The organism is Arthrobacter psychrolactophilus (assembly GCF_003219795.1).
GTDB lineage: Bacteria > Actinomycetota > Actinomycetes > Actinomycetales > Micrococcaceae > Specibacter > Specibacter psychrolactophilus.
Genome location: NZ_QJVC01000003.1, coordinates 1 through 115343, shown reverse-complemented (window position 1 = coordinate 115343; position 115343 = coordinate 1). Strand labels below are relative to the sequence as shown.

101 protein-coding genes and 1 riboswitch (1 of these 102 running past the window's edge) are annotated in these 115343 nt (G+C 60.3%); of the genes, 61 read left to right on the top strand and 40 right to left on the bottom strand.

The window, feature by feature from the left end:
* On the top strand, positions 1–325 hold the final stretch of the coding sequence (gene sucD, locus CVS30_RS04975) for a succinate--CoA ligase subunit alpha (RefSeq protein ID WP_110484226.1). Its footprint begins 578 nt before the window's first position; the window shows 325 of its 903 coding nt (coding positions 579–903); its start codon lies beyond the left edge, outside the window; its stop codon occupies positions 323–325.
* 190 nt (positions 326–515) lie between these two features.
* Here sucD and CVS30_RS04970 read toward each other — a convergent pair whose 3' ends face one another.
* A complete protein-coding gene (locus CVS30_RS04970) occupies positions 516–1886 on the bottom strand; it encodes an NAD(P)-binding protein (RefSeq protein WP_110484225.1) in 1371 nt (456 codons plus the stop codon).
* 132 nt (positions 1887–2018) lie between these two features.
* Positions 2019–2477 (bottom strand): MarR family winged helix-turn-helix transcriptional regulator, encoded by a 459-nt coding sequence (locus CVS30_RS04965; protein ID WP_110484224.1) that lies wholly within the window; start codon positions 2475–2477, stop codon positions 2019–2021.
* Between the two features lie 149 nt (positions 2478–2626).
* Here CVS30_RS04965 and CVS30_RS04960 point away from each other — a divergent pair, with 149 nt between their 5' ends.
* Positions 2627–3832 (top strand): MFS transporter, encoded by a 1206-nt coding sequence (locus tag CVS30_RS04960; protein WP_110484223.1) that lies wholly within the window; start codon positions 2627–2629, stop codon positions 3830–3832.
* Positions 3833–3860: 28 nt separating this feature from the next.
* Positions 3861–4688, top strand: a complete 828-nt coding sequence (locus CVS30_RS04955) for an aldo/keto reductase (protein WP_220033863.1) — start codon at positions 3861–3863, stop codon at positions 4686–4688.
* A gap of 81 nt (positions 4689–4769) precedes the next feature.
* Here CVS30_RS04955 and CVS30_RS04950 read toward each other — a convergent pair whose 3' ends face one another.
* Positions 4770–5072 (bottom strand): rhodanese-like domain-containing protein, encoded by a 303-nt coding sequence (locus CVS30_RS04950; RefSeq protein WP_110484221.1) that lies wholly within the window; start codon positions 5070–5072, stop codon positions 4770–4772.
* Between the two features lie 104 nt (positions 5073–5176).
* Here CVS30_RS04950 and CVS30_RS04945 point away from each other — a divergent pair, with 104 nt between their 5' ends.
* Complete coding sequence (locus CVS30_RS04945) at positions 5177–6295, top strand: LOG family protein (RefSeq protein ID WP_245934439.1); 1119 nt, start codon at positions 5177–5179, stop codon at positions 6293–6295.
* 59 nt (positions 6296–6354) lie between these two features.
* On the opposite strand, the gene CVS30_RS04940 is transcribed toward CVS30_RS04945, so the two are convergent.
* Positions 6355–7449 (bottom strand): VIT1/CCC1 transporter family protein, encoded by a 1095-nt coding sequence (locus tag CVS30_RS04940; RefSeq protein ID WP_110484220.1) that lies wholly within the window; start codon positions 7447–7449, stop codon positions 6355–6357.
* 200 nt (positions 7450–7649) lie between these two features.
* On the opposite strand from CVS30_RS04940, the gene CVS30_RS04935 reads away from it, so the two are divergent.
* From CVS30_RS04935 to CVS30_RS04910, 6 genes are all read left to right on the top strand, one after another.
* Complete coding sequence (locus tag CVS30_RS04935) at positions 7650–7856, top strand: hypothetical protein (RefSeq protein WP_110484219.1); 207 nt, start codon at positions 7650–7652, stop codon at positions 7854–7856.
* A 78-nt stretch (positions 7857–7934) separates the two neighbouring features.
* Entirely contained in the window at positions 7935–8741 is an 807-nt protein-coding gene (locus tag CVS30_RS04930; RefSeq protein ID WP_220033862.1) for an IclR family transcriptional regulator, read from the top strand.
* Between the two features lie 169 nt (positions 8742–8910).
* Positions 8911–9927 carry a thiamine pyrophosphate-dependent dehydrogenase E1 component subunit alpha gene (locus CVS30_RS04925; protein ID WP_110484218.1) on the top strand — a complete coding sequence of 339 codons (1017 nt, stop codon included), beginning with the start codon at positions 8911–8913 and terminating at the stop codon, positions 9925–9927.
* Between the two features lie 2 nt (positions 9928–9929).
* A complete protein-coding gene (locus tag CVS30_RS04920; protein WP_110484217.1) occupies positions 9930–10997 on the top strand; it encodes an alpha-ketoacid dehydrogenase subunit beta in 1068 nt (355 codons plus the stop codon).
* Positions 10994–11224, top strand: coding sequence for a biotin/lipoyl-containing protein (locus CVS30_RS04915; RefSeq protein WP_110484216.1), 231 nt, complete (start codon positions 10994–10996; stop codon positions 11222–11224). The genes CVS30_RS04920 and CVS30_RS04915 overlap by 4 nt, the downstream gene beginning before the upstream one ends.
* Positions 11225–11515: 291 nt before the next feature.
* Positions 11516–11890 carry a VOC family protein gene (locus tag CVS30_RS04910; RefSeq protein WP_110484215.1) on the top strand — a complete coding sequence of 125 codons (375 nt, stop codon included), beginning with the start codon at positions 11516–11518 and terminating at the stop codon, positions 11888–11890.
* A 23-nt stretch (positions 11891–11913) separates the two neighbouring features.
* On the opposite strand, the gene CVS30_RS04905 is transcribed toward CVS30_RS04910, so the two are convergent.
* Positions 11914–12198 (bottom strand): hypothetical protein, encoded by a 285-nt coding sequence (locus CVS30_RS04905; protein ID WP_110484214.1) that lies wholly within the window; start codon positions 12196–12198, stop codon positions 11914–11916.
* Positions 12199–12210: 12 nt separating this feature from the next.
* A riboswitch (SAM riboswitch) is annotated at positions 12211–12321 on the bottom strand.
* Positions 12322–12523: 202 nt separating this feature from the next.
* On the opposite strand from CVS30_RS04905, the gene CVS30_RS04900 reads away from it, so the two are divergent.
* From CVS30_RS04900 to CVS30_RS04885, 4 genes are all read left to right on the top strand, one after another.
* Complete coding sequence (locus CVS30_RS04900; protein WP_110484213.1) at positions 12524–13105, top strand: helix-turn-helix domain-containing protein; 582 nt, start codon at positions 12524–12526, stop codon at positions 13103–13105.
* 273 nt (positions 13106–13378) lie between these two features.
* Positions 13379–14701, top strand: coding sequence for an MFS transporter (locus CVS30_RS04895; RefSeq protein ID WP_220033861.1), 1323 nt, complete (start codon positions 13379–13381; stop codon positions 14699–14701).
* A complete protein-coding gene (locus tag CVS30_RS04890; RefSeq protein ID WP_110484212.1) occupies positions 14698–16533 on the top strand; it encodes a glycoside hydrolase family 2 protein in 1836 nt (611 codons plus the stop codon). Before CVS30_RS04895 ends, CVS30_RS04890 begins: the two co-directional genes overlap by 4 nt.
* Positions 16530–17549, top strand: a complete 1020-nt coding sequence (locus CVS30_RS04885) for a DUF2804 domain-containing protein (protein ID WP_110484211.1) — start codon at positions 16530–16532, stop codon at positions 17547–17549. The genes CVS30_RS04890 and CVS30_RS04885 overlap by 4 nt, the downstream gene beginning before the upstream one ends.
* Before the next feature lie 208 nt (positions 17550–17757).
* Here CVS30_RS04885 and CVS30_RS04880 read toward each other — a convergent pair whose 3' ends face one another.
* Positions 17758–19737, bottom strand: a complete 1980-nt coding sequence (locus CVS30_RS04880; protein WP_110484438.1) for an APC family permease — start codon at positions 19735–19737, stop codon at positions 17758–17760.
* Between the two features lie 387 nt (positions 19738–20124).
* Here CVS30_RS04880 and speB point away from each other — a divergent pair, with 387 nt between their 5' ends.
* From speB to CVS30_RS04850, 6 genes are all read left to right on the top strand, one after another.
* The gene (speB, locus tag CVS30_RS04875) at positions 20125–21207 is read left to right on the top strand and encodes an agmatinase (RefSeq protein ID WP_110484210.1); all 1083 of its coding nucleotides are present in this window, start codon (positions 20125–20127) and stop codon (positions 21205–21207) included.
* On the top strand, positions 21204–22892 hold the full coding sequence (locus tag CVS30_RS04870; protein ID WP_110484209.1) for a thiamine pyrophosphate-binding protein: 1689 nt from the start codon (positions 21204–21206) through the stop codon (positions 22890–22892). The genes speB and CVS30_RS04870 overlap by 4 nt, the downstream gene beginning before the upstream one ends.
* Positions 22893–23012: 120 nt before the next feature.
* Positions 23013–24845: an HSP90 family protein gene (locus tag CVS30_RS04865; RefSeq protein ID WP_110484208.1), complete on the top strand. Its 1833-nt coding sequence runs from the start codon at positions 23013–23015 to the stop codon at positions 24843–24845.
* A 70-nt stretch (positions 24846–24915) separates the two neighbouring features.
* Complete coding sequence (locus tag CVS30_RS04860) at positions 24916–27783, top strand: tetratricopeptide repeat protein (RefSeq protein WP_110484207.1); 2868 nt, start codon at positions 24916–24918, stop codon at positions 27781–27783.
* A 221-nt stretch (positions 27784–28004) separates the two neighbouring features.
* Positions 28005–28634: a CG0192-related protein gene (locus tag CVS30_RS04855; protein ID WP_110484437.1), complete on the top strand. Its 630-nt coding sequence runs from the start codon at positions 28005–28007 to the stop codon at positions 28632–28634.
* Positions 28635–28924: 290 nt separating this feature from the next.
* The gene (locus CVS30_RS04850; RefSeq protein ID WP_146233341.1) at positions 28925–29215 is read left to right on the top strand and encodes a hypothetical protein; all 291 of its coding nucleotides are present in this window, start codon (positions 28925–28927) and stop codon (positions 29213–29215) included.
* A 21-nt stretch (positions 29216–29236) separates the two neighbouring features.
* Here the strand turns inward: CVS30_RS04850 and CVS30_RS04845 are convergent, their stop codons facing one another.
* Positions 29237–30076, bottom strand: coding sequence for an SDR family oxidoreductase (locus tag CVS30_RS04845; RefSeq protein ID WP_110484205.1), 840 nt, complete (start codon positions 30074–30076; stop codon positions 29237–29239).
* 370 nt (positions 30077–30446) lie between these two features.
* Here CVS30_RS04845 and CVS30_RS04840 point away from each other — a divergent pair, with 370 nt between their 5' ends.
* The 6 genes from CVS30_RS04840 to CVS30_RS04815 all read left to right on the top strand — a co-directional run bounded on the left by CVS30_RS04840 (position 30447) and on the right by CVS30_RS04815 (position 36614).
* Positions 30447–31148 (top strand): FadR/GntR family transcriptional regulator, encoded by a 702-nt coding sequence (locus CVS30_RS04840; protein WP_110484204.1) that lies wholly within the window; start codon positions 30447–30449, stop codon positions 31146–31148.
* Positions 31149–31150: 2 nt separating this feature from the next.
* On the top strand, positions 31151–32122 hold the full coding sequence (locus tag CVS30_RS04835; RefSeq protein WP_110484203.1) for an asparaginase: 972 nt from the start codon (positions 31151–31153) through the stop codon (positions 32120–32122).
* A gap of 64 nt (positions 32123–32186) precedes the next feature.
* On the top strand, positions 32187–33620 hold the full coding sequence (gene aspA, locus CVS30_RS04830; RefSeq protein WP_245934438.1) for an aspartate ammonia-lyase: 1434 nt from the start codon (positions 32187–32189) through the stop codon (positions 33618–33620).
* 49 nt (positions 33621–33669) lie between these two features.
* Positions 33670–35226: an amino acid permease gene (locus tag CVS30_RS04825; RefSeq protein WP_110484202.1), complete on the top strand. Its 1557-nt coding sequence runs from the start codon at positions 33670–33672 to the stop codon at positions 35224–35226.
* Between the two features lie 111 nt (positions 35227–35337).
* Positions 35338–35808: a hypothetical protein gene (locus CVS30_RS04820; RefSeq protein WP_110484201.1), complete on the top strand. Its 471-nt coding sequence runs from the start codon at positions 35338–35340 to the stop codon at positions 35806–35808.
* Positions 35809–35945: 137 nt separating this feature from the next.
* A complete protein-coding gene (locus CVS30_RS04815) occupies positions 35946–36614 on the top strand; it encodes an FMN reductase (protein WP_110484200.1) in 669 nt (222 codons plus the stop codon).
* Positions 36615–36822: 208 nt separating this feature from the next.
* Here the strand turns inward: CVS30_RS04815 and CVS30_RS04810 are convergent, their stop codons facing one another.
* Positions 36823–37878, bottom strand: coding sequence for an alpha/beta hydrolase family protein (locus tag CVS30_RS04810; RefSeq protein ID WP_110484199.1), 1056 nt, complete (start codon positions 37876–37878; stop codon positions 36823–36825).
* 156 nt (positions 37879–38034) lie between these two features.
* Between CVS30_RS04810 and CVS30_RS04805 the strand changes: the two genes are divergently transcribed.
* From CVS30_RS04805 to CVS30_RS04765, 9 genes are all read left to right on the top strand, one after another.
* On the top strand, positions 38035–38730 hold the full coding sequence (locus CVS30_RS04805; RefSeq protein ID WP_110484198.1) for a GntR family transcriptional regulator: 696 nt from the start codon (positions 38035–38037) through the stop codon (positions 38728–38730).
* A gap of 556 nt (positions 38731–39286) precedes the next feature.
* On the top strand, positions 39287–40294 hold the full coding sequence (locus CVS30_RS04800; RefSeq protein ID WP_110484197.1) for a sugar phosphate isomerase/epimerase family protein: 1008 nt from the start codon (positions 39287–39289) through the stop codon (positions 40292–40294).
* Between the two features lie 16 nt (positions 40295–40310).
* Positions 40311–42053 (top strand): dihydroxyacetone kinase subunit DhaL, encoded by a 1743-nt coding sequence (gene dhaL, locus CVS30_RS04795; RefSeq protein ID WP_110484196.1) that lies wholly within the window; start codon positions 40311–40313, stop codon positions 42051–42053.
* Positions 42050–42538, top strand: coding sequence for a ribose-5-phosphate isomerase (locus CVS30_RS04790; protein ID WP_110484195.1), 489 nt, complete (start codon positions 42050–42052; stop codon positions 42536–42538). Before dhaL ends, CVS30_RS04790 begins: the two co-directional genes overlap by 4 nt.
* 2 nt (positions 42539–42540) lie before the next feature.
* Positions 42541–43518, top strand: a complete 978-nt coding sequence (locus CVS30_RS04785) for a 3-hydroxyacyl-CoA dehydrogenase family protein (RefSeq protein ID WP_110484194.1) — start codon at positions 42541–42543, stop codon at positions 43516–43518.
* A 33-nt stretch (positions 43519–43551) separates the two neighbouring features.
* Entirely contained in the window at positions 43552–44331 is a 780-nt protein-coding gene (locus CVS30_RS04780; RefSeq protein WP_110484193.1) for an SDR family NAD(P)-dependent oxidoreductase, read from the top strand.
* Between the two features lie 210 nt (positions 44332–44541).
* Positions 44542–45891 carry an MFS transporter gene (locus CVS30_RS04775; protein ID WP_110484192.1) on the top strand — a complete coding sequence of 450 codons (1350 nt, stop codon included), beginning with the start codon at positions 44542–44544 and terminating at the stop codon, positions 45889–45891.
* A gap of 34 nt (positions 45892–45925) precedes the next feature.
* Positions 45926–46717 carry a triose-phosphate isomerase family protein gene (locus CVS30_RS04770; RefSeq protein ID WP_110484191.1) on the top strand — a complete coding sequence of 264 codons (792 nt, stop codon included), beginning with the start codon at positions 45926–45928 and terminating at the stop codon, positions 46715–46717.
* Positions 46718–46777: 60 nt separating this feature from the next.
* Positions 46778–47515 carry a TetR/AcrR family transcriptional regulator gene (locus CVS30_RS04765; RefSeq protein ID WP_110484190.1) on the top strand — a complete coding sequence of 246 codons (738 nt, stop codon included), beginning with the start codon at positions 46778–46780 and terminating at the stop codon, positions 47513–47515.
* 32 nt (positions 47516–47547) lie between these two features.
* On the opposite strand, the gene idi is transcribed toward CVS30_RS04765, so the two are convergent.
* The 3 genes from idi to CVS30_RS04750 are packed head-to-tail and all read right to left on the bottom strand — an operon-like array spanning position 47548 to position 51140.
* A complete protein-coding gene (gene idi / locus CVS30_RS04760) occupies positions 47548–48105 on the bottom strand; it encodes an isopentenyl-diphosphate Delta-isomerase (protein ID WP_110484189.1) in 558 nt (185 codons plus the stop codon).
* A 44-nt stretch (positions 48106–48149) separates the two neighbouring features.
* Positions 48150–49274 (bottom strand): thermonuclease family protein, encoded by a 1125-nt coding sequence (locus CVS30_RS04755; protein ID WP_110484188.1) that lies wholly within the window; start codon positions 49272–49274, stop codon positions 48150–48152.
* 57 nt (positions 49275–49331) lie between these two features.
* On the bottom strand, positions 49332–51140 hold the full coding sequence (locus tag CVS30_RS04750; RefSeq protein WP_110484187.1) for a hypothetical protein: 1809 nt from the start codon (positions 51138–51140) through the stop codon (positions 49332–49334).
* Positions 51141–51806: 666 nt separating this feature from the next.
* Between CVS30_RS04750 and CVS30_RS04745 the strand changes: the two genes are divergently transcribed.
* The 4 genes from CVS30_RS04745 to CVS30_RS04730 are packed head-to-tail and all read left to right on the top strand — an operon-like array spanning position 51807 to position 57629.
* A complete protein-coding gene (locus CVS30_RS04745; RefSeq protein WP_110484186.1) occupies positions 51807–52790 on the top strand; it encodes an ABC transporter permease in 984 nt (327 codons plus the stop codon).
* A 2-nt stretch (positions 52791–52792) separates the two neighbouring features.
* The gene (locus tag CVS30_RS04740) at positions 52793–53719 is read left to right on the top strand and encodes an ABC transporter permease (protein WP_245934437.1); all 927 of its coding nucleotides are present in this window, start codon (positions 52793–52795) and stop codon (positions 53717–53719) included.
* Positions 53712–55835: an ABC transporter ATP-binding protein gene (locus tag CVS30_RS04735; protein WP_245934436.1), complete on the top strand. Its 2124-nt coding sequence runs from the start codon at positions 53712–53714 to the stop codon at positions 55833–55835. The genes CVS30_RS04740 and CVS30_RS04735 overlap by 8 nt, the downstream gene beginning before the upstream one ends.
* A gap of 6 nt (positions 55836–55841) precedes the next feature.
* Positions 55842–57629 (top strand): ABC transporter family substrate-binding protein, encoded by a 1788-nt coding sequence (locus CVS30_RS04730; protein ID WP_146233340.1) that lies wholly within the window; start codon positions 55842–55844, stop codon positions 57627–57629.
* A 75-nt stretch (positions 57630–57704) separates the two neighbouring features.
* On the opposite strand, the gene CVS30_RS04725 is transcribed toward CVS30_RS04730, so the two are convergent.
* Positions 57705–58259, bottom strand: coding sequence for a hypothetical protein (locus CVS30_RS04725; RefSeq protein WP_110484182.1), 555 nt, complete (start codon positions 58257–58259; stop codon positions 57705–57707).
* A 620-nt stretch (positions 58260–58879) separates the two neighbouring features.
* On the opposite strand from CVS30_RS04725, the gene CVS30_RS04715 reads away from it, so the two are divergent.
* The 9 genes from CVS30_RS04715 to CVS30_RS04675 all read left to right on the top strand — a co-directional run bounded on the left by CVS30_RS04715 (position 58880) and on the right by CVS30_RS04675 (position 68884).
* Entirely contained in the window at positions 58880–59908 is a 1029-nt protein-coding gene (locus CVS30_RS04715) for a LacI family DNA-binding transcriptional regulator (RefSeq protein WP_245934435.1), read from the top strand.
* A gap of 88 nt (positions 59909–59996) precedes the next feature.
* Positions 59997–61010, top strand: a complete 1014-nt coding sequence (locus tag CVS30_RS04710; protein ID WP_110484180.1) for a LacI family DNA-binding transcriptional regulator — start codon at positions 59997–59999, stop codon at positions 61008–61010.
* Positions 61011–61183: 173 nt separating this feature from the next.
* Complete coding sequence (locus tag CVS30_RS04705) at positions 61184–62512, top strand: ABC transporter substrate-binding protein (RefSeq protein ID WP_110484179.1); 1329 nt, start codon at positions 61184–61186, stop codon at positions 62510–62512.
* Positions 62513–62516: 4 nt separating this feature from the next.
* Positions 62517–63416 (top strand): carbohydrate ABC transporter permease, encoded by a 900-nt coding sequence (locus CVS30_RS04700; RefSeq protein WP_110484178.1) that lies wholly within the window; start codon positions 62517–62519, stop codon positions 63414–63416.
* Between the two features lie 9 nt (positions 63417–63425).
* Positions 63426–64352 (top strand): carbohydrate ABC transporter permease, encoded by a 927-nt coding sequence (locus tag CVS30_RS04695; protein WP_110484177.1) that lies wholly within the window; start codon positions 63426–63428, stop codon positions 64350–64352.
* 2 nt (positions 64353–64354) lie between these two features.
* Complete coding sequence (locus tag CVS30_RS04690; RefSeq protein ID WP_181419687.1) at positions 64355–65698, top strand: arabinan endo-1,5-alpha-L-arabinosidase; 1344 nt, start codon at positions 64355–64357, stop codon at positions 65696–65698.
* Positions 65699–65700: 2 nt separating this feature from the next.
* Entirely contained in the window at positions 65701–66354 is a 654-nt protein-coding gene (locus CVS30_RS04685) for a YesL family protein (protein ID WP_110484175.1), read from the top strand.
* 26 nt (positions 66355–66380) lie between these two features.
* Positions 66381–67883, top strand: coding sequence for an arabinosylfuranosidase ArfA (gene arfA / locus CVS30_RS04680; RefSeq protein ID WP_110484174.1), 1503 nt, complete (start codon positions 66381–66383; stop codon positions 67881–67883).
* 20 nt (positions 67884–67903) lie between these two features.
* Complete coding sequence (locus CVS30_RS04675) at positions 67904–68884, top strand: arabinan endo-1,5-alpha-L-arabinosidase (protein WP_110484173.1); 981 nt, start codon at positions 67904–67906, stop codon at positions 68882–68884.
* 131 nt (positions 68885–69015) lie between these two features.
* Here CVS30_RS04675 and mmsB read toward each other — a convergent pair whose 3' ends face one another.
* The 5 genes from mmsB to xylA form a co-directional block, all read right to left on the bottom strand.
* Positions 69016–70203: a multiple monosaccharide ABC transporter permease gene (gene mmsB / locus CVS30_RS04670; RefSeq protein ID WP_110484172.1), complete on the bottom strand. Its 1188-nt coding sequence runs from the start codon at positions 70201–70203 to the stop codon at positions 69016–69018.
* Positions 70203–71720 (bottom strand): multiple monosaccharide ABC transporter ATP-binding protein, encoded by a 1518-nt coding sequence (gene mmsA / locus CVS30_RS04665; protein ID WP_370800466.1) that lies wholly within the window; start codon positions 71718–71720, stop codon positions 70203–70205. The genes mmsB and mmsA overlap by 1 nt, the downstream gene beginning before the upstream one ends.
* Before the next feature lie 108 nt (positions 71721–71828).
* On the bottom strand, positions 71829–72953 hold the full coding sequence (gene chvE, locus CVS30_RS04660; RefSeq protein ID WP_110484170.1) for a multiple monosaccharide ABC transporter substrate-binding protein: 1125 nt from the start codon (positions 72951–72953) through the stop codon (positions 71829–71831).
* Between the two features lie 321 nt (positions 72954–73274).
* Positions 73275–74732: a xylulokinase gene (xylB, locus tag CVS30_RS04655; RefSeq protein WP_110484169.1), complete on the bottom strand. Its 1458-nt coding sequence runs from the start codon at positions 74730–74732 to the stop codon at positions 73275–73277.
* Between the two features lie 4 nt (positions 74733–74736).
* On the bottom strand, positions 74737–75927 hold the full coding sequence (gene xylA / locus CVS30_RS04650; protein ID WP_110484168.1) for a xylose isomerase: 1191 nt from the start codon (positions 75925–75927) through the stop codon (positions 74737–74739).
* A 338-nt stretch (positions 75928–76265) separates the two neighbouring features.
* Here xylA and CVS30_RS04645 point away from each other — a divergent pair, with 338 nt between their 5' ends.
* Complete coding sequence (locus CVS30_RS04645) at positions 76266–77489, top strand: ROK family protein (protein WP_110484167.1); 1224 nt, start codon at positions 76266–76268, stop codon at positions 77487–77489.
* A 13-nt stretch (positions 77490–77502) separates the two neighbouring features.
* On the opposite strand, the gene CVS30_RS17905 is transcribed toward CVS30_RS04645, so the two are convergent.
* Positions 77503–77670, bottom strand: coding sequence for a hypothetical protein (locus CVS30_RS17905; protein ID WP_181419686.1), 168 nt, complete (start codon positions 77668–77670; stop codon positions 77503–77505).
* Positions 77671–77869: 199 nt separating this feature from the next.
* Between CVS30_RS17905 and CVS30_RS04635 the strand changes: the two genes are divergently transcribed.
* On the top strand, positions 77870–78181 hold the full coding sequence (locus tag CVS30_RS04635) for a monooxygenase (RefSeq protein ID WP_110484165.1): 312 nt from the start codon (positions 77870–77872) through the stop codon (positions 78179–78181).
* Here CVS30_RS04635 and CVS30_RS04630 read toward each other — a convergent pair.
* The 5 genes from CVS30_RS04630 to CVS30_RS04610 all read right to left on the bottom strand — a co-directional run bounded on the left by CVS30_RS04630 (position 78153) and on the right by CVS30_RS04610 (position 83618).
* Positions 78153–78704, bottom strand: coding sequence for an RNA polymerase sigma factor (locus CVS30_RS04630; protein ID WP_110484164.1), 552 nt, complete (start codon positions 78702–78704; stop codon positions 78153–78155). The two genes, CVS30_RS04635 and CVS30_RS04630, sit on opposite strands and share 29 nt — an antisense overlap.
* A 176-nt stretch (positions 78705–78880) precedes the next feature.
* A complete protein-coding gene (locus tag CVS30_RS04625) occupies positions 78881–79723 on the bottom strand; it encodes a class II fructose-bisphosphate aldolase (protein WP_110484163.1) in 843 nt (280 codons plus the stop codon).
* Positions 79723–81177, bottom strand: coding sequence for a GntP family transporter (locus CVS30_RS04620; protein ID WP_110484162.1), 1455 nt, complete (start codon positions 81175–81177; stop codon positions 79723–79725). The genes CVS30_RS04625 and CVS30_RS04620 overlap by 1 nt, the downstream gene beginning before the upstream one ends.
* Positions 81178–81221: 44 nt before the next feature.
* Complete coding sequence (locus tag CVS30_RS04615; protein WP_110484161.1) at positions 81222–82124, bottom strand: NAD(P)-dependent oxidoreductase; 903 nt, start codon at positions 82122–82124, stop codon at positions 81222–81224.
* A 24-nt stretch (positions 82125–82148) separates the two neighbouring features.
* Complete coding sequence (locus CVS30_RS04610; protein ID WP_110484160.1) at positions 82149–83618, bottom strand: four-carbon acid sugar kinase family protein; 1470 nt, start codon at positions 83616–83618, stop codon at positions 82149–82151.
* Positions 83619–83779: 161 nt separating this feature from the next.
* On the opposite strand from CVS30_RS04610, the gene CVS30_RS04605 reads away from it, so the two are divergent.
* The 3 genes from CVS30_RS04605 to CVS30_RS04595 all read left to right on the top strand — a co-directional run bounded on the left by CVS30_RS04605 (position 83780) and on the right by CVS30_RS04595 (position 86207).
* Complete coding sequence (locus CVS30_RS04605) at positions 83780–84484, top strand: FadR/GntR family transcriptional regulator (RefSeq protein WP_110484159.1); 705 nt, start codon at positions 83780–83782, stop codon at positions 84482–84484.
* Between the two features lie 62 nt (positions 84485–84546).
* A complete protein-coding gene (locus CVS30_RS04600; protein ID WP_110484158.1) occupies positions 84547–85593 on the top strand; it encodes a hypothetical protein in 1047 nt (348 codons plus the stop codon).
* A 14-nt stretch (positions 85594–85607) separates the two neighbouring features.
* Positions 85608–86207: a hypothetical protein gene (locus tag CVS30_RS04595; protein WP_110484157.1), complete on the top strand. Its 600-nt coding sequence runs from the start codon at positions 85608–85610 to the stop codon at positions 86205–86207.
* Between the two features lie 305 nt (positions 86208–86512).
* Here CVS30_RS04595 and CVS30_RS04590 read toward each other — a convergent pair whose 3' ends face one another.
* The 4 genes from CVS30_RS04590 to CVS30_RS04575 all read right to left on the bottom strand — a co-directional run bounded on the left by CVS30_RS04590 (position 86513) and on the right by CVS30_RS04575 (position 90549).
* Positions 86513–87259 carry a glycerophosphodiester phosphodiesterase gene (locus CVS30_RS04590; protein ID WP_220033860.1) on the bottom strand — a complete coding sequence of 249 codons (747 nt, stop codon included), beginning with the start codon at positions 87257–87259 and terminating at the stop codon, positions 86513–86515.
* Between the two features lies 1 nt (position 87260).
* Positions 87261–88643 carry an ABC transporter substrate-binding protein gene (locus tag CVS30_RS04585; RefSeq protein WP_110484155.1) on the bottom strand — a complete coding sequence of 461 codons (1383 nt, stop codon included), beginning with the start codon at positions 88641–88643 and terminating at the stop codon, positions 87261–87263.
* 68 nt (positions 88644–88711) lie between these two features.
* Entirely contained in the window at positions 88712–89578 is an 867-nt protein-coding gene (locus tag CVS30_RS04580) for a carbohydrate ABC transporter permease (RefSeq protein WP_110484154.1), read from the bottom strand.
* Entirely contained in the window at positions 89578–90549 is a 972-nt protein-coding gene (locus CVS30_RS04575) for a carbohydrate ABC transporter permease (RefSeq protein ID WP_110484153.1), read from the bottom strand. Before CVS30_RS04575 ends, CVS30_RS04580 begins: the two co-directional genes overlap by 1 nt.
* A 342-nt stretch (positions 90550–90891) precedes the next feature.
* Here CVS30_RS04575 and CVS30_RS04570 point away from each other — a divergent pair, with 342 nt between their 5' ends.
* Together CVS30_RS04570 and CVS30_RS04565 are read left to right on the top strand one after the other, a co-directional pair.
* Positions 90892–91695, top strand: a complete 804-nt coding sequence (locus CVS30_RS04570; protein WP_220033859.1) for a DeoR/GlpR family DNA-binding transcription regulator — start codon at positions 90892–90894, stop codon at positions 91693–91695.
* Positions 91695–92378 carry an HAD family hydrolase gene (locus CVS30_RS04565; protein WP_245934434.1) on the top strand — a complete coding sequence of 228 codons (684 nt, stop codon included), beginning with the start codon at positions 91695–91697 and terminating at the stop codon, positions 92376–92378. The genes CVS30_RS04570 and CVS30_RS04565 overlap by 1 nt, the downstream gene beginning before the upstream one ends.
* On the opposite strand, the gene CVS30_RS04560 is transcribed toward CVS30_RS04565, so the two are convergent.
* The gene (locus tag CVS30_RS04560; RefSeq protein ID WP_181419685.1) at positions 92333–93109 is read right to left on the bottom strand and encodes a serine hydrolase; all 777 of its coding nucleotides are present in this window, start codon (positions 93107–93109) and stop codon (positions 92333–92335) included. The two genes, CVS30_RS04565 and CVS30_RS04560, sit on opposite strands and share 46 nt — an antisense overlap.
* 87 nt (positions 93110–93196) lie before the next feature.
* Here CVS30_RS04560 and CVS30_RS04550 point away from each other — a divergent pair, with 87 nt between their 5' ends.
* Positions 93197–94159 carry a LysR family transcriptional regulator gene (locus tag CVS30_RS04550; RefSeq protein WP_181419684.1) on the top strand — a complete coding sequence of 321 codons (963 nt, stop codon included), beginning with the start codon at positions 93197–93199 and terminating at the stop codon, positions 94157–94159.
* A gap of 3 nt (positions 94160–94162) precedes the next feature.
* Here CVS30_RS04550 and CVS30_RS04545 read toward each other — a convergent pair whose 3' ends face one another.
* From CVS30_RS04545 to CVS30_RS04515, 7 genes are all read right to left on the bottom strand, one after another.
* Positions 94163–95773 (bottom strand): N-acyl-D-amino-acid deacylase family protein, encoded by a 1611-nt coding sequence (locus tag CVS30_RS04545; protein ID WP_110484151.1) that lies wholly within the window; start codon positions 95771–95773, stop codon positions 94163–94165.
* Positions 95774–96541, bottom strand: a complete 768-nt coding sequence (locus CVS30_RS04540; RefSeq protein WP_110484150.1) for an amino acid ABC transporter ATP-binding protein — start codon at positions 96539–96541, stop codon at positions 95774–95776.
* Positions 96538–97485 carry an amino acid ABC transporter permease gene (locus tag CVS30_RS04535; RefSeq protein WP_220033858.1) on the bottom strand — a complete coding sequence of 316 codons (948 nt, stop codon included), beginning with the start codon at positions 97483–97485 and terminating at the stop codon, positions 96538–96540. The genes CVS30_RS04540 and CVS30_RS04535 overlap by 4 nt, the downstream gene beginning before the upstream one ends.
* Positions 97472–98371 (bottom strand): ABC transporter substrate-binding protein, encoded by a 900-nt coding sequence (locus CVS30_RS04530; protein ID WP_110484149.1) that lies wholly within the window; start codon positions 98369–98371, stop codon positions 97472–97474. The genes CVS30_RS04535 and CVS30_RS04530 overlap by 14 nt, the downstream gene beginning before the upstream one ends.
* Before the next feature lie 332 nt (positions 98372–98703).
* The gene (locus CVS30_RS04525; RefSeq protein ID WP_110484148.1) at positions 98704–99498 is read right to left on the bottom strand and encodes a TspO/MBR family protein; all 795 of its coding nucleotides are present in this window, start codon (positions 99496–99498) and stop codon (positions 98704–98706) included.
* Positions 99499–99589: 91 nt separating this feature from the next.
* Positions 99590–100066, bottom strand: a complete 477-nt coding sequence (locus CVS30_RS04520; RefSeq protein ID WP_110484147.1) for a DUF6941 family protein — start codon at positions 100064–100066, stop codon at positions 99590–99592.
* Between the two features lie 141 nt (positions 100067–100207).
* Positions 100208–103417: a glycosyl hydrolase family 95 catalytic domain-containing protein gene (locus CVS30_RS04515; RefSeq protein ID WP_110484146.1), complete on the bottom strand. Its 3210-nt coding sequence runs from the start codon at positions 103415–103417 to the stop codon at positions 100208–100210.
* Between the two features lie 244 nt (positions 103418–103661).
* Between CVS30_RS04515 and CVS30_RS04510 the strand changes: the two genes are divergently transcribed.
* A complete protein-coding gene (locus tag CVS30_RS04510) occupies positions 103662–104717 on the top strand; it encodes a zinc-dependent alcohol dehydrogenase family protein (protein WP_110484145.1) in 1056 nt (351 codons plus the stop codon).
* 11 nt (positions 104718–104728) lie between these two features.
* Here CVS30_RS04510 and CVS30_RS04505 read toward each other — a convergent pair whose 3' ends face one another.
* The 3 genes from CVS30_RS04505 to CVS30_RS04495 form a co-directional block, all read right to left on the bottom strand.
* Positions 104729–105889 (bottom strand): YncE family protein, encoded by a 1161-nt coding sequence (locus CVS30_RS04505; protein ID WP_110484144.1) that lies wholly within the window; start codon positions 105887–105889, stop codon positions 104729–104731.
* A 115-nt stretch (positions 105890–106004) separates the two neighbouring features.
* A complete protein-coding gene (locus tag CVS30_RS04500) occupies positions 106005–108914 on the bottom strand; it encodes a DEAD/DEAH box helicase (RefSeq protein ID WP_110484143.1) in 2910 nt (969 codons plus the stop codon).
* Positions 108911–109336, bottom strand: coding sequence for a (deoxy)nucleoside triphosphate pyrophosphohydrolase (locus tag CVS30_RS04495; protein WP_110484142.1), 426 nt, complete (start codon positions 109334–109336; stop codon positions 108911–108913). The genes CVS30_RS04500 and CVS30_RS04495 overlap by 4 nt, the downstream gene beginning before the upstream one ends.
* Positions 109337–109641: 305 nt before the next feature.
* Here CVS30_RS04495 and CVS30_RS04490 point away from each other — a divergent pair, with 305 nt between their 5' ends.
* Together CVS30_RS04490 and CVS30_RS04485 are read left to right on the top strand one after the other, a co-directional pair.
* Positions 109642–110403, top strand: a complete 762-nt coding sequence (locus CVS30_RS04490; protein WP_306418754.1) for a pullulanase X25 domain-containing protein — start codon at positions 109642–109644, stop codon at positions 110401–110403.
* A gap of 65 nt (positions 110404–110468) precedes the next feature.
* Positions 110469–111377: a DNA-methyltransferase gene (locus CVS30_RS04485; protein WP_110484141.1), complete on the top strand. Its 909-nt coding sequence runs from the start codon at positions 110469–110471 to the stop codon at positions 111375–111377.
* Positions 111378–111402: 25 nt separating this feature from the next.
* Here CVS30_RS04485 and CVS30_RS04480 read toward each other — a convergent pair whose 3' ends face one another.
* Positions 111403–111795 (bottom strand): hypothetical protein, encoded by a 393-nt coding sequence (locus CVS30_RS04480; protein ID WP_146233338.1) that lies wholly within the window; start codon positions 111793–111795, stop codon positions 111403–111405.
* 50 nt (positions 111796–111845) lie between these two features.
* Entirely contained in the window at positions 111846–112211 is a 366-nt protein-coding gene (locus tag CVS30_RS04475) for a hypothetical protein (RefSeq protein WP_110484139.1), read from the bottom strand.
* 182 nt (positions 112212–112393) lie between these two features.
* On the opposite strand from CVS30_RS04475, the gene scpC reads away from it, so the two are divergent.
* Together scpC and CVS30_RS04465 are read left to right on the top strand one after the other, a co-directional pair.
* On the top strand, positions 112394–113905 hold the full coding sequence (scpC, locus tag CVS30_RS04470; protein ID WP_110484138.1) for a succinyl-CoA:acetate CoA-transferase ScpC: 1512 nt from the start codon (positions 112394–112396) through the stop codon (positions 113903–113905).
* Between the two features lie 499 nt (positions 113906–114404).
* On the top strand, positions 114405–115301 hold the full coding sequence (locus CVS30_RS04465; RefSeq protein WP_110484137.1) for a hypothetical protein: 897 nt from the start codon (positions 114405–114407) through the stop codon (positions 115299–115301).
* Positions 115302–115343 lie beyond the last annotated feature (42 nt).

Sequence of the window (115343 nt, the reverse complement as noted above, 5' to 3'; positions counted from 1 at the left end):
CGGCACCACGCACATCGACGCACTTGCTGCGTTCGAAGCTGACCCGGAGACCAAGGCCATCGTCATGATCGGTGAAATTGGTGGCGATGCTGAAGAGCGCGCAGCCGATTACATCAAGGCTCACGTCACGAAGCCCGTTGTTGGCTACGTTGCAGGCTTCACCGCTCCTGAGGGCAAGACCATGGGCCACGCTGGCGCCATCGTTTCCGGCTCCGCAGGTACGGCTCAGGCAAAGAAGGAAGCCCTCGAGGCTGCCGGCGTCAAGGTTGGCAAGACGCCTTCCGAGACCGCAACACTGCTGCGCGAGGTTTTCGCAGCACTGTAAGTCTTCTTTTCCCACCAGGTGCGGGCCGAAACGCCCCATCTGGTGACTAATGCCACCGTTAGGCATTCTCGCTATAGGTCTACTTATAGCGAGAATGCCTAACGGTGGCATTTTTGTTGGGTGACCGGTTGGCGATGGCTCCAGAGCCACCATGTCCACACGTTCGACGGCGGATCCCTGGCCAGGTGCCTCAGCTGAGCCGGGCCAGACCTTCCAATCCCCGGGGCATCTGCACTTTCAGCCGAGCCAGCACGTCCTGCAGCTCCGGAGTCCGTTCTTGCGCGGGTGGTAGGGCCGCGGGGTTGATGGCGACGTTATCCGCCCAAGCCTTAATGTCTGGTTCGGACCCGAAGGACATCGAGGCACGGGTCCCCAGTAGGTTCATTGCTGCCCACTCCGCCAGGCTGTTCGGATAGGGGCTTGCTGGGCAGAGCCGGTTCTTTTCCGTGTCGTCATCCCGGGTGGCTTCCACATAGCCCGCGAGTGCTGCACCGAAGCAGGGAAAACCTGCCCGGATAGGTTGCAAGGTAATGGCGCTTCGACCCCAGAGGGGAATCAGGGGCCGGTATTTGAGCCCCGATGCGGCACAGTGCACCACGAGCGCGTTCTGCGCTGTGGTGACGGATCCGCCGTCGAGAATGATGCGGCCAGGCTCCACCCGGCGGACATGCCCCAACCTGACCACATGCTCAATGGTGCGAAGCAACTCCAGTTCCCACATGGCCAAGGTGGGGGTTTTCGCCATAGTGGGTGTGACGGAGCGATCGATCCTGATCATGATGTTGGCGTCTTCAAGACGCAGAAATAGCTCATCGAGGGTGGCCGCCGACCCGGCTTCCTCCATGATGTCGGCAACCATTCCGAAGAACACCGTGGGATTAGGTTGAAGCGCCGCCCGGTTGAGCATCCAAGGTTCTCGCGGCCTGACCCAGAGGATATTCCCTGCGTCCACCCCGTGATTGAGCAGCCAAATGCAGGCGTCACTGGCCGTCTTCCCCGAGCCCACGATGACATATTGGCCAGGTGCCTCATCGATCAGAGCCAGCTCGCCAACCGGAATGACGGTGGTGCCAGCTCCAACGTCGAAGGGTGCCGGAACTTTCGCCGGAATATCGGGGGAGAGGTACCGGGCATCGACGATGCGGCATTCTGGGGAGATCTCAAGGTGTTGGCCGGAGACGCGAGAGACAATTTCACGCTCCGGCAGGTACTCGCAGTTGGGGAAAAACTCCACCCGATCTGACTCGATCATGCGGTCCGTCAGAATATGACTGTAATAGGAACAGATCTCCGCGGAGTCGGCCCGTTCGTGCAGCCCGGTTTCGGGGCCACGATGCTGCAGCCGACCACGACCCAACAAGGTCGACGCGACGCCGTAGAACGCCGAGGCCTGATGGAGCCGAACAAAAGGGTAGGGATCCAGCCAGTGACCGCCCACGCCATGGCGACGGTCAACGAGTGCCACGCGCGCCGCGGAATGGTCAATCAGCGCATCAGTGAAGGCCATGCCCGCGGCTCCGGCCCCGACCACGAGGTAGTCAGCCCGCACCACGCCCGTCATGGACTAATCCAAGCACCATGGCGGTCGGTGAGCAATGCTTTTTGCGCGAAATTATGCGGGGCAAATGGCGATGGCATTCAGCCGCGGCGCCTCCCGCGGCGGCTCTCCGTCTGCCCCGGCGTTTGGCGGCGGCTACGAGGCAGGTACGACGGCGTGGAGCTGGGGGAGTGCCTCGACCAACGGTGCCAACTCGGGCAGCGTGGCCGCCTCGGCGAGGGCGCATTCGAGCGCCTCGTCATGGATGGGCTTGGCGGTGGCCAAGAGTTCCGAGCCGCTGGCCGTCAGCTCGGTATAAATGCCGCGGCGATCGTCCGCGCACAGGATGCGCGTGAGCAGGCCACGGTCCTCGAGGCGATTGACCAGACGCGTTGTGGCGCTGGGGCTCAGTGCCGTGGCGCGGCCCAGCTGCTGCATGCGCATATGCCATCCGTCCTGGCGGGCCAGTGCGTCGAGCACCGTGTATTCCACGACAGATAACTTGGCCTCGGTCTGGAGGGCCTTCTCCATGCTGCTCTCGATGAGCCCGTGGAGAGCGGCCAGTGTGCGCCAACCCTGGGCGCGAATTTCAACGGCGTCGTCCTTGATGCCCATGAGTAATCCCTTCGTGAAAAATGAGTTGTGCGGCACAAAAGCATTTAGTTGCTTGCGCTGGTTAGTTGCGCGTGCAACAATTTATCTAGCGTCTGCAACTACTAGCTTACGCGGCTTATTTCACTTACCCAAGTCTTTGAAGGAGAATCATGCCTCTCGGCCTGATCGCACTGGCACTCGGAGGGTTCGGCATCGGACTGACCGAGTTTGTCATTATGGGCCTGCTGCCGGAAGTCTCAGCCGACTTCCAGGTCAGCGAAGCCACCGCCGGCTGGCTGATTTCCGGCTATGCGCTCAGCGTGGTCTTAGGCGCCCTGTTTCTCACCGCAGCCGTTACCCACCTGCCACGTAAGCCTGTGCTGGCATCACTGATGGTCCTCTTCATTGCCGGAAACCTGTTGTGTGCCCTCGCGCCCGACTACAGCACCATGATGGTTGGTCGCGTCATCGCCGCCCTCTGTCACGGAGCGTTCTTTGGCATTGGCGCCGTGGTGGCTGCCGATATGGTGGCACCCAATAAGAAAGCCGGTGCCATCGCCATCATGTTCACGGGTCTCACCGCGGCCAACGTCCTGGGTGTTCCGCTGGGTACCTTGCTCGGCCAGCAGGCCGGGTGGCGCTCCACGTTCTGGGCCATCACGGCCGTCGGTGTGGTTGCCTTGGTGGGCATTGTGCTCCTCGTTCCCAAGATTGCCCATGAGCGTAGCGCCGGTCTCCGCGGTGAATTGCAGGCCTTCAAATCACGTCAGGTCTGGCTCTCCATCACGGTTACGGTGCTGGGCTATGGCGGCGTGTTCGGCGCCTTCACCTACATCGCCTTCACGCTAACCAATGTCTCCGGATTCGCCCCGACCTCCGTGCCATGGCTGCTGATCCTCCTGGGCGTGGGCCTGTTCATCGGCAATACCCTCGGCGGCAAGGCGGCTGATAAGAATGTCGATAAGACGCTCATGGTGATCCTGCCGGCTCTGGTCGTCATCCTCGCCGTGTTTGCCCTGACCGCCACCAACCAGCCCATGACCATTGCGTGTTTGTTCCTGATGGGCGGCATTGGTTTTGCTACCGTTCCCGGCTTGCAGATGCGTGTCATGAAATGGGCGACGGCGGCACCCACCTTGGCGTCCGGCGCCAACATTGCAGCCTTCAACCTAGGCAACGCCCTCGGTGCCTGGCTAGGTGGCGTCACCATCACGGCGGGTCTGGGGTACACCTCGCCCATCTGGGCCGGTGCCGGGCTGACCGCCTTGGCCGTAATCGTGATGGCCTACGCGGGCGCTATCGGGAGAAGCGCAACCGCAAGTAGCGAGCAAAAGCTGCCATCCGACGTCGAACTTCAGTCTGCTCAAGCCCACTAAAACCACTTCAACAACGAAGGACAACATCATGAATTCCATCCCCACAGTGACACTGAACAACGGCGTTCTCATGCCGCAAATCGGCTACGGCGTGTTCCAGGTGCCCAACGACGAGACCGAGGTGGCCGTAACGGCGGCGCTGGCGGCGGGCTACCGGAGCATCGACACGGCGGCGATTTACGGAAATGAGGAGGGCGTGGGCCGGGCGATCGCGGCGTCGGAGCTGGCGCGCGAGGAACTGTTCATCACCTCGAAGGTGTGGATTGGCGAGCTGGGCTATGACGCAACCGTGGCCGCCTATGAGGCAAGTCTGGCCAAACTCGGCCTCGACTACCTCGATTTATACCTGATTCACTGGCCGGCCCCCGCGAGCGAGAGCTACCTTGACTCGTGGAAGGCCCTGGACATGCTGTTGGCGGCGGGTCGAGTCCGGGCCATCGGCGTGTCCAACTTCCTGCCCGAGCACCTTGAGAAGATCATTGCGTTGGGCGGGACGGTGCCGGCCGTGAACCAGATCGAGGCGCATCCGGCCCTGCAGCAGCGCGATATCCAGGGCGCCAACGCGGCTCACGGAATCGCCACGGAGGCGTGGAGCCCGCTGGCTCAGGGCGCCCTCTTGAGCGATCCGGCCGTGCTGGCGATTGCCGATACCCATGGCCGCACACCCGCCCAGGTCATCCTGCGCTGGCACCTGCAGCAGGGGCGCATCATCATCCCGAAGTCGGTCACGCCGTCGCGCATTGCCGAAAACCTCGACATCCTGGGCTTCGAGCTTGCCGCCGCGGAACTCTCCGCGATTGACGAGCTGGAGCGCGACGGCCGGACGGGGCCGCACCCGGCCACCTTCAACGGCTAAACAACAAAGGGCCGGCGCGGTCATTCGCCGAAGGAGCAATCCCTCGGCGAATGACCGCGCCGGCCCTTCGCGTTGTGGTGGTTACTGCTGCACCATCGGCAGGCCTTCGGATTCCCAACCGCTCATGCCGCCGCCGAGCGTGTCGGCATTGAAGCCGAGTTCGGTCAAGATGGCGGCCACACGTGCGCTGCGCCCGCCAGCGTGGCAGACGGCGATGACGCGGCGGGATTTGTCGAGCTCGCCGGAGCGGTCCAGTATGGAGCCCGACGGAATGTGCACAGCATTGGCGATCATGCCGGTGGCCAGTTCCGCCGACTCGCGCACATCAACGATCTGGACGGTGGCATCTGCTGCCAAAACGTCGGCGGTGGTGATTTCCTGCATGATTGCTCCTTCTCTGAGGGCACCACGATGGCACCTGAAAGTCTCATAACAACCGTAACGGGATTTTCCGGCGCCGGCGCACACTCGCGGCTAGGCTGAAGGGCGTGAATGCTCCTCTCGCGCCCCGCGACCTTGAAATTGAATCGCTGCCCCGCTTCGATGCGCTCGTAGCCGACGGCGCTACATCCATGCGCGGCTGGCACTTCCAGTCTGTGGATCTGCGTGGGCGATCCTCCGAGCTGGTGGATTTGCGTGCCTCGGGCGCCGTTTTCATGGGCTGCGCCTTTGCCGCCGGGATCGAGGATCTGCTCCGTTCGCGTGGTGCCTTGATCTTCCCGGTGCTGCCGTATCTGCCCTTCAACAGCTATCGCGGCCACCTCTACTCCGCCGCCGAGCTCTTCGAGGGTATCTCCGCCGCCGAGTATGAGGCCGTGCCAGACGCCAAGATTTACCAGTGGAGCCTGCAATCTGGCCGGATGCCGTCCATGCACGCCACGCTCGCCTCGGCCATGCATGACCACGCCATCTCCGACGCGCTTGACGATTTCCTTGCCGAGCAGCCGCTTCCCGTGGTCGGGGTCATGGGCGGTCACGACGCTCCCCGCGGCAGTGAGCAGTACGCTCAGGCGGCCCAACTTGGCCGTACCCTGGCCCGCGCGGGTTTCCTTGTCGCAACAGGAGGTGGCCCCGGTGCCATGGAGGCGGCCAATGTGGGTGCATACCTTGCCACGTACGACGCCGGGACTCTCGAGGGTGCGCTGCTCACCTTGGGGGAGGTCCCCGGCTTTCGCCCGTCGGTCACCGAGTGGGCCAGGGCGGCTTTCGCTGTGGTGGACGCTCATCCAGAGGGTACGCAGACCCTAGGCATTCCCACCTGGTTCTATGGGCACGAGCCGCCGAATGTCTTCGCAACACACATAGCGAAGTACTTCACGAACGCCTTGCGGGAGGCGGTGCTCCTCGATCGCTCGCGGGGCGGGATCGTGTTCTTGCCGGGAGCAGCCGGAACCGTGCAAGAGATTTTTCAGGACGCCTGCGAGAACTACTATGCGGCCGAGGGGGCCGTCGTGCCGATGATCTTAGTGGGGCGCAGGTACTGGCAGGACGAGGTGCCTGTGCTGCCGCTGTTGCGGAAGCTGGCCGCCGGACGATCCATGGCAGATCACGTGCATGTGGTGGACAGCGTGGCAGAAGCCGCCCAGCTCCTGAGAGCCTCCCGCTAACCCACTCCCTCTCTCCCATCATCAACAACTGCTGCCTCCCCTTTGAAGACAGAGGGCGGTTAGCCGCCGATGACTCCTCCGAAGGCCAGACCTAGGAGGTAGGTGGCCGCGGCTGCGCCCATGCCGATGGCGAGCTGACGCAGGCCGCGCCACAAGGGCGATGCGCCGGAGAGTAGACCCACCATGGCGCCGGTACCCATGAGGCTCAGGCCTACGAGTACGCAGGAGAGAATCAAGGAGCCAATGCCCGTCATGCCGAAGAGGAACGGAATGATGGGAATGATGGCGCCCGAGGCAAAGAAGCAGAAGCTGGAGCTTGCGGCTCCCCATGCCGTGCCGAGTGTCTCGTGCTCGTCGGCGGATTCAAAGCTTTCCGGCTGCAGGGACAAGCTGGGATCGCAGTCGCAGGTGAACGTGCCCATGCGCTCGGCGGCGCGGTGTTCGGCGGCCTCGCGCGACATGCCGCGTGCCAGATACACCAGCACCAGCTCGTTGTTTTCCAGATCCAGAGACTTCGCCGCCGTCAAGGTGACCTGAGTTGGCAGGGACGCGTCAAGCAGCTCGCGTTGGGAGCGCACCGAGACAAATTCTCCGGCACCCATGGAGAGCGCTCCGGCGAGGAGTCCGGCGATACCGCTGAAGAGTACGACCTGACTTGATACACCGGTGGCGGCCATGCCGGCTACCAGGGACAGGTTGCTGACAAGACCGTCATTGGCGCCAAAGACAGCGGCGCGGAAGGTGCCGGAGAGGCGAATACGTCCACGCGTTGCGAGGCCGCGGACCACTTCCTCGTGGATGGATTCGTCAGCGGCCATGGCGGCCGTGGCGTCGACATCGCTCGCGTATGGGGAGCGCGACTCGGAGCGCTGAGCCAAGGCCAAAACAAAGACGGATCCGAAACGGCGGGCCAGTAATCCCAGAATCTGGTTGTTGATGGAGGCGCGGGCAGGTGATCCGGCGTGTTCGCCCAGAAGGTTGAGCCAGTGTTGTTCATGGCGACCTTCGGCCTCGGCCAGAGCCAGCAGAATGGCTTTCTCTTCACCGTCGCGGCGCTTGGCCAGATCACGGTAGACGGACGCCTCGGCCCGTTCGTCGGCGAGATACTGGCGCCAGCGCTTGATCTCGGTCTTACTTGGAATACGTTCAGCCACGGGTCTTGCTCCTCAAAGTCAGCCCCCACTTTAGCCCGAATTCTCGCGGTTTTTCGGCCGGTAAGCCTAGTGAAAAAGTTTCGGTGCACCGGAAATGCCAAGTTAAGTAATATTGAGAAAGTACTTGACGCACTGGAAAGTACTTTCGTAGAGTGGAGGCATTAGCGGGAAGTTAGACGTTACCCACCAAGGAGATTCTCATGAACACAGCAATCAAGAACAACGCCTACTACGCCAACCGGGTCATGTGGATCGGATTCTCGATCGCCTTGACGACCATGGTGGCCCTCTTCATCGCTGGCGTCGTCATCGGCAACGCCGGTATGGCCGTCATGGCATCCTCCACGGGAGCACTTCTTGGTGCGGCGGCAACAGCAACCCACAAGGTGATCAACAAGGCGAAGTAGGCAGCAGATCGGGCCGGGCGAAAGAAATAGCTCCCCGAAATCGAGCTCACGTTGTACTCTGGCAGTGAAGGAGCAACGATGCACACCATGCCTACCGAGGACGACAGGCCCGGCACACTACTCATGTCGGTGGGGCGTGCCCTAACGGTTTTGGACTGTATCGGATCGGCCTCACGCCCACTCTCGGCAAAGTCCATTGCTCGCTCCACCGGCCTGAGTCTGGGCACCGCCTACAACGTGCTGCGCACCCTGGCACATTCAAACTATGTGGTCGCCGAGCGCGATGGCTTTGTTCTTGGGCCTGCCCATCCAGCGCTGGCTGCGGGTAGCCAAGCCGTCACCCTGGCACGAAGTCGCGGCATTTTGAACGGACTGCGTGAAGAAGTCCGTGCCGCCATCTACCTCAGTCGCTTCACGGACGGTGAGATCGAGGTCGTTGACATCGTCGATACACCCACCACCCCGCGCGTGGATCTGTGGGTCGGCATGCAGGATGGCGCCCACGCCACGGCGTTTGGCAAGCAAATTCTGGCCGCTCTGGACGCCTCCACGCGCATGGATTACATCACCCGGCACCCGCTCGCCGAACTGACTCCGTACACGATCCGCTCGCCGAGAGAATTCATACGCGAGCTTGAGCAAAACGCTTCAACTGCCATGATGGATCAGCAGGAGTATGCCCTGGGTTTCACCTGCATTGCGGTGCCCGTGGCGACCTCCTCCTGGATCGGGGCATTGGCGCTGTCCGTACCTTCCGGGCCGAACACCGCCACGGGACTCACCCGGACGGACTATGCCAAGGCGCTCCGCGAAGCCGCCGGTGATCTGTCACTGGCCCTCGGCAGCAGCGGCGAAACCGCCTACTTCGGCGCTGCAGAAAGCTAGAGTTCGGGTCAAGACTCTGCTTTTCACGGACTGAAAAAACCACCATGTCGCCGTGGGTGACGTGCGTCTAGTCTCGAGTGACAGGGACACCGAACCCGCACTGAGTAGATTCAGTTGCCGATTCACAAGGCCCCCTGTTCGGACACGATGGCTGGACAAAGGAGTCGCTATGACCACCGAAATAACTGAGGCCACCACGGCGCTCAGCACAGAGCAGAGGCGCGATTTACTGCGTCAGATGATTCTCATAAGGACGTTTGAGGAAGCCATTCTGCGCGAGTATCACGCAGATAAGGGTCCCGGTTTCGATATCGGTAAAGGCTTGATTCCCGGTGAGATGCATCTTGCTGCTGGTCAGGAGCCGGTGGCTGCCGGGCTCTGCGCTCACTTGGAAACAGGAGACGGGCTCACCGCCACACACCGCCCGCACCACCTGGCTATTGCCAAGGGCATGAAGCTGCGCTCGCTCGCCGGTGAGATCTTTGGCCGCGAATCAGGATTGGGCCGAGGGCGCGGAGGACATATGCACCTCTTTGACCCGGTGACGCACTTCTCCTGTTCCGGCATCATCGCTGAGGGATTCCCACCCGCCCTCGGCCAGGCCTTCGCCTTCCGCAGGGCCGGCAATAACAACATCGCCGTGGCTGTTGCCGGAGAGGGCGCCGCCAATGCCGGCGCATTCCACGAGTCCCTAAATCTGGCGGCATTGTGGAAGCTGCCGGTCATCTTCATTATCGAGGATAACGACTGGGGTATCTCGGTGGCCCGCAGCGCGTCAACCTCCGTTGCCTCCAATGCCGATCGGGCCGCCGCCTACGGCATCCCGGGGGTTCGTATCGAGAACAACGACGTCGAGGCCGTCCACGCCGCAGTGGGTCAGGCGGTTGCTCGTGCCAGGGCAGGTGACGGCCCGAGCCTCATCGAGGTCCACACTCTGCGCCTGTGGGGTCACTTCGAGGGCGATGCCCAGGGGTATCGCCTCAATCTGGACACCGTTTCGGAGGGTGATCCCATCCCGGCCTACCGCGGCAAACTCCTCGACGCCGGTGTAGTCACCGCCGCGGACATCGCCGCCATGGAGGCAGAAGCCAGCACTCAGGTCGAAGACGCCATCGAGCATGCCAAAAATTCGCCAACGCCCAACCCTGCCGAGGCCCTCAAGTACGTCTTCGTGGAAGGAGTCTAATGATGAGTATCTCAACGGAAAATACGACGCCGGGACAAGCGTCACTGCCGATCGAACCTTTGCCCGGTACCCGACGCCTCAACACGGCCAAGGCAATACAGGAAGCCATTGGCTCCGCCATGGTGCAGGATGACTCGGTGTTTGTCATGGGCGAAGATGTGGGATCGTACGGTGGCATCTTCTCCTCCACCACGGGGCTCCTGGACACGTTTGGTCCAGATCGAATCATCGACACGCCCATCTCGGAATCGGCCTTCATTGGACTCGGCATCGGTGCAGCCGTCGAAGGCATGCGACCCATCGTGGAACTCATGTTCGTTGACTTCTTCGGCGTCTGCATGGACCAGATCTACAACCACATGGCCAAGATCCACTACGAATCCGGCGGCAATGTTCGCGTCCCCATGGTCCTCATGACGGCCGTGGGCGGCGGATATTCCGACGGCGCCCAGCACTCGCAGGCGCTGTGGGGCACCTTCGCCCACCTGCCCGGCATGAAGGTCGTGGTCCCCTCCAACCCCTACGACGCTAAGGGACTCATGACGGCGGCCATCCGCTCCGACGATCCCGTGGTGTACATGTTCCACAAGGGCGTCATGGGCCTAGCCTGGATGGCGAAGAATAAACGCTCCATCGGCGCCGTTCCCGAGGAGGATTACGAGGTTCCGCTCGGTAGGGCCAAGGTGGTCCGCGAAGGCACGGACGTCAGTATCGTGACGCTCTCCTTGTCCGTGCATCACAGCCTGGACGTCGCGAAGCAGCTGGCGAGCGAGGGCATTGGTGTTGAGGTCCTGGACCTGCGTTCCCTGGTTCCGCTGGATCGCGAAGCCATCATCGCCACGGCCGCCAAGACCGGCAGGGTTGTCGTCGTGGATGAGGATTACCAGTCCTTCGGCCTCTCCGGAGAAATTGCTGCCACGATTTCCGAGCACGACCCCCAGCTGCTCAAGCATTTCAGCCGCGTGTGCATGCCAGACACCCCCATTCCCTACGCCCAAGAACTCGAATATGCTGTGTTGCCAACGGCCGCACGCATCGAGGCCGCAATCCGAAAGGCGGTTGCCGAATGAGCGATGTCCTGTTCCCGATGATGACGGGGGATGCCTCTGAACCCGGCGTCCTTGCGACCTGGTACGTGGCGGACGGTGAGGTCGTGGCCGAAAATCACCTCATTGCCGAGGTGGCCATCGACAAGGTCGACGCCGAGATTTACGCCCCCGTCGCCGGTACCGTCACGCTTCGGGTCGAGGAGGGTGACGAAGTGGCCCAAGGTGCCGTGATCGCCTCCATCGAGTGAGCCTTAGCTCACCCCTGATCTCCACCCCCGGGTCGCGAGCGACCCGGGGGTGGGCCCAACTTTGTGTCCACAAGCCCATTCTCCCAGCGGGCTTGTGGACACAATTGTGTCAACGCTACGCTGGTTCAGTGATGACCGGATCGGCCTTGCGCCACACACAGATCGGCAAACCGGCTAGCTCCTGAGCCGCATGCGGAGCCTCGCGAATAGCCGGGCACCTCCTTCTTTGGCCTACCCAGCCACCAGCCGCGCGCACCAGCGCGCTGGCCCCTACAGAAGAAGGAGAACACCATGTCAGCTACGTTTAACCACACCATCATCGCCGCCACGGATCGCGAAGAGTCCGCACGCTTTTATTGCGAGCTCATCGAGGCTACGCCTGCCCAGTCCTGGGGCCCCTTTAGCAATATCGTGCTCCACGACGGCGTCATGCTGCAATTCGCCGAGCCACCGGTGACGATCCAGATGCAGCACTACGCCTTCCTGGTCGACGACGAGCTCTTCGACCGCGCGCTGGCCCGTCTCAAGGAACACCACACGGACTATTGGGCAGATCCGCAGCTCCAGCGCCTCGGCGAAACGAACACCGAGCACGGCGGACGTGGCTTCTACGTCAAGGATCCGGCCGGGCACGGCCTGGAGCTGATCACGCAACCCTACTTCTAGCCACACCCCGTGAGGTGCGGAGCCTAGTAAGCAGAGAGGCGGAAGCCGAGGCGACGCCCGGCGCGGACGCCGTTCTGCGCCACGGTCACCACGAGGGTGCCGATCTCGGGGATCCAGGCGGCCGGTCGCACCGCACGATCCAGTGCCGCGATGAGCTCGCCCGGCTCGGGGGAGTAGTAGGCGTGGTAGCCAGTGGGGGTGAAGAAGGTGACGGCGCCAAGGTTCACATCCACCGCGGGCAGCACCGGGATTTCGGCGGTGCGAGTGGGCTGGCGCTTGATTGCGGGGGCAACAGAAGTCAGGGTCATGGTCAATGCCTTTGCGTGCTCTTACCGTGGAACTTTTCCACCGGTCACTTCCTCATCCGAACCACCCGTGAAGCATGGGGTTGGTGTGCGACCAGTCGGAGCTTGGCATCGCATCTCTTGAAGCTGACCCTTACGCTATCTCAAAAAGTACGACGGCGGGAGCTTTCGTCACATATTACGGAACCTCCCGCCGTCGTCCCGTCATGAGAGGAACGTGGCTGGATCTTGACCGCAAAGCAACGACTGTTGCCTGCTGGGCTAAACTTTCCTCGTACCAACAGTCACAATGCCGCAGGACGTTTTGGGCGGTAAAAGAGGATGCGCCATGAAAGCACTGCCCCTGGAACCGAGTTCGGCGCCGATTGCTATTGGCTCGCGCATCCGTGCCGCCCGTCAAAACCAACGCCTCACGATCGAGCAGGTGGCCGACGCGACCGGGCTGACGAAAGGATTCCTGAGCCGGGTCGAGCGCGATCTCACCTCGCCGAGTGTCGCCTCCCTGGTCACCATGTGCCAGGTGCTCTCCGTGTCGATCGGTGACTTGTTTGCCGCTCCCGAAACATTCTTATGCCGTGAAGGAGAAGGCCCCAGGATTTCGCTTGGCGGTGAGGGCATTGTGGAGCGACTCCTGACGGCGCGCTCGGAACGCCGGGTGCAAATCCTCAGTGCCACGATTGAGCCCTTTGGTCGTGGGGAATCGGAGCTGTACGCCGTGGACTGCGACGTGGATGTTTTGCACGTCATCAGCGGCGAACTGACCTTGATCATGGCTCAAGAATCCTATGATTTGAAGGCCGGAGACACGCTGTCCTTCCCCGGACGCGAGCCGCACAGCTGGGAAAACCTCAGCCCCAACCCCGTCGAGGCGCTCTGGATTCTGGTCCCGGCGGCCTCGGGAAGTAACTAGCGCCGCCATCAGGTGGGTAACTTGACCCGGCGTTGAGTTGGCAGATAATGCCCTTAAGACTCCTTCTAAGCGGCGCGATGTGGCGACTCAACGTGGGGTCGTGGTGGGTGAGGGCGCAGAGGGGCAGAGGCGCGCCGTCGAACTCGGGGGAGAGCCACTCAAAGCGGGTCACGGGGCAGCACTCCTCCTCGCGGAGTCTCCAAAGCCCCCAATTCTCCGTTGTGACTACCCGGCAGTAACATTGTTGTGAGCTGAACCACACAAGGGAGTGTCGTGCTAGAAAAGCAAGCAACCTCGGCCACACAGAATCGGGCACGGCTGGGCCCGCGCACCTGGCTGGCGTTGATTATTGTCGGTTTTGCCGGGCAACTGGCCTGGACCGTTGAAAACATGTACCTGAATGTTTTTGTCTACAACACCATCAGCACCAACCCGGCCGTCCTGGCGCTCCTGGTCTCCTCGAGCGCCATCGTCGCGACCGTAGCCACCTTCTTAGTGGGCGCTGCCTCGGACAAGGCCCGCCGCCGTCGAGCCTTCATCGCTATCGGTTATGTCCTGTGGGGAGGCTGCACGGCCGCGTTTGGCTTCGTCCAAACCAGCGCGCTCGCCGAACTTCTGCCCGCCGCCAATGCCGTGGTCCTGGCGATCATCGCGATCGTCTGCCTGGATGCGATCATGTCCTTCTTTGGCTCCGGCGCCAACGATGCCGCGTTCAACGCCTGGGTCACGGAGTCCACGGTTCCGGCCAATAGGGGACGGGTGGAGGGCGTGCTCTCGGTCATGCCCCTGCTGTCGATGCTCGTCATCTTCGGCCTGCTCGACGGCTTGACGCAGGACGGGCGCTGGCAGCTGTTCTTCGGCATCATCGGGGCGCTGACGGCCGTGATCGGAGTGCTCGCGTGGTTCCTGGTCCGCGATGCGCCGAGCATGGTGGTCAGCGGCGATAGCTACCTCAAATCCGTGGTGCACGGCCTGCGCCCCTCGGTCATGCGCGACAATCCGCGCCTGTACTGGGCACTCACAGCCTGGCTCGTGGTGGGCACCTGCACGCAGGTCTTCCTGCCGTATCTGATCATTTACATCCAGCGTTATCTGCGCATCGACGGTTACGCCATCATCCTCGGCGTGGTGCTGATCTCGGCCGCGATCCTGAGCATTCTAGGTGGCCGCCTGATCGACAGAATCGGCAAGCTCGTCTCGGTGCTGCCCGCCACGGCGATCCTCATCATCGGCCTGCTCGGCATGTTCTTCGCCCGAGACATGGGCCCGGTCATGATCGCCGGAACCATCATGATGGCCGGCTTCATGCTGACCGTGGCCGCCATCTCCGGCCTGGTCCGCGACTTCACGCCCCCGGATCGAGTGGGCAACGTCCAGGGCCTGCGCATGATCTTCGCCATCATGGTCCCCATGGTGGTTGGCCCGTTCCTCGGCGCCGCCGTCATCGCGGGTGCGGCGGAAAGCTACCTGGACCTGGGTGTCGAAAAGTCCGTCCCCACCCCGTGGATCTTCCTCGCGGCCGCCGTGGTGGCACTCTTCACGGTCATCCCCGTCCTCCGCCTGCGCAGCGCCAGCCGCCGGGAGCTCGCGGCATGAACAACGCCACCCACACCCGGCTGACCCCTTGGGGTGAGACGCTGAATCCCGACGCGGTGCTGCAGGAGTACCCGCGACCCCAGCTCGTGCGCAACAGTTACGCCAATCTCAACGGCCTGTGGCACTATGCCATCACCTCCCAAGAAACGCACGACGGCGGCCAGCCCGGTCTCGTTGATGGCGAGATTTTGGTGCCCTTTTCCCCCGAGACGCCACTGTCCGGGGTGGGACGCCAACTCCTACCCGGCGAGAATTTACGGTACTGGCGCGAGCTCACCCTGCCGGCAGATTTCCTGCAGGACCGCGTGCTGTTGCACTTTGGTGCCGTGGACCAGCGCTGCACCGTCATGGTCAACGGGATTCCAGTGGGTGGCCACCGCGGCGGCTTCCTGCCCTTCACTCTGGATATCACCGAGGCCCTGCGTGCAGCTGTTGATGGAACGCACATCCTGCAGGTAGACGTCCAGGACGACAGCGACACCTCTTATCACTCTCGCGGGAAGCAGCGCCTCAAGCGTGGCGGCATTTGGTACACGGCACAGTCGGGCATCTGGCAGACAGTTTGGCTGGAATCCGTGCCGGCCGTGCACATTGAAAAACTCACGCTGCTGCCCGATCTCAACGGCGCCGCCGTCGAGGTGACCGTGCACGCGACGGGAGGGCACCAGGCGGAGGGGGACTCCGCCGTCGTACATGCCGTGGTGACGATTAGCGACGGTGCCGGGCAACTCATCTCGCTGGAGGTGGAGCCCAATGTGGCCACGCGGATTCCGCTGAGCCGGGTGCGTCCGTGGTCGCCCGAGGATCCGTTCCTCTACGACGTGGCCGTCACGCTCGGCGCGGATCGGGTCACGAGTTACTTTGGGCTGCGCTCCTTTGGGGTGGGGCCGGATGCCAGCGGGGTGGAGCGACTGCTGCTCAACGGCGAGCCGTACTTCCATGCGGGGCTGCTGGATCAGGGCTATTGGTCGGACGGTTATCTGACGGCGCCCTCGGATGCGGCCATAATTTACGATATTGAGCTAGCCAAGCGGCTCGGTTTTACCATGCTGCGCAAACACATCAAGGTGGAGCCGCTGCGCTGGTACTACCACTGCGATCGGCTCGGCATGCTGGTGTGGCAGGACCTGGTCAATGGCGGCACACGGTACAAGGCGCCCGTCATCACCGCGCCCGTGTTGCTGCCCATGCGCCTGAATGACGGCAAGTACGCCAGATTTGGCCGGTCGGATGCTGCGGGGCGGGCCGACTTCATGGACGAACTGCGGGACACCGTGGAGCTGCTGCGCAATATGACCTCGCTGGCCGTGTGGGTTCCGTTCAACGAGGCGTGGGGGCAATTCGACGCGCTCGCGGCCACGGCGGAGCTGCGCTGGCTCGACCCCAGCCGCACGATCGACCACGCGAGTGGCTGGCACGATCAAGGCGGCGGCGATCTGAAAAGCCTGCACATTTACTTCACCGCGTTCAAGCTGCGGAAGCGCTGGCGACGGGACCCGCGCGCCGTCGTCCTGTCCGAATATGGTGGCTATAGCTTGAGGCTGGCCGGACATGATTTTAGCGACCGCGAATTTGGCTACCGACGCTATACGACGCAGGCGCAGCTGAGCCGGGCCTTCACGCGCCTGCACGAGGGCGAGATTGTGCCGGCTATCGCCGCGGGGCTCTCGGCCGTGGTCTACACCCAGCTCAGTGATGTTGAGGATGAGCTCAACGGCTTGATCAGCTATGACCGAAAGGTCGCCAAAATGCCCGACGCCGTGGTGCAGGCCGTGACGGCCCAGCTGCGTTATGGCAGCACAGAATCGAATCCCACCGTGAGGAAGCCATGAGCCCGGAAATTCTGGACGAGAAAGAAATCACCACGCCCGTGACGCTGACGCTGCCCAACGGCCGGCTGAACCCGGCGGCCGTGGGTTGGAGCCGGACGCCCCTGCACGACACCTCCGGAATCGGCCGCGGCATGCAACGTTGGGGTCGCAATAAGCGCTGGGAGTACTGGGCCATGACCTCGCCCAGCCACATCATCGCCCTCACGGTGTCCTCGCTGGACTATGCGGCCGTGCATGAACTGTGGGTCCTGAACCGCGCCACGGGTGTCTCGGTCGGCGCCAACGTGACGGGTATTTTGGGCGGCAGTGCCACCCTCCCGCCGTCGTTGGGGGACGGCCCGGTGCGAGCCGCCACGAAAAAGCTCCGGATCGACATCGAGGAGGTGCCCGGCGGGACGCGATTGCGGGCCGTCACGGAGCGCGTGACGCTGGACGTTTTTGCCGAGCGTCCTGAGGGGCACGAGGCGCTCGCCGTCGTGGTGCCGTGGAACGAGAAGCAGTTCCAGTACACGGTCAAGGACGTCGCCCGCCCGGCTACCGGCACCGTGAGCGTTGACGGGACCACTTTCAGCCTGGAAGCGGGCGAATCGTGGGCCGTGCTGGATCACGGGCGAGGACGGTGGCCCTACTCGATGCACTGGAATTGGGGCGCGGGGTCGGGCACCACCGATGGGCGCGTGATCGGGATTCAGCTCGGCTCCAAGTGGACCGATGGCACGGGCGCCACGGAGAACTCGCTGCTCGTGGACGGGCGGCTGCACAAGATCAGTGAGGATCTCATCTGGGATTACAGCACCACGGATTGGCTCGCGCCGTGGCACATTCACGGCGCCACTGCGGATCTGAGGTTCACCCCGGTGTACGACAAGGTCTCCGCCATCAACCTCGGCATCCTGAGCAATAACACGCACCAGTGCTTTGGCCACTACGACGGCGAGATCACCGACAGCGACGGCCACCGCATCCGGGTGGCTGGCATCCTGGGGTGGGCCGAGGACGTCCACAACCGCTGGTAGTCCCCGCGCTCCTCCGTGACCGTGACCGTGTACCTCGCCCACCCCGCCTCCTCCGCCACCTCCGCCTCCGTGCGTTGACTTGGCAGCTAATGCCCTTATTCCACGGTCAGAAGGGCGTTAGCTGCCAAGTCAACGCAGAGACGGACATGCCCGAGGCCAAAATGCACCTCATGGCGCATTTTCTATTCCGTGATGGGCCCCTCGGGGCTTAGCCGACGTGTACCCAAGGACGTTGCGTGAGATCGGGTTCGGCCTCGCGCAGCACCTCACGGGTCACGGGGGCGATCTCGCCCTCGCCGATGAGGAGGTACTTGAGCAGGTTGTTGATGGGGTTGCCCTCGGTCCACCGGAAGTAAATGTGCGGGATCATGCCCGTGGCGTCGCGAATGTGCAGCAGCACGGCGGCAATCGTGTTGGGCACATTGGAGCTGTGCACCTGCAGGATCTTGAATCCGTGGCGGGTGATGCCCCGGACCTCGAGCGCGGTTTCAAAGTCGGAGGAGTCATCCACAATGACCTCCATGAACAGCACACAGCGCGGATCACCCATGGCATTGACCTGCGTGGCGTGGGCCAGTTTACGCCGGTACGCCGAGGCGCTGCGGGTCTTGGGGTCGTGGGAAATGATCCGAATCGTGCCCTCATCCACGGCGGCCACGAAGCTCATGGCCGCCTCATCCATGCGAATGTAGCTGGCCCGGAGTTCAAAGGAACGGCGGATGCGCGAGAGCAGGCTGACCACCACGATGCCTAGGATAAACATGAGCGCGATCTTCAGACCGTCCGGGCGCTCAATCGAGTTCGCCACGGTTGTGTACAAGAAGGCGAGCGAGATGGCGCCGAAACCAATCGTGCGCCCCTTCTGGCCCTTACGCCTGGCCGAGAGGGTCACGGCGATCGCGGCCGAGGTGATGAGCACCAGCACGCCTGTCGCGTAGGCACCTCCCTGGGCATCGACGTCGGCCTTAAAAATGATGGTGATGAAAAGCGCGACGGCGGTGAACACCAGTACCAGCGGACGCACGGCTCCGGCCCATTCAGGCGCCATGCCGAAGCGTGGCAGATAACGCGGCACCAGGTTGAGTAGGCCGGCCATGGCGCTCGCACCGGCAAACCAGAGGATAGCGATGGTGCTGATGTCGTACACCGTGCCAAAGCCCTCGCCGAGCAGATCGTGGGCCAGGAAGGCCAGGGCGCGGCCATTGGCTTCGCCGCCGGGTTGGAATTCGGCGGCCGGGATCAAGATGGTGGTGGCCAAGGAGGAGGTGATGAGGAAGGTGCTCATGATGACGGCAGCCGTGGTCAGCAAGCGGTGCGCACCCTTGATGCGACCCTCGGGATTCTCGTCCGTGTCGGTGGCTGGGCCCTTGATCTGAGGCATGACGGCCACACCGGTTTCAAAGCCGGAGAGGCCCAGCGCGAGTCGTGGAAACACCAGGAGGGCGATCGCAACGACCATGATCGGATTGCCGTGCTGCGTGGTGAGCGCCGTCCACCAGTCGTTGGTCAGGTGCGGGCTGTGCACTACTTTAGTGAGGGCGACGGCGATGACCACAAGGTTCAAAGTCAGGAAGAGGGCCACAAGAACCACGGCAATGCCGATGGCCTCCTTGAAGCCACGCAGGAACACGGCAGCTAGCGCGGCCACGAGGACGAGTGTGATGATGACGTTTTGCCCGTGGAGGAAGTCGGGGGCGAAGGGGTTCTCGATGACGTGGGCCGTGGCATCGGCGGCGGAGAGTGTAATCGTGATCATGAAGTCTGTTGCGGCGAACCCCAGCAGTGCCAACACGAAGAGCTTGCCCCACCAGCGGGGGAGGAGGCGTTCGAGCATGGCGATGGATCCGGCCCCGTGCGGGCTCTCGCGGGCCACGCGCTTGTAGACCGGCAGGGCCCCGAGCAGGGTGACGAGGACCAGGACGATGGTGGCCAGGGGTGCTAGGACGCCGGCGGCCAGGGCTGCGATGGCGGGCTGGTAACCCAGCGTGGAAAAGTAATCCAGACCTGTCAGGCACATGACGCGCCACCAAGAATGGGGCTTGTGATTGGGTGCCGGTCGGCCGTGGGGTCCTTGCTGCTTACCGGAGCTCTCCGGCATGCCCTCGAGGAGCCACTGGTGCAGGGCCACCTTGCCGTGGAGTTTCCCTGAATCCCAGGGTTCGCTTGGAGCTTTGGTCAGGGAGGTCACGGTCAAGCCTTTCAGTGTATGCCGTCCGGTGGCGGCGGATGCCGGACGATGAATTGGGGGCTCCATCGTCCGGCAACTAGGACACTAGCACCGGCCCGGAGCGGAAAAGCGGCTTCTTAACGGAATCTATACGGCCTCATTTTTGCCGTGCGCCAGTGAACTGCGTGTACCCGCACCGTGTCCGCTTATAGGGGGTATCTATCCCTCCCCTCTCAGCGGACAAGGTGCGAAGAAGCGAATGGTGGCCGGGGTGGCTGGCTCGCGGAATGCGACTCATGGTTTCCATTAGGCAACGAGAGTTGTATTATGGTGAACAATTGCTCGGTTGTGACGTACGTCTACTGCATTAAATCCGCTGAGCCACTGCTCGAGAGAACAAGGACGTCCATGAAAGAGCTCCGCATCGAGGCCAACGGGAATCTTGGCCCCATCGATTCCTCGAGGATTCCGCGGTACGCGGGGGCCGCTACCTACGCACGCCTCCCGCGACTAGACCAGGTCGCGAAAGCCGATATCGCCGTCGTTGGTGTCCCTTTTGATAGTGGCGTCTCCTACCGACCCGGGGCCCGCTTCGGCGCCAATCATGTCCGTGAGGCAAGCCGCCTGCTGCGCCCGTACAACCCGGCCTGGGACGTGTCCCCGTTTGAAAATTGCCAGGTGGCCGACGCCGGTGACATGGCCGTGAACCCCTTCAATATCAACGAGGCCATTGAGACCATTCAGCAAAATGCGCTGGATCTGACGGCTGGCGGCGCCAAGCTGCTGACGATCGGTGGCGACCACACCATCGCGCTGCCGTTGCTGCGTGCCGCTGCCGAGCGTGCCGGCGAGCCCGTGGCCATGCTGCATTTTGACGCGCATCTGGACACCTGGGATAGCTATTTTGGCGCCGAATACACGCATGGCACACCCTTCCGCCGCGCTGTGGAGGAGGGCATCTTGGATACCGAGGCCATCTCGCACGTGGGAACTCGCGGCCCGCTCTACGGCAAAAAAGACCTCGACGACGATCACCGCTTCGGCTTCGGCATCGTCACGGCCGCCGACGTCTACTACCAGGGCGTGCTGGAGACGGTGGCCAAGATCCGGGAGCGCATCGGCAAACGCCCGCTCTACATTTCCGTGGACATCGACGTCCTAGACCCCGCGCACGCCCCCGGCACCGGCACACCCGAGGCCGGCGGCATCACGAGCCGCGAACTCATCGAGATCATCCGCGGCTTCCGCGGTATGAATCTGGTGGGCGCCGACATCGTGGAGGTGGCCCCGGCCTATGACCACGCCGAGATCACGGGCATCGCCGCGAGCCACGTGGGCTATGAACTGGTCACCTTGATGGCCGATAATTTTATTGCAGGGGACCGCTTTGGCGCGCCGAATGGATACGCCGCCCAGGCTCTGGATGCAGAAGCACGACGTCGGCCGGCCGGGTTCGCGCCGACCACCACTATCGAAGGAGACAGTAAGTGACGCAGGTAGTGAACGTGGCAGCCCAAGCCCCGCAGGTCCAGCGCAATGGTGGCGATCTTGTGGTTGAGACACTGACCGCGCTTGGCGCCCACACCGTGTTTGGCATCCCGGGCCAGCACGCCCTGGGGCTCTTCGATGCGTTGAGCCGTTCCTCCCTGCACTTTGTCTCCTCCCGGGTGGAAAACAATTCAGCGTTCGCCGCCGATGGCTACTCGCGGGCCACGGGCGAGGTGGGCGTGCTGTTCCTCTCGACCGGGCCCGGCGCGCTGACGGCACTGGCCGGTTTGCAGGAGGCCTATGCAACGGGAGTGCCCATGATTGTGGTGGCGAGCCAGATCCCGCTCGAGGGATTGGGTGCCCGACGCAAGGGCATGCTGCACCAGCTCGATGATCAAAAAGCCTCCGCGGCCAATGTCACCAAGAGTCAGCGGCTCATTCAGCACGCCTCCGGTATCCCTTCCGCGATTCAGGATGCCTGGACCGAGGCCGTGTCCTCGCCGCAGGGTCCTGTCTGGCTAGAGGTGCCGCAAAACGTATTGCTCGATCCCATCTTTGTGCCGGCCGTCGAGGACGCGCTCGCCGAACCGTTCGATAACCCACCGCGCGTTGAGCTCGTCCGGGAAGCCGTGAAGTGGCTTTCGGAGGCCGAGCGTCCGGCGATCGTTGCCGGTGGTGGCGTGCGGCGTGGGCAGGCAGAAACGCAGTTGCTGGCGATTGCCGAAAAGCTCAATGCTCCGGTCATCTGCACGCCCGGAGGTAATGGCGCCTTCCCGTGGACGCACGAATTGTCGCTGCAATCGTGGATCGAGGACCGCTACGTCACCGAGGTCCTCGAGGACGCCGATGTGCTCGTGGTGATTGGTTCATCGCTGGGGGAGGTGTCCAGCAATTACTTCACGATGGAGCCGCGCGGGCGCATCATTCAGATCGACGCCGAACCCCGTGTCCTCGAGTCCAATCGTCCGGCGCTGGGGATCAGGGCCGACGCCGGCCAGGCACTGAGCGCGTTGGATGCTGCCCTGACCGATGCGCACGGCGAGCGTGCCAACTGGCACGGCGCCACCCCGCAAAGCGTAGTTCAAGAAACCCTTGCTAAGGTCCAGGCCCGGCTCGACGGCCAGGATCTCACGCTGGAGCGCACGTTCATGGCCGACATTCGTGCGGCCGTCCCGGCGGAGATGCAGACGTTTTGGGATATGACCATCTCCGCGTACTGGGGGTGGAGCTGCTGGGACTCGCGCGACGGCGAATTCCATTCCGCTCAGGGTGCCGGTGGCCTAGGCTACGCGTTCCCCGCCGCGATCGGTGCCGCCCTGGGCCTGCGAAGCCAAGGAAAACCAGCCCGCGTTTTGGCGGTGGCCGGAGACGGCTCCTCGATGTATTCGATTGCCGAGCTGGCCACGGCCAAGCAGCACAATGCGCCGGTCACCTGGCTGATCGTGGATGACGGCGGCTACGGCATCTTGCGTGAGTACATGATCGACGCTTTCGGTAAGGCGACACACACGGAGCTGGCCCGTCCGGATTTCGTGGCCTTGGCACAGTCCTTCGGTGTTCCCGCTCAGCGCGTGACGGCTGCGGATGTAGGGGACGCGCTTAAGGCGGGGTTTGCCGCTGACGGGCCAAACGTCGTCGTGGTTGAGACGATGCTGAAGATGTTCGGCCCCACCCACCTGAACCTCTAACCCCCTCAACGCCGCATCACCTTCCGGCCGTTTTTGAGGAACGCCGCACCACTTTCCGGCGGTTGACGCACTCGTATCGTGGGTCAAGGCGTGTGGGAGGCGGCCGATAGGATGGTTCCCATGAGTTTCGCCCTAGAGTCTGAGAGCCGCCCGTTCCAAGTCGACCTCCACGGTGTGGTCGATCTGCTGAGCCGCCACATTTATTCGGGGCCGCAGGTGTATCTGCGCGAGCTGCTGCAGAACGGCCGCGACGCGATTTCCTCACGGCGCGAGCTGGCCGGATCCGGGACGCCGGGGCAGATGCGAATCTTCCCGGTGACCGCGGACAATCCCGTGTTTCGGCTCGACGACGACGGCGTGGGGCTCAACGCCGACGAGATGGGGCAGCTGCTCGCCACCGTGGGGCGCAGCTCCAAGCGCGACATTTTTGATCTGCCGCGAGAAGACCGGCTGGGGCAGTTCGGCATCGGGCTGCTCTCCTGCTTCATGGTCGCCGACGAGATTGAGGTGCTCTCGCGGAAAGAAGGCGAGAGCGCCGTGCGGTGGCTGGGCTCCGCCTCCGGGACTTTTTCCGTGACCGTGCTGGACGGCGTCGACCTTCCCGTGGGGACCAGTGTGCGACTCCGGCCACGCGGCGACGATGCCGAGATGTGCAGCCCCAAAAAGGTCACCGAGCTGGCCACGAAGTACGGGCAGTATCTGCCGGTGCCGATCCTGATCGCCAATGATTCCGGTGGATTCGACACGATCAACCGTGCCCCCGTATTTGCCCTGACGGGGGAGGCGCGCGTCGAGCAGCGGGACGAGATCCTGGAATTTGGCACGCAGCTTCTGGGCGCTAAGCCGCTGGATGTCATTGAACTCGGTGGCCCGGCGACAGGCACGCGCGGCACCGCATACATCCTGCCGTATGCGCCGCCGCCGTCCACGCGCGCCGCCAACGCCGTCTATCTCGGCGGCATGTTGGTGGACGAACGCAACCAGGACCTGTTGCCGGAGTGGGCGTTCTTTGTGCGCGCCGTCGTGGATTCGAGCGGGCTGAAGCCAACGGCCTCCCGGGAATCGCTGGTCGCCGACGAGGCGCTCGAGGTCACGCGCGAGGAATTGGGGGCCGCGCTCCGAGCCTGGATCCTGCGTGTGGGCATCAGCGCCCCGCATAAATTGGCCGAGTTTGTTCAGATTCATCAGCTGGGGTTGAAGTCGCTTGTCGCGTACGACGACGAACTTGCCTCGTTCTTGACGCGGTGGCTTAACGTCGAGACCACTGCGGGACGGATGAGTATCGCGGACCTGGTCGCGCGTCAAAAGCATATTCGCTACACCGAATCCCTAGAAGAGTTCCGCCAGATCGCCGCCATCGTGCCGGCCGAGGAACCCGTGGTCAACGGCGGCTATGTTTACGACGGCGAGATTATTCGGCGCCTGCCCTTCCTGTTTGAAGGCGTCACGCTTGAAAAAGTGGAACTGGCATCCCTGCTTGACTCGCTGGCCGTTCCTGCGCTGGCCGAGCGGGCAGCCGTGCTGGTTTTCGAGCAACGTGCCAGCGCTGTTCTGGAATCATTTGACGTCAAGGTCACCGTTCGTAGCTTCGCGCCGAGCGAGGTTTCGGCCCTGTATCTGGCCGATGATGCGGTGCTGCGTGGCATGCAGCGCAGTGCGGCCCGGCGTGTGGCCAGCTCCTTGTGGAATGACGTCCTCGCCAAGGCCGAGAAATCACTGGGTGCCGCGGCGGAACTCAAGGGCCAGCTGAACAAGGCCACCTTGTGCGCCAACTGGGACAATCCACTCATCCAGACACTGACGCAGAGCAATGACGAGGCCGTTTTTAGCCGCACCATCAAACTGCTTTACGTCCAGGCCATGTTGGCGGCGCATCTGCCCTTGGGTGTTGCGCAACGCAGGCTGCTCAGCGAATCGCTGGGAGATTTAGTACACCTGAGCCTAAACCACTAGTCCACGCCACATCAGGGCCTGGTCGGTAGCCATTGAGATGTCACGCGAAAGTATTGAGGGGAACGCAGGAATGAACACGAGCGGTGAACTGTCCGATCTGATTCAAGAAGCCACAGAAACCATGTGGGGATCGGAACTCTCCGCGATTCTCGAAAAGGCCCTGAGCCTCGCCGTGGATCAAGGCGACGAGGAAGGCGAATATCGAGTCCGCCTGATCCTGGGCAACAACGCCCAGATGAGCGGCGACACCGATGCCCTGCTGAGCAATTTTGCCTGGTGCCTGGCGAAGCACGATGAGGACCCACTCCGATTCCCCAACGAGCCCGACGCCGGCAGCGACCTCTTGTGGCAGTTCAAATGGATGGTGGGCATCCTCGGCGGCGACCCGCAGTTCTCCACGGAACAAATCCAGGCCGTGTTGACGGACATGGAACGCCATTACCGGCACGCCAACCTCGGTCTGTCCGGTGTCGCCATGGCTCGCTTTGAATCGGCGTTCCAGAACGGTCACCTCGACGATGCCCGTGAGGCCTTTGCCGAGGTCATGGCCATGGAGCGAGACGAGTACTCGCACTGCGACGCCTGCGTCCGCTCCGTCGCCCTGGACTACCGCCTCAATACAGGTGACACAGAGGCCGGCCTCAAGGCTTTCAACGAACTGATCGACGGCGGATACTCGTGCGGCGTCGAACCCGAAAACGCCATCTCCCAGGCGCTCGTGTCGTTGCTGCGCGATGGCCAGTACGAGAACCTGCTCTCGCTCCACATGCGCAGTTACCGTGAAGCGCGCGAGAATGCTGACAACATTGGCATCGTCGCCAACCACCTGGTCTTTTGCGCCATCACGGGCAATGAAGCCCGGGGCTTGGCCATGGCCGAACGCCATCTGGCCTGGCTCGCCCACGATCCCTTGGCGCATCGAAGCCACATGGGTTTCCTAGCCGCGCTGGGGCTTTTATTCGACAAGATGATCGTGGCCGGACATGGCCAGGTGCCCGTGCGTGGCTCCGACAGCTCCCAGCTCAAGGCTTTCTTCGGCCACCAAGCCACGGTCCTAACCGCGCAGCAGCTGGCGCCGATGTGTTGGGCTGCCGCCGAGGCGTTGGCCGCTGAGTTTGATGCCCGCAACTCCAACTCCTGGCATGCAGAGCATATTGCCCATCGCCGCCGCATGATCTCCGAAAGCCATGACTTCCCGCTCAGCGCGGAGTCCTTTGCCGCCACCACGCCCCGACCGGTGCTGGAACCGCAGAGCAGTACCCAGTGGCGTGATCGGGCGCTCGATCTGGGCTCAGTGGGTAACTTTGATGCGGCACTCTCGGCCTATGCAGAGGGAGTGGCGCAGACGCAGGATCCACGCGAGCTCGCAGCCTTGCATAACGCTGCCATTAGCATTCGTGCACACATGTCAGGCGAGGAACATGTCGCCGCGGTTCGTGAAGCTGTTGTCCTGCGAGCCGCTGCGCTACGTCTGGCCGGGGATGAGATCATGGCCGGGCTGACCGAGCGTGCCTCGGAAGTTCTTGCCCGGCCCGATAGTGAGGACAATAACCGGGCCAAACTGCTCTTGATCAACGATGAGATCGACGTGCAAGAGTCGCATCCGGAGGCACAGTATCTTCTGAGCTCTGTCCTCGCCGGCATTTTGATTGGGGCCTCCGATCTGGAAGGTGCCCGCGCAACCCTGGCGATCGTGGATAACGCCATCACCGTGTGGGAGGCCGGCCCGTGGCATTCCCCCGAGTTGGAGCTGCGCCGGGCCCGAGCCCGGTATGCCGGACTCATGCTGCAGCTATGCGGCCAAGAACAAGACGCTGCAGGGGCCAACGTCTGGCTCGATCAGTCCATCGAGCTGGAACCCTCCGTGGTGGGGCGGGCAGCGCTCCTAGCCATGAGGTCCCGCGTCCACATCCAGACCCGCGACAACGCCAAAGCCTTGCTCGACGCGGATGCTGCCACCGAACTCCTGCTCAGCATTGGCGCTCGCGATGCGGCACTTCAGACGATTCAGCTTTCTGCCGGGGTCTTGATGGATCTGGGCCGCACGGGAGAATTGCGGGCGCTGCTGCGTTTTGGTATTCAACAAGCCCAGATGGCGGAATCACCCGTCGCGATCTCCCTGAGCTACACCCTAGGTCAGGACCTCGTGGAATTCGGCGCTTATGAGGAAGCTATCGAGCTGGTCGATGAGCTGCTACGTACCACCACCCTAGAGATCGGCGACCACGATCGCGGCGAGCTTTACGATCTATTGGGTGCTGCCCTGCGCCATTCCGGCGAGCTCAGCGGTGCCTTGAGTGCCTGGACGATGGGACTGCAGCACTTCATCGACAATGAAGAACCATCCCGGGCCTCTGAGCTGCACCTTGCCATGTCCTCCATCTATCAAGACGCCGAGCATTACCCGGAAGCTATCGAGCATGCGCAGTCGGGCCTGGAGCTGTTGACCGGCGCGGATGAGGCGCAGGAGATCGATCCGCGAGCAATTGTTGCCGCCCAGATGCAGCTGGCGGCGGTCCTGAGCCTGGCCGGTGACGACGGTGCCCTAGCGATGATCGAGTCCGCTAATACTCTGGCGCAGCACAGCGAGTCGCCCTTCCAACTGGCCGAGATCTTCATGCTCCGGGCAACGCATCTCTTCCGCAGGGGAGATGTGGACGGTGCCGTCTCCCAGGCTCTGAAGGGCTCGAGTGCTTATGAAAAGCTCGACGGTGCGCAGCAGCAAACAGCCTGGGCCATCCTTCAAGCGGCACACATGCTGGACAATGCGACGCGATATGACGATGCCATCGCCCTGTACAAACAAGTCATCGATTCCTTGGACGATGACCCGCAGGGACAAGAAGTCATCCGCCACCAGCTGGCCGACTGTCTGGAAGCTGCAGGCCGGACGGCGGAGGCTGCGACGGTACGCACCGAGGCTCAGGCCGGCCAATAGCCGCAGGTTCACATCTCTTAAGCAGCTCCTGTGGGTGTTTGGCACTGCGCCAATTCTCTTAAGCAGCTCCTGTGGGTGTTTGTCGCTCACACCCGCGTGATCTGCTTAAAGGATTCGGTGGCTCGGTTCACACTCGCAGGAGCTGCTTAATGGATTTGGTGGTTCGGTCTGCACCCGCAGGAGCTGCACAAGAGAATTCCCGCCGCCTTACACTGGGTGGCATGGCTATTGTTTATGCTGCGCAGCTGCGCCCCTCGAAAATGGAACTTCTCGCGCTGTGGTTGCCGCAGCAACCCTGGTTCGTCCCCGGCGACACGGAAGTGGAGCGCCTGGGCTCGTTCCGCTTTGACGATCCCGCCGGTGAGGTGGGCGTCGAGACTCAACTCGTCGGCGCTGGCAACAATGTCTTCCAGGTGCCCATGACCTACCGTGGAGCTCCCTTGGCCGGCGCCGAGGATTTCCTGATCGGCACCATGGAGCACTCGGTTCTGGGGGAACGCTGGGCGTACGACGCCGTGGGCGACCCAGTCTACGCCGCCACCCTCGCCGCCGCCGTGCTGACGGGGACGCCCCAGGCTGTTCAGCTCAGAGAGTCCGACGGCGAGACAACAGTCTTGCCCGAAACCTCCACTATCTCTGCCACGGGAGTTCCGCTCGCATCGTTGCCTGACCTTGCCGATCTGTCCGTCAGCACAGAAGACAACGTCAGCACCATCAGTGCCGGCGGCGTTGAGCTTCAGGTGCTTCGCAGACTCGGTCAGGCTGCCGAGACCACGGCGGCCCACGGACTCACCGTCGTGTGGGATGGCCAAGAGCAGCCGGTTCTGATCGCTTCCGGGACCGTCTCCTAACGCGCAACTCTCAACGCCGAAGGGCGGTACCGAATAAACTCGGTGCCGCTCTTCGTTGTACGCAGTGACTTTGGATGCCGCTCAATGCGGCGTCCACCATGGCCGGAAGATCGTCATCGCGAATAACTCGCAGGCGCAATCGTGGCGTCGATAGTTGCAGTTCGAACGGTGGACACAGTTGCGAAGGAAGCATCCTGAAGTCTAGCGATCAGGGCGCCAGGGACGGTATTTCATGAAGAGTACCGATACGGGCTCCAGAACTAGAGTCGGATCTCGTAGAGGACGGTATCTTGCCATTGACCGGTGCGCGGTCCGGTACTCAGCTGGGCGATCCGCTCACGGTACCCAATCTCACGGAATCCCATGGCCAGGTGGAGGGAGCGACTGGCGGCGTTCTCGACGAAAATACCCGGCTGGATCGTCCACTAGCATTGCGTGCGCTTCTGATGGCTGCCGGCGTTGCGCTCTGTACGGCGATTGGTCGAGCCAGCGTCATGAAGCTGGTTTCACGGCGCAATTCGAGCTCCAATGGGGGTGAGCCGCAGACGAGCGCAGCGAAAAATTCCCATCAGAACCCTTGACGTTGCCACGCAGGTTTCCAATTAGGCAGCGAGAAATTCCGCGAGAGATTGCGGCCTGCGACACGTGAGTTCCTCAACGGAGGTACTTAGCTGTTCCATGGCGCCCGAGCCAATAGCGGTATAGGTGGATACCCACGCGTCATATTGCCATTGCGGCGCGTCCCACGCTTTGCGGGATTCGTACGCTTCCGCCACTGTTTCGTTGTGAAAGCTGATGCTCCGCTGCAATCCGGCGCTGAGAGTAGCCGCAATGTCCGTCATGGTGAGAGCCTCTGGGCCCGTGAGTTCGTACGTCCGTCCGGCGTGCGTGGCGGGGTCTTGGAGTATGGCTGCCGCTGCTGCTGCGACGTCGCGGCGGGAGACCAGCGCGGCTCTGCCGTTCCCCGCCGGACCGCGGATGACGCCGTCGTCCCCTACCATCATGGGCATGAAGTCCAGGTAAAAGTTGTCCCGCAAAATCGTCCACGCCATGCCAGAGCTGCGCAGGTGCTCCTCTGTGGCGAAGTGGTCGTGGGCCAGCGTGAAGACGGCATCCGGGGCGGCAGCCACAAAGGAGGTATAGACAATGTGCCGCACCCCGGCAGCGGCCGCACCGTCGATGAACGCCATGTGCTCCTCGCGTCGGGTGGCACTTTCGGCGGCGGAGACCATGAGCACCGTGTCAATTCCCTTGAGGGCATGCTCGACGCCGGAACGGTCACCAAACGCTGCCACCGCCACCTCCGCCAGCGGAAGATGGGGAGCGCGCTCCGGGTTGCGCACAATCAGACGCTGGGGGAGCCCGGCGTCGGCCAGAGTCTGGGCCGTGTGGCCGCCAATGAACCCGGTAGCGCCGGTGACGGCGATGCGTGGAAGTGTCATGGCTCCAGTACATCCTTGGACGCTGCAATTGTCGAGGGCTCAGCTACTGCTCGCGACAGCTGGTGATCAGATTTAGGTGCCTTGAGCAACTCCGTGATGTCAATCAGAAGCGTCCCGGAGCCAGCCCCCGGATGAACCGTTCCTTTTTGTGGTTTTGCTTTTGGATCCGGAGGTAAGCACCGAGTCTCGGGGCGGGTCATGCTCCGCCCCTGCTGGCTTTCCTGTGAGGAACCTCGTTCAGGGAGTTAGCGCGAGGCCTGGCAAAACCACCGAAAAGTGGTGCGGCGTCTCCCAAAAACCGCCGGAAAGTGGTGCGGCGTTGGAAGGGTGGGATTGACAGCTTGGTGTGAGGGCTGTCATAGTTTCGATTATGAACTTGTCAGACAGCTGGACAGCAGGACAGGGGCCGATTCTCCGGGTCAGTGCCGCGGAAGCCGTATTTAAGGCCATCCGCACGGCCATCGAAAGCGGTGCCTTGGCTATCGGCAGCAAGCTCAGCTCCGAAACTGCGCTGGCAACCCAATACGGCGTGAGCCGCTCGGTCATCCGCGAAGCGCTGCGCTCGTGCACCGCCCTCGGCCTGACGGAAACTCTCACGGGCAAGGGCACCTTCGTCATCGCCAGCCGCGCCTCGTCCGAGCTTGTCCTGGGCCAGTACTCGGCCCGGAGCCTCATGGAATCGCGCCCGCACATCGAGGTGCCCGCCGCCGAATTTGCCGCCACCCGCCGCACTGCCGAACAACTCGAGCAAATGCGCGGCATCCTGGCCCTCATGGCCGAGGAAGACGACCCTGAGATCTGGGTCAGCCTCGACGCGAGCTTCCACGCCGCCGTCGCCAAGGCCAGCGGCAACGACGTGTTCGAACGCGTCGTCAGCGACATCCGCGAGGCCATGGCCAAACAATCCGAAACCATCAACCTGATTACCGGCCGCGCCCGCACCTCGGATACCGAACACAATCACATCCTTGACGCGATCGCCGCCGGTGACCCCGCCGCCGCCGGACGCGCCATGTCCGTTCACCTCACCGCGGTCGACGCCGCACTGAACATCATCACGGGAGCACACTGAGCATGACCACGCACCACTTTCCCGCCCACGCACCCCTCGCCGTGCAGACCCGCGGCGAGCTGGTCGAGAGCGTCCACTTCGGCTCCCTCATCGCCTTGACGTCCGACGGCGGGAGCCTCCTTTCGCGCGGAGAGCCCACCGCCCGCGTGTACCCCAGGTCTGCGCTCAAGCCCTTGATCGCCGTGGCCATGCTGCGGGCAGGGCTCGAGCTGCCCGACGATCAGCTGGCCCTGGCCGCCGCAAGTCACTCCGGTGCGGCCGAACACCAGGACACGGCAGCAAAGATTCTTGCCGACGCCGGGCTGACGCCCGCTGATCTGCGCAACTCCACGGATCTGCCCTACGGCGTCGCCGAGCAGAAAGCCTGGCTCAACGCCAGCCATGGACCCACCCAGCTGGCCCAGAACTGTTCGGGAAAGCACGCCGCCCTGCTCGCCACCTGCGTCAAAAACGGTTGGCCGCTCGAGAGCTACCTGGCTCCCGAACATCCCCTGACCGCCCTGATCCGCGAGGTTGTTGCCGAGCTGACGGGCGAGGAACTACACGAAATCAGCACCGACGGCTGCGGCACCGAGGTCTTTGGACTCTCCCTGATCGGCATGGCCCGGGCCTTCAGTGCCCTGGTCACCGCCGCACCTGGCACGCCGGAGCGCCGCGTGGCCGATGCCATGCGTGCCCATCCCGAGCTCGTCGCCGGAGCGGGCCGAGATGTCACGGCGCTCATGGAGGCCGTTCCCGGACTGCTGGCCAAGGACGGATTCGAGGGCATTCAAATGATCGCCATGGCCGATGGTTCTGCAGTGGCGCTAAAGATTTCCGACGGCGGCGACCGGGCCCGCATGCCCTCGGCCGTCCCGGCCCTGCTGGCTTTGGGCGTTGCCCCGGAACTCTTGGAACCCTTCAATGAACTGCCGGTCTACGGCGGTGGCCACCCGGTCGGTGAACTCCTGGGGCTGCCTTTCCCGACGAAGTAACTGCACCGCAGCTCATCTCTAACACCATTCTTGGCGCAACGAGGCGCCACTCTCAAGGAGAATCATGACCGACAGCATGTCCAACAATCCGGTATCCGACCCCGTCATGACGCGCAGCGAGCACGACTTGATCGGCGATCGGGACATTCCGGTCGACGCTTATTGGGGTGTTCATACCCTGCGCGCCGTGGAAAATTTCCCTATCACCGGCACCACGCTGAGCAGCAACACCCACCTGGTCACGGGGCTGGCCATGGTCAAGCAGGCTGCGGCACAGAGCAACCAGGAACTGGGCCTGCTGGATGATGTTCGGGCAGGAGCCATCATCGCGGCCTGCAAGGAGATCATTGCGGGAAAACTGCACGACCAGTTCGTGGTGGACGTGATCCAGGGAGGCGCCGGGACGTCGTCGAACATGAACGTGAACGAGGTCATCGCCAACCGGGCTCTGGAAATCTTGGGCCACAAGAAGGGTGAATACCAGTTCCTGCACCCCAATGACCACGTCAACCTGAGCCAGTCCACCAACGATGTCTATCCGACGGCGGTCAACGTCGCCACGATCTTCGGCGCGAAATCACTCGTGGTCGCCATGGAACACCTCTGCGACGCGTTCGCCGCGAAGGCCGTGGAATTCCGCACCGTGGTGAAGATGGGGCGGACCCAGCTCCAGGATGCCGTTCCCATGACCCTGGGACAGGAATTCAACACCTACGCGGTCACGATGGGGGAGGACCGGGCACGCCTGGCCGAGTCCACGCTGCTGGTGCATGAGATCAATCTCGGCGCCACCGCGATCGGCACGGGGCTCAATGCGCCCGTTGGTTACTCGGCGATTGCCTGCCGCCACCTCGCTGAAATCTCGGGCCTGCCGCTGACCACCTCGGTGGATCTGATCGAGGCCACCTCCGATGTTGGCGCCTTTGTGCACCTCTCGGGTGTCCTCAAGCGGGTGGCCGTGAAGCTGTCGAAGATCTGCAACGATCTGCGACTGCTCTCCTCGGGGCCACGCGCCGGACTGGGCGAGATCACCCTGCCAGCCGTGCAGGCCGGATCCTCCATCATGCCGGGCAAGATCAACCCCGTGATCCCGGAGGTCGTCAATCAGGTGGCGTACGAGGTCATCGGTAACGATGTCACGATCACTATGGCGGCCGAAGGCGGGCAGCTGCAGCTCAACGCCTTTGAACCCATCATTGTGCACAGCCTGACCAAGAGCATGCGCCATCTGGAAGCCGCGTGCTTCACGCTGGCGGATAAGTGCATCAGCGGGATTACCGCGCACGAGGACAAGCTGCGAGCTCAGGTGGAACACTCCATCGGCCTGGTCACCGCACTGAATCCACGGTTGGGGTACTCCACCTCGACGGCGATTGCGCTGGAAGCCTTGGCGACCGGTCGCGGTGTGGCCGAGCTGGTGTTGGAGCGCAAGCTTCTCACGGCAGAACAACTTGAAGAACTACTACGACCAGAACATCTCGCCAACTTAGGCGACTGACCTGACCGTCGGCAAAGGCGCCGGCGGGCTATAGAAAAGGAATCCTTTCATGCACCACCAGGATAAAAGCGCCAACGCTGACTTAGTGCAGGATGCGCCCAGCACGGCCCTGACGGCGGAGGACGCCGGACTTCACAAGGGTTTGAAGACCCGCCAGATTCAAATGATCGCGATTGGCGGGGCCATCGGCACGGGCCTGTTCATGGGTGCCGGCGGGCGTCTGGCCGGGGCCGGCCCGGCCTTGATGTTCAGCTACGCCATCTGTGGCTTCTTTGCCTTTATGATCCTGCGCGCTTTGGGCGAGCTGATCATTCACCGCCCATCCTCGGGTTCCTTTGTCTCGTATGCCCGTGAGTTCTTTGGCGAGAAAGCGGCCTTCGTCTCGGGCTGGTTGTACTGGCTTAACTGGGCGATGACAGCGGTTGTGGACATCACCGCCGTCGCACTTTATATGCATTTCTTCTCTAAATACGTGCCGTGGATTGGCTCTGTGCCGCAGTGGATCTGGGCCTTGTCGGCGCTGCTGCTGGTGCTGGGTCTGAACCTCGTCTCGGTCAAGGTCTTTGGCGAGCTGGAGTTTTGGTTTGCGCTGATCAAGGTCGTGGCGCTGGTTGGCTTCCTCTTGGTGGGCACCTACTTTGTCATCTTTGGAACCCCCGTGGCCGGCCAGGAGGTGGGCTTCAGCCTGATCATGGACAACGGCGGATTCTTCCCGAATGGGCTGCTTCCCGTGGTGGTCGTGATGCAGGGCGTGGTCTTTGCCTACGCGTCGATTGAGCTCATTGGTACGGCCGCCGGCGAGACCAAGAACCCGGAAAAGATCATGCCCAAGGCCATCAATACGGTCATTATCCGTATCGGCGTGTTTTACGTTGGATCGCTGATCTTGCTGTCCTTGCTGCTGCCGTACACCGCCTACAAGGCGGGGGAGAGCCCGTTCGTGACGTTCTTTGGATCGATCGGCGTGACCGGCATGGACTCGATCATGAACCTCGTGGTCCTGACCGCCGCCATGTCCTCGCTCAATGCCGGGCTGTACTCCACCGGCCGGATCTTGCGCTCCATGGCGCTGTCGGGCTCCGCACCGAAATTTACCGCCAAGCTCAACCGGAATGGTGTGCCGTACGGTGGCATCTTGCTGACCGCCGGTGTTGCCTTCTTGGGTGTCATCTTGAATGCCGTGGTGCCCGCACAGGCCTTTGAAATTGTGCTGAATATGGCGGCGCTGGGCATCATCGCCTCGTGGGGCATGATCGTGCTGTGCCAGCTGGCGCTCTACCGCCTGGCGAAAAAGGGGAAGGCGATCCGCCCCGTATTCCGCATGATCGGCGCACCGTACACGGGGTACCTGACCCTGGCGTTCCTGCTGGCCGTGCTGGTCCTCATGGCGTTCGACAGTCCCGTGGGTACCTGGACCATTGGCTCGCTCGTGGTCATCATCCCGGCGCTGATTGTGGGTTGGTACCTCAGCCGCGGACGGATCAACGAGATTGCCGCCGCCCGTCATTCCGATACGCATCGCCATCCGGTCACGGCCCATCACGGTGGCGTGCCGGTCACGGTGGACGCTGCCGGGGACGGGGCAACAGGCGGGACAGAGGCGTAAGGCGAGGGGCCGACGTCGTACTTTTTCTCCGACGTAGGGATGAGACGGGACTGCAGGATTAGCTACCAGGGCGGGAGGACTCCGGTGGCTAATCCTGCAAGGATAAATACTATGAAGACGACGTACCGCCTGCCTTTGATCCAACGAACCCGCCTCTCGCTCACGCTGGTGGGTGCGCTCGTCGCGGTGCTGGCCATGAGCGGCTGCAGCTTTGTGCAGAAGCAAACGAGCAACGCCTGGTCGGTCAGCTATGAGGTCACGGTTGTGGGCGAGGAGTTGAACCGGCTGGATGCGGTGTCGTACCTGGAGGCGCCGTCGAGGGGCGAGGATTCTTCGAGTGTTGATGCCGGGACCGTGGCGACGAGCAATCTGGCCGACGATCCCGGCAAGGCTGTGTGGAGCGCGACGGCCATGGTCACAGCCACTCAGGACAGTCAGGTCACGGCTACTCCGGGGCCCGGCACCACCGCCAGCTGCCGCATCCTGCTCGATGGGACGCGGGAAATCGCCAGTGAAACCGCAGCCCGTGGGGAAGCCGTGACGTGCACGGCGACTACTCCGGAATTCCCGACACGAGACTAGTCGCGGCGGGCGTTCTCAGCGGTGCGCACAGGGCGGATCTGCGCCGTTCTGAAAATGATTCTGGCTCCCTGGGAATAACATCGCGCAGAGCCTAGTTGACTCAAGTAGATGCAAACGCATGAACTAAGGAGTCAATAATGCAGCGAACCGTAGTAGTCATTTCGGCCGGTCTCGGCGTTCCCTCATCCACCCGCATGCTGGCGGACCAGATGGGTGCCGAAGTCGTGTCGCAGCTGCAGGCACTTGGCGTCACAGTCGCCCTAGACGTTATTGACCTCCGCAACTACGCCACGGACATCGCTAACAATATGGTTTCCGGTTATGCCGGTCCCGCGTTGGCAGATGTGGTTAAGCGGGTGGAAGCCGCCGACGCCATGATCGCCGTGACTCCTACCTTCAGCGCCTCCTACAGTGGATTGTTTAAGTCCTTCTTCGACGTGCTGGACCCGAAGTTCCTTGATGGCATGCCGGTATTCTTCGGAGCCACGGGCGGATCTTCCCGCCACTCGCTGGTTCTGGACATGGCCATTCGCCCGCTGTTTAGCTACCTGCGCGCTCACACCATGCCCACAGCTATCTACGCCTCGCCGGAAGACTGGGGCGGATCCGGCAGCGACACTCTGGAAAACCGAATTTCTCAGGGATCGGGGGAGTTGGCCGCAATCTTGGCTATCGGCGCCACGGCCGGTGCATCTCCGGAAGCTGTTCTCCCTGCGGATCACAAGGAGAAGCGCGCCCAGCGTGAGCGCAATGAGATGACCTCCCTGCCGTTTGAGCAGTTGCTGGCACAAACTCAGCGCCGCTAGCCGATTTTGGCAGGCAGTTCCGGGAATTGCTGGCACTTCTGATTCTCTTAAGCAGCTCCTGCGGGTGTTGGGCTCTCGCACCCGCAGGAGCTGCTTAAAGGATTCCGTGGCGCAGGACGCACCCGCGAGAGCTGCTTAAAGGATTCCGTGGCGCCGGACGCACCCGCAAGAGCTGCTTAAAGGATTCCGGAAGGCCGCCCAAGCCCGCCTAGAAGATCGGCTGCAGCGGCTTGGAGGTAATGGGCGGCGGATCGAGCTTGTCGAGCATGACGCTCAGCGCCGTCCGGTACACATCCGGGTGGATCTCGGGGCTCGCGTGCCCGGTGTTGGGAATGTCGTACGCAAAAAGTGGATTCCGTGGCAGCAATGCCTCCCAACCTCGCCTAGCGGCGGCGGCGTCAACAATGAAATCCTCCGGGTCGTAGAGCAGCCCGATCCCGGTCGAGGTGGGAATTCCGCCGTCGTACTGTCGCGGAAAGGCTTGCAGGAATGTCGCCTGGCTTGTGCTGAGGATGAGGGAGTTGTTATTCGGATCGAATGATCGAGCGATTCCGCGCCTGGCCGCCCGGTACATCCCTTGGCCATTCGGGTTAGCGATCCCGGCCCAGATCCCCGCACCGAGTCGCCCGACGATGCCCAGATATGGCACCACTTGGCCGGCCAGCGAGATATATTCCTTGCCCGGATCGAGGGTATCTGCCACGTTGCTGGGACTCGAGCCCATGATAATGAGCTTCACGGTCAGCCCAATCTGCGTCAGTAGCGAGCCCAGAACCATCGCGACCATGCCGCCAAAACTGTCACCGTAAAAATAGACCGTATCGATTTTCCGGCGGAACACGTCGCGTTGAATCTCGATGAATAGCGCGGCAATGTCGATGGCCTCGTTCGAGTAGCCAATGTAGGAGGCTGGCGCGCGTTGATTCATGGCAGTTTGGAGCGCGGCGAGCTTGCGTTCGGTGTCACGGTAACTGACGAGGAAGCCGCCCAAAAGGTACCAGGTTTTGCCGGGAAAACGGTCCGCGGCCGCCCGATTTTCGTCATTGTCCGGCGTCGTGACACGGTATTGCGTGCGCTCCGTCAGTATGCCATCGGCGACAATATTAGCCTGAAATCCGGTCGTCACTGCGGCGCTTCCCATCGTCAGGAGGAACATTCGACGCGGAAAATCGGGCACCTGACGGGTGTGTTTAGCGGCAGCAGGAGGCGGCTGCGGGGTGCCGCCCTGCTGCTTTTTACTGGTAAATACTGTGCGCGCTGTCATGGTGAATCACTGTTATTCTTCCACGCGTTCGGCCTGTAGCAAGCAATGTACGACGGCGGCACCCGCCTGAGCGGCCAGCGGCACCTTTCGCGGTGCTCGTCTCAGCGGCGGCTTCTCAATTCCTGTTCAGTGGCCAAATCCTATAGGGTTTGGCTCATGAAGCAAACTCACGCAATTAACCGGCAGGTATTGGCAGACCATGTCTATGCCGAAATCTTAGAATCGCTCATGGATGGGCGGCTGAGACCTGGTGACTCCGTGAGTATTGATGGGACGGCTCGTGACTTAGAAGTGTCGCCCACGCCGGTGCGAGAGGCCCTTGCACGACTGGAATATACCGGACTCGTGCAACGCGTGGCGCTGAAGGGATATCGGGTCGCTCCCGTGGCGTCGGCCGAGGATATCGCGCAGCTCATGGAAGCTCGGCTCGTGATTGAGCCCGTCAATACCCGCTTGACCGGGGAGCGAATGACGGAGCAAACCATGGCAGAGCTTGAACAGTCCATTCGTGACTTGGAAACTGCTCCGCGTGGCCCGTCCTTTTCTGAGTTTCGGGATTACTTTGATGCCGATGAGCGGTTCCATCGCTTGATTGCCGAGAACGCAGGGAATCCTTTTCTGCTGGCCGCCTATAACGCGTTGGGTGGGCAGGTGCAGCGCTTCCGTTTGTTCAGCGGCGTAGGCATTACCGATGCCAATCATGCCATCTCGGAACATCACGCAATCTTTGATGCCCTGCGTGCGGGGGATTCTGAGGGAGCCGCGGCCAAGATGGCCGAGCACGTCTCCAATGTCCGCGCTAGGGCGATGGCCGATGCGCCACATTCCCCGGCTGGGACACCAGGCGCCTAGGCGCGCCGCAAGCAACTAAACCAAGCCCGCTATGACTTGTCATGGCGGGCTTTGTTGTGTGCTGAGTCTCCGTTGAGTCGTCACGTAGATCCCATATGGAGCGGGCGAAGGGGCTGTGAAGGGCGTTATCTGACCGGTCAACGAGTGGACGTGGTGGGTGGGGTGGCGAAGGTGGGTGTCACGCCTTCGTGCCTGGGGAAAAGCCTTGGGCGCCTGCCAAGTGACACGTCTCCTTAGTGAGGATTCTCTGAGGCGTGCCCGGGTAAGGTTCAGATGCGCTCGGTGGGGGCGCTGATGGAGAGTAAGACCAATTGTGACGCGGGCCGGATTTATTTGTGACGGTGAAGCCGCGAACGCGCTAGGCAAGAGGCGCATACTGCGAGTTTCCGCGGAACTTCTTGCCTTCAGGCCGCAGCTCTCCGAGCGCGCAACGTGCTCGCTCGGGCTGCCACGTGCCTCTCAGGCCGCCTCATGGATGTGACGGTTGACATAGCGGCCACACTCAAAGATAGTAGATCCTATAGGAAACAGGATTCATCACAAGGGAGTGAAATACATGGCTTACACAGCAGAAAATTGGCCCATCACCGCGGCCCTGCTGCAGTTCCCCGGCAAGAATGCCGCTGGAGTTCACATCAACGATGCAGATGCATCGGCTTGGGTTGACGTCTTCCAAGAGGTCAAGGATGCTGGCTTCGCCAATGCAGACCTCACCGATAGCTGGGTCCGTCCCGGCGATCTGAGCGAAGCTCGTTTGCAGGAATTCAAGGCAGCTGCCGACCACGTTGGCATCGGGATCCCGGTGATCTCCGCCATCCGCAGCAGCATCATTGAAGAAGCTAACTGGGAAGCCAACCTGGCGTACAGCCACCGCACCATCGACGCTGCCGCAGCCTTGGGTTGTGAAGTTGTCTCCGTTGGCCTGCACCAGGCACTCACAGCAGAACAGCAGAAGCAGTTGTGGTTCTGGACCGTTCAGGGGCACACCGACCCCGTCGGCGACACGGAAACCTGGAACAAGGCCGTCACCCGCTTGCGCGAATTGGGTCAGCACGCAGCCGACGCCGGCCTGCTGCTCTCCCTGGAAATGTACGAGGACACGTACCTCGGCACCGCAGACTCATCGGTTCAGCTGGTTCAGGACATTGACCTGGCCAACGTTGGCTTGAACCCGGACATTGGCAACCTGATCCGCCTGCACCGCCCCATCGAGGACTGGCGCGAAGTAGTTGCCAAGACCTTGCCGTACTCGAACTACTGGCACGTGAAGAACTACATCCGCGATGAAAACGTCGCTCGTGGACAGTACACGGCCATCCCGGCACCCATGGAAAGCGGCTTGATCAGCTACCGCGAGGCCTTCAAGGTGGCACTGTCTGTTGGCTTCCAGGGCATCATCTGCACCGAGCACTACGGCGGAGACGGCTTGAGCGTTACGGCCAGCAACCAGGAATACCTGCGCTCACAGGTCCTGCCCAAGACCGACGGCTACGCACTGGGCACCAGCCAGGTCGCACAGGGACGCCAGCTTCCCCTCTCTGCCGCAACACTGCTCAACGCCTAGGACATAAGGAGGAATCATGACGACGATCTTCGACAATCCCGCTGAATTTGCCGACGATGCCCTCGATGGCTTCGTTGCGGCAAACCGGAACTACGTTGCCCGAGTTGATGGCGGAGTAGTTCGTTCCACCGAGATGAACCCGAATCAGGTCTCCCTCGTTGTGGGCGGCGGCTCCGGCCACTACCCGGCGTTTGCTGGCTTGGTCGGCACGGGCCTGGCCGCCGGATCGGCCTGCGGCAATATGTTCGCCTCGCCGGCTGCCGGCCAGATCTACCGCGTTGCTAAGGCTGCCGCGATGAACGGTGGCGTACTGCTCAGCTATGGCAACTACGCCGGCGATGTTCTGCATTTCGGTCAGGCTCAGGTGCGGCTCAATGCAGAAGGCATTGAAACCCGCACTGTGGTGGTCACGGATGACATTGCCAGCGCACCCATCGAAGAATGGGAAAAGCGTCGCGGTATTGCCGGAGACCTCACGGTCTTCAAGGTTGCCGGTGCCGCCGCCGAAGCGGGACTGAACTTGGACGACGTCGAACGTCTCGCCATCAAGGCCAACTACCGCACCCGCTCACTGGGCGTGGCCTTTGACGGCTGCACTCTTCCCGGCGCGGAGGAGGCACTCTTCCACGTTCCCGCGGGCAAGATGGCGCTGGGCCTGGGTATTCACGGGGAGCCGGGCATCTCCGAGCACCCCATGCCGACGGCGTCGGAACTGGCTGAACTGCTGGTCTCGAAGCTGCTGGCGGACAAGCCGGACGACGCTGGGAACGAGGTTGTCGCGATCGTCAACGGCCTGGGCACCGTCAAGTATGACGAGCTGTTCCTGCTGTTCGGCCGCATCGAAAAGCTGCTGACTGAGGCGGGCCTGACGGTGGTTGAGCCCGAGTGCGGCGAGTTGGTGACGAGTCTGGACATGTCGGGGCTGTCCCTGACACTGCTGTGGCTCGACGACGAACTCAAGACATACTGGGGCGCACCCGCCGACACTCCGGCTTTCCGCAAGGGCAACTCGGTCCCGCGGGCTCAGCGCAACGTTGCTGCCGCGGCTGAAGCCGAAGCCGCTGAGTTGGAAACCCCGACGCCGGCCGCGGCCGCCTTGGGCTTGCAGGCCGTGAGCGCCGTGGCCGCCATTCGCGACGTCGTCATTGAACATGAGGAAGCCCTCGGCAACCTCGACGCGATTGCCGGCGATGGCGATCACGGGATCGGCATGCGCCGCGGCGTCGACGCAGCTGCAGCAGCGGCACAGAAGACGGCCAATCTTCCCGGCGGCACCTCGGTGGCGGCGATCCTGACCGCAGCCGGTGAGGCTTGGTCGGAAAAAGCTGGCGGAACCTCTGGTGCGTTGTGGGGAACGGCGTTCATCGCCGCCGCAGCCGCGCTGGGCAATAAGGATTCCTACTCCAGCCAGGATGCTGCCGATGCTGTTGGTGCTTTCTCCAACGCCATCACCACCTTGGGCAAGGCGGAGCCGGGGGATAAGACCATGGTTGACGCGATCCTGCCCTTCCGGGATGCGTTCCTGACGGCGATCTCCTCGGGCACCGAGGTTATTGATTCCCTCAAGGAAGCCGCCGTGGTTTCTCGAGATGCCGCTACGGCAACCTCAGCATTGCGTCCACTCAAGGGCCGGGCCCGCCCTCTCGCGGAGAAGAGCCTGGGACACCCTGACCCGGGGGCTATCTCCTTCAGCCTGATCGTGGAGCGCCTGGGTCAACACTTTGAACAAGAACTAATGGAAAGCGGGACACGAGCATGAGCGCCACGGAAGTAACTGGTTACCGGATCGTTGTAGGAAACGATGAGGCCGGCGTCGAATACAAGAACGCATTCCTTGCGCTTCTGGAAGCGGATCCCCGCGTCCTCTCCGTGACGGATATTGGCGTTGGTAGCAACGACTCGCGGGCCTACCCGCACGTAGCCGTTGACGCAGCACGTAAGGTTGCTGACGGAGAAGCGGATCGGGCACTGCTCGTCTGTGGAACTGGTCTGGGTGTGGCTATCGCCGCCAACAAGGTCCCCGGCATCCGCGCCGTCACCGCACACGATAGCTACTCCGTTGAGCGCTCGGTCCTGAGTAACAACGCCCAGGTGCTCACCATGGGCCAGCGCGTTATCGGTCTGGAGCTGGCCAAGAAGTTGGTCACCGAATGGCTGTCCTACTCCTTTGATGAATCCTCCGCCTCGGCCGAAAAAGTCGAAGCAATTTGTTCCTACGAACCCACTTACACGAAAGCAGTCTGATCATGAGCAACAACGTAGAAAACACCGAAAAGCAGCTGCAGTTCGCCGTTGTGGGTTCCGGTTACATGGGTGGCGGCATCGCACAGGTTCTGGCACTGGGTGGAGCCCGCGTGGCCCTCTCCGATGTGTCGGCAGAGATTGCCGCCAAGAACTACGAGCGCCTCCTGGTTGAGTCGGATCAGTTCGTCGCCGATGGCTTGTTCCCGGCCGGCGCCACCGAGACCTTGCGCAAAAACCTCTGGGCCGCGAAGGACATCGAGGAAGCTGTTGCCAACGCTGACTTCATCGAAGAAGCTGTCCCGGAAGTTCTCGAGATCAAGCACGCAACGCTGGCCCGCATCAGCGCCGCTGCCCGTCCGGATGCCATCATCGGCTCCAACACCTCCACGATCTCCATCGCCGATCTGGCCGTCCCGGTCATCAACCCGGAGCGCTTCCTGGGCGTGCACTTCTCCAACCCCTCACCGTTCATCCCCGGTGTGGAAATCATCCCTCACGCTGAGACCTCCAGCGCCACGGTGGGTGCGGCCCGCGACATGGTCCACTCAACCGGCAAGCAGACGGCCGTCGTCAAGGACGTGACCGGTTTTGTCTTGAACCGCCTGCAGTACGCGCTGTTCCACGAGGCTGCCCAGCTGGTTGAGCAGGGCATCGCTACCGCGGACGACGTCGATACCCTGGTCCGCACGACCTTCGGCTTCCGCTTGCCCTTCTTTGGTCCCTTCGCCATCGCCGACATGGCCGGCCTGGATGTTTACGACTTCTGCTACAAGTCCCTGCAGACGGGCTTCCCGGAGCGTTTCGCTACCCCGAAGATCCTCAAGGACCTGGTCGACGCCGGGAAGCTCGGTACCAAGACCGGCGCCGGCTTCCTCAACGTCCCGGCCGAGCGGACGGCAGAGCTCATCGCCTACCGCAACAAGGCTTATGTTGCCATGTCGGCGTTGCTCGAAGATCTCGGACCGGCCCCGATTCACTAATCGGCCGCCTCTCACAAACTTTCAGGAGAAATCATGTCTGCAACAGCTGGAACGTTCCCGGCGGAACGCACCGCCATCATCACCGGAGCCGTCTCCGAACGCGGCATCGGCCGGGCCACCGTGAATTACCTGGCCGAAAATGGCTGGAACATTGGCATCATCGACCTCGACGATGCCGCCTGCAAGTCGGTGGCCGCAGCGGTCTCCGCAGAGTTCGGCGTCAAGGCCTACGGAGTTGGCGCCAATGTGGGCGATGAATCCTCCGTTCGCAACGCCATTGATGAGTTGGAAGCGCAATTGCCGCAGATCGTGGCACTGGCCAATGTTGCCGGCGTCAGCTCGCCTGTCGGCTATTTGGAAGTCACTGCTGATGAGTGGAACCGGGTGTTGAACATCAACCTCAACGGCGTGCACTACGCAACCCGGCGCGTGGCTGAATCCATGGTGAAGAACCGCGTTGGCCGCATCGTCAACATCTCCTCCGTGTCGGCACAGCGCGGCGGTGGAACGTTCTCCAAGACGGCCTACTCCGTGGCAAAGGCCGGCGTCATTGGGTTGACTCGCTCCACCGCCCGTGAACTGGGCCCCTATGACATCACCGTCAACGCGATCTCTCCCGGCCCCATCGATACAGACATCATGGGCGGAACGCTTTCGCAGGATCGTAAGGACGAATTGGTCAAGGACCTGGTCGTCAATCGTGTGGGATCCACCCGCGATATCGCCGCAGCTATCCACTTCTTGATCAGCGAGGACACCGGCTACATTTCCGGTCAGACGCTGAATGTGGATGGCGGACTGTACATGCACTAGGAGAGAAAATGAATAACGAGACCGCTCCCAAGTGGAGCATGGCACGTAAGTTGTACCTTCTGGTCGGGATTGTTATCTGCGGCGTCGCCATCGTCATGATGACCTACCCGCGCTAACCCCGTACACCCCACTTATCCCCGCTTTTAGCGCTCGATGCCTTGAGCGCGCCACAAAACTATTTCCAAGGTTTAACTCGATGAGGAGTTTGGTATGGCCGTTGAACTAAAGCAAGAAAAGAATGTGCTGGAATCTCCAGCACTAAAATCAGCAATCTCTAAGGCGACCTTCCGGCTCATGCCGATGTTGGTCATCCTGTACATCGTTGCTTTCCTTGACCGCACCAATGTTGGTTTCGCAGAGGCCGCATTGGAGATGGACCGTGGCATCACTGCGGGCGCCTACGCCCTCGGTGCCGGTATCTTCTTTATCGGTTACGCCATCTTTGAAATCCCCAGCAACTTGATGATGAAGAAGGTCGGTGCCAAGTTCTGGCTGGCCCGTATCGCCATCACCTGGGGTATTGTTTCGGCTTGCTTCGCCTTCGTCCAGGGTGACACCTCCTTCATTGCGCTGCGGTTCCTCCTCGGTGTGACAGAAGCCGGATTGTTCCCAGGCGTCATCATGTACCTGGCCGAATGGTTCCCCAACAAGCACCGCGTGAAGATGTTCGCCATCTTCTACCTGGCACAGCCGTTCTCCCAGGTCATCGGTTCGCCGTTGTCCGGTTGGCTCATCAACATTGGTGATCAGGTACCCGGCGTGCACGGCTGGCAGGTCATGTTCTTTGTCGAAGGATCCATGGCGGTCGTCGCTGGTATCTTTGCCTTCTTCCTCCTCATTGATGGTCCGCAGAAGGCGAAGTGGCTCAGTCAACAGGAGAAGGATGCTCTGACGGATGCCATGAAGCAGGAAGACAGCATCAAGAAGGAAACCGGCCCCTCGGGCGTCATGGCGGCTCTCTCAAGCGGTCGAGTCTGGTACTTCACCATCATCTACTTCTGCCTCCAGATTGCCGTGTACGGCGTGACCTTCTACCTGCCGCAGCAGGTTGCTCAGCTGACAGGTCAAAAAGTGGGCATGGCCGTTGGTCTGCTCGCCGCGGTGCCGTGGTTCTTTGGAATGTTTGCCTGCATCCTCGTGGGCCGCTACGCCACAACCGTCATCCGTCGCCGCGTTCTGGGTACCTGGCTGTTTGTCTCGACTGGTCTGTGTATCATCGGTTCGGCATGGGCCGGCGCCAACAGCCTTCCGGCCTTGGGCATCATATTCATCACCTTGGCTGTGTGCAGCTTCCTCGCCATCGGCCCGATCACGTGGTCCTACCCCACGGCGTTCCTGACAGGAACAGCAGCCGCGGCAGGTATTGGTCTGATCAACTCCCTCGGTAACCTGGGTGGATTCGTGGCACCGATCTTGCGGACGAATATCAATGAGACGTTCGCTTCGGATTCAGGCGCCATGGGAATCGTGGCCCTCGGTATCCTCCCGTTCGTGGCGGCTGTCATGATGTGGGGCACCCGCCGTTTCAAGAGCAAAGCTGATGATCTGCTCGAGAAGTAGATCCCAGTAATCGCCACCTGAAGAAAGAAATATCATGACGCAGCACCCGTTCGACGCAAGCACCCAGCAATCAGCAACCTTGTACGTAGGTGTCAGCACCAAGATGTACATGGGCTATGCCGACAGCTTGCGCTGGCTACGGGCTGTGCGTCATGAAGTGGACACCCGCCCGGCTCTTGCAGCCGGGCGGGTGGTCCCGTTTGTCATCCCGTCATTTCCGGTGGTGCCCGCAGCCGCGGACATAATTGCCGGTTCCCCCTTGCTCCTGGGCGCCCAGAACGCCGGGTGGGCGGATGGCCCGTGGACAGGGGAAGTGGCCCCGTCCATGCTTGCCGAGCTCGGCGTGAGTCTAGTGGAGCTGGGACATGCCGAACGCCGTCGTTATTTTCATGAGGACGACGCGGTGGTGGCTCTGAAGGTCACGGCCGCCCTAGCTGCAGGGATTGCCCCCTTGTTGTGTGTCGGGGAGATCGACCGTTCCGAGCCGGCGGAGGCTGCGGCCGCGGTGTATGAGCAGATCGCCGCGGCGGTGACGCAGGAGTGGGCGGCGGCCGCATCCATGATCATTGCCTACGAGCCGGTGTGGGCCATTGGTGCCGCCGAGCCGGCGCAGGCCAGCTACATTTCCGCTGTTGTGGGCGCGCTGCGGGAGTTGTTGGGGGAGCATGGATTAGCGCAGCTGCCGATCATTTACGGGGGTTCCGCCAAGCCCGGACTGCTGCCGCAACTGGAACATGTCTCAGGCCTTTTCCTGGGCAGATTTGCCCACGATGCCAAGAACTTCGGCGCCGTTCTCGATGAGGCGCTCGCCGCAACAGCACTGTAGTTCCGGAGTGCAGTCGTCACGCCAGTGTGCGAGTGCGCGAATGCTACTAGAATATTGCAGATGACCCCTCAAACATCGAAGTCTGGCAGTACCTCGGCTGCGGATCACTCCGCCGCGACTGCCCAAGGCCGGGTGTATTCCGGGCAGCGATCCGAGGATCGCATGCTGGAGCGGTACGGACGTCTGGTCACTGCGGGCATCGAGGTATTCGGCACGATGGGTTACACCGCGGCCAAGGTCAAGACCATTTGTCAGAACGCCGGCCTGAGTGAACGGTATTTCTACGAGTCGTTCTCCTGCAAGGAACAGCTCCTCACGACCGTTTATGATCACCTCGCGTCCGAGCTGATGCGTCAGGTGTTGGAGTCGCTGCGGGTACGCGGGATGACGCTACTCAATGCCGTCAATGCGGGCATGGCCACCGTGGTGAACTTTATGCTGGACGATCCCCGCCATGCCCAAATCATCTTGGTTGAAATCGTGGGTGTCTCCCCGGAGCTGGAAACCAAACGCCACGTGTCCATGACAAACTTTGCCGCGGAGTCACAGCGTCTGCTTTTGCTGCTCGGGGGAGTGGACCCCGAAGGTGCGCCCGACGGCAAAGCCCCGGATGAATCGCTGGCCGAGGTCTTCGAATTCGCCCGGTTGACCGGGATCTCCATGGTGGGCGGCGTCAACAACATGCTGCTGGATGCCTTGCGCTGCGGAACCACGGCCAACACGGAGCGGATTACCAACGCCGCGTTCGCCCTGATCTGCAATGCCTCCACGGGCGTTCGTGTGCTCGCTGGCAAATAACTACCGCGCGCACTAGCCCGGGAGGGCTACGGTTAGCCCTGCGGAGTGGGGAAAAGCCCGCCCGTGTAGACGCCCTCGGAGAGCTGTTTCACGAGCCAGGGGCTGAAAACAAAGGGTGTGGCGGAGACCGCTTCCTCCACGTCCACCACATCCGACCAGGCCCAATCGCAGATCTCATCAGGGTTCGGCTCGATGACGCCGTCGCCTTCGTAGATGGCTGTGAAGACGGGGCAGATTTCATGTTCCACGATGCCCGAGGCGTCCACCGCGCGGTAGCGGAAGTCGGGGAGCGCGAGCGCAATACCTGTCACCGTGATGTTCAGTTCCATGGCTGCGCGTCGGATGATGGCGTCCTCAAAGGATTCGCCGGGAGCCGGATGCCCACAGAAGGAATTCGTCCAGACACCAGGCCAGGTCAGCTTGGACAGCGCCCGGCGTGTGAGTAAGGTCCGGCCCTGGGCATCAAGCAGATGGCAGGAGAAGGCCAGGTGCAAAGGAGTGTCCGTGGTGTGAACCAGAGCCTTATCAGCGGTCCCGATCTCGTTCCCGGCGTCGTCCAGCAACCTGACCAGCTCAATGTTTTGACCCATGATGGGAAATTCCTTTCGCTCATACAGGCTTGGAGTATTAGGACTTAGCAAGGTCGGTAGGTCTTTCCGCCTGGGAGATAACACCGGGGACCAGTGTATCCGGGGTAATCTCCACCAGAATTTTGTGCTGGAGCTTGAACGACTGGAGGAACATAGGGCGCCGGTGCTGGAGGAACATAAACGGGTGGCAGATTTCGGATACGTTCGGCCTCCGCTGCGGCCTGAGCTTCAGCAGCGGCTTGGGCCTCAGCAGCCGCCTTCTCTGCCTTAACTCTTTCTACTTCTTCTCTTGCTTTTGCCTCGGCGGCTGCCTTCGCAGCAGCTTCAGCCGCGGCCTTAGCCTCGGCAGCTGCTTTTTCTGTTGCTTGCTGTTTTGTCTGGGTATCTTTTAGCGTGGCAAGTTTTGCGTCAGCATTGTCAATGCTCTTTGACAGAAGAGTCACGTGGGAGGCAATCTCAGCTTCACTGAAAGCTGCCCATCTGACAACGTTGCTGCCCGTCTTTCCTGCCTGAAGCACTGACTTGAGAGTTTTTGCGGCGGCGATGGCGGCGGCAGAAGTTGTAACAACTGCTCCCGTGGCAGCCGCGGTCGAGCCGGAGGCGCCTGCCGTGGCAGTCTCCAAGGCCTGTGTGGCAGCGGCGACCTGTGCAGGTATGGTGCATTCAACGTCAGCACCGTAGACGCCTGCCAGACTTGCTTTGGCTTCTTTCTCGGCGTCTTGGACGGGCGGCAGAAACTTCGAGTTTTTACCAAACGTCACGGCCGTGCCTAGCCCGGCACGGGCTATTTCGGCGCTGACAAAGAGGTCTTTGTCGGTGAAAACGGCGGCTAAGGTGCGGTCGTATTTGTCGGTACGTTCGACGTCGTACATCAGCTTGATTTTGGCGCCTACGGGTAGCATCTCTGCCAGGAATTCGCTGGCTTCGGGCCCGAGGCATTCAACAGGCTCGTTGGGATCCTTGGTCTCCGGCGCATCGATATTGAGCAAACGAATTGTTTGATTCTTCCCGTTCACGTCCGCCACGAGGGTATCGCCATCGGTGACGGAAATGACCGTGCCTTTGTCCGAGTTTTCATCGGTGCAGGCCGTGAGGCTTAACGCCAGCGCAGCCACGATTCCCATGGCAGGCAGCAGGCGTCGTGCGGAAATTGAATTTGCGGATCCCAAGGCTAAACCAACACCCAATCATTCGGTAGGAGCCCTGAGGCTGCGTGAACCTTAAGTCTATGGTTTGACGACGTCGTGCGGGACCACCTCGTGCAGTTCCACCCCGCCTGCCGCCAGTTTCCAATAGTGCAGCCGGAGTGCGGCCGCGGTTCCTTGTTCAACGTAGAGCCGCCAGCACACATCGTCGCCGCGCAGGGTGACGCCGGCGTGCGCTCCCTCGTTGAGCCGCAGCAGATGCGGTTCGCGCTTGCGTAGTGGCCCCTTGCGATCGGCCACCAAATCCACCACGGCCCGCAGCGTCTTCCCGCGTTGCTGCTCGGTCAGCTGAATCCAGGACGCCAAGAACCGTGGGCTGCAACTATATTTTCCGATCGGGTGCGCGGCCTTATCGGCGGCCGGCACAGCCTGCGCCCACGCGGTGAGAAGGCCAAATTCGAACTGCTCGGCGGGATCTAGGAACAAGGTCTCCGGAGAACTCCCTGTGCGGGAACTGGCCGATCGCTTTTGCTGCCGCAGCTGCACGAGCGACGCCTTAGCCTTGGCCAAATCACCCTTGAGCGCGTCGATCTGATGCATCGCTGCATTCCGGTCCCGCGCCAAGTCCGCCGCCGCTCGACGCTCACTCTCCAACTGATCCTGCAAAACCCGCGCCACCTGGTCCGTGGCACCTTGCCGCTTCGCCGCCACCATCAGCTCATCGATCGTGCGCCGCGCAACCGCCAACTGCATCTGGGTACTTTGCAGGGCCGTGCGCCGCTCGGCAGATGACAGCGGCGCCTCCACCGCTCCCAGTACGACGTCGGACCCCACAGTTTCGTCCCCTTCGGAAGGGACACTGGGAGTGACTGGCGCAACGGCCGAATCGGCGAACAAGCTCGCGTAGGGCCGATCGCTGTCGAGCCAGGGTGGGCCACCGCGCAAGAGGGGTGGGGCTGGGACGGCAGCCTCGTCGTCGTCCACGTCAAGCATCGACAGACGCACGGCGCCATTTTCATAGAGCACGCGGACCCGGACCACCTCGCCCTCAGTCAGGAGGTCCTCGGCGGAATCGAGGTCGTTGGAGGAGATCCGTTCCACGCCGATGCGGAAGTCGCTGTTGGGCCAGAGATGAACCATGGCGTGGGTGGGGCTGACCGATTTCACGCGCGCCAGGGCAACATTGCCGTGCTTGTAGACGGTGACGGGCGAGGCTCGGGGGAGTAGCAGCGCCTTGATGTCCAGGATGCCCGTGGCGGGGTCAAAGGTTCCGGATAGGGTCTGGCCCTTGCTGATGAGCCAGTCGAGCGGAATTTCGGGTAAGAGATCCTCGCCCCGGATGAATGCGGTCTTGCTCGTCTTGAGGATGGTCACCATGGCGCGGTCGGTGCCCGCGAAGCCTTCCACGATGGCGTCGGCGATGATGGGCAATTGTGCCGTGGTGGGTGGCGGGGTTGTCTCTACGGGAAGGGCGGCGAGGACCTCATTGTCCAGGTCTCGGAACAGAGCCGTGAGCTCAGATTCATGGTGGATCAGATGAGGGCGAGGCATTCTGGCGGTCCAGTCCGGCCCGTGAGGATAAACGCGCGCCCCGATACCAAAAATGTGGAGGTGCTCGGGCAGGCCACGCTCTAAGTGGCGGGTCTCAATGCCATTGGCGATCTCAAAGACTTTGGTCTCCGGGCCAACCTTGGCGGCCACGGCTTGGGCGTCGATACGCAGCAATTCGCCAGGGCGGTAGGAGACGACGACGGCGGTGTGGCTGCGGTGCGGATCGAGTAAATGCCGGGCCAGGGCGACGCCGCCCAGATAGTGAACCTCGGTAAAAGTCGGGGCTGGGGTCGCTTGCTCGCGAGGGTGGAACCGATTCCTGTTCTTCTGTGCAGGCATGAGGTTCCTTTCCATCGTCAGCGTTGGATCGTGTTAGAAACTCACCCTACAGCGCGGACAGCTGAGGCCACGTAAGAATCGGCAACGTGGTCCGTTGGCTCTCGTGCGTTACGTTCGCGATATGGGCCGATGAAATTGAAAAGTTCAATGAATAATTGACGTTTCGATGGTCATTATTGGAGAAGAAGTGGATGATAATTTGTGATTCATCTGATCAAAATTCGAAAAAGATGTACTTTTCGACTTTCAAATGACGGTTCGTTCGGAAGTTTGATTCTGATTGAAGTGTGTCACGTTAAGCGTGTAACGCTTCTGTTACGGTTTTTTGAACCTCCTTCCGGAGCACTTCCGCGCAATCTCGCACATTTTCGCGAAATGGGGAAGTTGCTGGGTTACTGACGGGTAAGACCTTTGGCTAGTCCTTGCCAAAATCGTGCCGTTTTCCCGTGTGAGCTGAGGTACATTTGCTCATGGCGTGTGAGGGGGACTACATTTCCCCTCCTTGGTCAATGATTACGAACACCCTCTGTTGCAGTTGGACCGTCACCCCGGTCGGCGCAACGGGCTAGCTTTTAAGGATGAATTAATGCCACTGCACTCACCCTCGCAGCGGAGGCTACGTCGTCAACGTAACGTCGCTGATGCTGCGTTGCGGGAGCTGATTTCATGATCGGCTTCATCGCAAAGAGATTTATCAATTACGCGATCCTCTCAGCCATCGCGACCCTGAGTGCATACGTTCTGGCAAGCATTATCTTGAACCCGGCCAGCCGGTACCTCGGCCGCAATCCGGCTCCCTCCACCGAGACGATTAATTCAATCCTCGATGGATTTGGAACCAACCCCAACACCCCGGTGATTGAACGGTTGTGGGCCTGGATTGTGAACCTCGTGGCGCATGGTTCCCTTGGCAACACCATCCACAACACCAGCGTCATCTCAGAGATGACGGCACGTGCCGGCACCAGCCTGCGGCTTCTGATTCTCGGAACCATCATCGCAGCCGTCATCGGAGTTGTCCTCGGCGTCTGGGGTGCCGTACGGCAGTACAAGACCAGCGACCAAGTCATTTCCTATGCCTCGTTTACGGTTCTGGCAATGCCCTCGTTCGTCATCGGTATCTTGCTGATGATCACGGCAACCACGCTGAACAATGTACTGGGTATACAGCTCATCAACTTCACCGGTGAATATACAGCCGGGCTCGAGGGCGGTTGGTGGGTCCACTTCTGGGACCGCGCCGCCCACCTGCTCCTCCCGACTATTTCCCTGACCCTCATGGGTGCCGCAGGATATTCCCGATACCAGCGCAGCGCCATGCTGGATGTGTTGTCTGCGGACTACATTCGCACCGCACGCTCCAAGGGGCGCACCCGCGGGTCTGCTCTGCTTCGCCACGGCGTCCGCGTGGCCCTGATCCCCATGTCCACCTACTTTGCCTACTCTTTCGCTACCGTCCTTGCCGGAGCAGCCGTTACCGAGCTCGTCTTCAGCTGGCACGGTATGGGTGAGATGCTGATGCAGGCTATCCAGCAAAGTGACATTAACGCCTTCACCGGTGCGATCTTGTTCAATGCCATCTTGATCCTCATTGCAGGAACCCTGGCCGATATTGTCTACGCAGCCCTTGACCCGAGAGTGAGGGTATAGACATGTCTATGTTGGACGAAGCATCTGTAGCCGACGTTACCGCCGGAACTCCCGAAGTAATCAAATCCAAAAAACCCGTTTCGCGCTTCCGTTTGATTTCCTCCAGGCTCCGCAGCACCCCGCGTTTTTGGGTTGGATTCATTGGTCTGGCAGTCATTAGCCTATGGGCCATTTTCGGTCTGGCCCCTAACGCGTGGAACTACACTGACCTCGATGTACGCAACATGGGTGCTAGCCCCTCTGGCCTGCATTGGTTCGGCACGAGTGACATCGGCGAGGACATTTATGCCCAGACTATTGTCGGCCTTCGCAAGTCACTCATTATCGGCTTGATCGTTGGGCCCCTTGCGGCCATCATTGCCGGCATCATCGGTGCCGTGGCCGGTTACATCGGCGGCTGGTGGGACCGGGCAATTGTCTGGGTCATTGACCTGCTCCTAGTTCTGCCGAGCCTATTCATCTTCATCCTGCTGAGTCAGGTCCTCAAGTCCAAGTCGTGGGTTGCCTTGATCTTCCTGCTGTCAGGGTTTGGCTGGATGATTATGGCCCGCGTGATCCGGGCGCAAACGAAGTCCCTGCGTGAGCGTGACTTCATCAAAGCCGCACGCTTCATGGGAGTGGACACCTGGACCATTATTCGTCGCCATGTGCTGCCGAACGTCTCCTCGCTGCTGATCATTGACGCAACGCTTGGTATTGGCGGAGCGATCCTGAGCGAAACCACGCTGAGCTTCTTCGGCTTCGGCATCCAGGCCCCGGATGTTTCCTTGGGTACCTTGCTCTCAGCCGGTCAGGGTGCCGCGGCAACCCGACCCTGGCTCTTCATCTTCCCGGCGGCCATCCTCGTCTTTACGGTGCTCTCGGCCAGCCTCGTCGGCGATGCCCTGCGCGACGCCGTCGACCCTACCTCGGGAGTCAACCGTGACTAATACCCTCATCAATTCTGCAGCCGCCCATCGCGAACGCACCCCGGCCCAGCATTTGTTGGAGGTCCGAGACCTCACCGTCACGTTCCCGCAGCCCAGCGGTGCCGTCACCGCGGTTCGCGGCGTCAACTACCACGTCGATAAGGGCGAGTTCCTCGGCATTGTGGGGGAGAGCGGTTCCGGAAAATCTGTTTCCTCTCTGGCTGTTATGGGACTGTTGCCCTCGTCGGCCAAGGTTGGTGGCGATATTCTCTTCGAGGGCAAGTCGCTGCTGAATCGTAGCGACAAGGACATGTCTAAGTTGCGCGGCGACGGCATCTCCATCATCTTCCAGGACCCGCTGTCTGCCTTGACTCCGGTCTACACGATCGGCGCACAGATCGCCGAGGCACTCCTGCTTCACGACAGCAAGCTGTCACAGCTGGCGGCCAATACCCGCGCCGTGGAATTGCTTAAAGTCGTCGGCATCCCCAATCCCGAGCGCCGTGCCCAGGCATTCCCGCATGAGTTCTCCGGTGGCATGCGCCAGCGCGCCATGATTGCCATCGCCATCGCGAACAACCCCCGCCTCATCATCGCCGATGAACCGACCACGGCCTTGGATGTGACCATTCAGGCACAGATCCTCGAGGTGTTGCAGAAGGCCAAGGAGCTCACCGGCGCCGCAGTCGTTCTCATTACCCACGACCTTGGAGTGGTGGCCGGCAACGCCGATCGACTGGCCGTCATGTATGCCGGCCGCATCGTGGAAACCGGCACCGTCGATGAGGTCTTCCGTGCACCTTCTATGCCGTACACGATCGGGCTGCTGCGCTCCATGCCCAACCTGGCGACGGCCGGGCATACTCGTCTGGTCCCGTTGGAAGGGCGACCCCCGCTGCTGAGCAATCTTGCACCGGGCTGCCCCTTCGCCGACCGCTGCCCAGCCGTGATCGATGCTTGCCGCACCACGGAGCCACCGCTGATGCAGATCGGCGATGACCCGTTGAATGCCTCGGCCTGCATTCGCGTCGCCGAGATTGCCAGCGGCGAGCTCAAGCGTGGCGAAATCTACCCCGTGCCCGAACCCGTTGCGCCCGCCGAGCGAGCCGACGTCGAGCCGGAAAACGTCATGGCGGTGACAACCCTCAAGCGGCACTTCCCACTGACCAAGGGAGCCATCTTCAAGCACACGGTCGGCATCGTCCGCGCCGTTGATGGTGTCAGCTTTGAGATCAAGGCCGGGCAGACGCTGGGCCTCGTGGGTGAATCCGGTTGTGGTAAGTCGACCACCATCATGGAGATCCTCGAGCTGGCCAAGCCACAAGCCGGTCAGGTCATCATCAACGGCCGGGACGTCGCCACGTTGTCCGCCAAGGAACGCCGCGCCCTGCGTCAAGATATTCAGGTGGTCTTCCAGGACCCCATGGCATCGCTGGACCCGCGCCTTCCGGTGCAGGATATCGTCGGTGAGCCACTCACAGTTCACGGCGTTTCGGCGAAGGATCGGCTGAAGAAGGTTGCCGACGTTTTGGAACTCGTGGGCCTGGATCCGTCCATGGCGTCTCGGTATCCGCATGAATTCTCCGGTGGTCAACGCCAGCGCATCGGCATCGCCCGGGCGCTCGTGACAGATCCAAAGATTGTGGTGCTGGATGAACCCGTCTCCGCCTTGGATGTCTCCATCCAGGCCGGTGTCATCAACTTGCTGCAGGATCTGCAGGAAAAACTAGGACTCTCATACCTGTTCGTCGCCCACGATCTAGCCGTGGTGCGGCAGATCGCCGACAACGTGGCTGTGATGTATCTGGGACGGATTGTGGAAAGTGGTTCGGCGGAGCAGATTTTCGAAAACCCGCAGCATCCCTATACACGGGCGCTTCTGTCGGCCGTACCTGTTCCTGATCCTGCCATCGAACGCAGCCGCACCCGGATTATCCTCGACGGTGACCTGCCCAGTCCCACGGAAAACATCAGCGGCTGCAACTTCCGTACGCGTTGTCCTTTGTACCGGCTCATGGATGAGGCCGGGCAGAAACGCTGCGCTACGGATGATCCGGAACCTCGGCTTGTTGGCAGCACCTTAGTGGCGTGCCATCATGCCGAGAACACAGACCTTATGGCCCCTGCCTTAACCTAAAAAATTTTGGCAGACGACTTACCAGCATCAATGGCCGGTCAGGACAAGATCAATGACCAGACGGCCGTCACTCAATGGGAGGAAACAATGAAGCGCATCAACAAGATTTTGGGGGCGGGAGCCTTGGCTCTGACTCTCACCGTCACAGGCTGCAGCGCCGGTGGCGGCGGCGGAGCTAAAGAAACCGTAGATAGCGGGAAGGGTGCCGACGCAACTGCGTCTCTGCCCACCACCGACTGGGAAGTAGCCAAGTTCGATGAAGTGAAGCAGGGCGGCACGTTGACCCTCGCCGTCGACCAGTTGCCCGACAACTGGAACCTTCTGCAGGCCGACGGTGCTCTCGAAGCCGGCGCACAGATCATCGATCCCACCAGCGGTGGACCCGTACGTATCACCGCGGACGGCTCCTGGGAAGCTAACCCCGATTACGCGACAGAGGTAAAGGTTGTCAGCGATGATCCTCAGGTCATCGGAATTAAGCTGAACCCGAAGGCAGTATGGCAGGACGGCACGCCGATGTCCTACAAGGACTTCGACGCCACCATCAAGTCCAGCAACGGCACAAACCCGGAATTCCAGAACGCGGCCGACAACGTCTACAAGGACATTGAATCCGTAACCCGTGGCGACTCCGACCAGGACTTCACCATCACGTTCAAGAACAAGAACGCTGACTGGCCCTCCATCTTGGGCAACAAGGGCACGGTTGTCGCTGCCTCGGTTGCCTCCGATCCCAAGACCTTCAACGAGGGCTTCGCATCCAAGCCGATGCCGTCCAACGGCCCGTACATCGTCGACAAGGTTGACACCACTGCTCAGGTCGTTACCCTGGTCCCGAACCCGAAGTGGTGGGGTCAGGCTCCCAAGCTGGACAAGGTCATCATGAAGGTTGTCTCACGTGATGCGCTGGCTCAGGCCTACGCTAACAAGGAAATCGATGCCCTCATCGTTGGTACCAACAAGGACAACTACGACACCGCCAAGAAGCGCGAAGACGGCGAAATGCAGCAGTCCGCCGGTGTTACCTGGAGCCACCTGACGATCAACGCATCCAAGGGTGTCTTGGCTGATGTCAAGGTTCGCCAGGCCATTGGCCACGCGATCGACCGCGACACCATCAGCGAAAGCCGGCTCGCACCCATCGGTGCTCCCGTCACTAACCAGAACAGTGTCGTTTTCATGCCCGGCCAGAAGGGCTACGAAGATCACGCAACCGAGGCCATCGGCTACGACGTTGAGAAGGCTAAGGCCCTGCTCGATGAGGCTGGCTACAAGGCTGGCGCCGACGGCGCGCGCGCAAAGGACGGCAAGGCTTTGTCGATCGCTTACACCTTGCCTGCCAACAACCCGGTTTCCGAGCAGATCTTCAAGCTCGTCCAGGCTAACTTGAAGGTCGTCGGCGTTGCCGTCACCGCCAATTCCGTTCCGTCGGACAAATACTTCTCCGACTACGTGAACAAACTCAACTTCGAAGTGACCGGTTTCTCCTGGGTTGGTACGCCCTTCCCGATCTCCTCCAAGGAATCCCTGTTCTACCCGGTTGATTCTGAGCAGAACTACACCGGCATCACCGATGAGAAGCTCGGCGCCATGTGGGCCGAAGCCAACGCGGAACTCGATCCCGAGAAGCGCATCAAGCTGGCTAACGATATCGATAAGGCTGTCATGGCTTACGCTCCGTTGATCCCGTTGACCCCCACCCCGATCACCTATGGTGTCAAGAAGGGTCTCGTGAACTACGGTTCCGCTCAGTTCCAGGACATCGACTGGACCACCGTGGGCTACAAGTCCTAATTAGCTCCATCTAAAAAGGCTCGACCCGCTCGTCATGAGCGGGCCGAGCCTTTTTCTTGCTCTTGAGCTGGCGAGCTAGCTCAGCAGGCTTGCGAGGCAGAGCACCAGCAACAAGACTCCAACGACGCCGGACGGCACATTCCAGCCGCTTCTCACCTTGCGCTCTGGCCCAGTGGGGGATTCGGACTGGTTTTCCCAGGCATCCCACGCCGCCTGAACGGCGGCCTGAGTCTGTGGGATAGCGCCGGTGCCAGCGGAAATCTTGGGACCCAATTTTCCCGCCCCGGGAGCACCCCAGCTGGGGATTCGTCCGGCGGTGGTGTCGAAGCTGACGTTTTGAATGACACGCAGGGCGATCAGCTGGCTGAAGGGGACATCGTGATCACGGGCGATGTTGCGGATGGTGATGCCGTCGCGGTGGATCAACAGGCACGGACGCCAGAGCAAGGCAAAGATTCCCCAAGCGATGAACAGCAGCCAGGGCAGGAACTGCCAGATCGATCCGGCGGTGCCGGTCAGTACTAAATTCAAGGAGAGCGCGCCACAGAAGATCCATGCAACGATCGCCAAGATCCGGGTGGGGGTGGAGTGGATGGATCTGGGCTTGGAGGTGTTTGAGACTGTTTGCATGGTCCTTCAAGAATGCCAGATAATTCCTCGCCACCCTGTCCACTGGGCGTGTCTGTCGCCGAGGAGACTTATCGGTCCACGGGCACCGTATTCATCACTGTTTTGTCCACGGGATACCTGTGGAGCAATAGCGACAGCCCCACGGTGCCAGCTAAGGCAATGAGCCCCATTAATGTGAAGGCCAGTGGGAGATTTTGGCTCCACCTTGATAAGGAGCTCGCGGCGGTCCACGTTGATAGCAGGAAAGTGGCAGGCGGCAGAGAAATTAGTGCATCCATAAGCGGACTCCTGAGCTGATGGTTGCTCAACCGCCGGAACGACCCACCATAGACGAGTACGCCCACGGCCAGCAGTCCCATATAGGCAATGAGCCCGAAGCCGCCACAACCTGAGGAGGCAGGGCGGGACGCAGTGACATCGCACGTTCCCGCCACTTCGACCGAACTCCACGTGCCCACGACTATCAGTAGCACGCCAAGTATTCGAGCGGACCACCTCAGCGCAGAGTGGGGTCGATACGTGATGACTTCGGTCATGCAATCGACTCTAGCCGCTCGATTCTTGTTTTCGAAGTGGTGTCGTGGGTCTGGCTTGTGAGCCATCACTATAGGGTTTAAGGCATGCTTCCAACGCTAACCGAGCAACAGCGCGCCCCTGTCATGGAGGATGTGGCTCTGAGGGCAGGCGTTTCCCATCAAACGGTTTCCCGAGTTCTCAACGGAAGCCCCAGTGTTAGCCCGAAAACCAAGGAAAAGGTTCAGCGAGCCATCGTTGAGTTAGGCTATCGACGCAACACGGCGGCCCGAGCGTTGGTGACTCGGAAGACTCAGACCATCGGGCTTTTGGCCAATGGTCTGAATGAATATGGTCCTGCCAATATCTTGCTGGCCGTGCAAGAAGCCGCCCGCGAGGCCGGATATTTTGTCAGTATTGCCGGAATCCGCGGGTTTGCCCACCAGGAAATTGCCGATGCCCTCCAGCGGTTCCTCGATCAGGGCGTGGAGGGGATTGTGGTGCAGGTGCCGCATGCCGATATTCCCGCCATGCTCAAAGAGTTGAACCTCGGGGTACCCATAGTTGTCATTGGCACCGCCGCGGATGGAAGCCTCAGTGGAGTCATGGTGGATCAGGAGAAAGGCGCTTGCGAGGCTGTGCAGCATCTCGTGGACCTTGGGCACACCACGATCGCTCACGTGGCCGGACCCGACGGTTGGATCGATGCGGCGGAGCGCGTGTCAGGCTGGCGCCGGACCCTCGCCCATGCGGGGCTGGCCGCGGGGCCGCTGCTCACGGGGGATTGGACGGCGGCCTCTGGTTATCAAGCTGGGCTGAAACTGGCGGAAGATCCAACCATTACCGCAGTCTTTGCCGCCAACGATCAAATGGCCGTGGGCTTGCTGCGGGCCTTCACCGAGAAAGGGATCTGCGTTCCTGAAGATATCTCGCTCGTCGGGGTCGATGATCTTCCGGAAGGTGCCTACCTTGTTCCGCCTCTGACGACGGTCCGCCAAGGATTTGAGGAGTTGGGCCGCCGCTGTCTTGAGGTCATGTTGAGTCAGCTTGAATCGGCAACGACTGCCCAGACGGCAGTCGTGGAGCCACGGCTCATCGTCCGTGCATCCACGGCGCCGTGCGCCCCGATACAGTAGCAAACATAGAGGTTGCCATTGGCACTGAAGGCGACGTCCAGAAGGTAAGGTCGCAGCTAGATAAAAGTAATAACAAGGGGAGTGGACGATGGCTGCAACGCTGCAGGATGTAGCCAACCTGGCCGGGGTTTCGGTCAAGACGGTGTCGAACGTAGTTAACAACTACACCCATGTCCGGGCAACGACGCGAACCAGGGTTCAGGGAGCTATCGACCAGCTCAAGTACCAGCCGAACATGTCTGCCCGCGGACTGCGGTCAGGGCGGACAGGTGTTATTGGGCTGGCGGTCCCAGAGTTGAGTTTGAGCTACTTTGCCGAACTTGCCGATGCCGTCATCAAGGCAGCCGAACGTCACGGCATGGTGGTCCTCATTGAGCAGACCGGAGCGGATCGGAAGCGAGAAATCGATCTCCTCTCCAGCCCTCGACTGCAGCTGACCGACGGTTTGATCTTCAGCCCCCTCGGCATGGGGAGCGACGACGCCTCCCACCTGGACGTTTCCTATCCGCTGGTAGTGCTGGGTGAACGCATCTTCGGCGGGCCTGTTGATCACGTGACCATGAAGAACATTGACGCAGCAAGGGCGGCAACGGAACTCTTGATTGCGCGTGGTCGGAAGCGGATAGCTGTCATCGGTGCTCATGAGGGTGAAGTCGTCGGCTCCGCAGCGCTCCGGCTGCAAGGGTACAAAGAAGCCCTGGCGGCGGCAGGGCTGCCCTATGATGACGAACTGATTGGCTACGTGGGCCTATGGCACCGCCATGACGGGCTGATGGCCATGCGGAACATGATAGAACGCGGGGTTGAGTTTGACGCCGTCTTTGGGTTGAATGACACCCTTGCCCTTGGTGCCATGCGGGTTCTTCAGGAGGCGCACTTCAAGATTCCCGACGACGTGTCTGTGATCGGGTTCGATGATCTCGATGAGACGCAGTACTCCCTGCCTGCGCTGTCCACGGTTGACCCGGGACGGGCAGAAATTGCAGAGACTGCGGTCCGGGTCTTGATGGAACGCATCAATGGCCAGACGGCCCCGAAAAAACCGGCACCCGTTGAATACCTGGTGGACTTCACGCTGCGGGAACGGGAATCGACGCTGTAGTTTCGCGTCACCACCGACCCGGCTGATGGATCCCGTCATGTTGCGTCACAAATTTACAACGTTGGAAAAAGTGACTCAAACCACTTGACGTCACTATTCGTCTTGTGGCAAGTTTACATTTACAACGTTGTAAATAGGATTTTAGCTCCACCAATCGAAAGGACTGCGTGATAATGAAGTCACGGTTCAAGACAGGCATTGTGGCAGCGGTTGCCGCGGCGGGATTGCTTCTCAGTGGTTGCGGCCCGGCAGCGACAGGGGCCGGCGGCGAGACGCTGACCTTCATGTTCCGCGGTGGCGCGGATGAGAAGGCCGCCTACACCAAGGCCATCGGTGAGTTTGAAAAAGCAAATGACGTCAAGGTCAATATGATCGTTACGACCCCCGATGACTACTCCACCAAGTTGAAGGCCGCGATCGCCGGCAAGAAGGTTCCGGATGTCTTCTACGTTGATCCGGGCAGCGTCCAGGCCTACGTAAAAACCGGTGTCGTCAAGAACATCAGCGAGTTCGTTGAAGGCTCGGACAGCATCGACCTGGACAACATTTGGCAGTATGGCGTGGACAGTTACCGTTTCGATGGCAAACTCATGGGCCAAGGTGACATCTATGCACTTCCCAAAGATGTTGGCCCCTTCTCCTTCGGCTACAACAAGACCATGTTTGACGAGGCTGGCATCCCTCTTCCGAGTGCCGACACTCCCTACACCTTCGACGAGTTCGTCGACGTTGCTAAGAAGCTGACCAAGGATACCAACGCTGACGGCAAGCTGGATCAGTGGGGGACAGGGCTCAATGTCCAGTGGAACCTGCAGCCCTTCGTCTGGTCAAATGGGGCCGACTGGCTTAACCAGGACCGTAGCAAGGTCACCGTGGACACCCCGGAATTCGCCGAGTCGCTGCAGTGGTTCGCTGATTTGCAGAACGTGGCAAAGGTGACTCCCTCCGTCGGCGAGGCTCAGACTCTGGACACCTACCAGCGCTGGATGCAGGGACAGATTGGATTTTTCCCTGTCGGCCCGTGGGACGTCTCCACCTATGAAAAGCTCCCCTTCGAATGGGACCTGATTCCCTACCCGGCCGGTTCAACAGGCAAGAGCGCCACCTGGACCGGCACTCTCGGTATCGCGGTCTCCAACTCTAGCAAGGCCCCGGAAAAGGCAGTGGAACTTGCCAAGTTCCTCAGCGCTAACGAGACGGCTCAGCAGTCTCTCGTTGACGCCGGTGTGCAAATCCCTAATCTGATCGACATGTCAGACCAGTGGGTCAAGGATTCCACCACCAAGCCTGCCAACAAGCAGGAATTCCTAGACATCGTCAAGGACTATGGCCGCGGCCTGCCTGCCAACAGCACCTACAGTGCGGAATGGTACGACGAGCTCTTCAAGAACATCCAGCCCGTTCTGGACGGCAAGAAGACGGCTGCTCAATATCTGAAGGAAGCCCAGCCGAAGATGCAGAAGTATCTGGACCAGGCCAACCAGGCAGCGGGGATCGGCTAAACACATGTCAACCATCACTCGCAGATCCACCCTGCACCGCAAGGAGCAGCGCGTTGCGCTGATCTTCGTGGCACTGCCCGTCATAGGGTTCGCGGTGTTCACCATCTTTCCATTGCTGTTCTCGGTGTATGCCTCATTCACCGAGTGGAATGGCATCTCCGCACCTGTGTTCACCGGGCTTGCCAACTTCCAAGCGATGATGGTTGACCCGTATTTCTGGCAGGCCATGTGGAATACCTTGTTCCTGATGATTGGCATTCCCATTGGCCTGTCGCTGTCCCTGCTGTTGGCTCTGGCGCTGAACCGTAAGATGCGCGGCACCACGTTCTTCCGCACGGTTTACTACGTGCCCGTCATTTCCTCGATCGCGGCCGTGGCCATCCTGTGGCAGTGGGCGTTCAACGGGGACTTCGGCCTCATTAACCAGGCCCTGGCCATGATTGGCATCGACGGGCCCAACTGGCTGGCCAACACGGCGACCGTCAAGCCGGCCATCATCATCATGAGCGTGTGGAAGGGCATGGGCTACTCCATGTTGTTGTACCTGGCAGCACTGCAATCCGTGCCCCGGCACCTCTACGAGGCCGCCTCATTGGACGGGGCGGGGGTCCTGCAGCAATTCCGCAACGTCACGTTGCCCATGCTGCGCCCCGTCACGTTCTTCCTGGTGGTCACCTCGATCATCGGCGGCTCGCAGATCTTCATCGAGATCAACATCATGACTCCCGGCGGCGGGCCCGAGTTCGCCTCCGCATCCATCGTTTGGTACATCTGGCAAAAGGCCTTCAACTACCTGCAAATGGGATACGCAACGTCCATGTCACTAGTGCTGGGTCTGATTGTCTTTGCCGTGACCGCCATCCAATTCCGGCTCAACCGCCGCAACCAGTTTTCGATCGACTGAGGAGGCGACATGAGCCATTCATCGACAACCACCGCGTCCCCTGCGCCATCGGTGCCCCACACGCCGCTGCCCAAACTGCCTGCCCGTCGGCGTAACGCCCAGGACAAGCAGTACCGTATCGGCAACATCATCGTGACGGTGTTGCTCTCACTGGGCGCCATCATCATGCTGGCGCCGCTGGTCTGGACATTCTCTACGTCTCTGAAGACTCACGAGGCAGTCTTTGCTTTGCCGCCGCAGTGGATTCCTGCACCAGCGGTGTGGGAAAACTACCTCAGGGTCTGGTCCGCTGGCCCCCTGTGGAGCGGTATCAAGAACAGCCTCATCGTCGCCGGATCAGTGACGGTAGTGGGCACCGTGGCGTCCTCCTTGGCAGCCTTTGCTTTCGCCAAGATGCGCCTGCCGGCAAAGAACGTTCTGTTCCTGGTGCTTCTGGCCGGGATGATGGTGCCGTTCCCGAGCATGATGATTCCGCAGTTCATGATGTTTGCCACGATCGGCTGGGTCGACACGCTATTGCCGCTGATCATCCCGGGCCTGTTCGGCAATATCGTCATGATCTTCTTCCTCAAGCAGTACCTGGATTCGATTCCGGATTCCATCATTGAGGCGGCCAAGATCGACGGCGCATCGTTCCTTCAGATCTTCGCGAAACTCATCCTTCCGGTCATCAAGCCGGCCATTGCGGCGCAGTTCATCCTGTGGTTCATGGGCGTATGGAACGACTATCTGGCCCCGATCATTTACCTGAACTCCCCGGAAAACCAGACACTGCAGCTGGTGATCGCCAGCTTCAACGCCACCTACGCCACGCAGACAGACTATCCACTGATCATGGCGGCATCGTTCATCGCCCTCCTGCCGGTGCTCATTATCTTCGTCATCTTCCAGCGCCAGATCATTGAATCCGTCGCGCTGACCGGAGCAAAGGGATGAGCGTGTCCGCTGAACTAGATTACGACGCCGCCGATGTCACCACATGGGGCGCACGCAACGCCCACGACCCAACAGTCGTGCGCGCCGACGACGGCAGCTGGTATATGTTCAGCACCGACGCCGGAGCGGGCACCGCAGAATCGACGGCACCCGCCGGGGTCCACATGCGCCACTCCACGGACCTGGTCAACTGGGAATTTACCGGAACAGCATTGCCAGGGGTCCCCGGGCAGGCCGCAGCACTGACCGGGGCTCCGGGGCTGTGGGCGCCTGAGGTTGTGCGCTGGCCCGCGAATGCGGATGGTGAATCGCTTTGGCACATGTACTACTCGGCATCCACTTTTGGCTCCAACACCTCGGCCATCGGGTTGGCCACCGCGCCAGATCCTGCCGGGCCCTGGGCTCATCAGGGCCTGATCGTGGCCACGGAGGCGGGCGTCGATGCCCAAAACGCCATCGACGCCGCAGTCACCTTTGACGCCGAGGGGCAACCCTGGCTGACGTATGGCTCCTTCTTTGCCGGCATCCATACCCTGCGGCTGTCGCTGTCGGACGGCATGCCGGAGGTGGCTGGCGCAAAGGGCTCCCTGATCGCCGTCCGGGATGTCGCCGTCGAAGGTTCCGTGGAAGGTGCCTATGTGCTGTACCGGAAGGAAACGGGGAAGTACGTGCTGTTTGCCTCCTACGGTTCGCTTTTCGACTCCTACAATGTCCGGGTCGCCGTGGCCGACTCCATGGAGGGCCCATACCGGGATGCGCTCGGTGCCTCATTGACGGACCTGGATCTGGAGCCGTGGCAGGCGGGAACCAAGATACTGGGCAGCTGGAAGTTCGACGGCGGTCCCACTTGGATTGCGCCCGGGCACAACTCGGTGCTGGTGGAGCAGAGTGTGGGTGGCGAGGAATACTTCATGGTCCACCACGTGCGCTTTGCCGACCACGGCGCAGCCCAAACAGTCGAACACACGGCGCATTTGCGCCGCATGTTCTTCACCGACGGCGGCTGGCCAGTGGTTTCCCCGCATATTTTTCAGGGCGCGGACAAGGAGATCTTGTCCGCGGAGGAGCCAATTGCGGGGCTGTGGCAGGCTGCGCGGTTTACCCCGGAGTCAGAGGAAACCGCTGAATCTTCCAGAGTCTTGATCCGGGTGCTCTCTGGCCCGGAAGGCAGCGCGGGGGAGGTGGTTCGGTGCCGGCTGGCGCTGACCGCTGGTGGCTCCGGGGAACCGGTAACCGTCGACGCCGTCGTGTTTGGTGCGTGGGACGATTCGGGCCAAAAGTCCGTGCTTTCCTTCAGCGGAATCGACGCCGGCGGCCATGCCTGGTTTGGCAGCAAGGGGGATTAGCCGTGTATGACCATGAAACCGGTTGGGCCGGACGCGCCATGGGTTGGCTCCGGGCACTGACAAATCTGATCCTTGTGAACATCCTGTTCATCCTCGGAACCATTGCGGGCCTAGCAGTTCTGGGACTCTTCCCGGCGGCTGTGGCTACCCAGCACATCCTGTCCGGGATGCGCTCCGGGCGCCGCGACATCGCCGTGGTGAAGGATTTTATACAGGAATACCGGAGCCAATTCAGGCGAGCCAACCTAGTGGGAGCCCCCTTCTGGGCAGTTTCAGCGCTGCTGATTCTGGATGCGGCGGCATTGTCCTCGGACGGTCTTGCAGGGCCCGTCGCCGCTGTCATGACGGCCCTCCTACTGGCGGTTGGCGTGCTGACCTTCCTGGTCCTGCTGTGCGCGGTGGCCATCACAGCCGGCCGCCAGGAATCGCCCACCGCAATCTGGCGGTACGCGCTGGCCTTGCCTCTCGCGTCGCCGGCTATGAGCGGATCTCTCCTGCTGGCCATGGTCGCACTGGGACTGGTCATGGGCCAATGGACGGTCCTGATCCCTTTGATAGGGGCCTCACTGCCACTCTTTGCGGCAGGCTGGCTCATCGACCACCGGCTGGCCGCCATTAATTCTCAACAACGTCTTCTACAACAAGCAACTACGTGAAACACCCTAAGAAAGAGGAAACTACCGTGACGAAGGCAGTTATCGCCATTGATCGCAATTCAGTGGTGGCACCCATTAACCGGCGCATCTTCGGATCCTTTGTTGAGCATCTGGGACGTTGCGTCTACGACGGAATCTACGAGCCCACCCACGCAACGGCCGACGAGGACGGTTTCCGCGGCGACGTGGTGGAACTGGTCAAGGAACTCGGCACCAGCACCATCCGCTATCCCGGCGGTAACTTTGTCTCGGGCTTCCGCTGGGAGGACAGCGTCGGGCCGCGCGAAAATCGCCCCGTCCGCCGGGACCTGGCCTGGCACGCCATCGAGACCAACCAGGTGGGCATGGATGAATTTTCACGGTGGTTGAAACTCACAGACTCTGAGCTGATGCTCGCCGTCAACCTCGGTACTCGCGGAATCGAGGCCGCCCTAGACCTGCTCGAATACACTAACCATCCCTCTGGGACGACCCTCAGCGATCAGCGCATCAAGAATGGTACGGAAGAGCCGCACAATGTGCGCATCTGGTGCTTGGGCAATGAGATGGATGGCCCGTGGCAGACCGGTTACATGTCTGCCGACGACTATGGAAAGATTGCCGCCCGCACGGCCCAAGCCATGAAGGCTGCCGATAAGGATCTCGAACTGGTGGTGTGCGGATCCTCAGGATCCTCCATGCCCACGTTCGGGGACTGGGAGCGCACGGTCCTCGAGCACACCTACGAGCATGTTGACTACATTTCTTGCCACGCCTACTACCAGGAACGCGACGGCGATCTGGATTCCTACCTGGCCTCGTCGCTGGACATGCAGTACTTCATCGAGACAGTTGTGGCGACGGCCGATCACGTTGGCAACAAGCTGCGCAGCGATAAGAAGATCAAGCTCTCCTTTGACGAGTGGAACATCTGGTACTTGGACGAGCACCGCGAGTCCGACGAGGTCAACGACGAATGGCACGAGGCCCCGCGCCAGCTGGAGGATGTCTACTCGGTGGCTGACGCCGTCGTTCTGGGCAACCTGCTGATCACCTTGCTCAAGAACCACGACAGGGTTGCCTCGGCCTCACTGGCGCAGCTGGTCAACGTCATCGCCCCCATCATGACCGAACCCGGCGGTGCCGCATGGCGCCAGACCACGTTCTTCCCGTTCTCGGTCACCTCACGCCTTGCCCGCGGCGAAATCCTGAACCCACGCATCACCGTCGACAGCTATCACACCGCTGCCCACGGCGACGCCCCGCTCGTGGACGCCGTCGCCACGGTGGACGAGGACGCCGCCGCGGTATTCCTGGTCAACCGCAGCACCACGAAGTCCATCGAGGTCTCCATCGATGCCGCGGGTCTCGGCGCCACGGCCATCACCGAGGCGGCCACCCTGCACGACGCCGATGCGTACGCCAAGAACACGCTGGAGGACCAAGAACGAGTGGGACTGAAGGTGTTGGAAGGTGCAGTGTTGAACGATGGTGTCCTCACCGTGGTCCTGCCGCCAGTGTCTTGGTCCGCAGTGGCACTGGCCCTCTAGCGCAGAAGCCCGGAGAGCCCATGAAAACGGGAAATAGACTCATAGCTGTTGCCATGGCGTTGTTCCTGGGGCTCTCCGGCTGCGCCGGTCCTGCGGGCGAGAAAGCCCTGGACGGCGACTTTTTCACCCACGACCCGGCACTCGTGGCCGGGTCGGAGGGTGAGCCTTGGTTTGTCTACTCCACCGGCAACGGAGCGGAGGATGATGGCAACATCCAGATTCGCTCCTCGCCTGATGGTGCGGCATGGGAGCGGGTGGGCCAGGTCTGGACACAGAAGCCGGCCTGGCTTGCCGAGGCCGTTCCCGGCGTGGACAACCTCTGGGCGCCCGAAGTCTACGAGCACGACGGCACCTGGTATCTGTACTACTCAGCATCCACGTTCGGCAGCAATCGTTCCGTTATTGCCCTCGCCACCAACACCAGCCTCGATCCCGATGCTCCCGGCTACAAGTGGGTGGACCGCGGTCCCGTCATTTCCTCCGAGGGAACCGACTTCAACGCGATCGACCCGGGCATCGTCGAGGATGCCGAAGGCACCCCGTGGATGTCCTTCGGCTCATTCCACTCCGGCATTCGGATGATCAAGCTGCAATGGAGCGACGGGCTTCGGGCCGACGACGCTGAGCCACTCCACTTAGCCAGTCGAGGGGATGCAACGAACGCCATCGAGGCGCCGTTCATACTGCCCAAGGACGACCGCTACTACCTCTTTGTGTCTAAGGGCTTTTGCTGCCGGGGACTCGATTCCACCTACAACATTGTTGTGGGTCGCTCGGAGTCGGTGACGGGGCCATATCTGGATGCCAACGGAATACCGCTGCTCGAAGACGGGGGAACACCCGTGATGGAGAGTCTCGGGGACCGGATGGGGCCCGGCGGACAATCTCTTTCAAACGGAGTCCTGGCCTTCCACTTCTACTCGGCAACCCTCGACGGCGGATTCCGGTTGGGTCTGGTCCCGTTGCGTTGGGAAGATGGCTGGCCGGTGCCTGATGAGTAGGGCCGGACTGTTCCCGTCCCAGCACGGCCCTCGGACTGCAGGCTGCTGAAAGCTGGCCGATTCCGGGCAATAAAAAACTGTGTGGCTTCGCAATTTCAGCGGAGCCACACAGTTATTTATTCTTCGTGAAGTTATTTCAGGGTTGCCTTGGCTCGACGCTTGTTGAAGACATCGAACGCGACAGCTGCGAGCAGGACAAGTCCCTTGATGAGCTGCTGGAACTCGGTTCCAACGCCCATGATGGACATGCCGTTGTTCAGGATACCGATGATCAGACCACCGATGATGGCGCCGATGACCGTTCCAACACCGCCGGTGACAGCCGCGCCACCGATGAAGACGGCGGCAATGGCGTCGAGCTCGAAGCCTTCACCGGCCTTCGGGTTGGCGAGGTTGAGCTGGGCCGTGAAGACCAGGCCAGCCAAGGCGGCCAGAACACCCATGTTGATGAACAAGGTGAAGGTGACGCGCTTGGTGTTCACACCCGAGAGTTCGGCGGCGTGGGCGTTGCCACCCACAGCGTAGATGTGACGGCCCCAGATGGAGTTGGCCATGATGGCGGAGTAGCCCACCATGAGCACGCCCATGACCAGAAGCACGATCGGGGTGCCGCGGTAGCTGGCCAAGAGGTAAGCAATGAGCAAGATCAAGGCGCTCGTGAATACCAGCTTGGCAATGAACCAGGCGGTGGGCTCGTCGGCGAGGTTGTACTTCTTCAGGTTGGCACGCTGCTTGATACCGGCAATGACAAAGGCCAAAGCCGCAAGGACACCGAGAATGATGGTGAGCGGTTCAAGGAATGAGGTTCCGCCACCCAAGTCGGGGAGGAAGCCGCTGCCCAAGGCACGGAACTCATCGGGGAACGGTGAGATCTGCTGATTCTGCAACGCGATCTGAGCCAGACCACGGAAGGTCAACATACCGGCCAGTGTGACGATGAAGGACGGGATGCCGAAATACGCAATCCAGAAGCCCTGCCACGCACCAACCAAGGCACCGAGGACGAGGCAGGCGATGATGGCAAGCCACCAGGGCATGTGCCACTGGGTGATCATGACACCGGCCATGGCACCAACAAAGGCAACGACCGAGCCGACGGAAAGGTCAATGTGTCCGGCAATAATGACCATGACCATACCCACGGCCAGGATCAAGATGTAGCTGTTCTGGACGATCAGGTTCGAGACGTTGATGGGAGCCAGGGTGATGCCATTGGTGGTGATCTGGAAGAAGATGATGATCACGATCAAGGCGATGAAGAGCCCCACCTGCCGGAGCTGTCCGGTGAGGTATTGAAGGGCGGAATTTACGGCAGTCATCAGATGTCCTGCTCCTTTGCTTGGGTCATAAAACGCATTAGGTATTCTGCAGTTGCTTGGGCTCTGGGGACATCGGCCGTGATTCGGCCTTCGGCCAGGGTGTAAATCCTGTCGCAGATACCTAACAATTCGGGCAGTTCAGAGGAAATGACAATGATGCCTTTGCCTTGGTCTGCCAGTTGGTTGATGATGCTGTAGATCTCGTACTTGGCGCCAACGTCAATGCCACGCGTGGGCTCATCCAGGATCAAGACATCAGGATTGGCGAACATCCACTTGGACAGCACAACCTTTTGCTGGTTACCACCGGAGAGCTTTCCGGTGATGGATCCAACACCGGGGGCTTTGATGTTCATGCTCTTGCGGAAGCCTTCCGCGACAACATGTTCCCTGTTCTTATCTACCCAGCCCCAACGGGCTAGTTTTTCAAGGGCTGCACCGGATATATTGCGCCGGATATTGTCCAAGAGATTCAGGCCGTAGTGCTTGCGGTCTTCGGTGGCGTAGGCGATGCCATGCTTGATGGCGGCAGCGACAGTCTTAGTCTCAATGGGGACACCATTTTTGTAGACCGTGCCGCTGATGTTCGTACCGTAGGTTCGGCCAAAGACGCTCATGGCCAGTTCGGTACGGCCTGCGCCCATGAGTCCGGCGATGCCAACAATTTCACCGGCATTGACCTTGAGATTCGCACTCTTGACCACTTGACGTGACTGATCCACGGGGTGGTGAACGGTCCAGTCTTCAATGCGGAGCAGCTCTTCGCCAATCGTGGGCGTGTGATCGGGGTAGCGGCTGTTCAAGTCGCGCCCCACCATGCCCTTGATGATGCGCTCCTCGGAGATATCATCGGCATGCATATCCAGCGTCTCAATGGTCTGGCCGTCACGGATGATCGTGACCTTATCGGCAACAGCCTTGATCTCATTGAGCTTGTGGCTGATCATGATCGAGGTGATGCCCTGACCCTGCAGGTGCTTGATCAGATTGAGAAGATTCTCTGAGTCGTTGTCATTCAACGCGGCCGTGGGCTCGTCGAGAATGAGGAGCTTGACTTGCTTTGAGAGGGCCTTGGCGATCTCAACGAGTTGCTGCTTGCCAACTCCGAGCTCGGAGACCTTTGTGCCGGGATGATCGTTCAAGCCCACGCGGGCCAGAAGCTTGGCGGCCTCTAAGTTGGTCTTGTTCCAATCGACGAAACCATTCTTGGCCAATTCGTTGCCCAGGAAGATGTTCTCGGCGATGGAAAGGAACGGGCTCAAGGCCAGCTCCTGATGAATAATGACAATGCCGGCTGCCTCTGAGGACTTGATGTCCTTGAACTGGCAGAGCTTATCCTCGAACCAGATTTCACCGTCGAAGGTACCTGCTGTGTAGACACCGGAAAGTACCTTCATGAGTGTCGATTTACCGGCACCGTTTTCGCCACAGATGGCGTGTACTTGTCCGCGTTTGACCTCGAGCGAAACATCTTGAAGGGCCTTAACCCCGGGAAATGTCTTGGTGATGGCACGCATGTCAAGGATCGTTGATGGCACGATGGACCTTCATTTCGCGTTCGTGATGATGTGGATGACATTCGTTCCAGTTGCGGCGGCAGACGCCGCCGCAACTGGAAGGCGCTGCTACTTCAGGTCGGCAGCGGTGTAGTAACCGCTGTCGATGAGTTCCTTCTGGTAGTTGTCCTTGGTGATGACGGAGGGCTGCAGCAAGAAGGTCGGAACAACCTTGACCTTGTTGTTGTAGCTCGTGGTGTCGTTGACCTCGGGGGTCTTGCCGTTGAGCAGGTCATCGGCCATGGTGACGGCCTGGTCGCCCAGCTGGCGGGTGTCCTTGTAGATCGTGGAGTACTGCTGTCCGGCGATGATGGACTTCACTGAGGCTGCTTCTGCATCCTGACCCGTGATGATCGGGAGGGTGTCGCTGGCGTAGCCGGATGATTCCAGAGCGGAGATGATACCGATGGAGATGCCATCGTAGGGGGAGAGGATGCCGTCAACCTTGGCGCCACCTGCGGAGTATGTGCTGGCGATCAGGTTCTGCATGCGCTTCTGAGCCGTGGCCGGATCCCAACGCAGGGTAGCGATCTGGGTGAAGCCGGTCTGGCCGCTCTTGACGACTACGGTGCCGTTGTCAATGAACTTCTGGAGCGTCTTCATGGCGCCGTTGTAGAAGAACGTGGCGTTGTTGTCATCGGGGCTACCGGCAAACAGTTCAACATTGAAGGGGCCGGTCTTGCCGGTTTCCTTGCCGGCGGCATCCAAGATGCCCAGGCCGGTCAACAGCGAGGTGGCCTGGTCAACGCCGACCTTTTCGTTATCGAAGGTGGTGTAGTAGTCAACGTTAGCGTTGCCATTGATGAGGCGGTCATAAGCAATAACCTTGATGCCAGCCTTAGCGGCATCATCGAGCTGATCGCTCAAAGCAGTTCCGTCGATGGAGGCAATGATCAAGACCTTGGCGCCCTTGGTGATCATGTTGCTGACCTGCTGAACCTGCTGCGGGATCTTGTCATCGGCGTACTCGAGTGTGGTCTTGTAGCCCAGCTTCTCCAAAGAAGCCTGGATGGCGGTGCCGTCCTTGATCCAGCGCTCGGAGGTCTTGGTGGGCATTGCGATGCCGATCAAAGCTCCGCTGTTGTCAGCGCCAGCGTTATCTGCCGCTTCGCCTCCGCGGGTTCCGCCACAACCGGTGGCTCCCAGGGTCAGTCCGAGTGCCAGAGCACCAACGATTAGTCTCTTGAATTTCATGGTGAATTCCTTTGTGCCCTGTGAGCCTCATTGCCACGGGATAGTAGGTTCAGCGTGTTGGTGGCGTGGAGCCGCAACACGGGAAGCGGCACTAACCGACATTGTTAGCGCTAACATTCGTGTTTAGTGTAACCCACAACACATCCAAATCGTCAACTGTGGCCGCGCTACCACTCTGGTGAGTGGCCAATAGGCGACTTGTGGTGTTCATAGCGAGACATATTGCTTTCCATTGAACCCTGCGCGGGCACAAAAAATCCCTGTAGTTCCTTCTCAAACGAGAAGGAACTACAGGGATCACTGAGCCAAAGCTTGAAGAGTTTAGACGCCCGAATACACGCCGTACTGTTCACGGATGACCGGGTGGAAATCACTCACAGGTGCGGCATCCAGCTCCAGTTCCCAAGTGGGACGGGCGCCGTCGAGTGCCCAGGCCGCCTGAACGGCAGCGCCCCGTGCCACGTATTCACCGGGTGCTGGAACAATCACCGGGACGCCAAAGACCTGTGCGGCCACGGCCTGGACGGCGGGATTCTGAGCCGCACCGCCAATCAGTAGTAATCGCTCGGCCGTGACGCCGGAGGCCACAACGGCATCCAGGCCATCGGCCAGACCGCACAGCATGCCCTCGATCGCGGCCCTAGCCGTGTTGGCCCGGGTCGTTGAGGAAATGCTCAGGCCATGGAAGCTTGCCTTCGCGTTGGGCAGATTTGGCGTACGCTCACCCTCAAAATAAGGAACCAGCACGACGCCGGCACTGCCGGGTTCGGCGGCCAGCGCCAGCTGGGCGAATTCATCGAAGGAGACGGCCAACAACTCGGCCACCGAGCTCAAGATCCGTGCCGCATTGAGCGTCACGGCGATGGGCAAATACGCACCCGCCGCGTCGGCAAAACCGGCCACGGTTCCCGAAGGATCGTTGACGGCGGCAGGAGCCGCGGCAAAAACCGTGCCGCTGGTGCCCAAGGAGATGACAACATCGCCTGCGGCCACGCCTAAACCGAGCGCGCCAGCGGCGTTGTCACCGGCACCGGCACCAACGATGATCTCGCTGCCGTTGGCGTAGTCCGCGTGGACCGTTCCGGTGTTGGCCTCAGGAGCTGCCACCTTGGGCAGGACAATCAGGCTTCCATCGAGCTCGCTCGAGCCGGCCTCACAGGCCGGACGGCCAAAGGCAGCCTCGAACAAGTCCAGATCGTAGGCCTCGCGCGCCGGAGACCAATAGCCGGTGCCGCTGGCATCGGAACGGTCGGTGACGAGCTGGTCCAGATCCGGGCCCAGCGGGCTCTCATCGGCAGGGCCGTAGCCACGAAGTCGCCAGGACAGCCAATCGTGGGGGAGGGCCACTGCCGCAACGCGTGCAGCTATCTCGGGCTCGTTGTCGCGCACCCAGCGGACCTTCGTGCTGGTCAGCGACGCCACGGGGACAGAGCCGGAGCGCTCAACCAAGGCCGCGGCACCGAACTCGGCAATGAGAGCCTCGGCGGAGACAGCGGATCGGGTGTCGTTCCAGAGGAGTGCGTCGCGGACGACGCGCCCTTCACTATCCAGCAGCACCATGCCATGCTGTTGTCCCGCGATGGCGAGGGAGGAAACATCAGCCAGCCCTCCGGCGTCGTGCAGTGCTTCTAGCAAGGCAGTCCACCAGAAGCTGGGGCTGACCTCCGTTCCATCCGGGTGAGATGCCCGGCCGGTGCGGAGGGTGGCTCCGGTGCCGGAATCGACAATGACAACCTTGCAACTTTGGGTCGAGGAATCGATCCCGGCAACCAACGCCATGGAGTTACCGCGCGCCGAGCAGGTGCTCGATGAAGAGCTGCTGCAGCTTGACGAAGCCGAAGCCCTTGCCACCGAAGTAAGCATCGGTGTCGAAGTCCTCGTAGGAGGCCTTGTCGGCACGGAGAGCTTCCCAACCTTCGCCCGGGTTCAGGGTGGGCTGGTTGATCTCTTCCACGCGGGAAGCGAGCAGCGCGGCCTGGACCTCGGGATCGGCGCGGAATGCGGTGGCGCGTTCCTTCAGGAGCAGGTAAGTCTGCATGTTGGCGGCTGCGGAATCCCACACGCCGTTGATGTCCTCGGTGCGTGAGGGCTTGTAGTCGAAGTGGCGCGGGCCGGTGTAGGCGGGGCCGCCGTTGGGGCCACCGTTTTCCAGCAGGTCAACGAGGGAGAAGGCGTTCTGCAGATCGCCGTGGCCGAAGACCAGGTCCTGATCGAACTTGATGGAGCGCTGGCCGTTGAGGTCGATGTGGAAGAGCTTGCCCTGGTAGAGCGCCTGGGCGATGCCGTGGGTGAAGTTCAGGCCCGCCATCTGCTCGTGGCCCGTCTCCGGGTTGATGCCCACCAATTCGGGGCGTTCCAGGGTGTCGATAAACGCCATCGCATGGCCCAGGGTCGGCAGGAGGATGTCGCCGCGGGGTTCGTTCGGCTTGGGCTCGATCGCGAAGCGGATGTTGTAACCCTTGTCGGTCACGTAGTCACCCAAGAGGTTCACGGCTTCGCGGTAGCGCTCCAGCGCGCCGCGGATGTCCTTGGCGGAATCGTATTCGCTGCCTTCACGGCCGCCCCACATGACGAAGGTTTCGGCGCCCAGCTCGGCGGCCAGATCGATGTTCTCGATGACCTTGCGCAGTGCGAAGCGACGCACGCCGCGGTCGTTGGAGGTGAAGCCGCCGTCCTTGAAGACCGGGTGGCTGAAGAGGTTGGTGGTGACCATCGGCACGATCATGCCGGTGGAATCCAGGGCGCCCTTGAGGCGGTCAATCTCGTGCTGACGCTCGGTGGCCGTGGCGTCGAACGGGAAGAGGTCGTTGTCGTGGAACGTCAAGCCGTAGGCGCCTAGGTCGCTGAGGCGGTTGACGGCTTCGACGGTGTCAAGCTTGGGGCGCGTGGCCGAGCCGAACTGGTCCTGTGCTTCCCATCCGACGGTCCAGAGGCCGAATGAGAATTTGTCTTCGCGGGTTGGCTGCAGTGCCATGGGATTCCTCCAGGTGATGTGCGTTACAAATAAATAAGTTCTGAGTAAGAACATATTGCAGGAATCGCCTCACGTCAAGCGCTCGTCCGGAAGTTTCTGGCGGGGCTTAGGGTGCAAGAATGTCGTGAAATACTCTGAAATGTGCCTCCCGGGAGCATTAAGTTGCTAAAGTAATCAAATTACGTGACGGTCGCACTCTTTGATGGACGACGTCGAACCCCGGCTTGGCTGCCCCTCGGCAGATGTGGCGCTAGTTTCGTCAAGCAACGAAAGAAACACAATGGCCAGCGGCACAGTAGGCTTATTGGCAGCGAAAGAGGTGAATTGACGTGGCATCCATGGAACAAAGCCGTCCGGCACAAAGGGGAAACAACCTCGATGATGTGAGGCGCAATAACCTGGCCATCGTGCTGGGCCTGGCCCACGTTCGAGGACGGGTTTCCCGTGCAGAAGTCACCAAGATGACAGGGCTGAACCGTTCAACCGTGGGCGGCCTCGTTGCTGAACTCGTGGATCTGGGCCTTGTGGATGAGCAGGAGCCCGACGCCGCGAATCATGCGGGACGGCCCAGCGCCATCATCGTGCCGCGTGCCGACATTGTGGCGATCGCCGTCAACCCCGAGGTCGATGCCGTGACCATCGGCCTAGTATCGCTCTCTGGCCAGGTCCTCAAACGTATTCGCTACGACACAGCCCGTGTTCCCACGCCCGAGGAAGTCGTCAACATTGTTGGCGCCGTCGTGGCGGGCATGCGCGGTGAGTTGGACAGCTCCTTCCGCACAGTCGGTGTAGGAGTGGCAGTGCCCGGTCTGGTCCGCGAGTCCGGCGGTGAAGTCGTTGTGGCCCCGCATCTTGATTGGCACAATGTTCCCTTCTCGGCCATGCTCAGCGATGCGTTAGACCTTCCCGTGGTCTCGTCCAACGATGCGTCCGCCGCCATCTCCGCCGAAAGCACCTTCGGCGCTGGACGTGGAGCACGTCAGCATATTTACCTCAACGGTGGTGCCAGCGGTATTGGTGGTGGCATTGTCATCAACAACGAGTTGTTCCCGGGCGTCAGCGGATTCGCCGGCGAGTTTGGACATTCGCTCGTGAACTCCGAAGGCTCGCTCTGCCATTGCGGCGCTTATGGCTGCCTGGAAACTGAGGTGCGGCAGTCTGCCCTGCTCGCCGTCCTGGGGCTCGACGCCGCTGACAGCGAGCAGCTCGAGAACGTCTTGTTGGCTCAATTTGCCCGCCCCGAAGGTGCCGAGCCGCAGGTTGCCGAGCTCGTCAATAAGCAGCTGACCTTCCTTGCTGAGGCCTTGCGGGGAACGGTAAATATCTTTAACCCCGAGCTCGTGATTTTGGGCGGCTTCCTTGGCTTGCTGTACGCAGCGGCCCCGGAGGTGCTCGAATCGGGCGTGCGGGATCGGGCGCTCATGGGCCCTCGCGGCGATGTTCGCTTTGCCCGTGCCGAGTTGGGCCTGGATCTGCTGATGATTGGCGCGGCGCAACTCGCCTTCGCCCCCGTCTTGGCCGATCCGGCCAGCATCACGAAATCGCTGCTGAAATCCAGCTAACAGCTCCCGACTCTTACAGTGAGTCCGGCTCGATCTCGGCTTCTTTTTCCAGCGCAGTTGCGTGCTCGTTGATTTCCTCGATGTCCGGGGAAACCATCTCGGAGTAAACCTCGGCCAAGGGATCGGAGGAGGAGGGCTCGTTGATCAAGTCTTTGTCGTCATAATCGGAATTCTTGCTCATATTCACACAATAGCCCCGGCCCGTCGGTGCGGGTAGAGCTTTGCGCACCAAGGAACTTGCGGGGTTCAAGGCACCGGACATGTCCTGTTGACGATCTACCTCGGCAAAATATTCTTCTCAGCGATGTCACACTTTGCTGATTCCAGCGTCTTTCTATGTAGGAGCCCCAACGTGGGGCTCGGGAAAGAAGGAAAACCTCATGCTGAACCTCGTCATCTTTGACTTCCCCTTTGAGGGGCCCTTCGGCGCTGAAATGGCAACCGCCTTCGCGCCGCTGGCTGCTGAAATCGACAAGCAGCCCGGCCTCATCTGGAAGGTTTGGACGGAAAAGCCGGGCGAGAAAGCCGCAGGTGGTGTCTACCTCTTCGCCGACGCTGCAGCCGCCGATGATTTCATCGAGCTGCACTCAGCACGGTTGGAATCATTGGGAGTCAAAGGCGTGGCCATCAACCAGCACGAAGTCAACGAGCCGCTCACCGCGATCACGAATGCTTCGCTGAGCCGGGACTAGCACCGTCCCTGCACTCAATGAGGCGTTTGCGGGCCCGGGATATCCGCTGCCTGACAGCGGCGGCGGATATCTGTAGGCGATCGGCGATCTCCGGTGCGGTCAACTCATCTGCCACGTTGAGAATCAGGGGTACTCGTAGCGTTTCCGGGAGATCCTTGATGGCCAGTAATGCGCCGTCAAGGATCTCCCGGACTTCACTTTCTCGAGAGAAGTTCTTGGGATCTTCGATGCTTTCCTCGAACGGTACCACCGAGCTCCGGGCCTGTTGACGGGCCAGATCGATCGCAGTGTTTCGTGCAATTCTGTCCAGCCATGAGCACATCTGTCCTGGCTCTGCGGACTGTAAAGATTCGATGGAGCGCCAGGCCCGCAGCAATGCCATTTGAGCCACGTCCTGAGCGTCGTCTGGAGGCACGCCCAGGGAGATGCTTCGCCGACGAAGCCGGTCCGGTTGACCAGAAATCATGGTGACAAACGACGAACGAGCATCCGGGCCGCTGTTTGCAGGTTCGTGGACGCTCATGGAACACCAACCCTCCGAAATGAGGTGATGCCATATTGGCGGACCCCAACCCAATGTTAATACACCCGAGTGATGGCACTCCATGGGTGGGGCCAGCCAGATTCACTCAACGCCCCGACCATGAAGCTAACGGTTCTCTGCACCGATTTAGGTGAAGCGTTAGGTGCACACTGTGGCTATCCGGCGCTAAGCGTCCGCAATGTACTGCCCGTGAATTCCCGAACGGTGTCCTGCCAACCATTGACAAGCCCGAGCAGGTTTTCGCCGTCGGCCCGGTGCGCGCCGGTGTCGCTTTCCAGCATGCGCAACACACTGGTTCGGAGCTCGGTGTTGAAATTGACCTTGCCAACACCAAACGCCGGAGTTTTGGCGAGGTCTTCTGCAGGGATGCCGGAAGCTCCGTGGAGAACCAAGGGGACGCTGGATAGGGTGGAGATTTGCTCCAGCAGATCCCACTGGAGTTTGGGTTCGCCAGCGTATTTACCGTGAACATTTCCCACAGCGACCGCGAGCAATTGCGCTCCGCTGTCGCGGACAAAGCCAGCCACCTGATCTGCCGCAGTCAACCCTGTGGCCACAGCTGCGAAGGCGCGGTCCTCATCTCCGGCAAGTCCGCCCAACTCCGCCTCAATGATCACTGACGGATCCGCGATGGCATCTCGTACCGCGTGCACCAGAGCAATATTGGCCGCAATATCCAGGGACGAGCCATCGGCGAGGACGGAGTCAGCCCCCGCTTCAATCCCGGCGAGGATTGACTCGATGTTGCTGGCATGGTCCAGTTGAATGGCCACGGGTACGGATGCTGCGTCTGCCAGTGAACGAAGTGCCGTGATCAAACGCAGACCCTGTGGTGAGGAGGCGGTCTTCGGTGCAACTAGGAGAATGACGCCGCGGCCGGCTGCTTCGGCTTCAGCAACTACGGCAAGGGCCGTGGTGAAGTCATAACAGGTGAAGGCTGGGACGGCGTTGCCGCGGGCCAGGGATTCAGAAACCAAGGTGTTCAATGATGTACGCATCAGGTGTTCAAGCCTCCAACAAAGATCCAAGTGACAAAGGTGAGAGCAAATCCGGCCAGACCAAGAATCGTGGTCAGGACCGTCCAGGTCTTCAATCCGTCGGAAACGCTCAATCCGTAGTAACGGATCACTACCCAGAAGCCAGCGTCGGTGACGTGCGACAGACCCAGCGAGCCAAAGCCAATGGCCACCGTGATGACGGCGATCTGGGCAGGGGTGTAGCCGCCGGACAAGATCGCGCTGGACAGCAATCCGGTGGTGGTGACAATGGCCACCGTCGCGGAGCCTTGGGCGGCCCGCAGTGCCAAGGAAATGATAAATCCGAGCAGCAGAACAGGGACGCCCCAGCCGTCAAGCGTGTGGGAAAGAGCCCCGCCAATTCCACTGACCTGCAGAACGGTGCCGAAGATGCCACCGCCGGCAACGATCATCAAGATTGAGGCGATGGGCGGCAGTGCACCCTCAAAAATGTCGCTGGTTTCCTGAAGGGACCAGCCGCGGCGTACCGCAAGGGTGAAGAAGGACAGTGCCACGGCCACGAGCAAGGCAAAGAAGGGGTTTCCTACAAAGGCGCTGACGCTGTGTCCGAGGGATTCCTCGGGAAGGATCATGGTGCCGATGGTGCCCGCCAGAATGAGCACAATGGGTGCGGCAATGAGGGAGATGATGAGGCGAGGACGCGGCGGTGCCGTCGTGCCCTTGTGCGAAGCGACAAGCGTCTCCGGATTGCCGAATTCTTCGACCTGGGCGCGGACGCTGGGTAGCAAGGCAAATTCCTTGCGGTTCATAATGCTGGAAACCCAGTAGGACAAGAAGCCCAATGGCACACAGATGATGAGGGAAATGATCATGATGAGGCCAACGTCAGCGCCGAGTACGCCCGCTCCGGCAACAATGCCGGGGTGGGGCGGGACGGCGACGTGAATGGCGAGCATGATGCCGGCCATGGGGAGGCCGAACTTGATGGGGTGGACCTTGGCGATCTTGGCAAAGGCATAAACAATCGGCACCAGCACGATCACGCCCACTTCAAAGAAGACCGGGATCGCGACGAGGAAGCCCACAATGGTCAGGGCTACTGCCACTCGTTTGGGCCCAAGCTTGGCCGTGAAGTGGTCGGCCAGTGATTGCACACCGCCGGAAACTTCAATCATGCGGCCGAGGATGGCGCCCAAGGCAATGAGAAGTGCCACCTTTCCCATGGTTCCGCCGACGCCCGTGGCGACAACCGTGAAGATCTTCTCCAAGGGAATCCTGGCGGCAACGGCCACCAGAATGCTGACAGTTAACAGGGCAACAAAGGCGTGAATCTTAAAGCGAATGATCATGAGCAGCAGCAAGGCGACGCCTGCCGCAGCGATGGTCAGCAGCAGGGGAGTGCCCAGCTCGACGGTAGGTTTGATGACTGGCGCATCCGCTGCGACCAGCATCAAGGGGGTCATGAGGGTGTTCATAAAACAGATGTCTCCTTTGACACGAGGTAATTAGCGCGGCGTGCTTAGGCGGCGTGGCGCTGGGTAGGAGCAACAACCTTGATGACGGCAGAGTCATCTTCCGCGGCGAGGCCCTGCGCCTGACCGAGCAGGAAGAGCTGTTCGGCTGCCGCGGCCACGGGAGCAGCCAATCCGGCGGCGCGGGCGGCCTTGCCAACAATCCCCATGTCCTTGACGAAGATGTCCAAACGGCTCAGAACTTCGGCGCCTTCCTCGGAGTAGGCCTCCAGGATGCGGGGGCCACGGTTGGAGAGCATGAAGGAACCGGCGGCGCCGGCTTCGAGCGCAGTCAGGGTCTTTGCCTGATCCAGGCCCAGGGCATCGGCCAGCGCGAGCGCCTCGGCGGCCGCGGCAATGTGAACGCCGCAGAGGAGCTGGTTGACGGTTTTGAGCGCCTGACCGTCGCCGGGGTTATCTCCCACGATCGAGAGCGTGGACGCCAGTAGTTCCAGCACCGGTGCCGCCTGACGCTGAGCGTCCGGTGTGGCGCCAACAACGATCAGCAGATCACCCTCGCCGGCACGCACGGGGCCGCCGGACAGCGGCGCGTCAACAAGTTCCACGCCAAATTCGGCGAGGCGGGCCACCGTCGAGGGAATGGCTTCGGTTCCCACGGTGCTCGTGAGAATCACAACGGAGCCCTTGGCCAACACGGGAGCAACGCCGTTTGCGCCGAACAAAACCTCGTTGAGCTGCTCGCCATTGCGGACCGCCAGCAGAAGGGCGTCGACGCCGCGGGCCGCGGCCTGGGCGGAATCAAAGGTACGGATGCCGGCTTCTTCAGCGAGCTTGAGGCGCGGCTCGGCAATGTCGAAGCCGTGGACGGTCAGCTGTGAGGCGAGACGGGTGGCCATGGGCAGTCCCATGGCGCCCAGGCCCAGGACGGCGACGGTGTAATCGGTGTTCATGGTGATCTCCTTGAAAGTAATGATTTAGAAGGTGTCGCTGAGCTTGCGGGTGACGGCGGCCAAGGACTGGTCGTCGCCAACATTGCCGGCGAAGACAATGTAAGGAATGCCGGCGGCCGGGCCATCAACGGGTTCCCAGAGGGAGACGATGCCCGGGAGCATGGGGCCGCGGACAATCGCGTGGCGAATCTCCAGCCCATGGGCGGCCACGTCCGAGGAGGTGATGCCGCCCTTGGCAATGACAAAGCGCGGGGGAGTGGACTTGAGCGTCTGGTTGACCACGTCGACAACGGCGGCCGAGACGGTGCGGGCGATCTTCAGGCTCGCCGCAGCATCGTCGGACTTAATGAGTAGGCGGCTCGTATGAACAATCACGTCTCCCGTCGCCAAGGCGCGGGCAATGTCGCGCACGACGTCGGACACATGGCTTGCGCCGTCGTCGGACAGGAGCTTTTCAACGTCGATCTCAACGATGCGGGCTGAGCCATGTTCCTCGGTGAGGGCCTTGAGCTGACGGGTCGTGACGCCCACGTGTGAGCCCACCACGATCAGCCCGCCGCGAGCGGAACCGGCGGGGACGGTGCGGTTGGCATGGAAGATCTCCTCCGTGGCCAAGGGCGCGTGGATCTCCTGACCGATGCGGGCGCGAACAAACGGCGGGCCCACACGGTAGATGAAGGACTTGCCGCGGCGCTCGGATTCCTCCAAGCCCAGAGCCAGGACGCGTAGATCGTTTTCCGTGACGGCGTCGACCACGATCGGGGTGGACTCGGTGGCGGGGTCAAGGGCATCGGCAATGGCCATGGCGCCGGCCTCGGGTGTGCCGCGGCGGATCAAGGGCAAGTCAAGTGTGATGACGCGTGCGGCGGGAATGCGGCCGTGGGACTTTTCTTCGACGTAGTCCGCCAGTGATGAGTGGGAGAAGCCGAAGCTGGCGTCCTTGGCAAACTCGGTGTCGGCCACGGGGATGAGGCTGCCGTGCTCGCCGCGGGTGTAGTGCACACCGCCAATCGTGATGCGGCCGGCGTCGGGGAAGGCCGGGACGATGACAACGCCATCGACGGAGCCGGCATTTTCGGCGCTCAGCGTCGCGGCGATGGTGTCCGGCTCGAGGGGAAAGTGCCCGCGAAGGGTGGAGTCGCTGCGGCTCACGAAGCCCACGGAGATGCCGGCTGCTCGGGCAGACGTCAAAGCGTTCACAACGATCTCTTGATTGCGGGCCTGGGCCTCGGCGGGATCAAGGCTGCGCGTATTGGTGAGAACATACACGGCCTTGGCAAGAGCGCCGTCGATCCTGTGCCCAAAGACCCAATCGAAGTCCGCGACGTCCCAGCGGGTCAGGACCGGCAGGCCTGCAACAGACTGAGTTCCTGTGGGGTCGTCGTCGAGCACAATGAGCACGCGATTGGATGCGGCTACCTTGGCCGAGACAAGTTCCGCAGGCACATTGACCTCGGCCGGGTAGGCGGCCAGGAGTTCGGATTCAAGAATCATTGCTTCACACCTCGTTGTGGGGACATATATTTGTAAGATGTCTGACATCTAACATTTGAATGTTATTGTGGCACACGACACGTCAACCGTGCAAGTTGATGCCGGAAGGGCGAACACGAAGGCCCTAAACTGTAGTTTCAACCGTGTGAGGAAAGGGAACCATGGCACGCAAGTCATTGACCGATGTAGTGGCTGATGATCTGCTGGACCGCATCGTCGCCGGTGAGTTCTTGCCTGACTCGCTTGTCCCTGGTGAGCTGGAGTTGAGCTCGCAGCACGAGGTCAGCCGGATGACCGTCCGTGAAGCCATGAAAACCCTCGTTGCGCAGCGCATTCTCCGCGTAGAGCGAGGCCGCGGAACATTCGTCAATCCGCTGGGGAGTTGGGGCTCGCTCAATGCGGTGCTCCGGGCAGTTTCCGAAGGGGAAGATGACGCCGTCGTTGCTGTTCAACTCATTGAGCTGCGGCGCATGTTGGAAACCGGCGCCTGCGAATTGGCAGCCGCACGCATCTCCGAGGACGACCTCGAACGCTTGGGGGAGCAACTCTCCCTCATGAAGGCAGCACATGAAGCGGCAGACGTACCGGCGTTTGTCTCCTCCGACCTGACCTTCCATGACATTATCTTGCAGGCCTCGGGAAATATCTTCGTAGCGGTCCTGTTCGAACCCCTGCATCGCATCCTGGAGAGCCGACGCGCTGAAACTTCGCAGGTGCCTCAGATCCAGAGCAACGCTATTGCCATGCACGAGGCCATCTTAAATGCCCTCACCACGGGCCAGCCGGAAGCGGCCCGCGTCGCCATGGATAACCACATGAGCCAAACTCTGGACGACCTCAAGAGTTACGTGCTGCGCTCGCAGTAAGGGATCCGGCCCAGCCGCGACGTATGGAGTTGGGATTGTGAGCGTTCGCTAAACTGTCCACTATGTCTCTGGAACTCTTCCCGCCCGTGCGTCTCCCGTGGTGGAAAAAGTTGTTCCGCAAGCCACTGTTTTGGGCGCTGATCTGCGCTGTGCTGGCCTTGCCCTGGTATCTCAACGGGAACGGCATGGAGCTACTGCCCTTCCTTCTCACCCTGGTGGGCGGGTGGCTGTGCGGCTTTGCGTTCGTGAATTTCACGCTCGGCATCCAGCGCACCTGGTGGGGTGTGCTTCTTCATGCGGTTGTGGCCGTCGTTGCAGCTCTGCTGCTCCACTGGGTGGTGTTTAACGGCAGCAGTTTCCTCAAGACCCTTCCCGAGCAACTTCGTGCGGTGCTGTTCTGCGTTCAGATGGGGGCTATCCCCGGAGTGGGGTGGATCTGGCTCGGCTTGCTCAGTCGCATCACATCAGTCGTAGCTAAGCCTGCGAAAACAGCAAAAGTTACGCGGCTTGCGCCTGGCTGGGAAGATACAAGCCCTGGAACGCGAGTGCAGTTCTGGGCCCTTCCCATGAGCATGCGCACCTTAACCTGGGCAATTGTCGGGATGTGCGTGCTTGGCGGCGGGCTGGCGTTCTTGCTCATGATCGCCTTTGACTCGTTCTTGTTGAGGTTTGGCAGTGCCAAGCTCTTCATCATCGTCTTTGGTGTATTGATCGCGCTCCCTGGCTACTACCTGTTCAGGACTATTCTCGGCCGCAAAACAACCAGGCATACTGTCAGCTTTGCCAAGGATCGAATGACCATCGAGACCGAATCCAACATCACCACGATCCCGTATGTTGACTTAGAGCGCCTCATCTGGCGCAACGCCAGTGACTATGCCCGAATGGAAGTGCGCGGTGGCGCGCACACACTGAGCCTTCTTGTTGGCATGGCGCGGACACCAAAAACAGTTCTGCCCCAACTCCCACCGCTGTCGCAACAGACTATCCAGAGGCTGATCAACGCTGGCATGGAGAAGCAGCCGAGCCGTCGTCCCGGCGTGACCATCCTTGTGGTCGATCCCTCGGCGCGGCACAGTGATAGAGCAAAAATTCGGGAGCGCTCTTGATGCGACGGGCCCCGATGCCCACTCGCCAACGCCTTGAGTTCGGCTGGGCTATTGCCGGTGCCAGTGTTCTTGCGGCGGTGCTGATCTGGGCGTTGTGGGTCCTGCCGATCAGCCGCTCCATCGAGTCTGCCACCCCGGCGGCCATTGGAAGCTCTGTTGTCTACGAGGTCGAGAAGGGTAAAACGGCTGGTATCTGGACCAGCGGGCGATCCTCCTGGCTCGGTACCGTGAGCTGCACGGTCGAGGGACCCGATGGAGGGAGTCCGGGCGTGCTCAATGTGCGCGGTCTCAGTTGGGAAGACACCCTGTGGTGGATGACCCGGCGCTCAGGTTTTGAGCAGACTCGCTGGTTTACAGCAACAAGTTCGGGGAACCACACCATCACATGCCGCGATTCGCTGGACACATACGAGGGCGAGTATCTCCTGGCCAAGAGTGCTGCAGGGAGTGGAGACCTTGGTCTGGGGCGCAGCGGTGGCGTGAGGTACGCGAAATCGGAAATTCTGGCGATGTCGGCCGTATTTACCCCGCTCTTAGCGATCATGCTGATTCCCATCATGACGATTCAGACGCTGCGTGTGCGTTGGAGTCGCCGGAAATCAGAGAAATCTTAGAAAATGCGCCAATAGGTGTGGTGCATCAGGGAGATTTCGGCTTCGGAGATGACTGACTCCGCGGTCAGTGGGCAGATAACGCCCTTTAGAAAGTTCTAAACGGCGTTATCTGGCGGGTCAATGAAGGGAAGCGGCGGGTGAGGGGCGCGCCGTCGTACTTTGGCGGGAAAACGCAAAAGGTAGGCCTGCCGCGTGACAGATTCTCCTCGTGGCGGGTTCTCTGAGTCTGGTCTTGGACGCACATGAGGGTGGTTTCCCTGCCGGCACCGGACAGGAAACCACCCTCACAACGTGTAGCTCAATGACTAGGCTGAGGTCAGTCGCGCGGCCTCGGTCAGCCAGCCAACAACAGCTCCGGGATCGTCGGAGGTTCCGCCGTCGACGCCTAGCTCAAGAGCCTGCTGAACATCCTCGAGCGAGCGTAGCGGCCAGACGTGAACCTGGTAGCCAGCCTCGTGGAGACGGTTCACTTCTTCGGCCGTGAGGCCCTCGAAGCCGCAGTAGAAGGAGCTGGCTTCGATGGTCTCAAGGATTCCATCGAGGCCGCCTTCATGCTTGAGTGCATCTTCGTACTTGCTGACGATCAAACCGCGGGGGATCGAGGGTGCGTGCTCGCGCAGCAGCAGGAGCGCCTCGACCTGGAAGCTCGTGAAGCGAATGCGCGCCGCATCCTCCGGTCGGCTCAGCACCAGCTTGGCCAGTTCCGGAACAGCCGCCGGGTCTTTGATCTCTACCTGAAGCTCAACGCTCGTGGCGTCCAAGACCTCGTTGAAGGTCAAGGTGGGCTCGCCGGAATCAAGCAAAACGGTTCCGAGTTCATCGAAATCGAGCTCGGCCACGGGTGTGTCCGTCAACGGGCCGGGCTCGCCGGCCACGCGCGCCAAGGTGGCGTCGTGCAGGACGATCGGAACGCCGTCGCGCGTGATGCGAATGTCGAGTTCCAGCTCCGTGGCCCCGCTACGCTCGGCGAGCAGGAAGGAGGCGATGCTGTTTTCTGGGGAGTGGGCCAATGCGCCGCGGTGACCCACGATCGCGAAAGTTTGAGTCTGCATACTAGGCAACCTTTTCGTTGTACTTAGTGCGGATGGAGTCGGCGCCGCGGCTGAGGTTTTGTGCGGCGGCCTTCATGACCTTTTCGCTGGAGTCGTTCTTGACGTACAGCTTCTGGATGACGTCCTTCATCTCGGTGATGCCGTTGTTGACGTACTTTCGCACGTGGTCCGGGCCCTGGGCGATCTCGAGCTGGTCAACGGCCACCTTGTAGTTGGGGTTCTTGGCCATCAAGGACGTCACGGTGGGGGAGGTCAGTGCGGCCGCGGTCGCGGGTAGGTAACCGGTCTTGGTGGTCCAGGTCGAGGATGCTTCCTCAGCGGCCAGGAACTTGAGCAGTTCAACGGCCGCAGCCTTGCGGACAGGGTCAGCGTTGCGCATGATCGAGAGCCCGCTGCCGCCGGTGGGGACACCCGCGTGGAGGCCCTTGGGCAGGAATCCGGTGCCGAACTCGAACTTGGCGTCCTTGGCCAGGCCGGTCAGGCCGCCCGTGGACTGGGTGATGCTGGCGACCTGGCCGTTGGTGAAGTCGGTGACGAAGCTCTGGGCGAGGTAGGCGCTCTTGTCGTCGTGCACCATGGCGCGGTCGAATTCCGCGGCGGCGATGGACTCGGGAGTGTCCAGCTTGACGTCCAATCCCTGCGAGATGGATCCGCCGAAGGCCCAGAGTAGACCGCTGAAGTACCAGTCGTCGGCGCCGTTGAGTGCGCGCATCTTGACCGACTTGCCCTTGTATTGCAGGCCAGCCAATTCCTGACCCCAGCCACGGTACTCATCCCAGGTGGCGGGTGCGCGATCCGGCAGCCCGGCAGCGGAGAAGATTTCCTTGTTGTAGTAAAACAACGGGGTGGAGCGGGCGAAGGGCACCCAGTACGACTCGTCCCGCACCACGCCTTCCGCATAGAACCGAGGGTGGTACGTCTCGGGGCTGAAGCCTGCGCCGTGGTGGGAATTGAGCGGTTCTAGGGTGTCGTTGAGGAAGTAGCGGTTCCACGTGACGTCGGAGAGCACGGCGATCTCGGGGACCTGCTTGGCCTGCAACCCAGCTGTCAGCTTTTCCGAGACGCCGTCGTATCCGTCAAATTGCTGGATTTCCGCGTAAATCTCGGTCTGCGATTCGTTGAACGACTTGATTAGCTGCGCCAGAACCTCACCGTTGTTTCCGGCCCAGGGACTCCACAGTACGACGGCGGTCCTCCCGGAATACTGTGCCGGCACCTTGACCCCGGGCTGGGAATAGACGGGAACGCTTGCCTGCGCTCCACCGTTTCCGTTGCCGCAGGCCGAGAGGAGCGGCAGAGAGAGTGCTGCCATGCCGAGCCCGCCGAGGAAGCGGCGTCGGCTGAAGTTGTTGGCAACGGTTGCGGGCTGAGGGTGACTATTCATGATGTTTTCCTTGAGATGATCTCGAGTGGGTTTGCGAGGTGGGAAAGCAGGGGATGAAAACTTGGGGGTCATCGTTTGACGACGGTGCCGGCCAGACCGGCCACGATGAAGCGTTGCGCGAAGAGGAAGAGCAGGAGCATGGGAACAACCACCAGAACTGTTCCGGCCATAATGACGCCCCAATCGTTCATGCCCTCGGTTTGCTTGAGGTACATCAAGCCGATGGGCATGGTGCGCATCTCGACCGTGTTGGTGACGAGCATGGGCCAGATGAATTCGTTCCAGTCATCGATGACGGCAATCAACGCAACCGTGACTACGGCCGGGATCGACATAGGGAGCACAAAGCTGAACAAGCGGCGTAGGTGACCTGCGCCGTCGAGCTCCGCAGCCTCCATGACCTCGGCGGGGAGCGAGAGGAAATGCTGGCGGAGCAGGAAGGTTCCGAAGGCCGATCCCAAGCCGGGGAGGATGATTCCGGCGTAGGAATTGATGAGTCCCAGATTGCCGATCGTGATGTAGTTGATCAACAAGGTCACATGCCCCGGCACCATCAAGGCGCCCAGGATGCCTAGGAACATCCACTTCTTGCCTGGGAACTGCAGGAAAGCGAAGGCGTAGGCCGTGCAGATCGCCATGCTCACCTTGACCGTTGCCCCGATCGTGGTGATGACGATCGAGTTCGTGAAGAAGCGGCCAAAGGGTGCGGCGGCAAAGGCGCTCGAGAAGTTGTCCCAGGTAAAGGTCTCGGGCCAAAAGTTCAGCGGCCATTGGTAGATATCGCTATTGGGTTTGAACGCGGCGGTGAGCATCCAGTACGCCGGGATGAGGAAGACCAGGCCAACCAGGGACAAGACGAGGATGGTCCACCAAGGGGTGCGCCGCCGTCGTACTTCTTGAGACGAGATGGCACGCGGGAGGGTGGGAGCGTTCATCAGTAGTGCACCTTCCTTTCGGAGTAGCGCAGTTGGACGGCGGTGACGCAGAGCAGGATGACAAACATGAGCACCGAGGCGGCGGCCGCATATCCGGCGTCGAAGGATTGGAAGCCCTGCTCGTAAATGAACCAGCTAAGGGTGGTGGTGGATCCCGCGGGCCCGCCGCCTGTCATCATGGCGATCAGATCGAACGACTGGAAGGCGCTGATGATCTGCGTGATGGTCAGGAAGAAGGTCGTCGGTGAGAGCAGCGGCATGATCACGTGACGGAAGATCTGCAGGCGAGTCGCGCCGTCGAGCTTGGCGGCCTCCTGAATGTCGTGGGGGATGCCCTGCAAGGCTGCGAGGTACACGATCGCGACGAAGCCGACGCCTTTCCAGATGGCCACGATGATCAGCGCCGGCAGGGCCCACGCGGAATCGGTGGTCCAGCTGGGCGAATCGACCCCGAAGAGGGCGAAGGCGGCGCGGGATAGTCCGAAGTTGGGGTCGAAAATGAACAGCCAGATGGCGGCAACCGCGGCACCGGAGATGACGTGGGGGCTGAAGGCCATGGCGGTGACGGCCGGCGTTCCCGGTGCGCGGAGGCTAAAGAGGAACGCGAGCACCAGTCCCAGCGCCAGGCTCAAAATAACGACGGCGGATACCCAGACCAGGGTTCGGCCCATCACGTCTAGGAAGTCCGGATCGGTAAATAGCCGGGTGTAGTTGTCCAGGCCAATGAACAGGGGAGTGGGAGCCACCATGTCCCAGCTGGTCAGGCTTAGGAATATGTTTCCAATGACCGGCCAGTAGGCGAAAACCGCAATCAGAATCATATTGGGGAAGGCCAGCAAGGCAAAGAGCGCGTAGGACTTTCTGTTGCGCTTCTTGCGGACCGCTGAGACGGTGGTGCGTTGTGGCTGGTCCGGCTCGAGAGGAGGCGGAGTTGTCCGCCGTTGGATCGGAGGTGCTGAGGTTACAGTCATGGCCGTGAGGCTCTCCAAAATATCAATTTGCTGTGATAGTCACACTTTCAAGACAAATACTGACACGCGAATTGTGAAAGCGACAAACACTGTGATGGGTTTGAATACCGGAATCTCAGAAGGGCGTTTTGAGGTGAAAGCCGCGTATTTACTGTAATTTTGAGCGGTTTCGCATGGCTTGAACTGGGCATTTGTGGCTACCGTTTTTGTGGGCTTTGAACAAGTTTTGCCCAAGGTTCAGCAAGCGTTAATCTCTATTTGAATGATATAAATATCAGGTATTGATTTCCTTCTGTCACCACCCGGGAGAGTGTTCCCGGTTCTCACAAATAAGGAGGCATAGTGACCCAGAGGATCATCAGAAGTGCACGGCAGGAACGGCTGCACGGCATTCTGGAAACCCTTTTAGAAGACAAGAGTGCATCACCGCAGAGCCTGGCCGCGCGCTTTGACGTGTCGGTCATGACGATGCATCGGGATTTGGATGAGATGCAGCGGCGTGGTTTGCTCCGGAAGATTCACGGCGGTGTTGTCGTTGAGCGCACCCGCAGTCACGAGATTGCGGCGTCTCTGCGTTCCGGCGTTGCCGTGCCGCAGAAGCTGGTACTTGCCGCGGCAGCAGCCAAATATGTCAACGATGGTGACGTCATCATGCTGGATGACTCCACTACGGTGGCGGGAATGATCCCGCACCTTTCAGAGCTGGAAGATCTGCGCGTCGTGACCAACTATTTGCCTGCCCTGGCAGATCTTGCAGCTCATGGCGACATTGCCGTGCAGGCTATTGGCGGTGACTACGACCATGCGCATGAATCATTCCTCGGGATTGGCGCGGTTCAAGCGGTTCGAGCGTTGCGGGTCGATACCGTGTTCTTTTCCGGAACCAGCGCCGATCTCGCGGGTAGTTACCACCAAGAGGAAAAGATCGTAGCGCTGAAGGCACAGATGCTGGCCAGCGCGCGCAACCGCGTGATGCTCATGGACAGCTCAAAATTCGGTCATGACTCCCTGCATCTCATGACGGCGTGGCAAGACGTAGACCGGCTGATCACCGACGACGGTCTCAGCCAGGAGTTGCTGGAAGGGCTGCAGGCCCAGGGCGTCACTGTTGAAGTTGTTTCGGTTTCACATGAAGGAGAAAGCTAGTGTTGCAGGCAGTCTTTTGGGATATGGACGGCACCATCGTGGATACGGAACCGTTCTGGTTCATTGCCCAACACAAGCTCGCCGCAGAATTTGGTGTGTCGTGGACGGAAGAGCAAGCAAAGCTTCTGATCGGAAGCGCCCTGTCCAACTCGGCCAAGGTCATGCAGGATGCCGGTATTGATATGGGCATCGATGACATCATCAGCACGCTCACGGCATCGGTTCAGAACCAGGTGACGGCGGATGTCATCTGGCGTCCGGGAGCTAAAGAGTTGCTGGCCGAACTTCGTGAACAGTGCATTCCCTGTGTCCTGGTCACCATGAGTCACCATCCCTTGGCAGCAGAAGTACTGAGTCACTTGCCGGAAGGCACCTTTGAATTCATGATCACGGGGGATATGGTCACGCAGGGCAAGCCTCATCCCGAACCGTACTTGATGGCCGCCGAACTGCTCGGCAAGACCGTCGAGAACCTGTCCATCAATCGGTGCGTCGCCATTGAAGATTCCCGTCCGGGCCTTGCATCGGCTCACGCCTCAGGCGCTGTCGCACTGGGCGTTCCCAACTTGGTCACGTTGATGGAATCCCCAGGACTAACACTCTGGCCTACCTTGGGCGGTATGACCGTCGCGGATCTTCAGGGTTTGGTTGAAGAGCGGGCGCTGGTGTCAGGGCGAAACTGAATCACCGAGGAAGCCACAGCAGAGATGGCGTTGGCTCCTTGTTCATGGCTGAAGCCGCGGGTGCAGACGGCCAAGATAAGGTGTGATTCCGTCCCCGGCTCGCCAATGTATGCAACGTCGTGATGGATGCCATCCACCCATCCGGATTTGCTGCCCCACACGGTATGAGCGGGAAGCTGCGTGGCGATGACGGGGAATTCTTGCTGGCCCAGAACCTCGCGGATGAATGCCGTGCTACTTGCCGAATAGTCGGTTCCGGCCAGAGCATGCTGCATGATGATGGCGAGGTCATGAGCCGAGGCTTCGTGAGTGAATCCTTGGTCTCGTGCAACGTGGTCGCTGATCAGGCGTTCCATTTTGGCATACTGGGTGCCGCAGTGTTGTAGTTCCTCGGTCACCGCGTCTAGACCGACCAGATCAATCACCATGTTGGTCGCGGCATTTGAGGAAACGTAGATCATACGGCCTAGCGCCTGCGCCAAGGTGATGTCCGTACCGGCCTCTGACATTCCGTTGTCCTGCTCGACCAAGTCAAATGTGAAATTACCTGCTCCGGGGATACGGCTTGGGAAGGTGTTTCTGACCGTTACGAGTTGAGTGAGGTCTAACTTATGAGTGTCGACAAGACGCATAGCCGCCAAGAGCACGGCTAGCTTTATGGTGCTTGCCGCGTAGTACGGTTCGTCCGGGTTATGGGAAGCAATAACAGACCCATTCCAGTCAAGTGCCACAAAAGATATAGACGATGCGCCATCAGCGTAGGGCGATTGTATGCTCAAAGGACGTTTCTACTTTCTGTTCACGTTCATGAGGACTTCATGCTTTCTTCAGCCCGTCTTGCTGCTCTCCTGCAGGTTGCTCAATCCGGAACAATCGCAGGGGCCGCGAAAGTCCTTCGGCTGACACCCTCGGCAGTCTCGCATCATATTTCTACCTTAGAAAAGGAACTAGATACGAAACTCCTCGAGCGTGGTGCTCGGGGAGTTCAACTGACGGCGGCCGGAGCTAGATTAGCTGAGTACAGCGAATCCATTATGGGGTTGATGGCACAGGCCGAAACAGAAACCCGCGAGCTGGGAACAGGCGCCGCGGGACAGCTCAACCTAGGCTTCTTTGCGTCTGCCGGACTCCAGCTAGTTCCCAATGCCTTGTCTAGATTCATTCGGGAACGTCCCAGCGTAAGTTTGAACCTCATCCAGGGTCAACCTTTCGAACTTGTTCCACGGTTACTCAGTCGAGAACTTGATGTTGCTGTGGTCTTTAGTTATTCAACCTCGCCCAAGGCCTACCAGCGCCCTGGCGGGAATCCAGCACTCCGCTATGAAGACCTCCTGCACGAGTCCCACTTCCTTGCTGTACCCCCAAGTTACCGGCCCATGCGCCGCGGACCAGTCAACATTTCGGACCTTGCGGAACAGCCGTGGATCGCAACCCAAGGTATGGAGAACGAGGCAGCCTTGGTGGACAGGTTATGTGCCACGGCCGGATACTCACCTCGAGTTCGTTGCCGCACCGATTACTACGAGGTTGCCTTGGGTATGGTGTCGGCCGATGTGGGCTTCGCTCTGATTCCCGGGATGAGTTTGATCCCGTGGTCTCTGGCCCAGACGCGTGGGATCAGGCTTTCTAAGCTGACCACCACGCATCCGGCCGGAAGAACCATTCAAATCGCCACCCGCGCCGGTAATCCGAACCCGCTGGTTGATGCCATTGTGGCTCAATTGCGGCATTCGGCTATCGAAGTCGGGCAGGAGATTGAACGGCTCGAGACGGCCATTTGACCCCTACCTGGATCTGGCAACGAAGGTACCGGCCGAGGTGCCGGTCAGCACTCCATGCTGCAGAGCCCGACGGCCAGCAATAAAGACGTGCTCAATGCCAGTCGGCGGCAGCAGGGAATCCACGAATGTTGCTTGGTCGCTGACCGTGTGAGGATCAAAGATCGTCACATCAGCGATGTTGCCTGGTGCCAGGATACCGCGCTCATTCAGTCCGAATCGTTGGGCGGGTAGTGCCGTCATACGGTGGACTGCTTCTTCGAGCTCTAGGACCTGTAAGTCACGAACGTAGCGTCCCAGAATACGGGCAAATGTTCCTGCCCAGCGGGGATGCGGTTTGCCGTCCTTGGGGACACCGTCAGAGCCAACCATAGTTCCGGGGTGAGCTAACACGCGCTGCATATCGGCTTCCTCCATGGAGTGGGAAATGATCGTCACATGCCCGCCCGTTGAAATGAGCAGATCAGCAACGAAGTCCACGGCATCCTGCCCAGCCCGAGCTGCCAAGGCGGCAACAGAGATGCCTTGCGTTTCCGTCCGACCCGGGGCTGTCGCCACATCGATCCGGTCCCAACCGCCATTTCCAACGGTGTTCTCCCAGCTAGGGATCCCGCCGGCAATGTCGGCACGCATTCTATTGCGGGCGGCTGGATCATGGAGTCGGCGGAGCAGCGCGCCCATGCCGCCTTCAAACGACCACGGCGGCAGCATGGCGTGAAGATGCGTGCTCGCAGCGACGTAGGGGTAGACATCGCAGGTGACATCCAGTCCTTCCCTCCTTGCCGCATCCATCGTGGCAAGCGTCTGGACACTGCGTCCGTGACTAAACTTCCCCGCTGTCTTGTGGTGGGAGACGTGCAACGACGTGCCTGACTGCCGTGCAATATGTAGAGCCTCTTCGAGGGCTTCCTCGACATACTGCATTTCATCACGTAGATGAGTCACATACGGCACGCCGTGACGAGCCGAGATCTTCCCAAGATGAATGAGTTCATCCGTTCCGGCATAGGTGCCCGGCGGGTAGATTAGTCCGGAGGACCAGCCAACTGCGCCACCGTCCAAAGCGGAACTAAGAAGCCGTTCCATTGTGGCGATTTCAAGGACGGTGGCTTCTCGCTGCTCGAAACCCATGACCGCGGCTCGCAGACTGGAATGGCCCACAAGCGAGGAAATATTGTTGAAACGGCCGGAATCATTTTGGCGCTGAGCATATTCTTCAATGTCGTCGCAAACGGGGATGCCGTTGCCGAAGAGCGTGGCCGTGAATTCGGCCAGAGCATCGACCTGTTTCTCCGTATCCGCGCCGGGGAACACCGAATACCCGCAGTTGCCAGCGATTTCTAAGGTGGCACCCTGCATGACCGCTGCTAGGGCCAACGGGCCAGTATTGGACTTCCCTGCATACTGTGAACGGATAGTGGTTGCATCAGAATGCGTGTGGACATCGATGAAGCCCGGAGATACCACGAGACCTGTGGCATCGACAAGGACCGCGTCCTTGGAAACAGCTGCCGGCTCAACCATTGTCCCGTTGACGATGCCAATGTCAGCGCGACGTGCAGGTCTGCCCGTGCCGTCAACAATGCTGCCGCCCTTGATCAGATATGACTCGCCCATCTAAGCGACTCGTGAGAGGAAGTCTCGGGTACGCTGATGAACCGGGTTTTGCAGGACCTCTTGCGGAGTCCCTTGTTCAACAATGACACCATCAGCCATGAAGATGACCCTGTCGGCAACGGTTTTGGCGAATTCCATTTCATGGGTCACCACAACCATGGTCATGCCAGTTTGAGCCAGCCTCTTCATGACGGTGAGAACTTCGCCCACCAATTCCGGATCGAGCGCTGAGGTTGGCTCGTCGAAGAGCATGAGGCTCGGCTCCATGGCCAAGGCGCGGGCAATTGCCACGCGCTGTTGCTGTCCACCGGAAAGCTGGCCAGGGTAGTGGTTCTCTCGTTCGCTCAGTCCAACTTTTGCCAGCAGTTCAGTTGCGACCGCGGTGGCGGCAGCTTTGCCTTGCTTCTTGATTCTCCACGGCCCTTCGACAACGTTCTCTAGCGCCGTCATATGCGGGAAGAGGTTGAATCGCTGGAAGACCATGCCAATCCTTTGCCGTTGCTGGCGCAGACTCTCGTAACTTCGCTCCATCAACGAGCCATCTGGCTGTTCGATGTATCCGAGAAGTTCGCCGTTGACGTGAATACGCCCGGAATCGATCTTCTCTAGCTGGTTCAAGCAACGCAGGAGCGTGGTTTTTCCTGAGCCTGAAGGGCCGATAATGCAGATAACTTCGCCAGGTTCGACGGAGAGCGAAATGCCTTTGAGAATTTCATTAGTACCGAAACTCTTCCTGACGGCCTGGGTCTGGACGATGGGCCCGGTCATGGTGTGGTCTTCTTTCGTTGGCCGGGAAGTGCGAGATTCTTGATGACTTTGCTCTTGACGGTGATGCTGGCGTCAAAACCCTTTGAATAGCGCTTTTCGAGGAAGTACTGACCAATCGTGGCAATCGTGGTCAAGAGCAAGTACCAAATGGACGCGACGATGAGCATGGAGATGACTTCAAAGTTGCCCAAGTAGATTCGTTGTACCACTGTCAAGAGATCTGCGCCGGCGATGATGGACACCAAAGATGTCGTCTTCAGCATAGAGATGAATTGGTTGCCCGTCGGCGGCAAGATGATTCGCATCGCTTGGGGGAGAACCACTCGAAGCATGATGTTCCGTCGCGGCATGCCCATGGCTTCGGCAGCTTCACGCTGACCGGGGTCAACGGCCAGGATTCCCGCACGAATGATCTGGGACATGTAGGCGCCTTCATTGATGGCAAGACCCAACAGCCCCGCGATAAAGGGGGTAATGATGGAAGCTTCCACACCGAAGAGTTTTGGACCGCCAAAGGGAATGCCCAGTTCAAGCCGCGGGAAGATGATGCCCAAGTTGAACCAGAAGAGAAGCTGGACGAGCAGCGGCGTTCCACGGAAGAACCATGAATATGCCCCAGCGACATAGCGCATGACCTTGTTTGGGGAGAGCTGCATGACGGCCACGAGCAGACCGATGAGTACACCGGCAACCATCGAGATGACACTCAAGGCAATCGTGACGCCCAGACCCTCGAGGACAGGGCCATCGAGGAAGAAGTCGACCACAATATCCCAGTGGATATTGGGTGCCATGAAGAGGGTATAGGCCACCCACACGGCGAAGACGAGTGCTGCAATGCCGCCTGCGAGTCTGCCCCAAGAGGGGCGCTTACGGGCGTTTAGGGGAATTACTTCTTCTTGAATCAAGGTGGCCTCGCGGCTCGCGGGGCTACTTACCATCATTGAGCGTTGCTTCCTTGACGCCCGCATCAGCAACGTCGTACTTTTCGAGCAGCTTCTGGTATTCGCCGTTGTCCATCAGTTCCTGCAGAGCAGCCTTGATCGCGGCGGTGAGCTCAGTGTTCTTCTTGTCGATCGCTATGCCCCAGGGGCCAGCGTCGTACTGCTCCGGCAGAACTTCATAAGTTCCGGCCTTCGCTGCGAGCTGCTTGGCGACCGGGTAGTCAACAACGGTGGCGATGGCACGGTTTGTGTCGATCTGGAGGAGGCCCGTGGGAGCGTCCTCGGATTCCGAGATGGTCATCGGGGTTTCGCACTCGTCCTTGGAGTAGTTTTCAAGGATGGCCAAGTTTGAGGAACCCTTGGCACCAACAATCTTCTTGCCGCAGAGGTCAGCGATGCCCGTGATGCCCTCGGGATTGCCCTTCTTGACCATGATGGCGCCGCCGGCCATGAAGTAGTCAACGAAGTTCACGGCGTTGCGACGCTTCTCCGTGTCACTCATGGATGAGATGGCAAGGTCCCACTGCTTGGACTGGAGTCCCGGGATCAAGCCAGGGAAGGAGGAATTGGTGATCTGGAATTTCAGGTCCAGCTGCTTGGCGATCAAGGCGCCCAATTCGGGGTCAACGCCAATGAGTTCCTGAGTTCCCTCTTTGTACATTTCCATGGGAGGGTAACCCTCGGCCGTGGCAACCTTCAAAACACCAGCCGCTTTAAGATCTGCAGGAACCAGGCTGGCTGCCGACTGCCCGGTCTCGTTGCTTACTACCGTGTCCTTAGCGGGATTTGTGTCACCGGAACGACCGCATCCTGTGGTGAGTACCAGCAGTGAAACTGCGCTGAGCGTAAGCGCGGTGCGAGCGATCTTATTGATTCTGGTCTTCATCGGAGATCTCCATCCAAACAGGTAATGGTCGGGGCCTACGCGGGTAACGTGGGTCACCCATTGACGTTGCCTTAGATCGTATGGATTCCAAAGTTGTGAATCAATGAATCGAATGGATTAGATGTCAGTCATCAATATTCTTGATGTCTGAGGAGATGGCTCAGGGGAGACAATTTGGCATGAATTTGGGTGTCAATCGATCAAAATGATCCGCGATCTCGGGGTTTTTGAAATGTGGAGTTTCAACTTAGATCCAAAAATGACCCGAGGATTTTTTCCCCGAATTGTCGCTGTAAGAGTACGCGCCAGTGGCGTGCAGGACGTGAAATCTGCTACCTCATTGCTCTCAGCCGTAATGTGATGGTCACCAAAACTACTAGGGCCGCGCCAATTAAAGCGGCCACGGCCACGGCACCAGATTCGAGTTCGCCGGAGATACGTGCCACGGCCAGCCAGGAAAGACCCCATGCAATGGATGCGGCAGGAGCCAACCGGCCCTTGCCGAAGACCGCCAGTAGTAGCCCAATAATGACGATCACAACTAGCGCGCCCAAGGCCCACAGGGTGCCGCTGATGCCGAATCCCGACCAGCCCATGGAGACCGTCCACGCAGCAATGTTTGCCCCGGTGGCGACGCACACCCACCCTAGGTAGAGGCCTAGGCTGCCATCGGTGACGACGGCGTCCACTGCGGATGTCGAGCGGTTCTTACGCAGTAGAGCGAAGATCCAGAACAAGACAAGTAAGAGCACAACGATGATGGGAACGCTGAGCCACAGCTGATCAAACTGGATGCTGAGAATCCACGCCGCGTTGAGCAGAAGCGACGCTGCCACGTGATATCCCAGCCTTTGGTGGCGAAGCTGGCGTCGCTGCTGGGGCAGGAACTGCCAAACGGCGTACGCGATAAGCCCAAGGTAGATGACGGACCAGATCGAAAATGCCGAGCCATACGGTGCCAGCAGGGTGGCGTCGGCGGCCAATGCGCCACCGGAAGCTTTCTGAATTTCGGTGCCGCCGGCTGCGCCAGACCCAATAAAGGAGCCAATGACGGCCACAGCAGCGCTTGCGGCAACAATGACAGGGCGTCGGAGTGAGGTGTCGTTCGTTCTGTTTGATGGCTTCATACAACAACAGCCTTGTCGTCGAGGAAGCTCAAATCAACAGATGTTACTGAACAGTAATGAGAAGTTCACTTTTGCCTTGAGCCAAGACGCGCTATTTGCTCGGCCCCGGCACAAAGAACGACGTCGTGGTCAGCCGTGTGCCATTGAGCAGCACCATCCACTCGTACGTCGTCCCTGTCGGCAGTGGCAGCCCGCCGGGAAAGTTCAGCACCACGTTGGAGCAGCCCGGGAAACCAATCGGCGGTTGTTGCATGTCCGGCGCCGTCGTATGCCGGAAATCGACCGACTGGCTAAACCGCATCACATTGCCCCCCTCCTCGCTCGGCACCGCCACCGGCTGCCCGTCCGAGTCCACAAGCACCACCTCAACGGCCGCCTGCGTCTCATCGAACGAGGGAATGCTGACGGTTACGCTGACAAACACCGAGAATGGCGCCGTCTGGCCACTGTCAAAGTCCGAGCCCAGAAATTGGATGCCCCCGCCAATCACATTGACCTTGCCGGCGGCGTCCACGTTGACGAAATCCGCGATCAAAATGGTGGCACTCGCACTCGAAAGATCGCTCATGCGGAAGTCTCCGTAGCTAGTGATTGGCTGTTGCCTTAACCATAGGCTGCGCGGCAGTTTCAAGAAGAAGTACGACGTCGGACGGTCATCTTGGGTGGGTTAGCCGGGACTCGCGCCCCGGCTAACCCACCCATAACGTGCCTAGCTGGGCGAGAACGGCTTGGTCTTGTGCCCCGGCCGCGTGGGCTTGACCCTGTAGTCCTTCCCATTCATGCGGACGGTGACGTTGCCCTGGTTAGGTGACTTGTCGCCAATGACAACGACCTCCGTCACCAAGCCGTTCCTCCAGATGCAGTCGATCTGGTAACCGCCCCGGGCACGGAGCCCGGTGAAGGAACCGTCGGCCCATGACGCCGGCAACGCGGGGAGAAGCTGGATGGTGCCGGTATGACTCTGGATGAGCATCTCCGCCACAGCGCCGGTGATGCCGAAGTTGCCGTCCATCTGGAACGGCGGGTGGTTGCAGAACAGGTTGGGCAGGGTGTTGAAGCGCAACAGCCCGCGCAGCATGAAGCGGGCACGTTCGGCCTCGCCTAGGCGGGCGAACAAGGCTGCACGCCATGGCCAGGTCCAGGACCGGCGGCTGTCACCGGAGACGCTGCCCTCGGTGAACGGCACGCCTTCCTTTTCTCCGCAGCGGGCCTTCAGCGAGACCAAGGCGGCCGCCGCCAGTTCTGGCGATTCCGCGACATTGATCTGGCGTCCCGGATAGACGGCGAACAGGTGCGATGTGTGGCGGTGGATGTCTTTGGGATCATCGAGGTCCGCCTGCCATTCCTGCAATTGACCCCATTTGCCAATCTTGTTGGGCGCGAGCCGCGACTGTAGTTCCTTGACCGTGGCCTGGTACTCAAGATCCAATTCGGCTGCGGCCTCGCAGTCAATGTAATTCTGGAACAGATCCCAAATGATCTGCTGGTCGTACATGACACCGTCCTCACGCGGGCCATGTTCGGGCGACCAGCCATCCGGCGCCACCAGCTTCCCGTTTGAGTCCTCAACCAGCCGGTCTTCCCAGAACTGGCAGATTTCCTTCAGTAAGGGAACTGCGGTTTCACGCAGGTAGCTGGAGTCCTGCGTGAAAGCCCAGTGTTCGTAGATGTGCTGTCCGTACCAGGCGCTGGCAACGGTATTCCACTCCCAAGAGTTGCCTCCGAAGATGCTCTGGCTGGTCCGTGCCGTCCAGCCGCGGGTCTCAGCACCAAAGGCGTTCCGGGTGGCCACCCGGCTGGGGACCGCCACCTGCCTGATGAACTCAATGAGCGGCTCGTGACTCTCGGCCAGGTTGGTGGTTTCGGCACCCCAGTAGTTCATCTGGACGTTGATGTTGGTGTGGTAATCCGAGGCCCAGGGAGGTTGGTTGCTGTCATTCCACAGGCCCTGCAGATTGGCCGGCAGCCCGCCGGGGCGGGATGAGCCGAGCAGTAAGTAGCGGCCGTAGGCGAACATGGTTTGTTCAAGACTGGGATCATCCTGCCCCGCACCATATGCCGCGAGCCGGACGTCGGTGGGCACCTTGGCGACCTGATCCGGCGTCGTGCCCCAATCCACGGAGACGCGGGACATCAGGGGTGAGAGTTCGCCCTGGTGCTCCGCACGCAACGCGTCGTAGGGCCGGGCTGCGGCGGAGGCAATGGCCGCAGCGATGCCGGGTTCGGGGTCCGCACCGCGCCAGCCTGCAGCGGCGTCGAGCTTGTAATTGGTGCGGGCGTCGAGGATCAAGGTCATGATAGAGGCCCCCTGGACGCGGAGGCTCGCGCCCACGCCGGTGACAATGCCGTCAGTCTCGGCGATGCGCAGCGTAGCCGCATGTTTGAGCTGGTTGGCCATCATGCCGGAGAAGGCTAGTGAGCGCGATGCTGCGTCGGCCGCCGTCGCCACGCCGTCTTGTCCCGAGGTCAGGGCAAGTGACGCGGTGAGTCCGCCGGGCTTGTCGGTTTCGTAGCGCATCACGATGACGTCGGCGGTCCGGCTGGCGAAGGCTTCTCGTAGGACGCGGTTCCCGGGGGTGCCAAATTGGGTGAGGTGGACGCCAATGGTCGGGTCCAGGGCGCGCTTGTACTCGGCCACGGCAGAGCTTGCACGGGAATCGAAGCCGTTGCCCTGCAGCCTCACCTCGGCGATGCGCAGCTGCGCGGCGCCGACAGCTCCGCGCAGGGTCAAGCGGTAGGAGCTGAAGGTTGCCGTGCCGGGCAGGGGGAAGGAGACGGTTGCGCCGCGTGAGGCAAAGGGCGCCCCGGGTGAGCGCGAATCCAGGACAACCCAGTCGCGGCGGTTGCTTGAGCCTTCGAGAACCCAATGCGTGGGATCCTCGCCGGCGTTCTCTGCCGCCGACGTCAATGAATAGGAGGTCAGGGCCACGGTTTTACCGAGGTCGCCCTGCCATACGACGCCGGATCCCGGGTTGGCTGCCACCCACGCCGTTGTGGGGGAGCCGTCCACGGTGCGCATGATGTCCGCGCCCGTTCCGTCGCCGTCGGACTGGCCGGTGGGGGAGGAGAGATAGAGGGCCGACTGTCCGCCCATACTCACACCTGCCAGGGAAATTTCGGAGACCTGGAAGTGACTCACGCCGGGCTTGGGCGTGAAATCGAACTTGTAGTAGGCGTATGGGGTCTGATTCGTGGAGGTGAATTCCTTGGCCTGGCGACGCTCCTCGAACGGCGCCGGCAACGACTGGGTGTCGAGGGCAGTCCAGCTTTCACCGTTCTGGGAACCAGAGAACGTCCAGTTCTGCGGGTCACGCGCGGGCACATCATTGGCGCTGGTGAATGTGTATTTTGAAACCACGACGGCGGACGGCAGCTTGATCTGCCACGTCACTGTGGCCGGTGGTCCATCGATACACCACTTGGTGCCTGTGTTCTTATCGATGGACGCTTCGACTCCTTCCGCGCCCCAGACCTTGTACGGTCCGCCGGGTGAGGTGACGACTGGCTGTTCGTTGAAGCTGACAACCACGTTGCCAAAGTTCCTGTAGGAGCCGAAGCCTGTGACGCTGGTGTCGTACGCGCCATCGGGCTTGCCGGCCAACGCATTGTCGTAATTGTTGGCACCGCCCCAGAGGCTCTGCTCGTTGAACTGGATCCTGTCGCTGGCGGGATCGCCGAAGAGCATGGCACCAAGGCGGCCATTGCCGATAGGGAGTGCGCCGGACTGCCAATCAGTGGCGGGAAGCTGGTACCAAAGTGCGTGGTTTGAAAGGGCCGGATGTGGTGCCAAGACCGTGGCGGGCAGAGCTGCCGTCTTGGCGGATGCTGTTTGGGTGAAAAGTTGGGTGGCAAGTGGCGTGAGGGCAAGGATCCCGCCGAGCTTGAGGGCTTGGCGGCGTGATGGTTGTGCGAAAGTCATGGACAACTCCTGAGCTACATTGGTCTGGTGTTTGTTGTGCAAATCTCGTGAAACTTCCCCTGTTTTTGCGGTGCTACGCCATTTTGGCATGCATAACATCCGACGTCTATGGTGTTACGTGGAAATTGCCCCAATGGTCAGGTGAGCGCGGCGCCGACGAAACTTTTGTAACACCCGGAATTACTACGATGACGCTTTGGAACTAGACTCGAACTCCGCCCTTTCCACGACCCAAGGAATCTTCATGCGCGCAACAATCATCCACGGCCCCAGCGATATCCGGGTCGAGGACCGCGAATACCCCACAGTCCTGCAGCCCACCGACGCCGTCGTGAAGGTCACCGCCGCCTGCGTTTGCGGCTCCGACCTCTGGCCCTACCGTGGCGTGAAGCCCACTCACGAGCCCTCCGCGATCGGGCACGAATTCATCGGTCTGGTTGAAAGCCTTGGTGACCAGGTCAGCACGCTGGCCGTCGGTGACCTGGTCATCGCGCCTTTCGTGGTCAGCTGCGGGAAGTGCCCGCAATGCCTCAATGGCGTCACGGTTGACTGCGATCGCCTGGCCGGCTGGGGAGGAACAGACGACGCCGGTCTTCCGGTCGATGACGGTCAGGGCCAAGCGGTCCGTGTTCCCTTGGCCGATTCAACGCTGGTGAAGGTTCCCGGGATTACCGAGCCCGACGATGCCCTGCGCGCCAGCCTGTTGACCCTCTCCGATGTCATGGCCACCGGCCACCACGCCGCACTCAAGGCACAAGCTGGCCCCGGCCGCACCGTCGTGGTGGTCGGCGATGGTGCCGTGGGCCTGTGTGGGGTTCTCGCAGCCAAGCGATTGGGTGCCGAACGGATTATCGCCATGTCCCGGCACGCCGACCGGCAGGCGATTGCCCGCGAATTTGGTGCCACGGACATCGTGGAAGAACGCGGTGACGAAGGCGTAGCGAAGGTGCGTGAACTCCTCGGCGGCGTTCTGGCCGATTCAGTCCTGGAATGCGTTGGCACGAAGGAATCCATGGAACAGGCCCTGCACTGTGTTCGTCCGGGCGGTGCCCTAGGTTTTGTTGGCGTTCCCACCGGCGGTGCCGAGATCCCGCTGCGCTACCTCTTCGATACCAACATCAGCGTTGGCGGTGGCATGGCCTCTGCCCGGAGCTACATCCCGGAGCTCCTTGCCGACGTGCTGGCTGGCAAGATCAACCCTGGTCGAGTATTCGACGTCGTCATGCCCCTCGAGGAAGCTCCCGAGGCCTACCGTGCCATGGACGAACGACGTGCCATCAAGGTCCTCCTGGTCCCGTAGCGGAGGAGTACTCAGAGGCTTGAGTAGCTAACAACAACCTGTGGGTAGCCGGGAACGGGTAGCTGCCGCTGCTGGAAGTCATTGAGACGGACAAACGTTATTCCGTCCCAGCCTTCGTCGCGGGTATTGCCACCGGCAACGGCTGCCCACTCTTCGCCTGAGGCATCGCTCCAGCCGGCGACAGTCTCATGAGGCACGTCGAGGGGTGCGATCCGTTCCTCGCCCGTGGCGAGATCAAGCACGGAAAGGTTCGGATCGCCATCGGCATTTCCGAATGACCCCGTGCCCACGGTGAGGAGTCTGCCACCAGCTAGGGCAGTGCCATGAGCGTGAGAGTTGGCGGTCGAGGGAATGGTGCTGCTGGTTCCGGTCATCGGATTCAGCCGCACCACGACCTTCCCTTGGACAGGAAGGAGGATTGAGCCGTCGGGCTCCACCGCGGCGTAGTGAATCTTCTCCCAGGACGCCAATCCGCCCTCCGTGCCGAAAGGTGCAATCTGGTGGGGCGTGGCTTTTAGCGTCTTTGGATCTACAACCGTGACGGTGAAGCTGTCATGGTCAATCGTCGCGACCCAGGCGCCCTTGGGATCCACAACCACGTCGAACGGTCGCCACCCCACACGTACAGATCCGGTGAATGCGCCGCTCGCGACGTCGAACACTTCCAAATAGGTCGTCTCAGTATTAAGGCCAACGGCTACGTAGACGGCGGAACCATCGGGGGAGACCGCAAGGCCTAGGCCACCGGGACGATACTCGCCTTGGGAGATGTTTGGCGCCGGGTGCAAGTAAGGAACCAGAGCCCGGCGGGTGAAATGTGCCAGATCGACCACAGCCAAACCCTCCGCCGTAGCAACGAAAGCGGCATTGCTGGCAGCGTGGACGCCGATGCCCCAAGGAGCCGCGCCAACAGTCAGGACCTCAACCGCACCAGAGCCGTCCTTGGAAGGATCGATCCGGGCAATCCCATCGCTGTGTGCCAAGGTCGCCAACAAGAAGTTCGACGGCGAATGACTGACAGTCGGCTCAGCGCTTGCAGTCGGGACCGTGGTCACCGAAGCGGAGGGAAGCCGAGTCGTTGATGAGGTCTGGGCCACCGGCGACTCGGAAGTGCAGCCGGCTAGCGCAAGTCCGGCAACGCCGGTAAGGGCGAGGACTGCCCTGCGAGACATTCTTAACCCGGATTCCTGCCCCTGAAAATTCATGGTTCCCACTTCTGTGCTCCTGATAGCGTTGCGGCAAGTTGATTTCCACAAGCCTTGTGAGGCTGTGCGGGGCCACCCATAGCTACGACCGTTCCTGGACCCCCTGGTCAGAGATGTACTCGTACAGCCCATTCTCAATTGGAGTGATGAAGTCTAATCCCATAGTGACGACGCTGAGCTCTTTGCCCTCCTTGCCTGCCATTGTTGTTTGATCCGCATCCCGAGAGTCAGCTTGCCCAAGATAGTAGAAGTCGGACCCTTCGGCATCATCCTTCTTTACGAAGATATGGAGAGGGACATCGCCGTTAACAATTGAACGGACTTCAGCGCTCTTAAGCGTCCGGTTGCTCCGAGTGAACCATTTAAGCCTTGTGGGGTCAACGAACTCATCTTCGTAACGGGTACTTTCAGCAACATGATCAGCCTTGTGGTAAGTCACAAAGATTGGGCAAGATTGTGAAAACTGATCAACCTTGTATCCGTACATTGTGCTGTACTCGTTGCTCTTCCAATTGAGTAGGCGGCAGACATCTTTGCGGGAGTACATTTTTCCAACTTGAAGAGTGCCAGTGTGGTCATAACGGTGTCGAGCGAGGTATTTGCCAGTTGCGATGACATCCTGGACATGGCCCCGCAAAGTCGTTGAATCATTCAGTAGAGTCCTAGCGAATTCACTCAGCTTAAATGCGCCGTTGGATGAATCAACGTAGGAGCTACTGCCGTATTTCTTCTGTTCACCGGAAGTAAAAAATTCCAGTGACAGGATACGTCTCACAGAATCTAGCGTCTTGTCATCGCTCACGGAACCATTGGAACGTAGTAGTTCCTTGTAGGCCGCTACCGATATTTCTGGGACGGCTAGGAGCTTCTCCAGCAGTAGTAGCTCGTGTGGCCGCTTTCCGTTCATAAGCTCCATAGTGAGGAAATTTAGGAAGGACTCTTCAGCGTTGGTTGGATTCGTGGAGTCAACTTTGAATCTATTTTGAAGAGACCAGTAGTTCTTGCTCTTGGTAGCGACGACAACGGGATCAACGCTGTCGTATCTGGCGAAATCAAAAAGTAAAGGTGTGCGGCCCAGACGCTGTGCAAGTTCGTTAAATGCCATCTTGATGTTGGCCAAACTGTCAAGAGAGGTGTTCGCTAGAGACTGCAAGATCCGCTCGCGCGAGACTCGATCAAAGTTTACGCTGGAGAGCCCAGAGATAGTCCCTGCTTGATCAATATTGATCAGTTTCCGTCGAACGGCGTCCTTGTTTAGTGATCTGTCGCCGAGAAGAGCAATCGGAATCATGTAATTATTCGCATAATTCCCGATGAAGTCGATCACTCTGAGATGGTCTTTTCCTGAATTCTTTCGTAGACCACGGCCAAGCTGCTGCGTGAATATGATGTTGGATTGAGTCTGACGCAGCATGACGACCTGATTGATCGACGGAATATCAATACCTTCATTGAAAATATCGACCGTCAAAATGTAGTCAAGATCGCCAATTTCCAGCCGCGCAACTGTTTCATTTCGAACCTCATTGGAATCGGAACCGGTCAGTACTTTAGTTCTGAGCAGGACACCGTTTACAACTTGATGATTGAGGAGTCGAGAGAGCTCGTAGGCTTCGTCGCGTCGGCTGCAAAACATGAGGCCTCGTGTGGGGCCGGCATGGCCATACGTTTTGATGGCTCTGATGAGGTGCTCGACTCGTTCGGGAGCCACAAGGCGGGTTAGGTTTGAAGTGTCGTCGACTGTAGTTCCATCAGAATCGACGTAGTCCGTAACGCCATAATAGTGAAACGGTACGAGCATTTGGGCCTCGAGAGCGGCTTGCAGCCGAATCTCGTAGGGAACATTGAAATCGAATAGCTCAAAGACGTTGAAGTCATCTGTGCGTTCTGGTGTAGCCGTGAGGCCCAACAGGAATTTGGGAGTGAACCAATCGATCAGGCGCCTGTAGCTTTCTGCTCCAGCGCGGTGAACTTCATCAATAAGAATGTAGTCGAAATGATCGCGATTGATGCTCTGCAGCGTTGCTTTCTTGGAAATCGTTTGAATTGTTGCGAAGACAAACTGCCGTTCAATTTCACGTTGGGAGCCAACAAACTTGCCGAGAGACGAGCGGTCGACTTCAAGAACTTGTTCAAATTCCGACATTGCTTTGTCAAGGATTTGCTCGCGGTGGACAATGAATAGCATTCGCGCCGGATCGACGGCACGGACATCGAGCGCTGAGAGTATCGTTTTTCCGGTTCCCGTTGCAGAGATTACGAGGGCGCGTCGTTCGCCTGAATCTCGAACTTGGCTGATCGCTTCCAATGCTTCCAGTTGCATCGAGTTTGGGTAAATTTTGCCACCCACCGCAGGACCGTCCAAGACTCGACTTGGAAGTAGTTCCTCAAATGGGGATGCTGGTTTCTGGACATAAATCTCTTCGTATGCGGTGATCCAGTTCGCTGTCAGTGGTTCGGAGACGTGTTTTTGGCGACCGATTGCTTCCTGGAGCTGATGCGTGATGTCACCATCTGGGAGCGCAGAAAACCTGAGATTCCATTCAGAGTTCCTCAGTAATGCGTTAGCCGTAAGATTTGAGCTTCCGATGATCGCTGTAGTTGTATCACCCAGGTCAAAGACGTATCCCTTGGCATGAAAGCCGCCCGAAGTTCCTGGGTGGACGTAAACATCTACGTCTTCGAGGCTAAGCAATTCACGAAACATCTCCGGAGAGTTGAAGCCAAGATATGTCGAAGTCACGATGACTCCGGGACCGTCGTATTGCAGGAGGACTTCTTTTAGAAGGGCGATGGCGCTCGTCGTGATAAATGCTACTGAAATAATGAAGCTCTTGGAGCGCTGCAACTCCTGGCGGATTGCGCGGAGCATCGTATTCTCATTCTCATTCGAGATTAGAACAGGATGGAATACCTGGTCAGATGTTGTTGCCGAGTCTATGAACCCAAAAGCCGTGTCAGCGCGGACGACGTCCGCGGCTCCAAAACTCATTGGCCGTGCTCCCTGACGAGGCGATCTACCGCAGGGATGTCGGCTGGCGCCCAGTCCAGTGAATGTAATTCAGATACTGGAACCCAGCGAATTTCCGCGTGCTCAGTTAATTCAGGGGTGCCCTCCACCAAACGGCAAATATATGTACTGAGAATGACCAGACCAAAGTCGTACTCATACTCGGTAGTCTCTAGGTGATCTCCAACCTCAGCGGTGCAGAGAAGCTCTTCTTCAAGTTCCCTGCGCAAGGCCTGCTGAGGAGTCTCATTCGGCTCGATCTTGCCGCCCGGAAATTCCCACAGTCCGCTGAGTGACATAGCTGCTCCGCGCTGTGCTGCCAGCACAGTGTCGCCATCAACTAACACGGCACCAACAACATTGATGCGCTTTTTCGTCTGGGAGCTTGAATCGTAACTAGTCATAATTGACCAGGCTAGCAGGGACCTAAAGGCTCAAGATCCCTGTCAGTCAGCACAACAAGTGGGTCTGGCATTCGATGCTAACTTTCCGTCGAGATGCCGGCAGATTGATTGGAGTATTTGCGGATTGAAGATTGCAACTTCCTCGATTCCTGCCATGGACCTAGTAGTGGTCGTGTTTGGGGCAGGAATCGATTTGGAGAATCCTGAATCAGTGGGAGTCTTCAACTGTTTTCGTCATGTACTGACGCGTAGGGTCTGAACATGCCACAGTAGAATCACACCCCGCTTTAAAGAGGAGATTTGCCGTGAGCATTCGTGACAATACCAATCGCCGACTCAAAGAAGTTCTCGACATCATGGCCGCCGGATCGTGGCTAGAAGAGAAGCCCAATGGGGGAGAAGTCCTCGCGGAAGCAACAGCCCGGGTTCCCTTCACCAAGGAAGAATCGGAACTCCTCAGCGGAGGTATTCCCCGCGGACACAAGAACCTCACCAAGGCCACGGCTGACCTCGTCAAGGCTGGCTGGATCACCAAGGGTCGTAGCGGATGGAGCATCACCGATAACGGTCTTCGCGCCACCATCGCCTTCAATACCGTTGAAAAGTTGGCCGACGCATTGAGTAACGGCACACTCATCCCGGCTGGCACGCCATTGCCTGAAAAGTCGGCAGCCAAGAAGCCTGCCGCTAAGAAGGCGTCACCTAAGGCAAAGCCAGCGAAAGCTGCCGCTGCGAAGAAGCCGGTTGTGGCCGACGTCGTACTGGGGGAGCAGCCTGCATCGGTTGGCCTGGCAGGCGACTTTGGCCATGCTGTCGGTGCCGAGAATTGGGATCCCAACCACCCGAGTCTTCAGATGACGCTGGAAGAATCCGGATTCTGGCAGCTCACTGCCGAACTACCTGCCGGACAGTACAGCTATAAAGCGGTGCTGAACGGATCGTGGGATGAAAACTACGGTGCCTTCGGTGTTCTGGACGGTGCCAACCATGAGTTTGCGCACGCCGGCGGACCCGTCACTTTCCGGTATGACCATGCAACTAAGGACGTTTTGCGGGCAGAACGCTAGCGAGAATGGGGCGGTCGGGAAGTGCTCAGTTTCGGGCTTCCCGGCCGCCCCGATAGCCTTGATGTATGACAACGGACGCGAGCGATTCACCCCTGAGCCCAGCCCCGGCTTCAACCTGGCAGGCTGACGGGAAGAACCTCGTCGCTGAGGGGGACAATCTCAGCTTCCTCGGGACGCTTCCGGATGAGAGCTTCCGCCTGATTTACATCGACCCGCCGTTCAACACCGGCAAGGTCCAGGCCCGCCACAACATCACGAATGTGCGCAGCGAAACTGGATCGCGCGTGGGATTCAAGGGTCGTAGCTATGACACGATCAAGGGCCTGACACTCAGCTACAACGACTCTTTTGGCGACTACTGGGAGTTCCTTGAGCCGCGTCTGGAAGAGGCCTGGCGACTTCTGGCCGACGACGGCACGCTGTACCTCCACCTCGACTACCGTGAGGTGCACTACGCGAAGGTTTTGCTCGACGCGCTCTTCGGCCGCGAATGCTTCCTCAACGAGATCATCTGGGCGTACGACTATGGCGCACGGTCCAAAAAGAAGTGGCCGGCCAAGCACGACAACATCCTTGTGTACGTGAAAAACCCCAAGACGTACTACTTCAACAGCATCGAGGTGGACCGCGAGCCGTACATGGCGCCCGGACTGGTGACTCCTGAAAAGGTAGCGCTCGGCAAGCTGCCCACAGATACCTGGTGGCACACGATCGTTTCACCCAACGGGCATGAGAAGACCGGATACCCGACGCAGAAGCCGCTGGGCATCCTGCGCCGCATCATTCAGGCCAGTACCGAAAAGGGTGACTGGGTACTGGACTTCTTCGGCGGATCGGGCACGACCGGTGCTGCCGCCTTGGAGCTGGACCGCCGCTTCGTCATGGTGGATCAGAACCCTGAAGCCATCGAGGTTATGAAGACTCGACTGGATCCGGAGAAGGTCGAATTTATTCAGCACGAGAGTGCTAAATAGCGGTTCGTGACGCGCGGTTCCGCGGTTATCCCAGCGGGATGAGCCACTCGACCGTGAGGTAGATGCAGGCGGCGACGGTGAGCGCGCCTGTCAGCAGCGCTGGGAGCCAGAGGGCCCGACGTCGTGCTTTGATGGCGAGACCAAGCAGCAGTGGGAAAGCCAACATGGCCAGCGCGCCCAGCATCCCCATGACGCCTAGAGCAATGCCCGGTGCTGTAACCGTTCCGTCGACGGATCCTGTCATGACCACGAGTGAAAGCAACCCCAGTAGGACGATGGGATAGGCCAGAACTATCCAGCCCACTAGGGCGATGCCAACCGCCCACCAGATAGAGCGCTGAGGCTTGGCCACGGGGACGCTCTGTGAACGGGACACCGCGAGGCGTTGGGATGGGATTTCACTGTGGGGACGAGGCATGGATCCAGTGTGGCATGCGAAACTGGGCGGTTTCTATGATCGGTTTTGGGCTAGCCGAGGTTGCTGAGCCACCGGAATACAAAGTAGAGGACCACGCACACCGTGGGGATGCCGGTGACCAAAGCGGCGCGCCACATCGCCCGTTCGCGGAATCGAACGGCCTGTCCGAGCAGATGCGGAGATGCAATCATGCAGAACAGGAGAGCTGCGCCGCCGATGGCTATGGCGATACGCCCGGGTGTAGCGATGCTGGCGCTGGGCTCTAGGACGGTGGCAAAAACGAGAATAGCCAGCAAAATGATCGGCAGAATCACGACAGCCCAAGCAACGAGCGAAACCATGGAACCTTTGAGCTGCGAACGCTGGTTATGGCGCAGTTCATCATGGGCGGGAGAAGGGCTGGGAGTCTCGGTCATTCCTTATTTCTACCAGCAAGAGCGGTAGGTGATGGTGCCAGGAGAAGGGGGAGGCGCCGTCGTACTTTAAAGGGCGAAAAACTATAGACATAGTCGCGGGTCCGGTGTATCGTGCGTCACGGTCTATAGTGGTTGGGACGGCATTGCAGGATGTCTTGACGACGATGTGAAAGAGGACCACTGTGCACGACCGTATCCGCCACGCCGGACTGTTGGAAAAGCGAATGTCAGCCGAGGCAGCAGCGGCTCTCATTAAGCCTGGGATGACAGTAGCGATGAGCGGCTTCACTGGCGCTGGCTACCCGAAGTCAGTCCCGCAGGCTCTTGCTGAGCAGATGGAAAAGGCACACGCCGCCGGTACCGACTTTCAGATCAAGATTCTCACGGGCGCCTCGACCGCTCCCGAGCTCGACGGTGTGCTCGCGAAGGCTGGCGGCATGGAACTGCGCCTGCCCTACATGTCCGATCCATTGCTGCGGAAGCGGATCAATGACGGTGAGATTGAATACATGGATATTCACCTCAGCCACGTTGCGCAGCATGCTTGGTTTGGCTTTTACGGCGACATCAACATTGCCATCATCGAAGTGGTCGGTATCCGCGAGGATGGCAGCCTGATTCCCTCATCCTCGGTGGGTAATAACAAGACCTGGCTGGACATGGCCGATGCCGTCATCATCGAGGTCAACAAGCAGCAGTCGGCCGGGCTCGAAGGCATGCACGACGTTTACTACGGCACCGCGCTTCCGCCGTTCCGCAAGCCGATCATGCTGAACCACCCGGAAGACCGAATTGGTCAGCCGTACATGGACGTCGATCTGTCCAAGGTCATCGCTGTTGTTGAAACCGATGCGCCGGACCGCCTGTCCGCCTTTGCCGAGCCCGATGCCGTCTCCAACCAGATCGCCGATCATCTCCTTGATTTCCTCGACGGGGAAATTAAGACCGGGCGCATGACCGACAAGCTATTGCCGCTGCAGTCTGGCGTGGGCAACATTGCCAACGCCGTGCTGGCCGGGTTGTCCCGTGGCGGGTACCGTGGGCTGAAGGCGTACACCGAGGTGATCCAGGACGGCATGCTCGGACTGATCAAGGACGGGACGATTGCCTTCGCGTCGGCCACCTCCTTCTCACTGTCCGAAGCCGGCATTGCCGAATTCAACAAGCACGTGGACTTTTACCGGGAACGCATTGTGCTGCGCACCCAAGAGATCTCCAACCACCCAGAATTGATCCGTCGACTCGGCTGTGTTGCCCTCAACGGCATGATCGAGGCAGACATTTACGGCAATGTGAACTCCACGAACGTTGTGGGATCGCACGTCATGAACGGTATTGGCGGATCCGGCGACTTTGCTCGCAACGGTTTCCTGTCCGTGTTCATGTCGCCTTCGGTGGCCAAGGAGGGCCGAATCTCCGGAATTGTGCCCTTCGCAAGCCATGTGGACCACACCGAGCACGACACGATGCTGCTAATTACCGAGCAGGGCTACGCCGATCTTCGTGGACTTTCCCCGAAGCAGCGCGCTCGTTTGATCACCGAGAAGCTCGCGCACCCGGACTACAAGCCGATGCTTGAGGACTATTTCGAGCGTGCGCTGCGTGATTCCTATGGCAAGCACACCCCGCACCTGATGGGCGAGGCGCTGTCCTGGCACCAGCGCTACATCGAGACCGGAGATATGCGGCTCTAGTTCTTCCTCTAATCGTGGGTCTGTCGAACTTCCTATTTCGGTGGGCCCACGATTCTTTGGATTCCGGGGCTAGCTCATACTTCGGATGAAGAATTTCAGACCCAATCTGTAGGCTCCGAAGCAAGGTCGATTTGAGAACGTGATGCTTTTCGTGAAGGAAATCTCAGACTCTTAACGACTCCGCCATCCGTACTTATTGCGTTGGGAGTGCCATTATGTCGACATTTTCTGATGAACAAATTCGGCTTCTAAAGTCGATTCGTGCGACGCTGACGGGAGGACAAAACGATCCTAGAGGCCATGACAAAAATCGTGACGTCAGACCTAAATCCGGTAGCCAAGCGGACGGAATCGGTGGAGAGCCCCGGGGCAACCGCCCTGACAATATGAAATCGTTGAGGACCACTGCCAATGAGAGCGGGACAGCACGCAGGCTAGAGTCCGTAACCCTTCGGAAAACGCGCGGCGCGGCGGGGCCGTTCAACTGGGCGATCTGGCAATGACGTTGAAAATTTCAATTGCGTTGCTCTGGGAAGAAGCTCGTGAACTTCGGTTTCCGGTGGGTAGTCGGCCTGCCTCATTCCTTCTCACCGACGCCCAGGCAGACGCTTTGAGGGATTTTGCCTATCACTACCGCAGGCTTCTACAGCAACCGTGGAGAGCAGGAGATTACGTTCCGAGGTCCGACGGAAAAATCAGACTGTCGGTCTACGACTTGCTGGAAGGGGAGTATCGGAAACAACTGCTGGATAAGGGGTACATACCCAAAAGAGCTGACATTGCCGAATACCCTGACCGTAACTGGTCTCAGGTTCAGCGGCATGTTCAACATAGGATTTCACAGAAAAAACGTGTTGCTGAGACGAAGTCAAGTGTCGGTCCTGAGATAGGCGCGTCAACGAAAGGAGTCCGGCTAGAGAAATCGCCAAGCATGCCCCTGAACCTACGCGGGGAAATGTCTGGTAGGGCCATGGCTGGGCGGCGGCAGAATGAACTGGTAACTCAGAAGAGTCCGCTCTTCAATGTCGCTTTAGTGCCGCCAAAGGATCCCTCTGTCGCGGCGATGCGCAGCAAAATGGCCCAGCGTTACTCCTCGCGAGAGACCAATCCAGAGGATCCGAATATTGATGCGATGTTCCAGAATTTCGCGAGTTCACCAACTGTTCAAACAACAATCGGTAATGACTCCCACGCAATATCACTGTTGACTCAGACACTCACGAATTTCTCTCCGAAGGACCATGCGGTACTGTTCGACCAGTTCAAACGGGTTGTCAGCCTAGATCGAAAAATTGCGGCAAGTGTGGCGAAAGAGCAACCACAATTCTCTGGAACCAATGAGGCGTTGCGGCACGTTATGAGGCTCTTCAGAATTGAGAGTGTAGTTTCGGTCTGAATCCGCCTGATTCCAGCAGTGATCTGGCGACGTAGTTGGTGA

Excerpts from the sequence above, each read along its gene's own strand:
- CVS30_RS04790 (WP_110484195.1), top strand. The coding sequence starts at position 42,050 with ATGAGCGCCACGGAAGTAACTGGTTACCGGATCGTTGTAGGAAACGAT.
- CVS30_RS04500 (WP_110484143.1), bottom strand. The coding sequence starts at position 108,914 with ATGAGTTTTGGAGCCGCGGACGTCGTCCGCGCTGACACGGCTTTTGGG.
- CVS30_RS04545 (WP_110484151.1), bottom strand. The coding sequence starts at position 95,773 with ATGGGCGAGTCATATCTGATCAAGGGCGGCAGCATTGTTGACGGCACG.
- CVS30_RS04580 (WP_110484154.1), bottom strand. The coding sequence starts at position 89,578 with ATGAACGCTCCCACCCTCCCGCGTGCCATCTCGTCTCAAGAAGTACGA.
- CVS30_RS04485 (WP_110484141.1), top strand. The coding sequence starts at position 110,469 with ATGACAACGGACGCGAGCGATTCACCCCTGAGCCCAGCCCCGGCTTCA.
- CVS30_RS04805 (WP_110484198.1), top strand. The coding sequence starts at position 38,035 with ATGAAGCAAACTCACGCAATTAACCGGCAGGTATTGGCAGACCATGTC.
- CVS30_RS04605 (WP_110484159.1), top strand. The coding sequence starts at position 83,780 with ATGGCACGCAAGTCATTGACCGATGTAGTGGCTGATGATCTGCTGGAC.
- CVS30_RS04550 (WP_181419684.1), top strand. The coding sequence starts at position 93,197 with ATGCTTTCTTCAGCCCGTCTTGCTGCTCTCCTGCAGGTTGCTCAATCC.
- xylB (WP_110484169.1), bottom strand. The coding sequence starts at position 74,732 with ATGGCGTTGGTTGCCGGGATCGATTCCTCGACCCAAAGTTGCAAGGTT.
- CVS30_RS04965 (WP_110484224.1), bottom strand. The coding sequence starts at position 2,477 with ATGGGCATCAAGGACGACGCCGTTGAAATTCGCGCCCAGGGTTGGCGC.
- CVS30_RS04845 (WP_110484205.1), bottom strand. The coding sequence starts at position 30,076 with ATGACACTTCCACGCATCGCCGTCACCGGCGCTACCGGGTTCATTGGC.
- CVS30_RS04505 (WP_110484144.1), bottom strand. The coding sequence starts at position 105,889 with ATGTCTCGCAGGGCAGTCCTCGCCCTTACCGGCGTTGCCGGACTTGCG.
- CVS30_RS04750 (WP_110484187.1), bottom strand. The coding sequence starts at position 51,140 with ATGCCTGCACAGAAGAACAGGAATCGGTTCCACCCTCGCGAGCAAGCG.
- CVS30_RS04925 (WP_110484218.1), top strand. The coding sequence starts at position 8,911 with ATGACCACCGAAATAACTGAGGCCACCACGGCGCTCAGCACAGAGCAG.
- CVS30_RS04620 (WP_110484162.1), bottom strand. The coding sequence starts at position 81,177 with ATGAACACCCTCATGACCCCCTTGATGCTGGTCGCAGCGGATGCGCCA.
- CVS30_RS04770 (WP_110484191.1), top strand. The coding sequence starts at position 45,926 with ATGACGCAGCACCCGTTCGACGCAAGCACCCAGCAATCAGCAACCTTG.
- CVS30_RS04910 (WP_110484215.1), top strand. The coding sequence starts at position 11,516 with ATGTCAGCTACGTTTAACCACACCATCATCGCCGCCACGGATCGCGAA.
- CVS30_RS04785 (WP_110484194.1), top strand. The coding sequence starts at position 42,541 with ATGAGCAACAACGTAGAAAACACCGAAAAGCAGCTGCAGTTCGCCGTT.
- CVS30_RS04955 (WP_220033863.1), top strand. The coding sequence starts at position 3,861 with ATGAATTCCATCCCCACAGTGACACTGAACAACGGCGTTCTCATGCCG.
- CVS30_RS04865 (WP_110484208.1), top strand. The coding sequence starts at position 23,013 with ATGAGTTTCGCCCTAGAGTCTGAGAGCCGCCCGTTCCAAGTCGACCTC.
- CVS30_RS04705 (WP_110484179.1), top strand. The coding sequence starts at position 61,184 with ATGAAGTCACGGTTCAAGACAGGCATTGTGGCAGCGGTTGCCGCGGCG.
- CVS30_RS04780 (WP_110484193.1), top strand. The coding sequence starts at position 43,552 with ATGTCTGCAACAGCTGGAACGTTCCCGGCGGAACGCACCGCCATCATC.
- CVS30_RS04930 (WP_220033862.1), top strand. The coding sequence starts at position 7,935 with ATGCACACCATGCCTACCGAGGACGACAGGCCCGGCACACTACTCATG.
- xylA (WP_110484168.1), bottom strand. The coding sequence starts at position 75,927 with ATGGCACTGCAGCCAACCCGCGAAGACAAATTCTCATTCGGCCTCTGG.
- CVS30_RS04695 (WP_110484177.1), top strand. The coding sequence starts at position 63,426 with ATGAGCCATTCATCGACAACCACCGCGTCCCCTGCGCCATCGGTGCCC.
- dhaL (WP_110484196.1), top strand. The coding sequence starts at position 40,311 with ATGACGACGATCTTCGACAATCCCGCTGAATTTGCCGACGATGCCCTC.
- CVS30_RS04825 (WP_110484202.1), top strand. The coding sequence starts at position 33,670 with ATGCACCACCAGGATAAAAGCGCCAACGCTGACTTAGTGCAGGATGCG.
- CVS30_RS04630 (WP_110484164.1), bottom strand. The coding sequence starts at position 78,704 with ATGAGCGTCCACGAACCTGCAAACAGCGGCCCGGATGCTCGTTCGTCG.
- CVS30_RS04625 (WP_110484163.1), bottom strand. The coding sequence starts at position 79,723 with ATGCGTACATCATTGAACACCTTGGTTTCTGAATCCCTGGCCCGCGGC.
- CVS30_RS04740 (WP_245934437.1), top strand. The coding sequence starts at position 52,793 with ATGTCTATGTTGGACGAAGCATCTGTAGCCGACGTTACCGCCGGAACT.
- CVS30_RS04530 (WP_110484149.1), bottom strand. The coding sequence starts at position 98,371 with ATGAAGACCAGAATCAATAAGATCGCTCGCACCGCGCTTACGCTCAGC.
- CVS30_RS04820 (WP_110484201.1), top strand. The coding sequence starts at position 35,338 with ATGAAGACGACGTACCGCCTGCCTTTGATCCAACGAACCCGCCTCTCG.
- CVS30_RS04710 (WP_110484180.1), top strand. The coding sequence starts at position 59,997 with ATGGCTGCAACGCTGCAGGATGTAGCCAACCTGGCCGGGGTTTCGGTC.
- CVS30_RS04610 (WP_110484160.1), bottom strand. The coding sequence starts at position 83,618 with ATGATTCTTGAATCCGAACTCCTGGCCGCCTACCCGGCCGAGGTCAAT.
- CVS30_RS04885 (WP_110484211.1), top strand. The coding sequence starts at position 16,530 with ATGAGCCCGGAAATTCTGGACGAGAAAGAAATCACCACGCCCGTGACG.
- CVS30_RS04495 (WP_110484142.1), bottom strand. The coding sequence starts at position 109,336 with ATGACTAGTTACGATTCAAGCTCCCAGACGAAAAAGCGCATCAATGTT.
- CVS30_RS04900 (WP_110484213.1), top strand. The coding sequence starts at position 12,524 with ATGAAAGCACTGCCCCTGGAACCGAGTTCGGCGCCGATTGCTATTGGC.
- CVS30_RS04520 (WP_110484147.1), bottom strand. The coding sequence starts at position 100,066 with ATGAGCGATCTTTCGAGTGCGAGTGCCACCATTTTGATCGCGGATTTC.
- CVS30_RS04595 (WP_110484157.1), top strand. The coding sequence starts at position 85,608 with ATGCCCACTCGCCAACGCCTTGAGTTCGGCTGGGCTATTGCCGGTGCC.
- CVS30_RS04725 (WP_110484182.1), bottom strand. The coding sequence starts at position 58,259 with ATGCAAACAGTCTCAAACACCTCCAAGCCCAGATCCATCCACTCCACC.
- mmsA (WP_370800466.1), bottom strand. The coding sequence starts at position 71,720 with ATGCGTGCCATCACCAAGACATTTCCCGGGGTTAAGGCCCTTCAAGAT.
- CVS30_RS04465 (WP_110484137.1), top strand. The coding sequence starts at position 114,405 with ATGACGTTGAAAATTTCAATTGCGTTGCTCTGGGAAGAAGCTCGTGAA.
- mmsB (WP_110484172.1), bottom strand. The coding sequence starts at position 70,203 with ATGACTGCCGTAAATTCCGCCCTTCAATACCTCACCGGACAGCTCCGG.
- CVS30_RS04905 (WP_110484214.1), bottom strand. The coding sequence starts at position 12,198 with ATGACCCTGACTTCTGTTGCCCCCGCAATCAAGCGCCAGCCCACTCGC.
- CVS30_RS04515 (WP_110484146.1), bottom strand. The coding sequence starts at position 103,417 with ATGACTTTCGCACAACCATCACGCCGCCAAGCCCTCAAGCTCGGCGGG.
- CVS30_RS04800 (WP_110484197.1), top strand. The coding sequence starts at position 39,287 with ATGGCTTACACAGCAGAAAATTGGCCCATCACCGCGGCCCTGCTGCAG.
- CVS30_RS04525 (WP_110484148.1), bottom strand. The coding sequence starts at position 99,498 with ATGAAGCCATCAAACAGAACGAACGACACCTCACTCCGACGCCCTGTC.
- aspA (WP_245934438.1), top strand. The coding sequence starts at position 32,187 with ATGACCGACAGCATGTCCAACAATCCGGTATCCGACCCCGTCATGACG.
- CVS30_RS04935 (WP_110484219.1), top strand. The coding sequence starts at position 7,650 with ATGAACACAGCAATCAAGAACAACGCCTACTACGCCAACCGGGTCATG.
- CVS30_RS04540 (WP_110484150.1), bottom strand. The coding sequence starts at position 96,541 with ATGACCGGGCCCATCGTCCAGACCCAGGCCGTCAGGAAGAGTTTCGGT.
- CVS30_RS04475 (WP_110484139.1), bottom strand. The coding sequence starts at position 112,211 with ATGACCGAGACTCCCAGCCCTTCTCCCGCCCATGATGAACTGCGCCAT.
- CVS30_RS04615 (WP_110484161.1), bottom strand. The coding sequence starts at position 82,124 with ATGAACACCGATTACACCGTCGCCGTCCTGGGCCTGGGCGCCATGGGA.
- CVS30_RS04855 (WP_110484437.1), top strand. The coding sequence starts at position 28,005 with ATGGCTATTGTTTATGCTGCGCAGCTGCGCCCCTCGAAAATGGAACTT.
- CVS30_RS04590 (WP_220033860.1), bottom strand. The coding sequence starts at position 87,259 with ATGCAGACTCAAACTTTCGCGATCGTGGGTCACCGCGGCGCATTGGCC.
- CVS30_RS04535 (WP_220033858.1), bottom strand. The coding sequence starts at position 97,485 with ATGATGGTAAGTAGCCCCGCGAGCCGCGAGGCCACCTTGATTCAAGAA.
- CVS30_RS04915 (WP_110484216.1), top strand. The coding sequence starts at position 10,994 with ATGAGCGATGTCCTGTTCCCGATGATGACGGGGGATGCCTCTGAACCC.
- speB (WP_110484210.1), top strand. The coding sequence starts at position 20,125 with ATGAAAGAGCTCCGCATCGAGGCCAACGGGAATCTTGGCCCCATCGAT.
- CVS30_RS04860 (WP_110484207.1), top strand. The coding sequence starts at position 24,916 with ATGAACACGAGCGGTGAACTGTCCGATCTGATTCAAGAAGCCACAGAA.
- CVS30_RS04890 (WP_110484212.1), top strand. The coding sequence starts at position 14,698 with ATGAACAACGCCACCCACACCCGGCTGACCCCTTGGGGTGAGACGCTG.
- CVS30_RS04810 (WP_110484199.1), bottom strand. The coding sequence starts at position 37,878 with ATGACAGCGCGCACAGTATTTACCAGTAAAAAGCAGCAGGGCGGCACC.
- CVS30_RS04960 (WP_110484223.1), top strand. The coding sequence starts at position 2,627 with ATGCCTCTCGGCCTGATCGCACTGGCACTCGGAGGGTTCGGCATCGGA.
- CVS30_RS04645 (WP_110484167.1), top strand. The coding sequence starts at position 76,266 with ATGGAACAAAGCCGTCCGGCACAAAGGGGAAACAACCTCGATGATGTG.
- CVS30_RS04575 (WP_110484153.1), bottom strand. The coding sequence starts at position 90,549 with ATGACTGTAACCTCAGCACCTCCGATCCAACGGCGGACAACTCCGCCT.
- CVS30_RS04700 (WP_110484178.1), top strand. The coding sequence starts at position 62,517 with ATGTCAACCATCACTCGCAGATCCACCCTGCACCGCAAGGAGCAGCGC.
- CVS30_RS17905 (WP_181419686.1), bottom strand. The coding sequence starts at position 77,670 with ATGAGCAAGAATTCCGATTATGACGACAAAGACTTGATCAACGAGCCC.
- CVS30_RS04840 (WP_110484204.1), top strand. The coding sequence starts at position 30,447 with ATGAACTTGTCAGACAGCTGGACAGCAGGACAGGGGCCGATTCTCCGG.
- CVS30_RS04765 (WP_110484190.1), top strand. The coding sequence starts at position 46,778 with ATGACCCCTCAAACATCGAAGTCTGGCAGTACCTCGGCTGCGGATCAC.
- CVS30_RS04635 (WP_110484165.1), top strand. The coding sequence starts at position 77,870 with ATGCTGAACCTCGTCATCTTTGACTTCCCCTTTGAGGGGCCCTTCGGC.
- CVS30_RS04745 (WP_110484186.1), top strand. The coding sequence starts at position 51,807 with ATGATCGGCTTCATCGCAAAGAGATTTATCAATTACGCGATCCTCTCA.
- CVS30_RS04675 (WP_110484173.1), top strand. The coding sequence starts at position 67,904 with ATGAAAACGGGAAATAGACTCATAGCTGTTGCCATGGCGTTGTTCCTG.
- CVS30_RS04715 (WP_245934435.1), top strand. The coding sequence starts at position 58,880 with ATGCTTCCAACGCTAACCGAGCAACAGCGCGCCCCTGTCATGGAGGAT.
- CVS30_RS04835 (WP_110484203.1), top strand. The coding sequence starts at position 31,151 with ATGACCACGCACCACTTTCCCGCCCACGCACCCCTCGCCGTGCAGACC.
- idi (WP_110484189.1), bottom strand. The coding sequence starts at position 48,105 with ATGGGTCAAAACATTGAGCTGGTCAGGTTGCTGGACGACGCCGGGAAC.
- CVS30_RS04950 (WP_110484221.1), bottom strand. The coding sequence starts at position 5,072 with ATGCAGGAAATCACCACCGCCGACGTTTTGGCAGCAGATGCCACCGTC.
- CVS30_RS04600 (WP_110484158.1), top strand. The coding sequence starts at position 84,547 with ATGTCTCTGGAACTCTTCCCGCCCGTGCGTCTCCCGTGGTGGAAAAAG.
- CVS30_RS04585 (WP_110484155.1), bottom strand. The coding sequence starts at position 88,643 with ATGAATAGTCACCCTCAGCCCGCAACCGTTGCCAACAACTTCAGCCGA.
- CVS30_RS04920 (WP_110484217.1), top strand. The coding sequence starts at position 9,930 with ATGAGTATCTCAACGGAAAATACGACGCCGGGACAAGCGTCACTGCCG.
- chvE (WP_110484170.1), bottom strand. The coding sequence starts at position 72,953 with ATGAAATTCAAGAGACTAATCGTTGGTGCTCTGGCACTCGGACTGACC.
- CVS30_RS04480 (WP_146233338.1), bottom strand. The coding sequence starts at position 111,795 with ATGCCTCGTCCCCACAGTGAAATCCCATCCCAACGCCTCGCGGTGTCC.
- CVS30_RS04970 (WP_110484225.1), bottom strand. The coding sequence starts at position 1,886 with ATGACGGGCGTGGTGCGGGCTGACTACCTCGTGGTCGGGGCCGGAGCC.
- CVS30_RS04510 (WP_110484145.1), top strand. The coding sequence starts at position 103,662 with ATGCGCGCAACAATCATCCACGGCCCCAGCGATATCCGGGTCGAGGAC.
- CVS30_RS04775 (WP_110484192.1), top strand. The coding sequence starts at position 44,542 with ATGGCCGTTGAACTAAAGCAAGAAAAGAATGTGCTGGAATCTCCAGCA.
- CVS30_RS04815 (WP_110484200.1), top strand. The coding sequence starts at position 35,946 with ATGCAGCGAACCGTAGTAGTCATTTCGGCCGGTCTCGGCGTTCCCTCA.